Here is an 81,383-nt window from a genome sequence, read left to right as displayed (position 1 = left end):
TCCCACCTGAAGACGACGTGCATTGGCTCCTCCGTGCCCGAGGTCGCGCGCGCCCGCCGCGCGACCTCCTCCGCATCGGGCATCGGGGACCCGCGCTCGAGCCCGCCGCCGCAGGCAGTGAGCGACAGGACGAGGAGCGACAGGACAAGAAGGGGCCGGAGGGCGCGACGCGCCGGCGCGCGGTTCATGTGGCGGCGGGCGGGGCGGCGACGGCCGGAAGGGTCTCCAGTTGCCGCTTCACGGCCTCCGGAAACCGGTGCGGACGGCCCCGCGCATCGGTACACACGAGGGCGGTGCGGGCGCGGGCGAGCGTCGCGTCGTCGGAGGCGCGCGCGATCCGGTATGCGAACACGACTTCGCGACTCCGGACGCGTTCCACGCGGGTGTGAATCCGGATGAGTTCGTCGTACTCGACCGGGATCCGGTATTCGACTTCGACCCGGGAAACGGGGAGCCAGAGGCCTCCGCGCTCGAGTTCCGCGTACGACACGCCGCGCTCGCGCATGAGCGTCGTACGCCCGAGTTCGCACCACACGAGGTAGTGGCGGTGGTGCGCACGCCCCATCTGATCGGTCTCGGCGTAACGTACGCGCACTTCCGTCGTTCCGGCTCCGTTCGCGCCTTCCATGTTCGCAATATGCTCCCGCGACGCACCGGGTGTCGAATTTTCACCGGTCACGGGTGTGCGGCCGTCTGCCGCCGGGCGTTTGACGCGCCGCGCCCGGCGCGCCGAGCTTCGGCCCCATGCCCGAACGCACCGTCGTCGTGTCCGACATCCACCTCGGGGCCGTCGCCGAGGAGAACGCCCGCGCGTTTCTCGCCTTCCTCGAGGAGGCGGACCGCTGGGGCGAGGAGCTCCTCATCAACGGCGACCTGTTCGACTTCTGGTTCGAATACCGCCAGGTGATCCCGCGCGGTCAGCTCGACGTGCTGGCTCGCCTGCGGAGGCTCGTGGAAGGCGGCATGCCGATCCTGTTCATGGGCGGGAACCACGACGCGTGGGGGGGGAGTTTCCTCCGCGACGAAGTCGGAGTCGAAATCCTCGAAGAGCCGGCGCGACGACGCATCGCGGGGCGGCGGGCGTACATCGCGCACGGCGATGGACTCGGCCCCGCGGACCGGGGCTACCGGGTGCTGCGCCGGGCCGCCCGCAGTCCGGTGGGGCGCGGGCTCTTCCGGTGGGTCCACCCCGATCTCGGGCTCCCCCTCGCGCGGCTCGCGAGCGGGACGCGGCGGGCCCAGGCGGGAGGGGCACGGCACGAATCGCCCCGGGCGTCGCTCCTCGCGCAGCACGCGGTCGAGGTGCTGGCCGCCCACGAGGATGTGGACCTCGTCGTGTTCGGACACTCGCACCGACCGGAGGTCACCGAACTGGCGCCGGGGAGGTTCTATCTCAACTCGGGGGACTGGCTCCATCACAACAGCTTCGCCGTCGTGACGCCGCACGAGATCCGCCTGGAGTCGTACCGGAGACCCGGCTAGCTGAGTTCCGACGGCGGGACCACCGTCGGTCCCCCGGCAGCCCGTGGCAAAACCCCTGCTGCGTTCGAGCAGCGAATGCATCTCGCCTGAAACGCTGCGCGCTGCGTTGCTCCTCGGTCACATAGTCTTACTATGCTCCCTCGTCGCGCCTTGTCAGGCGAGCGCCTCGCCGCTCTCGGCGCTGACGCAGGGTTTTGCCACGGACTGCTAGGGGAAATCGACCTTGAAGCCGAGGGCGATCCCGACGGATCCATCGGCGGGCGGGCCGATCGAGGGCTCGAAGTCCCAGAACTGCGTGGACACCCAGGCGTCGAGACCGCTCAGAAAGGCGAAGAATCCGGCGAGGACGATCCAATTTTCCCGCTGCCCCGAGCGGTTGGAGATGCGCTCTTCGTTCGGCGGCAGCTCCTCCTTCGCCGCGGAGAGCCGCGCGTCCGACTTGAAGACCATGAACAGGAAGACGGACTCCGCCGCGAAGTAGAAGGCGCCGCGGGCCGGGCGCCCGACCTCCAGTTGACCCCAGCCCGGAAGGATCAGGGAGCGCCCGAAGGCCCCAAGGGGGGAGACCGGCGGGCGCCGACCCGTCGTATCGGCGACGGGGCTCGTCTCGGCGGTGACCGAGTCGGGGACCGCCGCGGGAGGCGGAGGATCCTGTGCGCACAACGGCGAGGGGTCCAGGGCCTGGCCGGCCAGAAGCGCGGCCGCGAGCACGACGGTGGCGGGAACGTGTGGGAATCGAACCCACCCGGGACGCGCGAACGCCCCGTAACGGTTTTGAAGACCGCAGGCGACACCAGTCACCATCCGCTCCCGGTCATCCGCTTTGTTCGTCGGTTCCGATCCGGCCGACCTCACGCCGGCCGCGCCCGCCCGATCACCTCAATCTCGACCCGGGCCCCCAGGGGCAGCGCGCCCACGGCGACCGTCGAGCGCGCGGGATACGGAGGCTCGAAGTGCCGGGCGTAGACCTCGTTCACGGCGCCGAAATCGCCCATGTCCGCGAGAAAGATCGTCGTCTTTACGACATCGCCGAAGGCGAGCCCCGCCTCGTCCAGCACGGCCGCGAGGTTCGTCATCACGCGCTCTGCCTGGGAGACGACATCGGGGCCGACCAGTTGGCCGGTGGACGGGACCAGCCCCACCTGCCCTGCGGAGTAAAACAGCTCGCCGGCCCAGTATCCCTGAGAGTAGGGGCCGACGGCGGCGGGCGCGTGGTCGGTGTGGACAGGTCCGGTCTGCATGCTCGAGGCTCCTTTCGGGGGCGGGCGATCGGTCGTCGCCACCGGGCATGACGCGGCACAGTCGCCGTTGCCTTGCATCGGATCGGTGGGAGCCGGTAACCTCGCCCGTACGCCTCATCGCTGGAGGCGCGTCGTTGCGTTCGAACGCGTGCTGGCGGTCGGGCGAAGATACTTCGATCCCCCGGAGAGCGCCAAGATCGTGCCCGACGGCTCCGCCCGCCGTTCCGCTGCAAGACTCGCCCGCGATGCCGTACTCCGCATGGCCTTCGCGGTCGAGGCCTATTTCAGGCTTCTCGTGCGGGTGACGAGGGCCTGCTTGAGCCGGCCCTTTTATCGCGTCGACCTCGTGCAGCAGATGGATACGATCGGCGTCGCCTCGATCTTCATCGTCATGCTGACGGGCCTCTTCACGGGGATGGTGCTCGCCCTGCAGGCCGCCGTGGAGATGGAACGCTTCGGGGCGACCGTCTACATCGGCCGCCTGGTGGGGGCCAGCACGATCCGCGAACTCGGCCCCGTCCTCACGGCGCTCATCGTCACCGGGCGGGCGGGGGCGGGCATGGCGGCGGCCCTGGGCGCGATGCGGGTCACGGAGCAGGTCGACGCGCTCCGCACGATGGGCGTGGACCCGATCCGGAAACTCGTCGTGCCGCGTTTCCTGGCCGCGCTCGTGATGCTCCCCGTGGTCACGATCATCGGCAATGCCATCGCCATCCTGGGCGGGCTCCTCATCGCGGTGCTGACGCTGGACTTCACGGCCCAACTGTACATCAACTCCGTGTGGGAAACGCTCGCCCAGACCGGCTTCGTGCTCACGATCGTCCCCATCGACCTGATTCAGGGGCTGGTGAAGCCCTTCGCGTTCGGCGGGATCATCGCGCTTACGAGCTGCTTCCACGGGCTTCGGGCGGAGGGCGGCACGGAAGGCGTCGGACGCGCGACGACGCGGGCCGTGGTGACCTCATCCATCCTCATACTCGCGGTGGATTACTTCCTCACCCAGATCCTGCTCACCATGTTCCAATGGTGAGCGAGGATCCGACATGAGCGACCGCACCCCCCCCGGTACGCCGGAGCCGGGCAGCGAGGCCTTCGAGGCGGAGTTGCGCGACGAGATTCGCCGCGAGCTGGAAACCCACGGAGGCGGGCCCGGGGAGCCCGAAATCGTCGAACTCCGGGACGTGTGGCTCTCGTTCGGTGATCACGAGGTGCTGCGCGGCGTCTCGCTGGGCGTGGCGCGGGGCGGGACGCTCTGCATCCTCGGCGGGTCGGGAGTCGGGAAGTCGACGATCCTGCGCCTCATGCTCCGGCTCCTCCTCCCCGACCGGGGCGAGGTGCTCATCGAGGGACGCGACATCAGCGCGGTTTCGCGGCCGGAAGCGCTGGCCCTGCGGGAACGGATGGGGATGGTGTTCCAGGGATCGGCGCTCTTCGATTCGCTGAACGTGTTCGACAACGTGGCCTTTCCGCTCTACGAGCATACCGGGCTGGGAGATGGTGAAGTCCGGGACCGCGTCGAGGAGGTGCTGTCCTTCGTGGACCTCGACCCGGCGATGGTTCTCCCTCTGCTCCCGTCCGCGCTGTCCGGAGGCATGCGCAAACGCGTCGCCATCGCGCGGGCGATCGTGCACCGTCCCCCCATCCTCCTCTTCGACGAACCGACGAGCGGGCTCGACCCGATCACGACGCGGAGGATCGATGAACTGATCCTGAAGCTGCGGCGGGAACTTCATGTCTGCGTGGTCGTCGTGACCCACGATGTGCGGTCCGCAGCGAGAATCGCGACCGAAACCGCGCTCCTGAAGGACGGGAAGATTATCTTCAGCGGAACTCCGGAGGAGATGCACGCCACGGAAGACCGTTATGTTCGGGCCTTCCGCGGCTAGCCGCGCGGGCGGCTAAGCCAGTCAGACAGGGGTCAGAGGGAGCAGAGGGCGACGATGCGACGATCGGAACCGATCACATGGGACCAGATGCGCGTGGGGTTCGTCCTCATCGTCTCTCTCGTCCTTCTCGCGCTATGCGTGCTGCTCGTGGGCCGGATCGGCGATGTGTTCGGCGAGCGCTACCAGCTTGTCGCGCTGATGGAATCCGCTTCGGGGCTCCGCCCCGGGGCCCCCGTCCAGGTGGCCGGGCGGGGTGTCGGCCAGGTCGAGCGGGTGGAGTTCATCGCACCGGAGGAGCGCGGTGACTCGGAAGCGGCGGTCGCGGTCTGGCTCGGGGTCAACGTGGACGTCCGTGAGCAGATCCGGCGCGGTTCGCGAGCCCGCGTGAGGACACAGGGATTGCTCGGCGACCGGCTCATCGACATCGAACCGGGATCGCCCGATTCGGCAACCCTCGTTCCGGGAGACACCATCGGCACGGCGCCGGCGCTGAGCTACGACGAACTCCTCGGCCAAGCGGCGGACGCCGTCCTCGGTCTCACACAGCTGTCGAACGACCTTTCCGCCACGCTGGCCCGCGTTTCGAGCGGCGAGGGTTCGCTTGGGCGCCTGCTCGTTGACGAAGCGCTCTACGACGGCCTCGTCGACCTCAACGACAACCTCGCGGCCGTACTGGGGCCGATCGCGGACGGGGAGGGCTCTCTGGCCCGCCTGCTCGAGGATCCGGAGTTGTACGATCGTCTCGTCTCCTCCAGCGCCCGCTTCGACACGGTGACGGCGGCGCTTGCAGCCGGCGAAGGGACGCTCGGGCGTCTGTTGGCGTCGGACTCCCTGTATCGCGCGGTCGCCTCATCCGCGGCCCGGGCCAATTCCATCCTGGGTCGGATCGAGGTCGGCGAAGGGGCGGTCGGGCAGCTCATCGGCGATGAGACGCTGTACGAAGAGCTTCTCAAGGTCGTCGTGGACCTGAACGCGTTCCTCGTCGAGGTGCGGGCCAACCCCGGCAAGTTCATCCCGCCGATCCGGGTCTTCTAGCGCCGGCCGGCAAGCCTGCGATCCGCTGGCTAAAGGTCGTGGAGCGTCTCGAAATCGATGACCTCGAACTCGCGCGCGCCGGCGGGGAGCCTCACGCTCACGAGTTCGCCCTTCCTTCGCCCGAGGAGCGCCCGGCCGATGGGCGATTCCATCGAGATGTCGTTGGTTTCGATGTCGACGTCGTCACCGATCGTGAGGTTGAAGGACTCGATCTCGTCGTCCTCCAGGTCGCGCACCGCGACTCTCGAGCCGAACCCGACCCGGTCCGTCGGGATATTCTCGATATCGAGCTCCCCGAGCTGCGACATTCGGCGTGCCAGATAGTCGAGCCGTGCGCGCACGAAGCCCTGCCGCTCCAGGGCGGCGGTGTACTCGGAGTTCTCCCGCAAATCGCCCTGGGCGACAGCCTTCTCGATCTCTTTCGGAAGGATGACGTTCAGCTCGTGGAGGAGCGTCTCCGCTTCGTCCCCGATCTTTCGCTGCAGTTCTTCGATCATCCGGAACCTCCTCGACCCGTCGACGGGCCGGCCGCAAAAAAAGCCGAGGCGCTCCCGGAAAGGGAGGCGCCCCGGGCGGAGCACTGCACTGATCGAATGATGGAGGCGGCGGGAATCGAACCCGCGTCCGCGAGCCCATCCGCCACGGCATCTACGTGCGTAGTTCGTGATCGAGTCTCGTCCCACGAGGGTTCACGAACAACCCCTTGCGAAACCAGCCGTGTACGCGGCTCTCGCCGTGCTCTCGTCACCCGCGGCTCACGGCGCGCCCGGGTGACCAGCCCGATTCATCGACGTCCGTCGGGAGGTCCTCGGGCCCGGATCTCTCGGGGACGGGCTACGCAGGTTTACGCAGCCAGAGCCAAACCGTCGTTGGCACCTAAAGGTTTCCCGGTGTTTAACGAGGCCCCGGGCACCTCGGCACGCTTCCGCGGCTTCCGGTTCACGCGTCGAAGCCGTGTCGCCCCCCTGATACTCGCAAAGGCTACCCCACACGGTCGTTTATCCCGGCGTGCAGCGCAAGTTCCCGGAGCGGCCCCGGAGGTTCTTTGACAGCCGGAAACCGGCACGGGTATACTCGGGGCTTGCCGGGTCCGGCGGCGCCGGTGCCCGTTGATTCGATATGCGCCCCGCACTCGCGGGGAGGAGACATAGATCCAAGTGCAGCTTCGAGAATTGTTCGTGCCGTCCGCCATCAAGCTCGACCTGGCGGCCGAGACGAAAGATGAGGCCCTGAAGGAACTTGTGTCGTGCATGGGCCTCGACGGAAAGTCCGAAGGAATCCTCTACAAGATGTTGAAGCGGCGGGAGAATCTCGGTTCTACCGGGATCGGCCGCGGCATCGCGATCCCCCACTGCCGTTCGCTCGTTGTGACCCGGTTGCGGGTCGCATTCGGCCGAAAGCTCTCGGGTCTCGATTTCAAGGCAATCGACGAAAAACCCGTGCGGTACGTCTTTCTCATCGTCGCCCCGCCGCTGGAGGTCTCGAATCAGTATCTCCCCGTGCTGGGCAAGATTGCGCAGTTCGGCAAGGAGGCCGACGTTCCGGAATTGCTTGCCGGAATCTCGAGCCCGGACCAGTTCGTCGAGCTGCTCGCCGCGAAGGATCTCTAGTGGACCAGCAACTCGAACTTCTCCTTGAGATCCAGGACCTGCGGATGCAGCGTCGAGGTCTCTCGGACGGAACGCTGACGGACCTCGAGGCGGAGGTCTTCGACGTCAAGATCGAAGACGCGATCCGGTTGCTGGACGAAAAGATCGAGGAGCTGTCGCAGCGGCTGACGCGGGGGATCCGGGAGCGCTATCGCCGCATCGCCGACAAGGCGCCGCGAGTCGTCGCGCCCGTCATCAACGGCATCTGCTACGGCTGCTTCGTGGCGGTTTCCACAGCTCGCGCCTCCGAGGCGGACCGGAACCTCCGCGTCGAATCGTGCGAATACTGCGGTTGTTTCCTCTACCACGTCGGCTGAACTCCGATTGAGCCGCGTTCGGCTCAGCCGGGAAAAATAGGGCTCAGCCGGGGGGCCGGGCGAGGACTCGCCCCTCCGCGGTTCGCCGGGTCACGCCTTCCCGGTCCAGGTACTCGAGGAGCGGGATCAGGTACTTCCGTGAGAGCCCGAACGTTTCCTTGAACCGCGCGGGAGGGACCGGCGCGCCATCGGCGAGAAGCTCTCTCGCTCGCGCCTCCATCGTCTCCAGAGCCCCGGAGGCGACGTGCAGTTCGGGCGTGACCGCCTTCGTCGTGCCGGATTCCTGCAGCAACCGGAGCAGGTCGTCGAGCACGGCCCGGTCCAGGCGCAACTTCTTCCCCAATTCCGTGACGAGGGGTGGCTGCAGCCCGGCGGCTTCTATCGTCCCGGCGAGCTGCGAGCGCCCCTCTCGCTCGCGTGGAGTGAGGCGGGGCGCGTGGTCCGGAAGCGCGAGCCGCGGACCGCTCTCGAGAAGGCGGCGATCAGCGAGGAGTCGGCGGACGGCGGTCTCCGCCAGTTCGAGGTCGCAGACCGGCGCCATCGCGGAGCGCACGGCCTCCTTCGAGACGCCGGGGGCGCGGCGGTCCGCGGCGTGGAGGCGGGCCATGTTCTCCTCCACCGCCGCCATGGCCTCAGCCACCGCACCGGTTGCGAACCAGCGGTCGCCGATGCGCACGCAGCCGGCCTCCTCCGCGGCCGCGCCGAGCGTGGCGCCGCGCCGCCCGAGCCTGATGGATGACGTGGCGATGGGGAGCCCGCGCAGACCCTCCAGCGCTACGGCCGCGGCGATTGCCTCCGCCGGGGCGCCATCGAGGATCTGCCGCCAGGCCTCCGTCCGCGCCGCCCAGTCGGCCGGCGGGTTCAGTTCCGCCACGCGTATCCCGCCGACCGTCGTCACAGGCGAGTAGAAGCGGAGGATGGCCCGATCGCGGGTCCTTGCGAGGAGCGGCGCCTCAAGGGCAAGCACGGCCCAGGCGGTCGTCCCGGGTGCGACGGGCTGCCGATCGACCGTTTGCAGTCGGGCCATGACTTCGCGGGTGCCGAGGTAAACCCTCAGACGCTGTCCATGGCGGAGGGGCCGGTCGCGACTCCCGAGCGCTCGTACCCGGACGCCGAGGCGCGCGCTCGACTTCCACTCGGACGGGTCCACGAGTACGCTGCCCCGCTCCACCGCGGCCGGCGCGACGCCGACGAGCGCGACGGCGCACCGGCGGCCGGCGGTGACGCGGCGACGAGGGTCTTCGTGCACCTGGAGCGCACGCACGCGGGCCGAGCCGCCCCCCGGGAAGACGCGCACGGTGTCGCCCACGCTGACGGACCCGCTCCACACGGTGCCGGTCACCACGGTCCCGGTGCCCCGGATCGAGAACGACCGGTCGATCGGGAGACGAAAGCGGTCGTCGACGCTGCGCGCGCGGATCCCCGCCGTCAATCGACGGAGCGCGGTTCGCAGAGTTTCGATCCCGTCGCCTGTCAGGGCGGAAACCGGCACGATCTCCCATGACGCTCGGGCGGGGTCCTCGTCCAGCAGTTCCCGGGTCGTCTCGCTCGCGAGTTCGAGCCAGTCCTCATCCACCCGGTCGCTCTTCGTGAGCGCGACGACCCCGCGCCCGATGCTCAGGAGACGCGCGATCGCCAGGTGCTCGTGCGTCTGCGGCATCGGGCCCTCGTCCGCCGCCACGACGAGGAGGAGGACGTCGATGCCCGTGGCCCCGGCGAGCATGTTCTTGAGAAAGTCCTCGTGCCCCGGGACATCCACGATCCCCGTCTCCAGGCCGGGATCGAGGTCGAGCCGCGCGAAGCCCAGGTCTATCGTGAGCCCCCGCTTCCGCTCCTCCAGCCAACGGTCCGTCTCGACCCCCGTCAACGCCCGCACGAGGGCGGTCTTGCCGTGATCCACGTGGCCGGCGGTCCCGATCACGATCCCGCGGCGATCGCTCACGCCCTCGCTCCGTGTGCTCACCGGTCGTCCACGGGCCCTTCAGTCCAGCCGACTCAGGAAAGGAAGCGATTTCAACTGTGCCCCCTCCGCCACGTGGTGCCGGATGAACTCGGCCAGCCAGCGGCCCTGGCGGCCGTTCGCGCGGCCGCTTTCCGCCCGCCCGCCGGACACGAGGATCCGAAGGGCATCGAGCTCGCCCCGATCGAGTTCGGGCCCGAGCGGAGCGCATGAGCCGCAGCGAAGCCCGCCGGCCTCGAAGTCGAAGCGCGCGCCCGCCGCCCCGATGGGATTGCGGCAGCCGATGCAACGTTCGATCTCCGGGCGGAAGCCCAAGGCGTTGACCACACCCCACACGTACTCAAGCCCGCCGGCCGACCCCTTCTCCCGGACCCGACGGTGCAGCCCATCGAGCCCCTCCGTCAGCGTGCGGTACAACTCCGCATCGCTGTGCTCCGGGGCGAGGCGCATCACGAGTTCGCAGAGGACGGATGCGATCGTGAAGAGTTGGATCGAACGGTCGAGTCCCCTCCGGTCACGGAGGAGTTCGAAGTTGGAGAGGGTATGCAGGTCGCGTCCCTCCCGGCTGTAGAACGTCGCCTCTCCCTCCACGAAGGGTTCCAGCAGGCCGCCGAAGCGGCTTCGAGGGCGCAGCGCCCCGCGGGCCAGCGCGGAGCAGGGCCCGAGTTCCCACGTCATCAGGCGCAGGATCTTGCTGGTTTCGCTGTACCGGTAGGTTTGGAGGACCACCGCCCGGGTCGTTACGAGTCCCACTCGGCCCCCCCTGGTGTCGTGGCCAAACCCTGCGTCCGCGCCGAGAGCGGTGAGGCGCTCGCCCGGGCGCGGTCAGTTGGGACGAAGGAGGATATCGGTCGTTCCCGCCCCGACCGGCGCCTCGTCGATGAACTCGCCCTCGGACGAAAGGAGAACGAGACGTCCCTGGCCCGCGGCCACGTAGGTGGCGCAGAGGATCTGGCCGTCCAGAAAGCCCGCCGCGACCCGGCAGTTGAGGTTCGAGCCGTCTCGGTCGCGCGGCTGGATCGGGTTCTCCGGGCCGTTCACCCATGCCCGAACCGCAAAGCTGAACGTCAGCACGTCCGTTTCCGTCGCTTCCGCGCCCTTCGTTCGCACGACGTAGACGAGCCCGTCCCGCCCGGCTTCCATGGAGATTCCGTTTCCGTCAAGAGTGTTCACGTCCTGCACGCTCCGGGCCGACATGTCGATCTCGACGAGATTTCCGTCCCCCAGCGGCGCGGAGGTCAGCGGATCAACCCCTCCGCCGGCCAGCAGGAGCATGTTGTCTTCGAGCACGATGGCCTCGGTGACCCCGACCGTGCCTTCCGGGAGCCTCAACTCGTCGAAGTAGCTGCCGTTGATGAACTCGTGGAGGACGATTCGGGGCGGGCCGAGAGGCTCTCGTCCGCCATCCTCGTCGTCAAGGTTGCCATCGACCGAGATGAGGAACTGCCCCGCCGGGATCACCCTCTCCACGAAGGTTCCCACCGCCTCGGCGGCGATTTGCGCCATCGGAGTGCCCGGGAAGGCCACGTACACCGCGTCGAGCGCCCGGGCGGGAATGAGCGCGCCCACCGTACCGCCGGCATCGAAGACCACGGTGGGCTTGCCGGGGTCCACGATGGCGTTGTTCGGAAAAACGGACGTCGTCTGTTGGTCGGTGGAGAAGGATCCGAAGACGACCTTGCTCCCCTCCGGAGCGTCCCACGCGGTAACCCACAGATCCTGGATGAAATCCGCCGTCCGGCCCCGGAACCCCGCCCCCAACTGAATGTCGCGCCCGAACGGGACGATCCCGCCATCGATCCGGTTGAACTGCTGCAGAGTCCCGGAGATGGAGTTGAGAACGGCGAATTCCGACCGGTCGGGATCTACAACGTCGGGGCCATCCGGGCCCGTCCCGTTCGAGCCGCCGCACCCGGCGAGGAGGACCGCCAGTGCTCCAGTCTGTATCAAGCTACGTCTCCGCATAATCCGCTCCTGTGCTGCGCAACCTGTTCGCGTCCGCGACCGGTCGTCGCCCGGGCGGCGGCAGCGCCCCATCGGTTGGGTGCTTCCCGGCAAGGTCCGCTCGCGGGTCGTGAACGGCAAGCGGACGCCGCGCCGCCCGTCTGGATCCGGCGCGCTTCCGCCAGAATAACGTTTAGAGGGCCTCCATCGGCGACGACGCGCCGCTCGAACGCGGCGGGGACTTGCCACGGACTGCTAGGGCTCGAAGCGGCCGAAATCCTCCGGGTCCAGCCCCTTGAGGTAGTCGCTCAGCGGCTCCTCCGGGGCCCGGGAGGGCCCGGTCCCGGGAGGCGGCGCCTCTCCCTCGGCCACTCCGGTCTCGTCGATCTCGAACGCGCTCGCCTCAAGGAGGCTCTCCGCCGCATGAATCGGGACCCCGGCGCGAAGTGCCAGCGCGATGCTGTCGCTCGGACGGGCATCGATGGAGATGAACTCGTCTTCTCGCCGGAACACGAGCGACGCGTAGTAGGTGTTGTCGACGACCTTCGTGATGAGTACGCGGACGAAGGTGCTGTCCAGCCCGCGCACCACGGCGTTGAAGAGATCGTGCGTCAGGGGACGCGTGAACTGCACTCCGGCGAGTTCCATCGCGATGGCCGAAGCCTCGCCGGGTCCGATCCAGATCGGGAGGAAACGCTCGCCGTCCTTCTCCCTGAGAATAACGACGGGGGCGCCCGTCGTCTTGTCGAGTCCGAGGCTGGCCACGGCGACCTCCCGCATCCCGGACTCCGTCATTGCCAGGGGCTGCTAGCCGGCGAGAGCATCGGTCCGATCGGTTCGCTCCCACGTGAACGCATCGCCGTCGGGCTCGCGGCCGAAATGCCCGTAGGCGGCGGTTCGGCGGTAGATCGGTTTCCGGAGTCCGAGCCGCTCGATGATCGCTCGCGGCCGAAGGTCGAAGACCTCCGTCACCCGGCGGGCGAGTTCGTCGTCCGGCCGGCGTCCCGTACCGAAGGTGTCGACCATCACGCTGACCGGCGCGTCGACCCCGATGGCATAGGCGAGCTGGACTTCGGCCCGCCGCGCGAGTTGCGCCGCGACGAGGTTCTTTGCGATCCAGCGCGCCGCATATGCCGCCGAGCGGTCGACCTTCGACGGATCTTTCCCCGAAAAGGCGCCGCCGCCGTGCCGGCCGACGCCGCCGTACGTGTCGACGATGATCTTCCGCCCCGTGAGGCCCGCGTCGCCTTGGGGTCCGCCGATCTCGAAGCGACCCGTCGGGTTGATGTGGCACTGCGCCCGGTCCTCGTCGTAGAGCTCGTCCGGCAACACGGGCCCGATGACCTCTCCCTTGATCGCCGCTTCGATTTCCTCCGGCGCGATGTCGCCGTCGTGCTGGGCCGAAACGACCACGGTGGTGATTCGCGCCGGTTCCCCGTCCCGGTACTCGACCGACACCTGCGACTTCCCGTCCGGCCGCAGCCACGTGATGCCTCCGGACCGCCGCACGTCTGCCAGGCGTTTCGTCAGCGCGTGCGCCAGCATGATGGGGAGGGGCATCAACTCCGGCGTCTCGTCGGTCGCGTATCCGAACATCATCCCCTGATCCCCGGCGCCACCGACATCCACGCCCTGGGCGATGTTCGCCGACTGCTCGTCGATCGCGGTGAGCACGCTGCACGTGTCCCACCGGATGCCGTGCTCTGCGCGCGTGTAGCCGATGTCGCGCAGCACTTCCCGGGCGATGGCCGCGATGTCGATCCCGGCGGCCGTGGTGATCTCGCCGGTCACGAGGACGAGGCCCGTCGTCACGAGCGTCTCGCAGGCGACCCGGCCCCGGTCATCCTCCGCGAGGATGTTGTCGAGGACCGCGTCCGAGATCTGGTCCGCGACCTTGTCGGGGTGTCCCTCGGTCACGGACTCGGAGGAAAACGGTTGTATCCCCTTCACGAGGCTGATTCTCCCACTTCGAGGTTCGCGGCAGAGCGCCGCAGGAGGCGTAGCGGCCAAGATAGTGGCCGCCCGGCCGGGCGGAGGCAACGTCGCCGCCGCGGGATCAGGACATGTACAGCGGCGACGGCTCCACCGGAATCGCGTCCTCCAGCCGCGCGAGGAGTTCCCCCGGCATCCCGGAGGGAGAGCCGGCGCGACCGACGCGACTCCAAAGTTCCGACAACTCCGCCACGGAAAGGAGCCCCACGAGCTCCCTCACTTCGGGGATCGACGCGGGCGCGAGACTGAAATCCCGATAGCCGAGCGCGAGCAGGAGGGCGAGGCCGACCGGTTCCGCGGCAAGATCTCCGCAGACGCTGATGTCGAGGTCGAGGGCGCTGGCCGTGTTGAAGATCCGCTCATAGCTGCGGAGGAGTGCGGGGTGCATGGGGTTCGAGAGGTGCTGGAGCCGGGCGTTGCCGCGGTCCACGGCGAGCGAGTACTGCGTCAGGTCGTTCGTGCCGAGACTGATGAAATCGAGGTGACGCCCCACGAGATCGAGGGTGTCCGCAAGCGCGGGCGTCTCCACCATCACGCCGAAGGGGACGGGTTCCGTCTGGCCCACCTCGCGGCCGACTTCCGCCACGATTTCCTTTGTGCGCAGAATCTCGGTCTCGCAGATGACGAAGGGGACGAGGATCCGCATGCGGGCTTCCGGTCCGCCGGCCCGGATGGCGGCGCGCAACTGGTTGCGGAAGAGCTGCGGCCGATCCAGGCAGACGCGGATGGCGCGCCAGCCCAGGTAGGGGTTGTCCTCCGGAGGGAGGTCGAGAAAGAGCGGGAACTTGTCGCCGCCGATATCGAACGTCCGAAGCGTCACGGGCTGGTTCGGGAATCCGTCCACGACCTCGCAGTAGGCTTCGTACTGCTCCTCCTCGCTTGGAATCACCCTCCGTCCGATGACAAGGAATTCGGACCGGAAGAGCCCGACCCCCTCGGCACCCACGCGCCGGGCTGCGGGCACATCGTGCGGCTGGTCGATGTTGGCGCGCAGATGGACACGGACCCCGTCCGCCGTTACCAGGGGCACGGGTTCGCTGGCGAGGTCGGCGGCGGGACGTCCGGAAAGGCGGCGGACCATCCGCACGTGTGCCGCCTTCTCCGCCTCCGTGGGCTCGATCAGGACGCGACCGTTGCCTCCGTCGAGGAGAACGGTGGTTCCGTCTTCGATTTTTGCGAGGTCGGCACCGAGTCCGACGACTGCCGGAATACCCAGAGAGCGGGCTACCAGCGTGCTGTGCGAGGTGCGGGACCCGGATCCGCTCGCCACACCGAGAACGAGTTCCGGGTCGAGTCGCACCGCGAAGCTGGGTGTGAGGTCGTCAACGGCGATGAGCCCGGGATCATTCGGAAGGGCGAGCGGATCTTCATCGCGCCCGGTGAGCCGCGCGAGGACGCGAGACCGAATGTCCCGCAGATCGGCCAGCCGGTCGACGACCATGAAGTGCCCCGCATCGATGATCGCCGTCCGAAGCTCGGTCAGGCGCCAGTCGAAGGCGCGCTCCGCGGAGAGGAAATTCTCCCGGATATAGCGGATGGTGCCCGCAACGAGATCCGGATCCGAGAGGATGAGAATCTGCGGGTCGAAGATCTTGGCTTCGACCTCGCCAAGCGAGCGCGCCGCCTGCTCGCGCGTGTCCCGGACGCGGTCGGCGGCCCAGGACAGCGCCTCCTCGAAACGCTCGACCTCGGGCTCGACGGCGTCGGAGGGGATCGTCCGGTGCTCCGGCCGCCACTCGTGACGCTCAAGTCGCCGCACGACGCCGAGTGCACGCCCCGGCGCGGCCCCGATCCCGTGAACGACCTCGCTCACGTCGGCCCGTCCGTGTCCGCTTCCGGAGCGAGTTCCTCGCTGAACCCGGACAGGACGAGTTCAGTGAGCGAATCGACGGCGTTTGCCGCGTCGGACCCCATGGCCCGGATACGGATGGAGGCGCCGGCCTCGGCCGCGAGCATCATCACGCCCATGATGCTCTTCCCGTTCACCTCCAGCTCATCCTTCTCGACCCGCACCTCGGCACGGAACCGGCTCGCCAGCTTAACGAACTCCGCGGCCGGCCGGGCGTGCAGTCCCAGCCGGTTCCGAATACGTACCGCTGATTCGTGTTGCTTCGTCACAGGAACTTTCCGCTCCGGTCGAGCGAACGATCGGCGTCGGGCCGCGCGTCGCGGCAGGCTGCACCGCCTGTCGGAACGCTCACAGGAGCCACACCGCGCACGCGGCAAGGAGGCTCGCCATGGCGACCGCCGAGATGTGTCGAGGGACAAGGTAACCCATCAGCGCCACGATGACTGCACCGCCATCCCGCCAGGGAACATGGCCGGTTCCCGGCAGCTGGCCGATGAGCAGGGTAGCCAGGGCTCCGATGAGCACCTGGTTCGTGAGCACGAGCGCCCTCTCCATCCGGCGCAGCGGGGCCCGCTTCAACGCCGATGCCACTGCCCGGCCCGATCGCCAGCCGCAGCGCAGTCCCCAGATGCGGAGGGCGAGGTGGCCGGCATTGTACACGACGAGGAACGCCCCGGCGGTGAACAGGGCGTCGAGTCCAAGCACGAACCCGATGGCGGCGGCGGATGTGCAGAAGGGCCGCCAGCCGGCCCACGCGACCCCGTCGCCCAGCGCCCCGAGGGGCGCGCGGAGGGCGGAACGGAAGCGCGACAGGGTGTCGGCGTCATCGCCGTCGAATTCGAGGCGCGCGAGGGCGCCGATGGCGACGGGGGCGAGGTACGGATGCGCGTTGAAAGCCAGTGAATGGCGCTGCACGGCCTGCCGGAACGCGGCGGGATCGTCCGCGTGGATCCGCGCAAGCAGCGGCGCGAGCGCATGCGCCAACCCCGGCCCCGTCATCGTACGGTCGTTCCATGAGCCCTGGATGGAAAAACTGCGCAGGATGGCGCGTGCAAAATCCCTCCGACGCGGCCTCACGAGAGCACCCGGACGAGAAGGGTTCCCAGGACGCAGCCCGCGGCCAGCGCGGGCCAGTGGCGGGCTCCCGCGCCGAGCCCGCGAGCCGCGACGCCCGCGGCTCCGGCGAGTCCAAGCCCCGCGACCACGGTCCACCAGGCGGCGGCCGGCGCGCCGGGAGGCTGCGTCGACAGCAGACGCACGAACAGAGCGGACGGCACGAGCAGCGCGGCGACGAGGAGTCCGGCGCGCAACCCGTCCAGGGCCAACGCCAGCCGGTGGCGTCGCGCGAGGGCGGCGGCTCCCGCGGGAAAGCCGTCGGGCCTGGAGACGAGCCTCGGCGTCACGCGCCGGAGGAGCGTCACCGAGTACGCGCCCGTCCACCCGACCGCCCATCCGACCGCGACCGCGGCGACGATGCCGGCCGGGGCGCCGCCGCCGGCGACCGCGTATGCCGCACCGGCCGTGAAGGAGGCCGGCCCCGTTTCCGGGTGCCGCGCGCCGCCGAAGGGCGGATGCCGCGAAAGGACGAGTTCCAGCCACACTCCGATCAGGCAACCTGCGGCGGGCGCCCCGAAGAGCACACCTCCCAGCGTACCCGCCACGACGGGCCGGGACCACATGGCCTGCGGCCAGGACACCTCGTCGAGACCGATGACCGCACCGAGCAGACAGGCCAGCGCCCAGTCGCCGACCGTGAGTTCAACCCCCGTCATCGGAGCTTCCGCGCGTCGAGACGGACCTCGGGTGCGGTGGGGAGGTTCCGGGCGCTCACGGAAGCGTGCTCACCGATCGCCCGCAGGTCCTCGACCTCTTCCGGGGAGAGATATACGTAGTCGAGAATCTTCTTTCGCCCTCCCGCGGCGTACACCCCTCCCACGTTCACCGTCCGTCCGTCGAGGCAGCCACGCTCCGCCAGCGCCCGCATCGTGGCCGTGTCCCGCGTCAGGAGCGCGCCCCTCTCCACCCGGGAGCTCAGCTCCCCGAAGCGCCGCGCCGCCTCGTCCACCCCGAGAAACTCGGCGCGCTCCTCGTCGGCGAGCGCGCTGGCCCAGAGTTCCTGCTCCCATTCGCTCGAGGCGAGGGCTTCATCGACGATGATGTAGAAATCGAGGTCCAGGGGACGCCCCCAGCCCACGAGCACCTGGCCGTGGATCAGACGCTCATCGATCCGCAGGAGTTCGAGCGGCACGCGTCCGGCTCAGTCGGTCCCGGCCGGCGGGGACGGGTGCGTGCGCTGTCCGGCCTGTCCCTTCCGGAGAAGGCGGGGGACGAGCGCCTCGAGCGGCATTTCGCGATGAAAGACGAAGTCGAGCAGCATCGGAAGGTTGACGCCCGTGATCCACGCGCCGCCCCCGCTCTCCCGCACATGCCGAAGGCTGGCCAGGCCGCAACTGCCGCCCGCAAGATCCGCGAAGAGGATGGCCTCCCCGCCGCCCGCCGCCTCTCCGATGATCTCGGCGAGTTCGTCGGGCGCCAGACCTTCGTTGCTCACGGCGTGCAGCGCGCCCCTGATGCCGCTGATGGCTTCGACGGCGGACACGAGGGCATGTGCAAGTTCCGCGTGCGCCACGACGACGCCGCGAACCCGGCTATTCGTCATCGGATTCGAGATAGTCGCGCACCGGCCGCATGCGCTCGATGAGGTCGCGCTCGAAGGCCGCCGCCGGGTCCTCCCCAGAATAGCGGAGGAGGTGGTTCATGGCCACGACTTCGGCGATGACCGTGATGTTCTTGCCCGGGTTCAGCGGGATGCGGACCTTCGGCAGCTTCACGCCCAGGATCTCGCACTCCTCCGCCTCGAGGCCCGTTCGATCGTAGTCGTCCCGCTCTCCCCAGACTTCGAGTTCGACGACGACCTCGATCCGCTTCTGCTGACGCACGGCCCGGATCCCGAACATGGCGCGCACATCGATGATGCCCACGCCCCGGATCTCCATGTGATGACGCTGGTGTTCGTGGGCGCGTCCCAGAAGGATGTCGCTCTGGCGGCGGTGCACGAGGATGAGATCGTCGGCGACGAGGCGGTGCCCCCTCTCCACGAGATCGAGCACGCACTCGCTCTTGCCGATGCCCGAGGGCCCGATGAAGAGGAGGCCGATCCCGTACACGTCCGCGAGAGAGCCGTGGAGGGAAGTCCGCGGCGCGAATTCCTCCTCGAGATAGGGCTGCAGCCTCCGGTAGAAGTCGCCCGTCTTCAGCGGCGTTTCGAGCACGGTCACGCCGGCCGCCTCCGCCGCGGAGACGAGTTCCTTCGGCGGCGCCTGGCTCTTGGTGATGATCGCGCAGGGAACCCCGGACTCGAACACGAACGTGAGGGCGGCGGCGCGTTCCGAGGCGCGCAGGCTCTCGAGATAGGCGATCTCCGTTTCGCCGAAGATGAGCACGCGCTGGGAGACGAAGCGCTCCCGGTAGCCCGCCAGCGCGAGTCCCGGCGACGAGACTTCCGGCACCTCGATCCCGCGCTCGAGGCCGGACTCGCCAGCCACGACCGTGAGCGAAAACGCCTCCCGCTTGCGCCGGAGCAGCGACGCGACCGTGAGGGTCACTCGCCTTCTCCGCCCGCTTCAAAGGGACTTCCGAACAGCTCATCCATCGGCGGCGCCGAGCGCTGGTTGTAGCGGTCGTGGTTGCGGCGGAGCTGGTTTCCCAGCTTGTCCGCGAGCCGATCGAGCGCCGTGCGGGGGTCGGGGCCCGCCGCCTCCCCGTGCACGGGGCGGGCGCGGTCGACGCTGATCACGGCCGCCGCGCGCACCTGCGTCTTCTCTCCGGTGAATACGATCTCGGCCTTCGACGCGCGCGGCTCGAAACGAGTCAGGTTCGTAAAGCGCGTCTCGATGATCTCGCGAATGTCGGAGACATCGGTGTTACGCGCGGTGACGATGGTTCGCATCGGTCCTCATCGGGGTTCGAGTGACTGGTAAAGGTGCGCTTCCGTCTCATCCGCTGCACGCGACCACGAGAAACGGGCCGCGTGGACGACCCCGCCCCTTCCGAGCCGTTCGCGCAGCGACGGCTCCTCAAGAACTTCGCGGATCGCAGCCGCCCACGCCGCGGCCTCCCCGTGCGGGGCGAGCACTCCCGACTCCCCCGCCACCACCGACTCCCGCAGCCCGGGTGAATCGCTAGCGATCACCGGTGTCCCGCACGCGGCCGCCTCCACATTCGTCATTCCCCACCCTTCCTTCGGAGAGGGATAGACCACGGCCCAGGCCCGACGCAGCCAGGCGACCTTCTCCTCCTCGGAGATGTACCCCAGAAAGCGTACGCGGTGCGAGAGTTCCGCCCGCCGTACGAGCCCTCGGAGGCGACGCTCGTCGCTGCCGTGGCCCGCGATGACGAGCCTTGCGTCCGGCAGCCGGCCGCTCAGCCGCGACAGCGCCTCGAACAGAACATCGAGTCCCTTGTAGCGCTTGAGGCGGCCCACATAGAGCAGCGTCGGTGCTTCCGCACGCTCCGTCGCCGCATCCGGACGAAAGGTGTCGTGGTCGATGCCGGGCGGGATGACTGTGATATCGCGTGCCAGCAGGCCTCGCTTCGTGAGGTCGAGCGCGGTGCTTTCCGAGATCGCCTGGAAGGGGCAGTGGCGATAGACGCCGGGAATCGCTCGTTCCGCGGCCCAGACCGCCGTCGCGACCGGGATGGACACTTCCGCGTAGGCCGTCGCCCCAAACAGGTGCGGAACGAGTGCGACCACGGGGACGCCGGCCCACCGAGGCGAGTAAAGCGGGATCTTGTTGATGTCTTCGACGAGTACATCCGGGGCGAAGTCGTGCACGACGGTCCGCGCGGCCCGCCGGGCTCGCCACGCGTAGCTGTGCCGGTTTCCGACCCGCTGGAAGTCGATGCCATCGAGCGTCGCGGACGGGGCCGCGCCCGGCCACCCGCTCACGACGCCCCGCACGAGGTGTCCGCGGGCCGCGAGCCGGCCGAAGATCTCGTGGAGGTGCACCTCGGCGCCGCCGGCCTCGGGGTTCTCCCGGTCCTGCCAGTTGAGCAGGAGGATCCGGAGCGGCCGCGCCATGGATTCGCTCAGGACCCGGCCTCCCGCGCCTTCAGCACCGCGTCGAGCACGCCGTTGAGAAAACGTGGACTGTCGGGACTGCCGTACCGGCGCGCCAGCTTCAGAGCTTCATGAATCGCGACCCTCGGCGGCACATCTTCGAACCATAACAGCTCCACGATCCCGATTCGGAGGATGTTGCGGTCGATGGCGTGCAGGCGCTCGATCCGCCAGTTCGAGGCATGATGAGCGATCGTCGCGTCGACCTCGGCAAGGTGGCGGCCCGCGGTCTCGAGCAGGCGCCGGACGTGGGGGCGGTAGCGTTCGGACATGCGACGGTGGACGAGGCTCTGCGCCGCGTGCTCGAGCGGCGTGCCCTCTCCGCCCACTTCCCACGCATAGAGGAGGTTCAACGCCCAGCTCCGCGCTCGCGAATGGACGTGCGTGCGGGCGGTCGGCCTCACGCACCCAGCCCTTCGTGGAGGTCGGCCATGCGAAGCGCCGCGCGGGCCGCCTCCGAACCGGCGTTTCCGAGTTCGCCTCCGGCCCGCGCGAGCGCCTGCTCCACCGTGTCGGGCGTGAGCACGCCGAGACCGACCGGCACGCCCGAGTCAAGCTGTACCTTGGCGAGGCCGTCGGTGGCCGCGCGGCTCACGTGGTCGAAGTGCGCGGTTTCCCCGCGAATCACGCAGCCCAGCGCGACGATGCCGGCGTATCCGCGCGCGGCGGCCCGTTGCGCGGCCAGCGGCAGTTCCCAGGCGCCGGGGACGTACACGATATCGACATCCTCCTCGGCCACGCCGCATTCGAGGGCCGTCCGTACGGCGCCTTCCAGCAGAAGTTCGGTGACCCGGGAGTTGAACCGGCTGACGAGGATGCAGACCGTCCGGCCGCCTCCCGAAGCCGCGCCCTCGAACTCCTTCAGGCGCCCACGCGGGAACCCGTCGGGGCGGCCGCCTCGAGGAGTGTCCGACCCGTCTCTCACGCGGATCCGGTCAGGTGTCCCAGCTTCTCGCGCTTCGTGCGAAGATAGCGGACCAGCCGGTCATCGACCCCGCCGAACTCGAGCGGCAGACGGTCGCGGATCACGAGGCCGAACCCCTCCAGCCCCGCGAGTTTCTTCGGGTTGTTCGTCAGGACCCTGATCGAGTGCAACCCCAGATCCACGAGGATCTGGGCCCCGATGCCGTAGTTCCGGAGGTCGGGCGGAAAGCCGAGCGCCTCGTTCGCTTCGACCGTGTCGTGGCCTTCGTCCTGCAGTTCGTACGCTCGGAGCTTGTTCAGGAGTCCGATCCCCCGCCCTTCCTGGTCGAGATAGACGATGACCCCGGCGTCGGCCTCCACGACCATCCGCATCGCAGCCTCGAGCTGGCTCCCGCAATCGCAGCGGTGCGAGTGGAACACATCGCCCGTCAGGCAACGCGAGTGAACGCGGACCAGGACATCTTCCGCCCCCGCCACGTCGCCGCGCACCAGGGCGACGTGTTCGCGCCCATCCACCTCGTTCGCGTACCCGACGATGCGGAAATCGCCCCACGGCGTGGGGAGATCCGCTTCGGCGACGCGCCGTACGAGACTCTCCGTGCGCAGTCGGTGGGAGACGAGGGCGGCCACCGTGATGAAGGGAAGGTCGTGCTCCTCCGCGAACTTCTCGAGTTCGGGACGGCGCGCCATCGTCCCATCCTCGTTCAGGATCTCGCAGATCACGCCCGCCGGCGTGAGCCCGGCGAGCCGGGCGAGATCGACGGACGCCTCCGTCTGACCCACGCGCTGGAGCACGCCGCCGGGCCGGGAGCGGAGCGGGAAGACGTGGCCCGGCCGCATGAGGTCCGTGGGCCGGGTCTGGGGATCCACGGCGACGCGGATGGTCCGGGCGCGATCCTGCGCGGAGATCCCGGTCGACACGCCGAAGTCCTGGCGGGCATCGATCGACACGGTGAACGCCGTCTTGTTGGGGTCCGCCAGCCGGTCGTCCGTCATGAGCGGGAGATCGAGGCGATCGGCCATCTCATCGGGCATCGCGAGACAAATGAGTCCCCGCGCGTGCCTGGCCATGAAGTTGATCGTCTCGGGCGTCGCGAGCGCGGCCGCGCACACGAGGTCCCCCTCGTTCTCGCGATCCTCATCGTCCGCGATGATCACGAGTCCGCCTTGACGGATACGCGCGATCGCCGCTTCCACCGTGTGTGCGGGCATGTCCGCCAGCCGAAGCCCTTTCTCGGTGACCATTTGAACGGGAACCGACTAATCCTCCGGGGCCGCGTGCGGTCGGAGGGCACGCGCCACGTGCTTGCCGATCAGATCCGCCTCGACGTTGACGTTCGCGCCAGCCACGAGGCGCCCCAGGGTCGTGTGGGTCCATGTATATGGGATGATGGCGAAACGCGCGATGGTCCCGGTCAGGCGGTTGACCGTGAGACTCACGCCATCGACCGCGAAGGAGCCCTGCGGCACGGTCACCCTCTCGAGGGCGTCCGGGAGTTCGATCTCGAGCAGGCCCGACTCGCCTTTCCACCTCGCCGCCGCCACGGTCCCCACCCCATCGACGTGTCCCTGTACCATGTGCCCGCCGAACGGATCCCCCGCGCAGAGCGCAGGTTCGAGGTTCACGGGATCGCCGACCCGCCACCTCCCGACCGTGGTCCGCTCCAGCGTCGCCTCGACGACGTCGACATCGAACGTCTCCTCCCCGAGAGCGACGACCGTCGTGCACACGCCCGCCAGCGACACCGAATCTCCGTCCTGGAGCCGTTCGAGAAACGGGACGCGGGCGATCGTCAGGCGAAGCCCGGTGTTCCGGCGCTCACGGCCCGCGACCTCGCCGACCGCCCGTATGATTCCGGTGAACACGAGTCCCGCCGCTCAGAGGTTGTCCAGGGTTTCCTGGAGCTCACGGTGCTCGAACACGATCTGCGTGTCCTGCCCCAGCGACTCTCGCTGCACCGGCAGCCAGTCGCCGGCCGCCGACGGCTCGAGACCCGGAAACGCCGGTACGCCATCCCGCCCGTAGAACATGGGGGCGATGAAGGCATGGATCCTCTGAATGTGCCCGTCGCGCAGCAGCGATGCGGCGACCTGCCCCCCACCCTCGACGAGTACCGAGAGCACGCCGCGGATGGCCATTTCGTTCCACACTGCGCCCAGGTCCAGCCTGTGGTCCTCACTCCGCGGGACTCCGATGACCTCCACGCCCGCATCGCGGAGCGGACCCGCGCGCGCTTCGAATCCGTCCGACTCGGGGTCGGCGAAGGCCCATACCGGCGCCTGGGAGGCCGTGCGCACGAGCTGACTCGACGTTCGGAGTCGGAGGGTGGTGTCCAGGATCGCCCGGACGGGCGGTACTCGCGGCACGACCTCTCCACGGGCCGTGAGCAGGGGATCGTCGATCTCGATCGTGTTGGAACCGATCAGGATCGCATCGTGACAGGAGCGGAGACGGTGGACCTCGTCCAGCGCCCGTATGCCGGTCACCGGCGTGCGAACGCTCTCCTCTCCGAGCTTCGCGTCGAGAGAGAGCGCGAGTTTGAGCGAACCGAAGGGCACCCACTTCCGGTGAAACCAGAGAAAGGCGGCGTTCAGCCGTTTCGCGGCGTTCTCCTCGATCCCGATTTCGACGTCCAGGCCGGCCTGGCGCAGATCCTCCGCCCCGTGGCGCGCCTCCGGATTGGGATCCCGGCAGGCGATCACGACGCGCCGCACGCCGGAGCGAATGATGGCGGTGGTGCACGGGGGTGTCAGCCCTTCATGGCGGCACGGCTCGAGCGTGACGTACAGCGTTGCACCCGCCGCACGGGGCCCGGCCTCCCGCAGCGCCATGATTTCCGCATGATCGCCGCCGTACTCCGCGTGCCACCCCGTGCCGAAGACCTGGTTCCCCCGGGCTACGACCGCGCCCACGAGTGGATTGGGCGACACGCGACCCTGTCCGCGCGGTGCCACAGCCAACGCCTCGCGCATGTGCCGCAGGTCCTCCGTGCGGCTCGGCGGAGCGCCGGCGATGGGGTCGAATCCCCGCGCCGTCATGAACTCTCCAGGTGTACCCTGCCGCTCCCCGCGACGAGTTCACCGCACAGGAAAGCCTCGCAGCCGGCGTCACGAATCTCGTCGAGCACGTCCTCGGCGTCCCTCTCGCGCACGACCGCGACCATCCCCACGCCCATGTTGAAGGTGGAGAAGAGTTCCGCCTCGTCTGCTCCGCTCTCGCGCGCGATGACGTCGAACTCGTGTGGCCGCGGCCAACGGTCGGTGCGCACCACCGCATCGATATCCCGTCCGATGACCCGGTCCACGTTCCCCGGGATTCCGCCGCCCGTGATGTGGGCGAGCGCCCGCACGCGGCCCCCATCGAGGCTGCGCTCGAGGGTCGACAGGTAACTCCGGTGAGGACGCAGGAGGACGTCCGACACGGAGCCCTCGCCCCCGGGGAAGGGGTCGTGGGCCCCGAGTCCGAGGCGGTCGAAGAAGAGGGCGCGCACGAAGCTGTAGCCGTTGGTGTGGATGCCGCTCGATGCGAGTCCGATGAGACGGTCCCCCGGCTCCAGGCTTCTGCGGGACAGCTCCGGGTAGACGATCTCGCCCACCACGAACCCGGCGAGGTCGTATTCCCCCGGCGCGTAGAAATCCGGCATCTCTGCGGTCTCTCCCCCGAGCAGCGCGCAGCCGTTCGCCTTACAGGCAGCAGCGAGTCCCGACACGACGCTCGTCACCGTGTCCGGGTCCAGCACGCCGCAGGCGACGTAATCCATGAAGATGAGAGGCCGGGCGCCTTCGACGAGGATGTCGTTGACGCAGTGGTTCACGAGATCGGCGCCCACCGTGTCGTGCCGCTCCGCCATGAAGGCGATCTTCAGCTTCGTCCCGACACCATCGGCGCTCGCCACGAGTTCCCGGCCAGGAGTCGCCCGGAACCGCCCTCCGAACGAGCCGAAGTCCGAGCTCACGGCATCCGTCCGGGTTCCCTGTACGAGCCGGGAGATCCGGGCCTTCGTCGCGCGGGCCGCCTCAAGGTTCACGCCGGCGTCCCGGTACGTCAATCCGTCGTTCATGTTTCCGTTAAGCCTCTGCTGGAACATCGAATCTCGTGAGCGTCCCGAAGCTTCGCACGCGGTCCTCCACTTCGGCCATGGTGAGAGTCACCATGCGGCGCGCGCCGAAAGCTTCGCATGCGAAGGAACCGAGCGCACAGCCGTAGACGACGGCGCGCCTCAACTCCGGTCCCGCGATCGAACCGCAGCGCGCAAGATACCCGAGCAGGCCACCCGCGAACGCATCGCCGGCCCCGGTCGGGTCGACCACATGATCGAGCGGATACCCGGGGGTGAGGAAGAACCCGTCGCGCGTGAGCAGCGCGGCTCCGTGTTCCCCCTTCTTGATCACGACGTGCCGCGGCCCCCGGCTCTGAATCCAGCGCGCGGCCCGGGCCAGATTGTGCTCGCCGGAAAGCTGTTTCGCCTCTTCGTCGTTCAGCGTGATGAGGTCGATCTTCGCGATGACCTCCGCGAGACGCTCCGGTGTCCCCTCGATCCAGTAGTTCATCGTGTCACACGCCGCGAGCAGGGGCGACTCGATCTGATCCAGCACCTCGAGCTGGAGGGCAGGGTCGATGGCGCCGAGAAAGGCCCAGGGCGCGCTTCGGAACGCGTCGGGGATCGTCGGATGGAAGTCCGCGAAGACGCCCAGCTCGGTGAACGTCGTGTCCCGCGTATTCATGTCCCGGTGATAGAAGCCGCCCCACCGGAAGCTGCGGCCGGGCCGCTGCTCGAGCCCCGAAAGATCCGCACCCCTGCCGAGGAGGAAGTCGAGCTCCTCGGTCGGATAGTCGTCGCCGATGACCCCCACGAGCTGGACCGGCGCGAACAGCGAGGCGGCGGCGCTGAAGTTGACCGCCGTCCCGCCGACGACTCCCTCCCGGTGTCCGGCCGGGGTCGAAATCTCATCGAGAGCGACGCTGCCCACGACGAGGATCGGCGCCGCCGGGGCCCGGTCATCCCCGGTGACGGGGGCACGGTACGTCACTTCGCGTCCCGGCTCATGGTCTCGGGAGCCGAGAGGCCGAGCGCGCGCAGCCCGTTGCGCAGCGTGAGCTGCACCGCACGGGCAAGCCGGATTCTCGCGGCCCGTTCCGGCACGTCCGCCAGGATTCTCTGCGCCGGGTCCAGGTTTCCCTGGTGATACCAGGCGTTCACGAGCCCCGCCGTCTCCTCCAGATAGGCGCAGACCAGGTGCGGAGCCCGCCCCGCCGCGGCGGATGCGACGACCTCTGGAAGCCTCAGGACGGACAGGGCGACCTCGCGCTCGGCCGGGGTGCCGAACGTGTCCGGGACGTCGAGAGAGGCCGGAACTTCATCGACGGCGATTCCGGCCCTGCGGAATACGCTGCACATGCGCGCATGCGCATACTGGACCTTGTAGACCGGATTCGCGTCCGACGTATCCAGCGCCAGGTCGAGATCGAAGTTGAGATGGACCTCCGCCCGGCGCATGAGGAAGAAATAGCGCGCCACGTCCGGGCCCGTTTCATCGACGAGTTCGCCCAGCGTCACGAAGCGTCCGGCGCGCTTGCTCATCCGGACTTCCGTGCCGTCGCGCAGAACCGTGACGAGCTGGATGATCAAGACCTCGAGCAAGTCCGGGTACGACAGCCCGCGCAGGGCCGCCAGCATGCGCTTCTCGTGGCCCTGGTGATCCGCGCCCCAGACGTCGATCGCGAGCTCGAAGCCGCGCCTCGCCTTGTCGAGGTGATAGGCGAGATCCGGCAGGAAGTAGGTGAAGGAGCCGTCGCTCTTGATGAGGACCCGGTCCTTCTCGTCGCCGAGGCTCGAAGTCCGAAGCCAGGTCGCCCCCTGCGAGCGGTAGATCAGGCCGCCGGTCTCCAGCGCGGCCAGGAGGCGGTCGATGGCTCCCGATTCGTAGAGCGAGCGTTCGGAGTAGTACAGGTCCATGTGGACGCCGAACCGCGACAGGTCCTCCGCCTGCTCCTCGCGGAGCAATCGTACCGCTTCGCGCCGGAAGTGCGCGCGCCGCTCGTCCGCCGCGAGCGAGGCGAGAACCTCCGCGCCAGCGGCGTCTCGAATCGCCACCGCCACGTCGCGGACGTACGCGCCGTGATATCCGCCTTCGGGAATGGCCGCGGGCCGGCCGGCCGTTTCCTCGTAGCGCGCCTCGACGGATTCACCGAGGAGTTCGATCTGCCGTCCGGCGTCGTTCACGTAGAACTCGCGCGTCACTTCGTGCCCGGCCCAGTCCAGCAGCGACGCGACCGCGTCGCCGAGCGCCGCGCCCCGACCATGGGCCACATGCAGCGGCCCCGTCGGATTGGCCGAGACGAACTCCACGTTGACGCGGAGCGCCGGCGAGGCCTGCGTCCGTCCCCAGTCGCGGCCGGCCTCGATGACCTCCGCCAGTCGCCGCCAGATGGCTGGGTCGGAGAGTCGGAAGTTCAGGAATCCCGGCCCTGCGACTTCGACCGCCGCGATCCCGGCGGCCGCGGAATCGATGAGTTCGCAGACGCGCGCCGCGAGCGCCCGGGGAGGCTGGCCCAGTCTCTTCGCGAGCACGAGCGCCGCGTTGGACGCCCAGTCTCCGTGCGTCGGATCCCGCGGCCGCTCCAGTCCCGGAGAGAAGCCCTCCGGAGCCCCGGCGGCGGCAAGGGCGGATTCGAGCGCCTCGGCGAGCCGGGTCGGCCCGGCATCACCCGTCAAGAGCCGGGGCCGCCTTCCGATGACCCGGATGGAGTGGGTTCGGACGCGGACGAAGCGGCGTCCCGGGAAGGGGACGAAGCATCGTCGGACGTCTCCGCGGCGGCGGACTTCCCGCCGTCGTCGGGAGCCTGCCGATAGTCGGTGGCGTAGAAGCCGGACCCCTTGAAGACGATGCCGCCCCCGGCCGAGATGAGCCGCTCCACCTGCTCCTCCCCGCACGACGGGCAGACGCGGATCGGGGGGTCCGACATGCGCTGGAACCGCTCGAAATCGTACCGGCAACCCCGGCATCTGTATTCGTACGTTGGCACTCGTGCCCCCGGATCCATCCGTGGAATGCCGACATGCCCGCGGAAAATGCCCCGCGGTCAGCCGGGACGGTATTCCCCCCACACGTCGCGCAACGCGTGGCTGATCTCGCCCAGAGTCACGCGGCGCCGGACGGCGTCGATCAGTACGGGCAGGAGGTTAGCATCTCCGGCCGCCGCTCGCCGGATCTCCGCCAGCGACGCCTCCACGTTCGCGCCGTCCCTCCCTGTCCTCAGCCGCGCGAGCCGCCCGCGTTGTTCGTCCGCCAGGCGGGCGAAGTCCGGCGCCTGCGGCATCTCGACCGGTTCGGCATCCGCGTGCACGTTCACGCCGACGACCTCGAGTTCACCGCTCTCGACCGCCTCCTGGTGCCGCCGGGCGGCGAGGTGGATCTCCTCGCGCATGTAGTCGATCGCCTGCACGGGGCCGCCTATTTCCTCAATGCGCGCGAGGTACTCCGCGGCGCGTGCCTCGAGGTCGTCCGTGAGCGACTCCACGAAGTGGGAGCCCCCCAGGGGATCGACGGTGTCCCCAACGCCCGTCTCGGCGGCCAGCACCTGCTGTGTGCGGAGCGCAAGGCGGGCGGCGTCCGCTCCCGGAAGCGACAACGCTTCGTCGTAGCTGTTCGTGTGCAGCGATTGCGTGCCCCCGAGGACGGCGGAGAGCGCCTGAACCGCGACGCGCACCACGTTGTTCAACGGCTGCTGGGCCGTCAGCGCGGCCCCGGAGGTCTGAGTGTGGAACTTCAGCCGGCAGCTCTCGTCCGCGGCCCCGAAACGGTCCCGCATGAGCCGGGCCCACATGCGGCGAGCCGCGCGGAACTTGGCCACCTCCTCGAAGAACAGCCGGTCGGCCGAAAAGAAGAAGCTGAGCCCGGGCGCGAAGTCGTCGATCTCCAGCCCCCGCTCGATGGCGCGGCGCACGTATTCGAGCCCGTTGGCGATCGTAAAGGCCAGCTCCTGGGCCGCCGTCGCGCCGGCCTCGCGGATGTGATACCCGCTGATGGAAATCGAGCGCCAGCGCGGCATCTCCCGGGCGCAGAAATCGAACACGTCCGTCACGAACCGAACGCTGGGCTCCACCGGGTAGATGTACGTCCCCCGCGCGATGAACTCCTTCAGTACGTCGTTCTGGACCGTGCCCCGGAGGACTGCCGGGTCGATCCCCCGCTCCTGGGCCACGCCCGCGTACATCGCGAGGAGCACGGGCGCGGTGGCGTTGATCGTCATGGCCGTCGAGACGCGCTCGAGCGGGATCTCCTCGAACAGGCTGTGCATGTCCTCGATCGAATCGATCGCCACTCCCACCCGTCCGACTTCCCCCCGCACCCTGGCGTCGTCGGAGTCGTACCCCATCTGGGTCGGAAGGTCGAAGGCGACGGAAAGGCCCGTCTGCCCGGACTCCAGCAGGTAGCGGAAACGCGCGTTCGTCGCCGCGGCCGTGCCGAAACCGGCGTACTGGCGCATCGTCCACAGCCGTCCCCGGTACATCGTGGGGTACACGCCGCGGGTGTAGGGGAACTCGCCGGGCAGCGCCGGATCCGGGTTCGCGGCGCCCGCGCGGTAGACCGGGTCGATTTCGATGCCGCTCATCGTGGAAAAGACCGGACGCCGCTCGCTCACGACGTCTCCGCTTCGAGCGTCACAAGCACCTGGTCGCGGTCCACGACGTCGCCGGCGCGAACCGCGACCCCGGCCACCGTTCCCGGTTCCCGGGCGCGCAATTCGTTCTCCATCTTCATGGCCTCGATCACGACCAGTCCATCGCCCGCGTCCACGCGCTGCCCGGCTTCCGCGAGGACGCGGGTGATCAGCCCCGGCATCGGGGCGCGCAGCTCCTCCGGTCCGCGCCCCGCCGCGGTCCGGTCGGCCAGCGCACGGAGGGTCCGGGTGCGCTCATCCTCCACCGTGACGTCGAACGTCCGGCCGCGCACGGTCACCCGCCACCCCCCCGGCGTCCGGCGCGCGAGCACGCGATGGTTCGCGCCGTCGAGGGTGAGCCGGACCTCGCCCTCCGCCAGCCACTCGAACCCGGCTTCCCGCTCCGCACCGTTCAGCCGCAGTCCGGAGGCCAGCCGCTCGACCTCGAAGCTCCCGCCGCCCACCTCGACGTGGTACTTCATGACGGTTTCACCACTCCCGACCCGCCCGCACCCAGGCCGACAGCCCGTTTCCTCTGTCACGGGGCCGCCGTGCACCGCCGGCAACGACCCGTGGCCGCTCCCGGTCGGCGAGGAGTACGGCGGCCGCCATCGCCACATCGCGCAGTCCGGGATCCGCCGTCTCTCCGAGGCCGGGGTGTTCCTCCACGTACCGGATGGAGAGATCGTTCATCCGGTAGTCGGGTTCGTCCATCACGGCGAGGTGCCACGGGACGGTCGTCTCGACGCCGCCGATGACGAGCCCTTCGAGCGCGGACCGCATGCGCCGGATCGCCGCCTCCCGATCCGAGGCGTGGACGACCAGCTTGCCGAGCAGCGAGTCGTAGTGCGGGCCGACTTCCGACCCGTTGCGGATCCCGCCGTCCCAGCGCACCCCGGGCCCCGTCGGGACTTCGAGGCGGTCGATTCGACCGACTGACGGCACGAATCCGGCGGCGGGGTCCTCCGCGTTGATCCGGCATTCGATCGCGTGCCCGCGCGCCGAAGGCGGCGCTCCGCCGCCGAGCAGGGAAAGCCCGCGGGCCACGCGCAGTTGCTGCCGGACGAGGTCCACGCCGGTGACGAGTTCCGTCACGGGGTGCTCGACCTGAATCCGCGTGTTCATCTCGAGGAAGAAGCACTCCCCTCCCTCGACCAGGAACTCGACCGTCCCCGCGCTCCGGTAGCCGACCGCCTCGGCCGCGCGCACGGCGACCTCCGCCATCCGCCGCCGGAGGGCGTCGTCGATCGCCGTGGACGGCGCCTCTTCGATCAGTTTCTGGTGTCGTCGCTGGATCGAACACTCCCGCTCACCGAAGTCCACCGTCCGCTCGTCGTCGGCGAGCACCTGGATCTCGATGTGCCGGGGGGCACGCAGGAAGCGCTCCGCGAACACGCGTCCGTCACCGAAGGCGGCCTGCGCTTCCCGGGTCGCCCGCCCGAACGCTCCCTCCATCTCCTCCGCGTCGGAGACCACGTGCATGCCCTTGCCGCCCCCTCCCGCCGCCGCCTTCAGGAGGACGGGGAATCCGATCCTGTCGGCCTCGCGGACGGCCTCCCGCGCCGAAGCGAGCGGATCGCTGCCCGGGATGACGGGGACTCCGGCCCGCACCATCCGCGCCCGGGCCCGCGTCTTGTCGCCCATGACTTCGATCGCCTCGGCGGGAGGTCCGACGTGGACGAGCCCGGCGGCCTCGACCGCGCGCGCGAAGCCGGCGTTCTCGGCCAGAAAGCCGTACCCCGGGTGGACCGCGCCCGCCCGCGTCTCCTGCGCGGCGGCGAGGAGCCGGTCGATCGACAGATAGCTCTCCGCGGCGGCGGCCCCGCCGATCCGGACCGCCTCGCCCGCAAGGAGCACGTGGGGGGCCCGGCGGTCCGCGTCGGAGTAGACCGCGACCGTCCCGAGGCCCTCCTCGTGGCAGGCGCGGATGACCCGAACCGCGATCTCGCCGCGGTTCGCGATCAGAACCTTGTCGAACATCCGGCCTCGGCGGGGATCACAGGGGGATGTTGCCGTGCTTCCTGGGCGGGTTGCGGTCGCGCTTCTCGGCCATGGCCTCGAGCCCCGACACGAGGCGCGCGCGCGTCTCGCGAGGGTCGATCACATCGTCGATGAACCCGCGCTCGGCGGCGAGGTAGGGGTTGGCGAACTTCGCCCGATACTCCGCCTCGAGTTCGGCCGTGCGCGTCACGGGATCCTCGGCCGCGGCGATCTCGCGCCGGAACAGGACCTCCACCGCGCCCTTCGCGCCCATCACCGCGATCTCCGCGCTGGGCCAGGCGAGGTTGAGGTCGCCCCGGATGTGCTTGGACGACATGACGTCGTACGCACCGCCGTATGCCTTGCGCGTGATGACGGTGAGCTTCGGCACGGTCGCCTCGCAGTAGGCGAAGAGGAGTTTCGCGCCGTTTCGGATGATGCCCTCGTGCTCTTCCCTCAGCCCCGGAAGAAAGCCGGGCACATCCTCGAAGGTCACCAGCGGCACGTTAAACGCATCGCAGAAGCGGACGAAACGCGCGGCCTTGATGCTCGCATCGCTGTCCAGGACGCCCGCGAGGACCGCGGGCTGGTTGCCGATGATGCCCACGGCGTTCCCGCCGAGCCGGGCGAAGCCTGTGATGATGTTGCGGGCGTAGTCCTCGTGGACTTCCATCAGGCTCTCGGTGTCGACGACCCGGCGGATGATGTCCAGCATGTCGTACGGGAGCTTCGGGTCGTCGGGCACGATCTCGAGAAGCGCCTCGTCGGCCCGGTCCGGCGGGTCCGTCGTCTCCCGCCACGGCGGCGATTCCTGGTTGTTCGAGGGCAGGTAGGACAGAAGGCGGCGCACGGCGCCGAGCGCCTCGACTTCGGTCGCCGAACGGAAGTGGGCCACGCCGGATCGGCTCGCGTGCACGGCTGCGCCGCCGAGCTCGTCGAACGTCACGTCCTCGTGCGTCACCGTCTTCACGACGCCGGGGCCCGTGATGAACATGTGGCTCACCCCGTCCACCATAAACACGAAATCCGTGATGGCGGGGCTGTAGACCGCCCCTCCGGAACACGGCCCGAGGATCGCGCTCAGTTGCGGGATCACCCCCGAGGCCAGCGTGTTTCGGAGGAAGATGTCCGCATAGCCGCCGAGAGAGGCGACCCCTTCCTGAATCCGCGCGCCGCCCGAGTCGTTGATGCCGATGAACGGGGCGCCGTTCCGCGTCGCAAGGTCCAGCACTTTCACGATCTTGCCGGCGTGCGCTTCCGACAGCGACCCCCCGAAGACCGTGAAGTCCTGGCTGAACACATAGACGATTCGTCCGTCGACGCGGCCGTAGCCCGTGATGACCCCGTCGCCGGGGATGCGCCGGTCGCCCAGCCCGAAGTCGGTGCAGCGGTGCTCGACGAAGCGGTCGAACTCCACGAAACTCCCCTCGTCGAGGAGGATCTCGAGGCGCTCCCGGGCCCCCAGCTTGCCGCGCTCGTGCTGCCGGGCGAGCCGGTCCGGATCCCCGCGTGCCGTGCGCTCGGACCGGGCCTCGAGTTCGGCCAGCTTCTCCCGCATGCTCACCGGGCGCTCACCCCTCCCACCCGGCGGCGCGCTTCCGTGCGCAGGGTGTCCACGCGCAGCGAGTCGCGCGGGGCAAAGGGTGACGGCGCCGCACGCACCTCGGCCAGCCAGGCGAGGAGTTCCTCCCTGTCCGCCGCCACGGGCGAACCGTCGACGAGCATGCGGACATCCGTGGCACGCCACACGACGGATCGCCCGGCTTCGGGGCGCAGGCGGCCCGTCACGCCCTCGACTTCCGGCCCCGACTCGAGGTAGGCCGCGAGCGCAGCCGGGATCGGCAGCCTCGCGCCGTCTAGGGCGGAGAGCACGAGGAGCGCCGCATCGTGCGCCAGAGCCGGCATAATATTGTCCCGCAACGTCTTTCGGTATCGTCTCTCATAGTCTGCGACAAATCGCCGCCACGGCGTGCCGGGGCTGACGCGATCCGTGGCAAGACCGATCACGCGATGGTCCGTCGCGAAGGGTTCGAGGCGCCGCAGCGCGGCCGGTTCGGCCCAGGCTTCGCTCCCCATCACGATCACGTTGTACAGCCCGTAGTAGAAGAGCTGAGGCGCGACGGCGAGAACACCGGAAGCGGACGCCGCCGGCGCGAAGACGACATCCGGCTCCGAGGCCGCGACAGCCTCGATGGGTACCTGAAACGTCGTGAGCCCGGGATCGTATCGTTCGTGCCCGACGAGCAGGCCGCCGTACTCCCGGATCGTTCGCGTGAACGCGTCTACGGCGCCGCCGAGTCCAACCCCGTCCGGCTCGAGAACGGCGACGCGCCGGAGCCGGAGTTCCTCCAGCGTCCAGCGCGCCAGCTCCTCCGCCACATCCGAGGCGCGCGTGCCCACATCGTAGAGCGTGTAGGTCGCCGGGGCGGGTCTCAGCACGTCGGTCGCCGTGGGGCTGATGATCGGCAGCCTCGGATTCCGGCGCGCCCGGGAAGCTGCGGCGAACGACTCGGAGCGGAGGGGACCTACGATCGCGATCACGCCACGTCCCTCGAGCGAGCGTACGAGGCCCGCCGTGTTCTCCGGGTCCGATTCGTCATCGAGGACGATGAGTTCGACATCGAAGCCGGCCGGGCGCTCGGCGAGGTACCGCTCGACCGCGAGTTCGATCCCCTCGCGCAGCACCTGGCCAACCTCCGAGAGGTCGCCGGTGAGCGGCAGGATCGCACCGATGCGCGCGGCGCCGTCGCCGAGATCCGTCTCCGTCCCCGCGATCAGCTCCGCCGTGACACGTTCGGGTTCGGCGGGTTGCCCTTCCAGGATGCGAGCGGCCAGACGCCTCGCCTCGTCACCCTCCCCCTCTATGGCGAGGAGGCGGCCGAGTTGTGCATGAACGATCGCAGCCGCGGTGGTCTCCGGCGGGAAAGCCTCCGTCAGCGGACGCAATTCCCGGATCGTGAGGGCGGAGGTTAACCGGCGGAGATCCTCCGCACCGACCGTCTCGAGGCCTCGCGGTGTGGAGAGGATCGCGGCGACCGCCTCGGACTCGCGACTCGTGTCCGAGAGGATCCGAACGAGTCGCTCCAGGGTGGCCGTTTCCAGGGAGGCGGCAGGCGCCCGCGCGAGAAGCATGCCATAGCGATCCGCCGCGGCGCCCGGCAGCCTCTGCGCCTCCAGCGCCCGGCCCGCCACGGAGAGGGCGCGGTCCGCGAGCGCGCGGAAGGGTTCGATCCCACGCCAGGCGGCGTCGAGGGAATCCCCGCGCGCCGCGGCTGCCGCGTATCGCCCCTGCTCGTAGTCGGCCTCGGCGAGGCGGAGCTGGGCGGCCGCTCCTTCCGGGTCGACCGCGCTCGCCGCGGCGGTCTCGATGGGTGGGTTGCCGGCGATGAGTGCACAGCCCGCGGCCACGACCAGCGCGGCGCTGCAGCCGAGGGCTACGCGCCTCCGCGCTGCTCTTTGCCGCTCGTGGAAGGGGCTACTCCCCTGCCTCACCACCGGAATCGGACTGCTCCCCCTCGTCCGTGTCATCCGCCGCGGAACCGGACTTCGACGCCGCCATGTTCTCGTACTCTACCTCGTCGGCGTCGTACGGGACATCCGGCGCGTCCACGACGGCGAGAACGATGCGACGGTTGATCGGATCCGTTTCGAGTACGCGCAGCTCCAACCGATGCCCCTCGTCGAAGTGCTCAGCGGGCTCGGCGGTCGGCGCCTCCACGCCGAGCTGCGAGATCGGGACGAACCCTTCGAGATCGCTCCCGAGGTCCACGACGACGCCCTTCTCGAGCAACCGCGTGATCGAGCCCGCCACTTCCCGTCCCGGCTGGTACGCCTGCGCGAGCTGATACCACGGGTCTTCCTGCACTTGCTTCAAGCCGAGGGAGATCCGCTTCTGGTCGGGATCGATCGAGAGCACGACGACATCGACCTCCTCCCCCTTGCGGAGCACCTCCGCCGGATGCTGCACCCGCCGAGTCCAGCTCATGTCGGAGATATGGACGAGGCCGTCGATTCCGGCCTCGACCTCCACGAAGGCGCCGAAGGAGGTGAGGTTGCGGACGAGTCCGCGGATCTTCGTCCCCGGCGGGTACTGCGCCGGAAGCGCCAGCCACGGGTCCTCCTCCACCTGCTTCATTCCGAGCGAGATCTTCTGCGCGTCCTCATCGACGCGCAGCACGACGCATTCGACCTTGTCGTTGATGCCGACCAGTTGAGAGGGATGTCGGACGTTGCGGGTCCACGACATTTCGGAGATGTGGACGAGGCCCTCGATGCCGCGCTCGAGTTCGATGAAGGCACCGTAGTTCGTGATCGAGACGACCCGGCCCAGCACACGTATCCCGACAGGGTATTTCTCGGCCACGTTCTTCCAGGGGTACTCCTGAAGTTGCTTGAGGCCGAGCGAGATTCTCTCCCGGTCCCAGTCGATGTCGAGGATCTTGATCTCGAGCGACTGGCCGATCTCGCACACTTCCGAGGGATGGCCGATACGACCCCAGGACATGTCGGTGATGTGGAGGAGGCCGTCCATGCCGCCGAGGTCGATGAAGGCGCCGAAGTCCGTGATGTTCTTGACGATCCCGGGGCGCACGTCGCCCACCGACAGCTCCTTCTTGAGCTCCTCGCGCTTCCCCGCCCGCTCTTCCTCGAGAAGGACGCGACGGCTCACCACGATGTTCCGCCGGCGCTTGTTGAGCTTGAGGATCTTGAAGTCGTACTCGTCGCCCAGAAGGTCGTCGACGTTGGGCACGCGGCGAAGCGCGATCTGGGACCCGGGAAGGAAAGCGTCGACCCCCATCAGGTCGACCGTCACGCCACCCTTGATCTTCCGCTTGATACGCCCCTGCACGGGACGGTCGTTGTCGAAGGCGTCCTTGATCTTCTCCCAGACTCGGAGGAAATCCGCCTTCTTCTTCGACAGGACGACGACGCCTTCCTCATCCTCGAGGCTCTCGAGGAGGACATCGACGGAGTCGCCCAGCTGAACTTCGTCCGGGTCCGAGAACTCTTCGAGCGGGACTGCGCCTTCAGACTTGAAGCCGACGTCGAGGATGATGTCCGTCTCGGTCTTCCCGATGACCTGCGCGGAGACGATCTCGCCCTCCGTGATGCGACTGAGCGTGTCCTCGTAGAGCGCGTAGAGTTCGGCGTACTCCGCCTGGTCGTGCTGCGAGTCGTCCCGGGGGTCGGCATCGAGATCCAGATCGATGGCACTCGGCTCGAAGGCGGCCGGTATCGCGGCGGCGACTTCCGTATCTGCCGGAGCGGGGTCGGCGACTTCCGTCAACGCATCCGTCGTCTCGGGGATGTCGGTCTCGGGGACTTCGGTCTGAGGGTTCGTGTCGTCGGGCATAGGGAATCAAGCTCCCGCGCGGGGCCAACCGTGCCTCCCGCCGGGCCTCGTGGCAAAAAAGAATCGACCTCAACCGAGCTTCACCATCTCCGCCCAGCCGCCGGCCGATCCCCTGGTGTCGGGTTTCCACAGGATCCGGCGCGAAGCGCCACTCTTTCCGCCACCGGTCCTCGAACAGTAGGCCAACTTAGATTCAGGCCGCGAAAGCGTCAACGGAAAGCGGAAGCCGCAAGCTCCAGGATCGCATCCACGACCTGGTCCGGAGGCATGGAGGTCGTATCGATCTCGATGGCGTCGGGAGCTCGCCGCAGCGGGGACAGCGGACGCGAACGATCCAGTCGGTCGCGCGCCTCGAGACGCCGCGTCTCGCGCTCGACGTCGTCCTCCGTGAAAGGCGCGCCGCGCTGGCGCAGTCGACGCCGCGCCCTCTCGCCGGCTTCCGCCACGAGGAAGATCTTCAGATGCGCGCCGGGGAAGACCGCCGTACCGATGTCACGTCCATCGCAGACGATCTCGTGCCGGCGGCCCGCCCGGCGCAGCCGCTCCAGGACGACCTCCCGAACCGCCGGAAGCGTGGAAACGGCAGACACCCGCGCGGTCACCTCGGGCGATTCGAGCTCCGAGCCCGGCCGCCTGCCCTCCACGGATACGTCGAATCCCTCGCGCGCGGGGGCGAGATCGATGTCCAGCCCGGGTACGGCGGCCTCGATTGCCGGGCCGTCCTCCGCGATGCCCCGGTCGAGGGCCCAGCGGGTGATCGCCCGGTAGAGCAGCCCGGAGTTCACATGCACGAAGCCGAGTCGCCGGGCCACGCTCCGTGCGGTGCTGCTCTTGCCGGAGGCGGCGGGCCCGTCCACCGCGATCACCCGCCCCGCCGGAGCGGAACGCGCCCCGCGGGCCCTGCGCCGGAACGGCTCGATCGCCTCCCAGAAGTCCGGATACGAGACGTCCGCGCACGCGCGGTCATCGATCCGCAGATCGGCATCTCCCGCCGCGTCGAGGACCCCGAACGCCATCGCGATCCGGTGGTCGCCCCGCGTCTCGACGTCGCCGCGCAGCCGCCCGGCACGGCCCTCGATCGTGAGCCCGTCGGGCCTTTCCTCCACGGCGACCCCGAGCTTCCCGAGCGTCCGGGCCAGAACGGCAAGGCGATCGCTCTCCTTCACACGCAGCTCCGCGGCGTCGCGGATCTCGGAACGCCCCCGCGCCCGGGCGGCGAGGACGGCGAGGAGCGGAATCTCGTCGATCACGCGCGGAATCAGGTCGCCGCCGATCGAGAACGCCCGCAGACCGTCCGGGGGATGGACGGTCCACGTCTCCACTCGTTCCCCGGCCTGGGCAGGCGCGGGGTCCCGGTCGACCGCGGCCCCCATCTCCTCGAGTACGGAAAGAAAACCGATGCGACCGGGGTTGGCCGCCACGGCCTCCACCCTCACCGGGCGACCGGCGAGGAGCGACGCCCCGATCAGGAAGGCGGCCGAGGAAGGGTCGCCGGGCACGGTCATGCGGAGACCCGCGAGCTCACCGTCCCAGCCGGAGGGGTCGAAGCTCACGTCTCCCGCTCCCATCCGCCCGGGATGGAATGCGAGCGGCACGCCCATCCCGGCCAGCATGCGTTCGGTGTGGTCGCGCGAGAGGGCGGGCTCGCTGACCTCGACGCGTACACGGGCCAGCACGCCGGCCAGCAGCACGGCCGACTTGACCTGGGCGCTGGCGACCCGGCCGCGGTGGCGCAGCGCCCGCAGCGTCCCGGTGGCGCGCCCGCGGAGCCGCACGGGAAGCCGCTCCGGCTCTCCCTCGTACTCGATCCGCGCCCCCATGGCCTGCAGCGGATAGATGACGCGGCGCATGGGGCGGCCGCGAAGCGATGGATCGCCATCCAGGATCGCCGCGATGCCGGAACCCGCCAGGATCCCGGCGAGCAGGCGTGCCGTCGTCCCGCTGTTCCCGCAGTCGAGCCGCGGAGCCGAGCCGGGGTCGAGGCCGCCGCCTGCGCAACGGATCGTGAGGCCGCGTCCTTCCTCCGTGCACTCCACCGCGGCGCCAAGCCGCTGCATCGCCCGCACGCTCGCCCGCACGTCGGCGCCGTCCGAGAGGCCGCGCACTACGGAAGCCGACGAGGCGAGGGGCGCGATGAGCGCGGCGCGGTGGGAGATCGACTTGTCCCCGGGTACGCGCACGCGGATCAAGGGTCCGGATCCCCCGCGTCCGCGTCATCGAAGGAGACCTCGGTGGACCAGCCATCGCGCGCGAGTTCCGCCCCGGGGAAGACGGCGCGCGCCTCTTCGAGCAGTTGCGCCGGCCGCTCGGCGTAGCGGGCGCTGACGTGCGTCAGCACGAGTCGCCGCGCGCCCGCCTCGCGCGCGACCCGGGCTGCGTCCGCGGCGGTGGAGTGGCCGGTGTCCCGTGCCCGACCCTGCTCCTCCTCGGTGAAGGTTGCCTCATGCACGAGGAGGTCGGCGTCGCGCGAGATCCGGACCGTTTCGGGAGAGGGGCGCGTATCCCCCGTGTACACGACCTTCCTGCCCGGACGCGGAGGACCCACGAGTTCCGCGGGACGCACGCGCCGGCCGTCCGCGAGCTCCACGCTCTCGCCGCGGTGGAGCTGGCCGAAGAGCGGCCCTTCCGGGACGCCCATCTCGCGGGCGGCCGCCACATCGAATCTCCCCGGGCGATCATCCTCGATGAGGGCGTATCCGAGCGAGCGCCGCGTGTGCTCGGTTGCGAAGGCTTCCACTCGAAAGCCATCGCCCTCGACCGCCTCCCCCGCGCGGAGTTCGTGGACCGTCGCCTCGAACGCCAGGCGGTCCCCTCCCAGATCCCGGAGCGCGCGGAGCGTCTCGCCCGCCCTGTACGGGGCCCAGATGCGGAGCGGTTCGACGCGCCCTTGGAGGCTCATCGTGCGGAGCAGGCCCGGCAGCCCGAGGTAATGATCGGAGTGGAGGTGCGTGATGAGGATGTCTCCGAGGGAAAAGCCCACGCCGTAGCGCATCATCTGCCGCTGCGTCCCCTCGCCGCAGTCGAGGAGAAACAACCGCCCCTCGCGCTTCAGTGCGAGCGACGAAACGTTCCGCGACACCGTCGGCCGCGAGGAAGCCGTTCCGAGAAACGTCAGTCGGAGGATGGCGCGACTCCTTCGGGCGCGCCGAGGCGCGCGATCAGTTCCGCGTCCGAAATCCCGGCGAGTGTGGCGCCGTTCAACTCCACCGCCGGACGATGAGCGCTGATGCAGCGCAGACGGAGGCCCACGGTACCCGCCGCGCTCCCTCCCTCCGCCCAGACCGGCCCCCTCCCCTGGGCAAGCCAGATCGCTCCGCTGCCGTCGACGACCCGGCGTTCCGTCGACGTGAGCGGTCGTCCGGCCTCCCACAACGCGCGGAAGGCCTCGTCATCGAGGTCCGGCAGGGCCAGCCCGGCGGGAAGCGCCGCGCGCCGGTCCGCCACCTCCGGGTCGTCGCAGACGAAGTAGCCGAGACCGAGGCCGGACGGCGCCCGGCCCGCGTCGTACAGCATCCACGCCGCGCCCTCGATCCGGCCCGACCGCCGCGGCCGGGCGCCGCCGGTCATGCCGCCCCCCCGCCGTACACGCCGTGCGTCACCGTTTCTCCGCGGGGAGCGGCGGTCTCACGACTCGCCAGCGCCTCCCCGGCGGCCCGCTCGATCTCCGCCTCCACCTCCCGCTCCACCGATGCGAGCTTGCGGAGGTTCCGCTCACGCAGGTTGCCGGCGCCGGCGACTCCGAGGTCGATCCCCGCCAGGTACTCCTCATAGAGTCCGACCGGATCACGCCGCCCCCAGTATTGGAACAACTCGCGCGAAAAGGTGGCCCGGGCCTCGCGCACGTCGTGCGTCGCGTGCCCTCCCATGCGGAAGGTGCGCGCCTCGATGAGTTGCGGCCCCTCCCCCCGCCGGCAGCGCTCGGCCGCCACCCGCGTGGCCGCGTAGACCTCGAGCACGTGGTTCCCGTCCACCGATGCGGAGGGAATCCCGTACGCCGCGCCCCAGTCCGAGAAGTCGGGCGGCACGTGGTGCTGGTCCAGCCGTGTCCCCAGCGCCACCTGGTTGTTCTGGATGATGAAGATGATCGGCAATCTGAGCGATGCCGCGAAGGCGAACGCCTCGTGCGCCTCGCCGTGCTTCGTCGCACCGTCCCCGACCCAGGTCAGCGCCACCCGTGGTTCTCCGCGGATGCGGAAAGCGAGGGCGAACCCGTTCATGACGGTCGACAGCGTCGCGACCATGCTGATGGGCGGACACACACCGTAGCGCAGGTCTCCCAGGTGCAGGTCCCGCCCCTCCGCGGGGGCGTCCGCCGTCCCGAGGTACGTGCGGAACACTTCCGCCATCGGCATGCCCATCTCGTGGGTCGCTCCCTGGTTGCGGATCATGGGCCCCACGATGTCGCCGTCGGAACCGCGACGGTCGAGGGCGTTCACGGCCCCCACGGTCACGGCTTCCTCGCCGGTCCCGAGCCACGCCTTCGAGATCACGCCCTGTTTCACCCACCTCGTGAGGGCGATGTCGCTGAGGCGGAAGCGAAGGAGTCCCCGGTACAGCGCGATGTGCGCGTCGGGAGGCAGCGCGGCGATCTCCCGCGCGCGGGCGTCGTCCGCCCGGATGCGCGACCGGTACTCCTCCAGGAGATCGGGATCGGGCTGCCAGGAGACGTACTCAGGGGGGTCGTAGGCCGAGTATCGACGCATCGTCCAGGTCCTCGTGGTCCGGCAGGCCGGAAAGCGGCCCGTCGCGCGCACATCCTAACAGTCCGTGGCAAAACCCCGCTACGTTCGAGCGGCGCTGCACCTCGCCTGAACCGCTGCACTCTTCGTCGCTCCTCGATCACGTAGCGCTGCTATGCTCCCTCGTCGCTCCTCTCCCCAGAGGGGCCCCCGCCGAGTGCTTCACCGCTCTCGGCGCTGACGCGGGGTTTTGCCACGGACTGCTGAGCCTTCGCCCCGGGGTGCGCGAACCGATAAGCTACCTGCCCATCGTCGACCCGCGGCGTGGCCGGATCGGCGGGAAGACGGGTGAGACACGGTGCGGCCGGCGGGCCGCGCCACGCGACCGAGGCGCCACGATGAACGCAGGCAAATGAAGCCCTGCCGCCGCTGCAAGTGCAACGTGCCGGACGCGACGCGAATCTGTCCGCACTGCCGGACCATGCAGCGGCGCGGCGACCGCACACCGCAGATGGTGATCGGCTTCGTTACGGTCGCAGCCGCCGCGTTGGCCGCGCTCGGCTCCTGTCCGAGCCTCGCCGGTCAGCCGCCGGGCGTGTCGCAGCAGACGGAGCCGCCGACGATCGCACGCCTGCGCTACGACGGCGGGGGCGACTGGTACGCGAATCCCTCGAGCCTCGACAACCTTCTCGAGCAGATCCGCCTCCGGACCGGGATTCCGGTCGCCGACCGGCCCGCGGAGGTGGGCGCCGCGGATCCCGACCTCGCCGACCACCCGTACCTGTACGCGACGGGACACGGCAACATGTCCTTCACCGCGCTCGAGATCGAACGCCTGCGCGCCTACCTGTACGGGGGCGGCTTCCTGCACGTGGACGACAACTACGGCCTGGACGAGTCCTTTCGACGGGAGATCGCCCGCCTCTTCCCGGACATACCCCTCGCGGAAGTGCCGCTCGAGCACAGCATCTACCGGATCTTCTACGAGATGCAGGACGGCCTCCCCAAGATTCACGAACACGACGGGAATCCCGCACAGGGGTTCGGCATCTTCCTCGATGGCCGCCTCGCGGTCTACTACAGCTTCGAATCCGACCTGGGGGACGGCTGGGAGGACGAGGGCGTGCACGGGGACACGCCCGAGGTGCGGGAGTCCGCACTCCAGATGGGCGTGAACCTCTTCCTCTACGCCCTCTCCGCCACCCCGGCCCGCTGACGGACCGACACGGGCCGACGGTCCGCCGTCAGGCGCCGAGGTCCGCTGTCAGGCGCCGAACTTGCCGAAGATCGCCATCAGTCCGACCACGACGGCGGTGGCGATGAATACTCCCCAGGCGAAGATGGCGGTGAGGACCGGGCCATCGGACTTCAGGTGCATGAAGAACATCGCGACGAGCGCGAACTTCGCCGCCATCATCACGAGCAGGATCGGGATGAGCACCGGCGCGAGCGCCTCGATGTAGAACACCATCACCTCGAGCGCCGTCAGCGCGGCGAGGATCACCGCGATCGCGACGTAGATGCGCGTGCTCGGGTGCGATTCGGCGGAATGATGGCTCACGTGTGCCTCACACCAGCAGGTAGATGAGGGTGAAGAGGATAATCCACACGACGTCGACGAAGTGCCAGTAGAGTCCGGCGATCTCCACCGTCTCCGCATGGCGGGCGTCGAGCTTCCCCTGCGCCGTCCTCACGAGGAGCGTGCTCAGCCAGATCACGCCGCCGGCGACGTGGGCGCCGTGCGTTCCCGTGAGGACGAAGAAGGTCGACGAGAACAGGTTCCTCGACAGCGGCAGCCCCTCGTGAACGAAGTGGCTGAACTCGTAGTACTGGCCGCCGAGGAAGATGAGGCCGAACAGCGCCGTCAGGCCGAGCCACAGCTTCGTCGCCCGCAGATCGTTCCTCTGCACCGCCGCGAGCGCGAGCACCATCATGAGGCTGCTCATCAGGAGCACGAAGGTCGTGACGGTGATGAAGGGGATGTTCAGGAGGTCGTGCGGATAGGGCGGCACGAGGTTCCGGCCGCGATAGATCATGTACGTGGCGATCAGGGTGCCGAACAGCATGCACTCCGACCCGATGAAGCTCCACATCGCGAGCTTGCGGTTCGGGATGCCCGTCGAGGTCGGCCCCTCCATCAGTGCGCCCCCTCCCCGAACGGCGGCTCGAAAGCCCACGCGAAGAGCCCCACCGCCGTCACGAGCAGACCGAAGAGCGTCAGCCCCAGCGACCCGAGCCCGCCGATCGTCATGAGGAGCATCCCGACGGCGAGCACGAGCGGCCAGTACGACGGATTCGGCATGACCACGGGCGCCGGCGGCTCGTCCGGCTGCCGCCGCGGCACGGCGCCCCCGGGTTCATCCCCTTCCCGGCGCGATTCCGGCTCGATGTAGGGATGCCAGAGCGGGTCCCGCCGATCAACGGCCGGGATCTCCGCGAAGTTGTAGTGCGGCGGCGGCGAAACCATCGTCCACTCGAGCGTCGACGCGTCCCACGGGTTGTGTCCCGCGGCCTCTCCGCGCCGCCACGTACGCCACAGGTTCCAGACCAGCGGCACGAAGGAGAGCGTGAAGATGAAGGCCCCGATGGTCGAGATCAGGTTGAACACATCCAGGCCCAGCCCCTCCGCGTACGTGTAGGTGCGCCGCGGCATCCCCAGGAGCCCCGAGAAGTGCATCGGGAAGAAGGTCACGTTCAGCGCGAGGAAGCTGAGCCAGAAGTGGGCCTGCCCCAGTCCCTCGTGCAGCAACCGCCCCGTCGCCTTCGGGAACCAGTAGTAGAAGCCGCAGAAGAGGCCGAAGACCGTCCCACCGATGAGCACGTAGTGGAAGTGCGCCACCACGAAGTACGTGTCCGTCTGCTGCAGGTCCGCCGGCGGCGAACTGTGCATGACGCCGCTCAGGCCGCCGATCGTGAACGTCGCCACGAGCCCGGCCGCAAACAGCATCGCCGTTCGGAAGCGTAAGCGACCCCCCCACATCGTCGCGATCCAGTTGAAGATCTTGATCCCGGTGGGGATCGCGATGAGCATCGTCGCCCCGCCGAAGACCGCGTTCACCACCGGCCCGAGTCCGACCGAGAACATGTGGTGGACCCAGACGCCGAACCCGAGGAAGGCGATGAGGACGCCCGAGAAGACGACGACGGGATACCCGAACAGGATCTTCCGCGAGAACGTCGGGATCACGTCGGACACGATGCCGAACGCCGGCAGGATGAGGATGTAGACCTCGGGGTGGCCGAAGACCCAGAACAGGTGCTGCCAGAGGACGGGGTCCGCGCCCGCCGCCGCGTCGAAGAAGTGGGTTCCGAAACGGCGGTCGAAGAGCATGAAGATCAGGCCGACCGTGAAGGGGGGGAAGGCGAGCAGGATGAGCGCGGAGACGATGAGCGCCATCCAGGTGAAGAGCGGCATCCGCATGAACGTCATCCCCGGCGCCCTCATGTTGAGGATCGTGACGAGGAAGTTCAGCCCGCCCGCGATCGACCCCACCCCGGAAATCAGGAGCGCGAGCACGTAGAAGTCGATGCCCGGTCCCGGCGAATACTCCGGGTTCGTCAGCGGCATGTACGCGAACCACCCCCCGTCGGGCATCACCCGGAGGGGGACGCTCGCGTACAGGAAGAGGCCGCCGAAGAGGAAGACCCAGAAGGAGAACGCGTTCAGGCGCGGGAAGGCCACGTCGCGGGCCCCGATCTGCAGGGGTACGACGAAGTTGAAGAAGGCGACGACGAGCGGCATGCCGGCGAAGAACACCATCGTCGTGCCGTGCATCGTGAACAGCTGGTTGTACAGGTCCGGGTCGAGGAAGCTGCGCTCGGGGGCGGCGAGCTGGAGCCGGATGAGCTGTCCCTCGACGCCCGCGATGAGGAGGAAGACGAACCCGACCACGAAGTACATGATCGCGATCCGCTTGTGGTCGACGGTCGTCAGCCAGCTCCAGATTCCCGTAGAAAGCGCGTCGGTCATGGCCATGGCGCTAACGGAGCGACCCGAGGTAGGCGACGAGCTGCCGAAGCTGCGCGTCGCTCAGCTCCACTTCGGGCATCAGGTTCCCGGGCTTCACGTGCTGGGTGGAGTCCAGCCAGCGCGCCAGGTTCGCGGGCGTGTTCTCGAGCACCCCCGAGGCGATCGTGAGCCGGCTCCCGAAGTGCGTGAGGTCCGGGCCGAACTGCCCCGTCGCCGGCGTCCCTCTCACCGCGTGGCAGCTCACGCACGCGTTCGCCATGAACACGCCCTGCCCCGCCCGCGCCTCCGCGGCCGCGGGTGTCGAAGCCGGCGCCGCGTTCGCCCGGGCCCAGCGCTCGAAGTCCCCGGGCTCGTCCACGATCACGCGCATTCCCATGAGCGCGTGCGCCGTGCCGCAGAACTCCGCGCACTGTCCGTGGTACACGCCGACCGAGTCCGGCCGGAACCAGAGCTGGTTCTCGATCCCCGGCACGAGGTCGCGTTTGCCGGCCAGGCGCGGAATCCAGAACGAATGCATGACATCCGCGGAACGGAGCCTCAGGTCGACGGTGCGGCCCAGCGGGACGTGCGCCTCGTTCGCCGTCACGATCCCGAGTTCCGGATAGCGGAATTCCCACCACCACTGCTTGCCGATGACCTCGATGACGAGCGCCTCCGGATCCGGCGTCGACCGGTCAATGATGAAGATGGCGCGCATGGTCGGAATCGCGATCGCCACGAGGATGAGCGCCGGCGCCAGCGTCCAACCCACTTCGAGGAGGAGGTGACCGTGGACCTGCTTCGGTCGCGTGTCGCCCGGCCGCTCCCTGAAGCGGACGAACACGTAGATGAGGATGCCCTCCACCACGACGAACACGCCGACCGCCCACCAGAAGATCTGGTCGAAGAGCCGGTCGAGGAGCGTGGCGGAGTCTGAACTGGGGTGCAGTGCGGATTGCGGATATTCACCGCCGCAACCCTGGCTGATCAGGACCCCCAGGAAAAGCACGAGCGCTGCGATCGCGCGTCGTCTCAAGGGCTTATCTATATGTGTTTCGGGGAAAATCTCGATTCGGTTCGGGCCCCGCTACCGCGGGGCCTGCGAGACTTTAGCCGGGGACGGCGGGCGGGTCAAGGAAGCCGCGCCCGCCGGAGCCTCAGCGGGCGTGCGGCACGTCTCCGACCGGCGTCACGCGACCGTCGTAGAGCTCTCCTACCCACTCGCCGTAGCCGTTGAACGGGAGCGTCGGAACCCGTTGCCCCGTGCCGACGATCTCCTCCTGCGCCTGGGACCAGCGGGGATGAGGCACGTCCGGGTCCACGTTCGAATAGAAGCCGTACTCGGACGGCTGGAGGTCGTTCCAGAAGGTCGTCGGCATCTCGTCGGTGATGTCGATGCGGACGATGCTCTTGGGGCTCTTGTATCCGTACTTCCAGGGCACATGGATGCGGACCGGAGCGCCGTTCTGCTTCTGCAGTGGATGGCCGTACATGCCCGTCACGACGAAAGCGAGTTCGTTCATCGCCTCGTCCATGCGAAGCCCTTCGTAGTAGGGCCACTTGTACCAGCTCTGCGTCTTCTGGCCGAAGGCCTGCTCCGGCCGGTTGAATGTCACGAAGCCGACGTAGCGGGCATCGTTCTGCGGCTGCACCCGCTCCAGCAGCCGGGCGAGCGGGAAGCCGATCCAGGGCACGACGACGGACCAGCGCTCCACGCAGCGGTGCCGGTAGATCCGTTCCTCGAGCGGGAAGGCGCGTTCCAGCTCCACGAGGTCGTAGACGCCCGGGTTCTCGACGAGGCCCGTGACTTCCAGCGCCCACGGACGGGCTTCGAACGGGCCCACGTTGCGCCACACGCCGTCCTTGTCCGTGCCGAACTCGTAGAAGTTGTTGTACGTGGCCACGATCTCCTCGGGCGAAACCTCCTTGTGGCGGTCGCCGGGCGTGAAGCGCGGATCGTTCACGGCCGCGGGATAGAGATCCGCGGTCGGGGTGTCCGGGATGTTGTCGAGGGGGCCGCGCTGCTGAGCTTCCGCCGCCCCTCCCGGCCGGCATGCCAGCGAGGCCGCGGCAAGGACCGCCCCCCCGCCCATGCGGGCCACGAACTGCCGCCGGTCGAGGTACACCGACTCCGGTGTCGCTTCGCTCTCCTTGAGCCGCCAGCCGGGCGGAATATGAATGTTCGCCATGGGGAGTCTCCCTTGCCGTTCGGCCTCCAGCCCTCGCCGGTCGCCGGCCGCTTCGCCTGCGGCGTTGCGTACTCTCAATATAACCGTTCCGGCGCCTGGTGTTTCGCAACCCTTCTCCCGACGCGGGTGCTGGCCCGCACGGCGGACCCTAGTGCCGGAAGAGCCGCCGTCCGGTGAAAACCATCGCCATGCCGTGCTCGTTCGCGGCCTCGATGACCTCCGCATCGCGCTTCGACCCGCCCGGCTGCGCGATCGCCGTCACTCCCGCGCCCGCCGCCGCATCGATGCCGTCGCGGAAGGGGAAGAACGCGTCCGACCCGAGGACGGCGCCCGCCACGTCGAACCCCTGCGCCCGGGCCTTGCGGATCGAGATCTCCACCGAGTCGACGCGGCTCATCTGGCCCGCGCCGATCCCGATCGACGCTCCATCGCGCACCAGCAGGATCGCGTTCGACTTCACGCTCTGCACCGCGGACCAGGCGAACGCGAGATCGTCCCATTCCGCGTCGCTCGGGGCCCGCGCCGTGGGGACGTGCGCCTCCCGATCCACCTCGCGTGCCGGGCGCGGGGCCGCCTGCATCAGAACCCCGCCGCGGACGCCGCGCACCTCGACCCCTTCCCGCAGATGGCCGCCCGCGTCCAGCGCCGAGCCCGCCCCGGGCTTCAGAATCCGGATGTTCTTCTTCGCCCGCAGGAGGCGGAGCGCCTCCTCCGAGTATTCCGGCGCCACGACGCACTCCACGAAGTTCCGCGAGAGGGCTTCCGCGACAACCTCCGTGAGTGGATCCGTGAAGGCGATGACCGAGCCGAACGCCGAAACGGGATCGCAGGCGAGCGCCTTCTCGTAGGCCTCCAGCGGGGACGCGCCGACGGCGAGGCCGCACGGCGTCGAGTGCTTGAGGATCGCGCAGGCGGCGCGCTCTCCGGACACGAAGGGCGCGATCGCCGTGAGGGCCCCGTCCACATCGAGAATGTTGTTGAACGAGAGTTCCCGCCCGTGGAGTTGCGCGAGCGCGGGAATCCCGCGCAGCGGACCGGATCCGTCGCGGAAGAAGGCGGCCTTCTGGTCCGGGTTCTCCCCGTACCGTAGCGGTTGCACGCGGTCGAGCGGGAGGACGGTCTCCCCCGCCGGGAGGTCCGGCGAACCCTCCGCGCCGTCAAGCTGGGTCAGGTAGCGCGTGATCGCCGCGTCGTAGGCCGCGGTGTGCCCGAACACCTTCACCGCCAGCTCACGCCGCAGCTCCGCCGTCTGCGGCGCGTCCCCGGCATCGATGGCCTCGAGCACGCGCCCGTAGTCGGCCGGGTCGCAGACCGACCAGACGGATGGATGGTTCTTTGCCGACGCCCGGAGCATCGTCGGGCCGCCGATGTCGATCTGCTCCAGCGCTTCCCCGAGCTTCACGTCCCCGTCGGCCACGGTCTCGCGGAAGGGGTACAGGTTCACGGCCACGAGGTCGATCGGAACCATGCCGTGCGCGGCGAGTTGATCCAGATCGTCCGGTACCTCGCGCCGGGCGAGGATCCCGCCGTGCACCCTCGGGTGGAGCGTCTTCACGCGACCGCCGAGCATCTCCGGATGGCCGGTGAGGTCGCTCACGCCGCGGACCTCGAGCCCCGCCGCGCGCAGCGCCCGCATCGTCCCGCCCGTGGATGCGATCTCCCAGCCCCGAGCGATCAATCCCGCACAGAATTCCTCGATTCCCGACTTGTCCGAAACGCTCACGAGCGCAGTCGGCATTCCCACTCATCCTTCCCGGTTGGTGAACGTCTCCGTCTCGAACCATTCGCGAACCCAGTGGACCCGGCGGTCCGCCTCCAGCCGGACCGCCCCCGAAGCCAGCGCTTCGACCGCCGCGGGCAGGATCCGGTGCTCGACCTTAAGCACGCGGGCGGCGACGGATTCCGGAGTATCGCCCGCGAGCACGGGTACGGGCCACTGGCACAGGACCGGCCCCCGGTCGTACGCCTCGTCAACGAAGTGGACGGTCGCTCCGGTGATCCGGACGCCGGCCTCGATGACCGCCCGGTGCACGCGGGCGCCGTACATCCCCTGGCCTCCGAACGAAGGCAGAAGCGCGGGATGGATGTTCAGGATCCGTCCCCACCAGGCCCGCACGAGGGACTCGGGCACCAGTTTCATGTAACCGGCCAGGACCACGATGTCGCTTCGCCATTCGTCCAGCGTGCGGCGTAGGAACGTCGCCAGTTCGTCACTCGTCGATACCGGCGGCGAGACCGCCGATGCCACCCCGATCCGGCGCGCCCGCTCGAGGACGCCGGCTCCCTCGCGGCTGGCGATCACGCCAGCGATCTCGCGGTCGGGAACGTCTGCGCGGTGGAAGCGGTCAACGAGCGCCTGGAAGTTGGAACCGCCTCCCGACGCGAGGACCGCGATCCGCACGGCGTCAGACATCGGCAAGCCGGTTGAGCGCCGCGGCGAGAGCTTCCGCGGCCCTGGCCGTTTCCTCGCCGGGGAGCGTCCGCATATCGACGATGAACGCCGCACGCTCGATACGGCCGATGAGCGGGACCGGGCCGGCGCGGCACTCCACCGCGAGCCGCTCGACGTCGACCCCCGTCACGGCCCACCCCGCCGAAGGAATCGCGAACCCCGGAAAGGCGCCCCCTCCGACCATCGCTTCGGTCCGGATCACGTCGACGCGCGCGCCGCTTCGCTGTGGAGGATCGGGGCGCGCGGCGGCCGCTCGGACTTCGACCGCCTCCGCCGGTTCGCGAAGCATCCGCAGCACCGGCACGCGCCGGACGGCGAGATCCGGGTCGCGGTACAGCATCAGCGTGGCTTCGAGGGCGGCGAGCGTCGTCTTGTCCACCCGGAACGCCCGCAGCAGCGGATTCCGGCGCAGCCGCCCGATCAACGCCGCGTCGCCCGCGATGATCCCGGCCTGCGGGCCCCCGAGGAGCTTGTCGCCGCTCCAGGTCGCGAGGTCGACGCCCGCGGCCAGCGACCCCCGGGCGGTGGGCCCCTCCGGGAATCCCGGCAGGAGATCCGCATCGAGCAACCCGGAGCCGAGATCGTGCGCGAGCGGGATCGCGCGCTCCCGCGCGAGAGCAACCAGTGCCGGGAGCTCCGGGCGCGCCGAGAACCCCTCGACCCGGTAGTTCGAGGGGTGGACCCGCAGAATGAGCCCGGTCGATTCGTCGATGGCCGCCGCGTAGTCGGACACTCTCGTCCGGTTCGTCGTGCCGACCTCTCTCAACCGGCCGCCGCTCCGTTCCACGACATCGGGGATCCTGAACGTGCCTCCGATTTCGACCAGTTCCCCGCGCGACACGAGCACCTCGCGGCCCCGTGCCAGTTCGTTCACGACGAGCGACACGGCCGCTGCGTTGTTGTTCGCGATGATCGCCGCGCCCGCACCCGTTAGTTCACAGACGATTTCGCCGCAGTGATCGTACCTGGAGCCGCGGCGGCCCGTCGCGAGGGAGAGCTCGACATTCCCGTAAGCCGCGGCCTCCGCCTGGGCGCGACCCGCAGCGTCGGCGAGCGGCGCCCGGCCGAGGTTGGTGTGGAGCACGATGCCGGTTCCGTTGAGCGTCCGCCGAAGCGAGGGCCGGGCTCGCGCCTCCAGATCGCGTTCCGCGACCCGAAGGAGATCGACCGGAACGGACGGCTCCGCACCGCCTTCCGCGCGGGTGCGGTCCAGGACCCGGCGGAGCGAGTCTTTGACCGTTTCGCGGCCGTAGCGATCGATCCAGACGGCGACTTCGGACTCCCTGAGGAGTGCGTCCATGGAGGGGAGCCGGCGGCGCGGGTCCCTCATGCGCGCCTTCGCACCGTATCCGGCGGCGCCCCGACCGTGTCCGGCGGCGCCCCGACCGTGTCCGGCGGCGCTCCGGCCGTGTCCGGAGGCACCCCGACCGTGTCGGGTGGCGCCCCAACGGTGTCCGGCGGCGCCCCGGCCGTGGCCGGCGGGATTGCCGGTATGTCGAGACTGTCGGGCGCCGGCGGCACCGAATCCTGCTCCACGACGACGGAATCGCCCTCGGCAACCGTCGAATCCGCTGCGGCGACCGAGTCGGCGGCCGCGGCCGAGTCGGCGGACGGGGGCTCGGGCTCGGCCACAAAGGATGTATCACCGCCTCCCGTGAGACCGCGCAGGTTCACGACGCCCGTGACAGAAACCCGGTATGTCCCCGAGTCGAGCGCCGCCCCGAGCCGCACCGTGATGAACCTCGACGGAAGCACGGGATCCTCTTCCGCGACGGAGTCAGAGGCCGCGGCGCCGGCGGAATCCGGGCTCGGCGCCTCGACCGCCGCGGGGTCGCCGATCGCCGCCGAGTCGGCGACGGCCGCGGAATCCGCCGTTGCGACGGAGTCCGCCGCCGCGATGGAGTCCGCGAGCGCCGCGGAGTCGAGAGGGAACGTCACCTCATCGGCCGAACCGATGAGGCTGGCCACGATTTCCAGCGTTTCGTTCGTCGCCGAGTCCCGAATCGCGATACCGGGCTCCTCCGGTTGGGGATTGAGTAGATAGTCATCGAATTCGAGCTGCACGGTCTCGCTTCCCACGACGAGCGCGCGAGCCAGCAGCGGCGGCGTCGTATCCGGCGCCACGACGACGAACCTCAACTCCGTTGGCGTCTCCGGCGATGCCGCCACCGACGCGCTGTCGTAGGACTCCAGCACGCGATCCGGAATCATGTTGCGATTGCGGTCGACGAAACCGAAGGCCTGGTACTCGCCCGGCGGCAACCCGCGCGTGACGAACCTGCCGGCGCTGTCCGAGATCGCGCCGTACGGGATGGAATCCGGACCGGCCCAGAAGATGACGCGGGCCTCCTCCAGCGGTTGCGCGGTGAGCGCGTCGATCACCTCTCCCTCGACCCGGGTGTCCGGGATCTCACCTCCCGTGGAAAAGCAGAACTCGACCGGTTCTTCCATTCCGTTGCGCAGAAGGTCGTTGATCCCATCGGTCGGAATCGTGAAGCAGTACGCGACGCTGTCCCGCCACCCGTCCTCCGGCCGGAGACGCAGATCGGAGAATCCCGTCTGGGCCTCATACGTCTCCATCGGGCTGACGAACATCTCCCTGGCGAGACCGTTCGGTATCCGCACGGGCTCGCTGAAACGGATCTCGAGCGCCCCGTCGAAGTCGACGACCGTCGCATCCGGCGCGGGACGGATACGGACGATGTGAGGCGGGACCTCATCGGGCCGCGCACCGGGCGGAGGCATCTCCCTCGCACATGCCAGCATGATGAGGAAAGCCATCACCGCCGAGAGGAGCCTTCCGTCGGCGACGAGGTCGAAAACCCGTTCGCGGGCTCCCGGCCCCCGCCCGGTGGTCCCGGGCCCGGCGCGCGTCAGACTCCCACCCGCAGCGATCGGAGCTTCTCCTCGAGGCGAGCTCGCTGTTCTCCCAGTGACGTCACTTTCTCCCGCTCCCGTGCGATGACCTCCTCGGGTGCGTTACCGAGGAAACCGGCGTTCTCAAGCTTCCCGCGGCTCCGCGCGAGCAGATTGGCCGTACGCTCCAACTCCGCTCGGATGCGCCCGCGCTCGTTGTCAAGATCGATGACCCCTTCCAGCGGGAGGAAAAGTTCTCCGCCCGAGCGGAGCACCGCGTGCGCGCCGGCACCGTCGGTGGACGCCGCGCCCGCGCCCTCCGCAGTCCGCTCGACCCCGGACAACCCCGCCAGACGAGCGACGCTCTCCTCCTCCTCGGCCAGGGCCGACAGCAGGGCCCGCGAAGCACCCGTAACCCTCACCCGCACGCGGGTTCCCGGCTCCACGCCGTATTCCCCGCGCAGCGTCCGGACGGCCCCCACGAACTCCCGGAGCGCCTCAATCCCCGCTTCCGCGTCGGGATCGATCCAGTTCTCGGGGCAGTCCGGCCACGGTCCCGTGACGAGCGAGCCCGCAGCTTCCGCGTCGGGCAACCTCGCCGCGATCGCCTCCGTGACGAAGGGTACGATCGGATGAAGGAGCGAGAGCCAGCCGCGCATCACGAGCGTCAGCGTATGTCCCACCTCCCGGGCCGACTCGCGATCCCCGGTCAGCCGGGGCTTCGCCAGCTCCAGGTACCAGTCGCAGAAATCTCCCCACACGAACGAGTGGCCGGCCTCCGCCGCCTCGTGGAGACGGTAGCCTTCGTAGGCGGCGTCCATCTCGTGCGCCACCCGTGCGAGGCGGCTCCTGATCCATCGGTCCGCGAGCGCCGTCGGTTCCGGCGCGCCCCTCGTGTCGTCCCAGCGCGCGTGCGGCAAGGCAAACCGCGCCGCATTCCACATCTTGTTCGCGAAGTTCCGCCCCGGACGGAACGCGGCTTCAAGATTCTCGTAGTCCAGCTGGATGTCCGTTCCGAGCGGAGATCCTCGAACGAGTGTGAAGCGCATGGCGTCAGCGCCATACAATTCAACAACTTCCAGAGGATCTATTCCGTTCCCGAGAGACTTCGACATGCGCCGCCCGAGGTGGTCCCGAACCGTCCCGTTCAGCAGGACATCGGTGAACGGCAGCTCTCCCATGAACTCGAAGCCCGCCATGATCATGCGGGCCACCCAGAAGAAGAGGATCTCGGGCGCCGTGACGAGCGTCGCCGTGGGATAGAACGAACGGAGGTCCCCGGTGCGTTCCGGCCAGCCCAGCGTCGAGAAGGGCCAGAGCCACGAACTGAACCAGGTATCCAGCACATCCTCATCCTGGCGCAGCTCCCCTCCGCAGACGGGACAGTCGTCCGGATCCTCGGTGGAGACGACCAACTCGTCGCAGCCGGCGACATCGCAGTACCAGACGGGGATCCGGTGTCCCCACCACAGTTGCCGGCTGATGCACCAGTCGCGGATGTTCTTCATCCAGTTGCGGTACACGCGACCGAATCGCGCGGGGTGGAAGCGAAGTTCCCCGCTCTCGTAGGCCGCCAGCCCCGGCTCCGCGAGGGGCTTCATGCGCACGAACCACTGGAGGCTCAGGCGGGGCTCGACGACGGTGTCGCAGCGATAGCACCGCCCGACGGCGTGGACATGGTCCTCGACGCCCACGAGCCAGCCACCCGCCTCGAGGTCCGCCACGACGCGGCGGCGCGCCTCGAAGCGGTCGAGGCCGCGGTAGGCCTCCGGGACGGCGTCGTTCATCGCCCCCCGATCCGTCATCACGTCGAGCGCCTCGAGTCCGTGCCGCCCCCCGATCTCAAAATCGTTCGGATCGTGCGCGGGCGTGACCTTCACCACGCCCGACCCGAATTCCGGGTCCACGTGTTCGTCCGCCACAATCGGGAGACGCCGTCCGACCAGCGGCAGTTCGGCCTCCCGGCCGACGAGATCCGCGTATCGCGCGTCGTCCGGAGACACCGCGAGTCCCGTGTCGCCGAGCATCGTCTCCGGCCGCGTCGTCGCGACCTCCACATGGCCGCCGCCCACCAGAGGGTACTTCAGGCGGTAGAGCTTGCCATCCAGGTCGCGGTGCTCCGCTTCCTCGTTCGAGAGCGCCGTCCGGCAGCGGGGACACCAGTTGATGATGTAGCGACCGCGGTAAATGAGGTCCTTCTCATAGAGACGGACGAAGACCTCGCGCACCGCGTTCGAGAGTCCCTCGTCGAGCGTGAACCGCGTCCGCTCCCAATCGCAGGAACACCCGATGGTGCGGAGCTGGCCGATGATCCGGCCCCCGTACTCGTCGACCCACTCCCAGACGCGCTCGACGAACGCCTCGCGGCCGAGGTCGAAACGGGTGAGCCCATCTCCGCGCAACTGTCGCTCGACGACGTTCTGCGTGGCGATCCCGGCGTGATCCGTGCCCGGCACCCACAGAGCGTCGTACCCCTGCATCCGCCGCCGGCGGATGAGGACATCCTGCAGGGTGTTGTTGAGCCCGTGACCCATGTGCAGCGCGGCGGTGACGTTCGGCGGGGGGATCACGATCACGTAAGGCCGCTCGACGTCCGCGGCCGGAACGTGGAACAGGCCCGTGTCGACCCAGCGCTCGTACATCGGCCCTTCGAGCCCGGCGGGATCGTAACGGGAGGAAAGTTCGGTGGACGGTTGAGCGTCACCCAAGGGGCGGCTCCTGACTGACGGTTTCGGTGTCGGGAGAAACGTCGGTGCGACGGGGAGGGCCCCCCGGCGTCCGGGCTGCGGCTCAGTCTAACGGAGGCGCCCCGCGTTCGGAACCGCGCGGCGCGCCCGCGTCACGGTGGCCCGCGGACGCGCAGGGTGTCGCCGCGCCGGCGGCGGGCCTCCTCCTCCGAGCGCTCGCGCATGCGGGCCCGCGCCTCCGCCGCGGCGGCTTCCACGTCGTCCCGAAGGTTCTGGATCTGGATGGCCGTCAGGTCGCGGATCGCCTGTTCGTACGCCCGCCGCTGGGGCCCCGTGGGAGCGAACCCGATGGGAATGGGGATCGTCACGTCGCCGAGATGGATCCCCTGCTCGGAGAACCCCCAGCGTTTCCCGTCACGCTCGAACGTCCAGTCGCGCGCGCGGCGGCGCACATCCTCTTCGAGTTGGAGGCTGTCGAGCCAGTCGCGCAGGATCGCCCTCACCGCGCTGTCCGCCCGGGCGAACTGGACCAGTCTCTCCCCGATGAGACGGGGGGACTGCGGGTCGAACCACAGGCGCGCATCGCTGAAGCGGAGCCGGAGCCGAGAGGCGTTGGTCCGGCCCCGCGGCCCTTCGGGCGGCGTCGGCTGGCCCGCGACGATCAGACCCGGCGCGCCCGGGAGCGGATCCCCCTCGTCCACCGCTTCTTCTTCCGCCTCTTCCTCTTCTTCCTCCTCCTCCGGCTCGGGTTCGACCTCGGGCGGCTCCTCCTCCGGCGGCGGCAGCGGCTCGGGGCGGGGATCCTCCGGAAGGTCCTCCGGGAGCACGGGCGCGATCTCGACCACGACGAGGGCGTCCGGCGCGGGCACGGTTTCGACGGGGGGGAGCCTGAAGGGGAGGGACTCGACTCGGACCCCACCCGCCATGACCAGGAGGAGAACATGGAGGAGCACCGAGGCGAGGAGCCCCATCGCCAGCGTCCGGCGCCGGGAGCGCTCGCGTTCGCGTCTCCGCTCGGCGAAGCCCGCGTATCCGTTACGGGACACCGACGCTACCTGCCGGCCGAAGTCCCGCGCCTGACGGGTCTCGCGTCGTGGCCATCGGACGGGCCGGCCGCCCGGGGCGGAGCCCTCATGTGATCAGCTTCTTCTTCTTCGCGGCCGGAAAGAGGACGTTGTTGAGGATCAACCGATAGCCGGCGGAATGCCGATGGAGGTCCAGGTCCGTCGGGGCGTCGCCGATCAGATGGCGGGGATCTTCCGGGTCGTGCCCTCCGAGGTACGTGAACGTGCCTTCGCCGAAGCTTCCGTGGAGGTACTTCACACGTCCGCGCGCATCCTCCTCCGCAAGCACGGTGACCCCGGGCTGAAGGCGTTCCCTCCGGAACGTCGTCGTGAGGCCGTAGAAGTCGGGCAGCACGCGCCGATGGTTCTGGGTGAGCATGGCGGGAACCGGATCGAACTTGGCGCTGAACTCGAACAGCGAGAAGCTGCCGAGATCGACCCTCCACGGGGTGTTCACCTGGTGCCCGTCGATATCGCTGAAGGCACTGAGCGTGGGGTCCGTCACGAGCACGGCATCGCGGAAGGCGAGCGCAGCCGACCAGCGGAGCTTGTCGCTCGCCGCGGCATCGGGGGGCGAACCATCCGCGAACGAGGCGGCGATGTCGGTCTCCGCCGCGGCGAGGGCCAGTTCCAGCGTTTCCGTCGCCGTACACATCGCGAACAGGAAACCGCCGCCCTCGATGTAGCTCCGGAGCCGGGCCGCGACGGCCTTCTTCAGAGCCGGGACATTCGGATACCCGAGTTCGCGGGCGACCGCCTCGTTGCGGGCGACTTCCTCCTGCAGCCAGGCCGCGGAAGCGTACGTCAGGTAGAACTTCGAATACTGTCCCGTGAAATCCTCGTGGTGGAGGTGCAGCCATTCGAAGTTCTCGAGTTCCTCGGAAAGCACCTCCCGGTCCCAGATCCGCTCATAGGGGATCTCGGCGTACTCGAGCGCCATCGTCACGGCATCGTCCCATGGCGAACTGTTGGGCGGCGTGTAGACCGCGATCGTGGGCGCCTTCTCCAGGGGCACGGTCTCCATGTTCCGCGTCTCGATCTCGCGGCGGATCCTCGCCACGTCGGAACCGTCGAGCGTTTCCACGGTCACGCCCATGAGCGCAGCGCGCCGGCGGTTGGACGGCACGTCCGACACAAGGAAGGACCCGGCGCGGTAATTCAGGAGCCATTCGGCCGACTGACCCTCGGAGAGGATGCCGAACGCATACCCGTAGGCCTTGAGGTGGTTTTCCTGTTCGCGGTCCATGGGGACGAGAAGCTGGGCGCCCAGTCCCGATGCGCCCGCCAGCAAGGCGAGCCCCGCCAGCAGGAGGCGGAGCCGAACGCCGGGTCGTTTCGTCGCGGCCTTCATCGGCCTCCTCCATCGAGTTCGGCAAGCATGCGGCGCGCGACCGGCGCCAGCGCGCTCCGGGGGTACCCCACGATCAGTTGTTCCAGCCAGGAAGCGGCGTCGGCGGGAGGGGACGCACGCGCGAGATCCAGGAGAGCGGCCGGGGCCTCGGGGCTTCCCGGGTGCTGAAGGACGATCCGGCGCCGCAGGGCGCCGGCGATGCGGGCCCGTCCGGCGTCGGCGGCAGCGTCCGCGAGGAAGCCCAGCACGACGGAACGGCCGCGCGACGCCGGGCGGCCGGCCAGGTCGCGAAGTGCCGGCCCGGGATCGAACGCCTCCGGAGAAGCGAGGAGCGCGAGCGCGGCGGCGCCCGCGATACGGATCTCGGCCGAGTCCGCCGCCTGCACCAGAGTCACCAGCCGGAGGCGGCGTGTCCGTTCCGCCGCGCCGATTTCCGCCTCGCGCACGCTCCGGTTCGCTCGCTCAAGCGCGGAATCGCGCCGGCCGGCGTACAGCGCCAGTCGAGCGGCCGCGGCATCGAGGCGCCCCGACGCGGCGACGCGAATCCGCTTCCGCGCCCCGGCCACCAGCGCCTCCGCGGTGCCGAGATCGCCCGCCCGAGCGTGGCCGAGCGCGAGGTCTCCCCACAGACCCGCCTCGACCGCCGCAGAGTCCGGATACTGCCTCACGTAGCGGTCGAGCACCAAGGCCGCCTCATCGAGCGAAGCGGGGTTGACCGCGAGGAGCCAGAACAGGCGGCGCGACGCCAGCTGGTGAGGACCGTCGCCAGGGGGGCTCTCCCGCAGCAGTTCCTCGAGCACGCGCCGCGCCGACGCCGTATCTCCCGCCGCCAGCGCCTGTTCGCCCGAGAGCGCGAGCCAGCGCAGGCGGTCCACCTGTCGCCCGCTCAGTCCGGCGAGCCGCCGCGCCGACCAGGCAATCTCGCCGGGAAGCTCCGCCGCCTCCGCCTCGCGCACGTACTCCCGCAGGAACGCGGCGGCTTCGGCATCGTCCGGCGCCGGTGCGACCTCGGCCAGTGACCGGGCGGTCTCCGCGCGCCCCAGCCGCAGCGCGACGATGGCCCCGGCCTGGGCTGCCCGGTCCCGACGACCCGCCAGACGCGCGCGCAGCCGCTCGAAGGCGGCCGCACGGGCGCCCGACCCATCGGCCTCGACCGTCCGGAGGCCCGCTTCGACTTCCTCCGTCGCCGGCGGGGCGAGGGCGAGAAGCCCGACCCAGGCCGCGGCCAGGCGATCGCCGTCACCGACAGCGAGGAGGAGGTCGGCGAAGCGCGAGAGGAGTTCCCTGTCGGGGTCCGCCGCGGCGTCGAGGGTTCGGATTGCCCCCGCGGAGTCCCCCACGGCGAGCTGAACGTCGGCGCGGGCGAGCCGCGCCGCGGAGACTCCGGGGGCTTCCTCCAGCCAGCGCTCGCTCACGGCGAGGGCCGAATCGAGCATCCCCGCACCGGTCAGCCCCCGCACCCACCACAGCCGGACGCTCTCCGCTTCCGGGTCCGCGACGACGGCGGCTTCGGCGTAGGGTACGAAAGTGGCTGCTTCACCGGCTTCCAGCGCCAGTTCTCCGAGCAGCGCGAGTGCGCCCGGCGACGCGGGCGCCCGCACGAGGTGCTCGCGCAGGGCGGATGCGGCTTCCGAGGCCCGTCCGCCTGCGCGGAGGCGCTCCGCGCGTGCCACCGTGCGCTGCTCCGAGGCCGCGGATGCCTGAGCGGCCACCACGGCCCCGATCGGCACCGGGACACCGCAAAGCCCCGCAAGGAGTGCGACGATCCGAACGGCTCCGCGGGTCCCGCACGCGGGCAACCGAAACCGGGAACGATCCACGTCAGGGCTCCCGCCGGGGCTCGGCGTCCGCCGGAGGCACCCGGTTGAGCCGGTCGAAGTACTCGAAGATCAACGGTCGATAAAAGAGCGGCAGTTCGCGGAGCAACGCCTCCGAGGGCGCCGGGTAGCGGCGTCCCCGAAGCAGCGCGGGATCGATCGGCGGCGGAATCCCCGGCGGGGCCGTGGCCTCGCGCGACTCCCGTTCGTTGGGATCGAGGTCCTCGTCCTCCAGCGAGCGTCCCGCATCGAGCATGCGCCGGAAGAGTTGCCGCTGTCGTTCGAGCGTCTCCTGCGTGGGCCCCTCCAACTCGAGCTCCCGTGCGAGTTCGGCCGCCTCTTCCGCCATTTCCTCGGGACGTCCCAGGAGGTCGCCTTCCGGGTCTTCCAGCTCTCCGAGTTCCTCGGCGACCTCCTCCTGCCGCCGTGCGACTTCCTCGCGTCGCCGCTCCTCTCCCGACGGCCGCGGGCCGGGCATGAGGAGCGAACTCGTCTCCTGCGTCACCGCCTGCTGCTGCTGTGCGAGCTGGTTCATCTGATCCGCCGCGTCCTGGCCGGCGGACTGCTCCCCGGCGGCCCGAGCCGCCTCCTCGCTCGCCAGCAGGTGTCGGGCCAGGGAGTTCAGCGACTCCTGGATGCCCTCGACCTCCGCGCGGGACGGGAGACGCCGCGCCCCGTCCCCCGCGAGCCGGTCCAGCAACTGGTCCATGCGCTCCGCCGCCTCGCCCGCCGCCGCCCCCGTACGCTGGTCTAGCATGGCCGCTTCGTTCCCCGCTTCCGAGAGCCTCTCGACCAGGTTCTCGAGCCCCTGGCGCACGGCCCCCTGCCGGGCCCGCCAGACTGCCGGATCCGCCGCATTCTCGCCTCGCGTCGCTTCCGACAGGCGGCCCTCCTCCTCCGCCAGCGCGAGCGCCTCGCCGCGCGCGCGAGCCAGCGACTCGACGGCGGCCTCTCCCTGCTCTCCGCTCATCTCCCGCTGCGCCGAGCCCAGGGCGCCCGCCGCCTGTTCGAGCGCCTCCGCAGCTTCCTCGGCCGCCTGCCGCTCCGTTTCGCCGACCTCGCCCGATTCCGCGGTCGGCGACGACTCGGCTCCACTCTGCGCATCGGCCATCTTCCCCAGAGCCTCCTGCGTGCGGTCTCCGGCGGCCCGGGCCGAATCCGCAGCCGCCTCCCGGTCCGCCGCCGCGAGTTCCGCCTCGAGCTCCGCCAGGCGCTCCGCCAGCGCCTCGGCCTGTTCGACGAGCGAGTCCTGACCTTCACGGAATGCTTCGGCGTCCTCCTCCCCGGCGACCTCCCTCTGTTCCCGTGCCAGCTCATCCGCGTTGGCCTGCGCCGACTTCATCGCCTGTTCGAGCGCGGCCTGCTCGAGCATGCCGAGGGTCTGGTCCACCTGCTCCCGCAGACTCTCATAGTCCTCGGAGAGCTGTTCGAGCGCTTCCCGGACCGCTTCGGGATCCAGCTCCCGCAGTGCTTCCGCGAGCGCCTCGATCTGCTCCTCGAGTCCGCTCTCGGTCAGTTCCCTGTAGCGTTCGGCCAGCCGCTCCAACTGTTCCTGCAGCGCGGGATCGGAGAGCGGCGAGGCTTCGAGTTCGTCCTGCAGGGCCTCGATCTGTTCCTCGATTCCCGCGAGTTCCTCCTCGGCTCGCTGCCCCTCGTCGAGCACGCTCCGCGCCTCTTCCGTAGCCTCGAACCGAACCTCCTCGCTGTCGTCTCCTTCCGCGTCCGTCTGGCGCGCCGCGTCGGCCGCCGCCTCGGCCAGCGCCTCCAACCTCTCTTCCAGGGCCTGTGCGTCTTCGGACAAGGCCTCGGTCTGCTCCGCGCGCCGGTCCCGGATGTCCGTAAACGTCGGGACGCGAAGCAGAAAAACGTCGGAGAGTGCGGGACCCCTGGCCGGATGTCCGTCAAAGGCCTCAAAGCGGTAGAAGAGCGTGTCGCCGGGGAGGAAGGATTCCGCGCTGCGGTCGAGCAGGTGCCGGAAGACCGCCCGCTCCGCCCCGGCCGGCTCGGGGGAGAGCATCTCCCGCCGCTCCGCGTTCTCGCTGCCCAGACCCGAGCGCCAGCTCCGAACGAAGGCTCGACGAAGACCGATGTCGTCCTCGATGTCCACGATGACCGGCATCACGCGCTCGTAGCCCAGCGTCGTATCCGGAGCCGGGTAGAGCAGGTGGATGCGCGGCTGAAGGTCGGGGACGACGAGCACCCGAATCGGGTCGGGGAGGATCGGCGCGCCGAGCGACGATTCCGCCCGCAGTTCCCACGCCCAGGCACCCGTCCGCTCGGGGATCCATGAGACGGCGAACTGCGCGCCCGCGATCTCGAGCGGAATTCGGGCGGCCGCCTCGCCCGGCTCGTCGTCGCCGGGCTGCCATGCGAGAGTCGCGCCATCGAGCGGAAGGTTCGTCTCTCCGCTCAACCGCAACCTCGTCCCCTCCGGCGCCACGAGCGGCGGAATCCGGCCGCGGTAGCGTTCGGATCCGCGGCCCAGATAGGCCGGGAACTCGACGGTAAGCTGGAGATCCTGGACCAGGAGCGGCTCGAGGGGACGGACGCGGAGGGTGTCGCTCGTAAAGCCCTCCCCATCTTCGACCCACACCGCCGTGGGAGAGATGATCGGCCCAGTGCGGCCCTGCGCCGAACCGGCCGCCGATACCTCCAGAAGGGTCCGTTCCGGCGCCCGGCCCGCGGCGCGCCACACCAGGTCGACCCGGTCGCGCCCCGTGGCCGAGATGGACACGACCGCCGCATCTCCCCGGGGCACGCCCATCGCGCCGGTCAGGCCGAGGGGCGGGAGCGGCGCCGGAAAGGCGGTGCGCCACGGCGCCCCCAGCGCCGCGGCGGCGGAGAACGTGGGCTGGGGCCGCAGAAGCGCGGCCACCGAGATCGCGAGCAGCACGAGAGCCACGGCGACGCCCGAACGGCGGATCCGCCGCTTCCATCCCGGGCCGGTGACCGGTAGGAGCCCGCGCGACGCGGCCTTCCCCAGCGCCTCAGACACGCGCGCGCGGTGGAGCGCGGCCAATCCCGCGCCCCCCGCGGCCTCCGTCCGTTCCAGCTCGATCGCGGAGCGAACATCGCCGGCCCCCAGTCCCGCCGCAGCGTCCGCCTCCCCGGCCACGGCGTGCGGATGCAGCGCCTGCCAGACGCGGCGGGCGATCCACGTCAGTCCGACGAGGCCGGCCCACAGGACGAGGGCGAGCGCGAGCGGAACGAGCGAGCCGCGGCCCTCGCGGGCGGAAACCGGGAGCAGGGAAAGAACGAGGATCAGCGCTCCACCCAGCGTAATGGCTGAAGCCGCCGCCGTCCCCGCGGCGCGCGCCCGGGTCGCCGCGCAGGCGGCGGCCAGCCGTTCGAAGCCGAATCCGTCACTCATTCCGAGGGCGCCTCTTGAACCTGCAAGCTCACGCGATAGGCCTCGTTCCGGCTCAGACCGAACTCCGCAGCCAGGCGGTCGGCAATCTCGCGCCGCCGCAGGCCATCGCGCGACCAATGTCGCGCCTCCTCCATCAGGACCGCCAGATCGGGCACTTCGTTGCCTGCCGCACGGTCCCCGAAGACGATCGTCACCTCGCCCCTGACCTCGCGCGACGCAAACGCGGACGCCAACTCGCGCACGGATCCGGCCACCGTCTCCTCGTGCAGCTTCGTCAGTTCCCGACAGACCACGGCCCGCCGCTCACCCAAACCCGCTTCCGCCAACTCATCGAGGAGCGCGACCAGCCGCCCCGGCGCCTCGAACGCGACCGCGGTGTCGGCGCATGCGCGGAGATCGTCGATCCAGGCGGAGCGTTCGCCGCCCCGCCGGGGAACGAAGCCGAGAAAGAGAAACCGGTCGGCGGGGAAGCCGGACACCGAGAGCGCCGCCAGCACGGCGGAGGGGCCGGGAACGGCAAACACCTCGTGCCCCGCCTCGCGGGCGGCGGCCACCGCCCGGCAACCCGGGTCGGACACCGTCGGCGTGCCCGCATCGGACACGAGGGCCGCGGAGCGCCCCGCAGCCAAGGCGGCGAGCAGTTCGTCCACCCGTGCGCGCTCATTGTGCATGTGCAGCGACCGCAGCGGGACGCTCGCCTCCAGCCGCGCGAGCAGCGAGCCCGTGCGCCGCGTGTCTTCCGCGTAGCACACGTCGACCGAACGCAGAATCCGGACCGCCCGCCGCGGCATGTCGTCCAGATTGCCGATCGGCGTCCCGACCACATACAGGGCTCCCGTCACGACACGCGGCACGGCACTCGCCTCCCGTTCACCCGCCCGATGCGCCCGCGCCCCCCGGAGCCATCGGGGCCGGGGGGCGCGGAGTCGGGGTGGCCCGCGGCGGCGCTGACGCGGGGTTCGCCACGGACTTCTAGACGTGCTCGAGGATCTTCCTCTCGAGGGAATCCTTGGGGTGCGCCCCCACGAGGGTGTCCACGACCTCGCCACCCCTGAAGAAGAGGATGCTCGGGATCGAGCGCACGTTGAAGCGGAATGCGGTTTGCGGGTTCGCGTCCACATCGAGTTTCCCGACCGTGACTCGCCCCGAATACTCCCGCGCGAGCTCGTCGACGATCGGCCCGACGAGCCTGCACGGGCCGCACCACGCCGCCCAGAAATCCACCATCGCCAGACCGTCGGCGCCCTCGATCTCATCCGCAAAATTCGCATCCGTGATCTCGATGGGTCCTCCATTCGCAGCATCAACCATTCGAATCTCCTGTTTCAGTGCCGCCCGGCTCACCCGGCCGGGAAGAAGGCTTCTCCTCACTGGCTCCGGCGCCGGGTCCGGAATACGTTCCCGCGCGCCGCCGCAGGCGAGTCTAACCACAAAAGGGGCTCCGGCCGCAGTGAACCAAGGCAACCGTATTCCGGGCGCGCCCATAATCGACCACGTGGGAATCGCGGTCAACTCGCTGCCGGACGCCGTCCGGCAGTGGTCCGCCATCCTCGACCGACCGCCGTCCGGCGAGGAAACCGTTCCCTCGGAGGGCATTCGCGCCACCTTCTTCGGCGAAGGCTCCGGGCGGATCGAACTGCTCGCCCCCCTGACCCCGGAGTCGCCCATCGCCCGCTTCCTCGACCGACGCGGTCCCGGCATTCACCACGTCTGCGTCCGCGTCGGCGATCTCGAGGACGCCCTCGCGGCAGCCGAAGCGGCCGGTGCGGAAGCCATACCGCCCCGGATCCGCCGCGGCGCCGGCGGCGCCCGCATCGCTTTTCTGCATCCGCGCGCGCTGAAGGGAGTTCTCCTGGAGATGCGGGAGGATCCCGAGCGCAGGTGACACGGGAGCCGGAATCCCTCGCCGGATCGCCACGGCGACCGGCACGCCCCGGACCGGAGTTCTCCGTCATCGTGCCGACGCTCGATGAGGAACCGCACCTCGATGAGACGCTCCGGCGCGCAAAGTCCGCTCTCGGCCCGGAGGCGGAAGTCATCGTGGTCGACGGAGGCAGCCGGGATCGTACGGCGGGGATCGCGGCGGACCATGGCCGCGTCCTGGCGACCCGCCCGAATCGCGGTGCGCAGCTCGCCGCCGGGGCCCGGGCCGCGTCCGGAGAGATTCTCGTCTTCCTGCACGCGGACACCTGGCTTCCCGACGGCGCCGCGACGGCTATCCGCGCCGCCGTTCGAGCCGGCGCGGAGGCGGGCTGTTTCCGCTTCGCCCTCGACCCGCACGCGCACGGCTGGCGCTATCGCCTGCTCGAATGGGGCGTGAACTGGCGTACCCGCCGGCTCCACACCGCGACGGGCGACCAGGCCCTCTTCGCGACGCGCGACGCCTACGAGGCCTGCGGGGGCTTCGGGGATCTTCCTCTCTTCGAGGACGTGACCTTCGTCCGGGCCGTTCGGCGAGTCGCCCGCTTTCGCCTCCTCCCCCTCGCGGCGCGTACCTCGAGCCGGCGCTGGGAAGCCGGCTTCCTTCGCACGGTCGTCAGGCACTGGGCGCTGCGGGCAGCCTTCTTCGCAGGCGTCGACCCGCGGCGACTCCGCCGCTATCACGAACGCCCCGCCGGGATCACGGAGTCCGGAGTCCCTCCGTCCCGACGCGCTCCACGAACCAGCGGCTCCCATTCGAAACGATGAAGAACGGGACGCTCACAGCCCCGTTTCGCGTCCCCGTCAGGTCGACCATCCAGCGGGAGGCGCCGCCGGCCCCGGAGACGGGATTCGGGCGGACTTCGTAGCCGCTCGGCGCGAGCAGGCCCGCAAGCACGAACATCCTCTGCTCCGTCTCGACCCGACCCCAGCGATGTTCCGCCGGGCCGTCGTCCGTCCCGAACAGCCGGGCCATGGCCGCGTAGTCGCGCAGTCTCGCCGCATCGAGAAACCGCCCTATCGCCGCCTCCGCGGACTCCGCGCCATACAGATCCGTGCCGTATTCCGCCCCGGCGCCGCCGCGCGACGCACAGCCGGCAAGCGCGAAACCCGCCGCGGCCATGACCATGACCGCGATGCGGACCGCCTGGCCTGCCCGATGACTCGTCCTCATTCCTCCCCCTCCCTTGAATCGGGTGCCCCCAACGGGACGACGCGCAGCCCGTCGCCGTCCTCATCGAGTTCCACGCGCAGCGCGTCGCCCTCGCGGAAGCGCCCTTCCAGGAAAGCCATCGCAAGCGGGTTCGCGATGAGCCTCTGGATCGCGCGCTTGAGCGGACGCGCCCCGAACGCCGGGTCGTACCCCACTTCCGCAATTCGTCGCCTGGCGGCTCCGCCGACTTCGATCCGGATATCCCGTTCCGCCAGCATTCGGGCCACCCGGTCCACCTGGATCCCGACAATCGACTCGAGGTGTTCCCGGCTCAGCGGCTGGAACACGAGGATCTCATCGACCCGGTTGAGGAACTCCGGCTTGAAGCGGCCGCGCAGGGCGCTTTCGACCTCCGCCTCCGTCCCGGCCCAGGACTCGCCGGCCTCGGAACGGGCGAGGATCCTGGCGCTCCCGATGTTGCTCGTCATGATGAGTACGGCGTTTCGGAAGTCCACCGTGCGCCCGCGGCCATCCGTCAGCCGCCCGTCATCCAGGATCTGGAGGAGGACGTTGAAGACCTCCGGGTGCGCCTTCTCGATCTCGTCGAAGAGCACCACGGTGTAGGGGCGCCGCCGCACGGCCTCGGTGAGCTGTCCCCCTTCCTCGTAGCCGACGTACCCCGGTGGCGCTCCGATGAGACGCGCCACCGCGTGCCGTTCCATGTACTCGGACATGTCGATCCGGACCATGGCGGACTCCTCGTCGAAGAGGAATTCCGCCAGCGCCCTCGCCGTCTCCGTCTTCCCGACCCCGGTGGGGCCGAGGAACATGAAACTCCCGATGGGACGGTTCGGGTCCTGGAGTCCGGCGCGACTCCGGCGCACGGCATCCGACACGGCCGTGATGGCGTGCGACTGGTTGATCACGCGCCGGTGCAGGTGTTCCTCGAGCGTGGCGAGACGGTCCTTCTCGTCCTCGAGCATCCGTGCCACCGGAATCCCGGTCCAACTCGCCACGACCTCGGCGATCTCGCCCGGCCCGACTTCCTCGTTCAGAAACGAGCCCTCGTCCTGGATCTCCTTAAGCTTCGCTTCCGCGGCGAGGAGTTCGGCCCGCAGCTTCGGCAGCTCCCCGTGCAGGATTTCGGCGGCGCGCTGGTGGTCCACGCGCCGCTGCGACTGCTGCGCCTCCACGCCGAGCTCCTCGATCTCGCGCTTGTAGCGCTGGACCGTCTCGATGGTGTCCTTCTCGCGGATCCAGCGTGCGTTCAGGCCCGCGAGCGACTCGCGAGCCGCGGCGAGTTCGCCCTCCAGCTCCGCGAGCCGCCCCCGGCTCCGCGCGTCGTCCTCTTCGCGCAGCGCCTCGCGCTCGATCTCGAGTTGCGTGACGCGACGGTCCAGTTCGTCGATCTCCTCCGGCATGGAGTCGATCTCGATGCGGAGCCGGGACGCGGCCTCGTCCACGAGGTCGATCGCCTTGTCGGGCAGGAACCGGTCGCCGATGTAGCGGTCGGACAGGCGCACGGCGCTCACGAGCGCCGGATCCGTGATCCGTACGCCGTGGTGCACCTCGTAGCGCTCCTTGAGTCCGCGCAGGATGGCCAGGGTCTCGTCCACGCCGGGTTCGCCGACGAGAACCGGCTGGAACCGCCGCTCCAGAGCCGGGTCCTTCTCGATATGCACGCGGTATTCGTCGAGCGTCGTCGCGCCCACCATGCGGAGCTGCCCCCGGGCCAGGGCGGGCTTGAGCATGTTCCCGGCGTCCACCGCGCCCTCGGCGGCCCCCGCTCCGACCACGGTGTGGAGTTCGTCGAGGAAGACGACGTAACGGCCGCCGGATTCCGTGATCTCCTTCAGTGTCGCCTTCAGGCGTTCCTCGAACTCGCCCCGGTACTTGGCGCCGGCCAGCATCGAGCCGATGTCGAGCTGCACGAGTTGCTTGTTCCGCAGTGATCCGGGGATGTCGCCCGCGACGATGCGCTGCGCGAGGCCTTCCGCGATCGCGGTCTTGCCCACGCCGGGCTCGCCGATGAGGACGGGATTGTTCTTCCTCCGCCGCGACAGGACCTGCATGACGCGGCGGATCTCCGCATCCCGACCGATGACGGGGTCGAGCTTTCCGGCGCGCGCCTCGGCCGTCAGGTCGACGCCGTACCGCTCGAGGGCGCGATACTTCCCTTCCGGGTCCTGATCCGTCACGCGATGCGGACCCCGGACTTCCTCCACCGCCCGGCGTGTGGTTTCCGGACCCGCCCCGGCGTTCCGGAGCAGCGGACCCGTCGTGGAGGCCTTCTCCCCGGCGAGGGCCAGGAGGAGGTGCTCGGTCGTCACAAACGAGTCGCCCATCTCCCCGGCGAGCGCATCCGCCGCGTCGAGAACGCGGTCGAGTTCGCGGCTGGAGGCGGGAGCCGCTCCACTCTGCTTCGGCAGGCGGCGCAGGGCCCGCTCGAGCCGCACCTCCAGGTCGGGGAGATCGACGCCCACCGTCTGCAGGATCGGCACGATGACGCCGCCGTCCTGCGCGAGCAGCGCCGCGAGGAGGTGCACGTCCTCGACCGCGGGGTTGTCCGACCGGCGCGCCGCGAGCGTCGCGTCGTTCAGAGCTTCGCGGGCCTTGAGCGTGAGTCTGTCGTTCGGGATCATCTTCTGTTCGCTGCCTCGGAGTCCTTGGCGTCCTTCCGTGGGTCTTCGCGTGGAACCGCGGCCATTGGATTGCGGCTTCCCCGTTTCATGAGCAATCCCCGTGCCCTCCCGGCCGCCGGGTTCGAGGCCCCAGTCCGCCGGAACGGCGGGATGACCGCCGATCAGGCGGCGAACCGCCCCGTCCGGGGCGCCGCCTGGTGCCACTTCGGCAGGAGCTCCCCGTGTTGACCCCTGCCGGACCCGTAACTAGCGTTCCGTCGGTCGATTCCGTCCCATGAGGATTCGATCGTCTCCCGTTTCCGTCCCGGGACAATCTGGAGGGATGCCCATGTCGGACCCATCTGTCGGCGCACCGGAATCGCGCACGCACAGGCCGTACATTCCCGCGTCGCAATCGCTGCCCGAGATCACCGGCAAGGCGATCGTCCTCGGCATCCTCCTCTCCGCCGTCCTCTCGGGGGCAAACGCCTATCTGGGCCTGAAGGTGGGCCTCACCGTGTCCGCGTCGATCCCGGCCGCCGTGATCTCCATGGCGATCCTCAGGATGTTCCGCGAGCACAATATCCTCGAGAACAACATCGTCCAGACGGCCGCATCCGCGGGCGAGTCGCTGGCAGCCGGCGTGATCTTCACCCTGCCCGCCCTCATCCTCCTCCGCCACTGGGCCGGGTTCCCCTTCCTGCCCACGATGGGGATCGCGCTCTGCGGCGGGATTCTCGGCGTCCTCTTCACCATACCGCTCCGGCGCGCCCTCATCGTCGAGGCGGACCTGCGTTTCCCGGAGGGCGTCGCGACGGCGGAGGTCCTGAAGGCCGGGGCAAGCGGCGGCTCCGGCGCGAAGCTGATCGCGCTCGGGGGCGTAGCGGCCGCCCTGCTCAAGCTGTCCCAGACGGGGCTCAAGATCGCCGGCTCCTCGATAGAACACGGCGTCACAGTGGGCCGTTCCGTGTTCGGGATCGGAAGCGACCTCTCCCCCGCCCTGCTCGGCGTCGGATACATCGTCGGACCCCGCGTCGGCAGCCTCGTGCTCGCGGGCGGCGCGATCTCCTGGCTCGTGGGGATCCCCATCTACATGGCGGTCACCGACCCGCAGGTCGTGGCCGGCATCACGGGGGATGCGAGCGGGTACGATGCGGCCCTCGCGATCTGGAGCGCGCAGATTCGCTTCATGGGCGTCGGCGCAATGGTCGTGGGCGGGGTGTGGGCCCTCGTCTCGCTCCTGGGCCACGTGCGGGATGGCGTGCGCTCCTCCATCGCGGCACTGCGCGCGGCGCGCGCGGCCGACGGCGGTCCGGAGATCCTCCGCACCGAGCGGGACATGCCGATCAACTTCGTCGCGGTCGGGGCGGTGGCGCTCGCGGTGCCGATCCTCGCGGTGTTCGTGCTCGTCATCGACCGCGGCTCGCTCTCCATCACGCCCGGACTCTACTGGCTCGTGCTCGCGCTGGGGACGGCCTTCGCCCTCCTGGCGGGGTTCCTTTTCGCTTCCGTCGCGGGCTACATGGCGGGTCTCGTGGGCTCCTCGAACAACCCGATCTCGGGTGTGACGATTGCGACGATCCTCACGATCTCCCTCATCCTCTACCTCCTGCTGGGAATGCAGGTCGACTTCACCGTCTCGGCGCCCCAGGCGCTCTCGGCGGCGGCGACCGCCATCCTCGTGGGGGCCGTCGTCGCCTGCGCCGCGGCGATCGCGGGGGACAACATGCAGGACCTGAAGGCGGGGCGGATCGTCGGCGCCACGCCGCGGCAACAGCAGATCATGCAGCTCATCGGCGTCACGGCCGCCGCGCTCGTCATCGCGCCGATCCTCGGCCTCCTGTTCGAGGCGTACGGGCTCGGCGGCGTCCTGCCGCGCGAGGGGATGGACCCGGACGAGATGCTGCAGGCGCCGCAGGCGACCCTCATGGCTTCCGTCGCCGATGGCGTCTTTTCGCGCAATCTCCCGTGGGGGATGATCGGGATCGGGGCGCTCATCGCGGCGGGCGTGATCGCCCTGGACCAGACTCTCAAGGCGCGCGGCTCCAGCCTGCGGGTGCCGGTCCTCGCCGTCGCGGTCGGGATCTACCTGCCCATCGAACTCGAAGTCCCGATCTTCGTGGGCGGGATCGTGGCGTGGCTGGTGGGCCGGGCCGTGCGGCGAGGCGGAGGCGGCGAGGGCGCCGTCCGGCAGGCGAACCATCGCGGGCTTCTCTTCTCCTCCGGGCTCATCACGGGAGAGGCGCTCGTCGGAATCTTCCTCGCGATCCCGTTCGCGATCTCGGAGCGCGGCACGGATGTGCTGAGCCTCGTGCCCGAAGGCTTCGATCCGATCGCACGCTGGATCGGCGCCGCGGTCGTCGCCGGATTCGTCTTCTGGCTCTACCGCGCCTCGCTTCGGGCTTCCGAATGAAGCGCCCGTACCGCGGCGGCGGCGTCGTGAAGCCGATCCTGCTCGTCGCGGGCCTCGCGGCCCTCGGCTGCGGCGGCTCCGGCGGCGGCCTGGACGACGACACGTACGTTCAGGTCATGGCCAGGCTCACCTGGGCGCGGGCAAAGTACGCGGATACGGCGGAGGGCGACTCGGTACGGGCAGCGGCGCTCGATGAGCATGGCGTGACCGGACAGCAACTCGAGGATTTCGTCACCCGGCTCGGAGACGACCCCGGACGCATGCACCGGCTGTGGGAGGCGATTCGACTGGAGGTGGAGGTGCTCGACGGGGTCCCGCGACCGGAATCGCAACTGGAGATGCCGGACGCGGAGAGGCGCGAGAGCCGTTGAAGGCGCCGAACCTCCTCGCCGCCCCGGGCCGGTCCGCCCGCGCCGCGGCACTCCACGCGGGAAGGGCGGGCCTGCTCGGCATCGCAACGCTCCGCGCGCTCGCCCACCCGCGCCGGTATGCGCTGGAGACGGTCCAACACGCGAAGTTCATCGGTCTCGACAGCCTCCCGCTCGTACTGCTGATGGGTGCCCTCTCGGGCGCAGTCATGGCCCAGCAGACGATGTACCAGCTCTCCCAGGGACTGCCGAGGGAGATCGTCGCGGGCGGCGTGGTGGGCGGCATGCTGACGGAACTCGGACCCGTACTGACCGCGGTCGTCCTCGCGGGGCGGGTCGGGGCGGCCATCGGGGCCGAACTCGGCACGATGAAGGTGACGAATCAGATCGACGCGCTTCTGACGATGGGCCGGGACCCCGTGGTGGAACTCGTGGTCCCGCGCGTCGTGGCGGGGACCATCATTCTGATCCCGCTCGTCATGCTCGCCAACGCGATGGGGATCTTCAGCGGCTACGTGACATCGGTCGGCATCCTCGGGTTGAGCACGGCCGAATACGTGGATGGAGCCAAGGGGTACTATCACCATGGCGCGCTGATCTTCTCCCTCGTGAAGGCGGTCGCGTACGGCTTCGCCATCACCTTCATCTCGAGCCACGTGGGGCTTCGGGCGAGCGGCGGAGCGGCGGGCGTCGGCCGGACGGCGACGAGGGCGGTCGTCGCGATCATCGTCTCGATCATGGTCCTCGACACGGTACTCGGGCCCGTGTACAAGACGCTCACGTGATCAGGATCATCGGCGTGCACAAGTGGCTGGGGGGACGTCCGGTCCTGAGCGGCGTCGACCTCGACGTGCGGGAAGGCGAAACCCTCGCCATCATGGGGCCGTCAGGGACAGGTAAGAGCGTCCTCCTCAAACACATCGTCGGCCTCTTCGATCCGGACGCCGGAGACATCCTCGTCGATGGGATCTCGGTACCTTCGGCCGACCGGGCCGAGATGGCCGCCGTTCGCACCAGGACCGCCTACGTGTTCCAGAATTCCGCCCTCTTCGATTCCATGACCGTACGCGGGAACCTGCTGATGGGACTCCCACCCGGTTTCTGCCGTGGCCGCGCGGCCAAGTGCGAGGAACTGGTCCGGGCGGCGCTCGATCACGTGAACCTCGAGCCGGAGGTGCTGACGCTCCTGCCGGCCGAACTCTCCGGAGGCATGCAGCGGCGGGTCGCCATCGCGCGCGCCATTATCGGCAAGCGCCGCTACGTCCTGTACGACGAGCCCACGACGGGGCTGGATCCCGTCAACGCGACCCGGATCAACCGCCTGATCGCGCGCGTGAGCGAGGAAGTCGATGCGACGAGCATCGTCGTGACCCACGACGTGGAGTCCGCCTTTTTCCTGGCCGACCGGATCGCCCTGCTCTCGGACGGGGTCGTCGCGGCGGAGGGGACGCCGCAGCAACTGCGCGAGACGGACAACCGGGCGGTGCGCGAGTTTCTAGACGCGGCGCCCGCACGAGGCCCCGCGTGAGGGATCCGGGGCTGCGCGACCACGGCGCCGAGGTCCGGGTCGGCGCATTCGTCCTCCTGGCAGCGGCCGTCATCGTCGCGGGTCTGTTCTGGATATCGGGTTCGCCGTTCCGAGGCCCCACCATCCGCGTGTGGGGGATCGCCGGGAACGCGAACCGGATCGCCACCGCGTCGCCCGTCCTGCTGCGCGGGGTGGAGGTCGGCACCGTAGACGAAGTCGCGCTCGAAGCGGAGCGCGTCGTCCTCACGATGACGCTCTCCACGCGCGTCCGACTGCCGGTGGACACGCGGGGCACGATCCAGCCGGATGGATTCCTGGGCCAGCAACTCGTCGAACTCACGCCGGGGACGAGTGCCCGGACGCTGGCGGAGGGCGATACGCTCTCGCTCGACCGCCGATCCGACCTCACATCGCTGGCTTCGACCCTCGGGGACGAGGTGGGCTCGCTGATCGGCGAGCTGGAATCGCTGCTCGGCGGCGGCCTGGCCGAGAATGTCGCCACCGGGTCCGAGGCGTTCACGCTCGCGATGCGGGAACTCGCCGGGATCCTCGAGACGGAGCGCGCGTCGATCGGAGGCCTGCTTGCCAACATGGACACCCTGTCGAACCGGCTCGCGGGGATGACCGGGTCCGAGGAGGTCGATCGCACGCTGGCCAACCTCGACACGCTCTCGACGCGACTCGCCGCCGCCAGCACGGATTTCTCGGCCGCCGGCCGGTCCCTCGCCGAGATCACGCGGGCGTTGGAAGGCGGAGAGGGAACGCTCGGCAAACTCCTGCGCGAAGATGCGGTCCACGACGAACTGCTGGAGACATTGGGGACGCTGCGCGCCTCGGGCGAGGAACTCGCCCTCCTCCTGCGGGACATCCGCGAACGGCCGGATCGCTACCTGACGGACCTCAAGGTCTCGGTCTTCTAGCGTCCTTCGGAGGGCCGGGACGTGCCGGCCGGACTAGAGACCGGTGGGGACGTCGAAGAACGTGTGCACCGCTCCGAAATGTTCCGCCGCGAGCTTCGCCAGAGCCCGGACGCCCAGCGTCTCCGTTCCGTAGTGGCCGGCATAGATCACGTTGATCCCCAGTTCCATCGCCTCGTGGTACGTATGGTGGTTCCCCTCTCCCGTGAGGAAGGTGTCGGCTCCCGCCATGGCGGCGGCTTCGATCATCGAACCCGCGCCTCCCGTGACGATGGCGAGCCGCGACACGCGTTCCGGGCCCCCGGCGATCACGATGGGGGCCCGTCCGCACACGGCTTCGGCCCGGTCCGCAAGTTCGCCGCGAGACGCGTCGAGCGCGCCGATGACGCCGATCCCATCATTCCCCCTGAAGGACCCGAAAGGCTCGCTTTCCCGCAGACCGAGTTCGGCGGCGAGGAGGACGTTGTTTCCGATCCCGGGGTGCGCGTCGAGCGGAAGGTGCGCCGAGTACACGCCCATGCCGCTCGCGAACAGCCGGCGAAACCGCTCGTACGATGGTCCGACGAGAGGGCGCACCCCACCCCAGAACAGTCCGTGGTGGACGAGCAGGAGATCGCACCCGGCCTCGGTCGCGAGATCGATGGTGGCCAGACAGGCGTCGGTGGCGGCGCCGATGCGGGCCACGGGACGGCATCCGTCGACCTGCAGCCCGTTGAGCGCGAACGGGTAATCCTCCACTTCGGCGACGCGCAGGAAATCGTCCGCCCACGCCGCGATCTCGCGGCACCCGGCGCGTTTCCCCGGCCTGTCGCCGCTTCCGCCGCGAGATCCCGCCACGGAAGCTACTCCCACTCGATCGTCGCGGGGGGCTTCGAAGACACATCGTAGGTCACCCGGTTCACCCCCTTCACCTCGTTGATGATGCGATTCGAGATCCGGCCCAGCACGTCGTGGGGGAACTGGAACCAGTCGGCCGTCATCCCATCCAGCGAGGTCACGGCGCGCAGCGCGACAACGTTCTCGTACGTGCGCGCATCCCCCATGACGCCGACCGACTGCACGGGCAGCAGGATCGCGAACGCTTGCCATATCTCGTCGTACAGCCCCCCGTCGCGAATGCCCTCGAGGTAGATCGCGTCCACTTCACGCAGCGTGGCGAGTTTCTCCCGCGTCACGTCGCCCAGGATCCGAATCCCCAGGCCCGGCCCCGGAAAGGGGTGGCGGCCCACGATCTCCTCCGACAGGCCGAGTTCGCGACCCACGGCGCGCACCTCGTCCTTGAAGAGCTCGCGAAGAGGCTCGATGAGTTCGAACGGGTGGTCCGGGCGGAGTCCGCCCACGTTGTGATGGGATTTGATCTTGACCGACGGTCCCCACACGGAGACGGACTCGATCACATCGGGATAAAGCGTTCCTTGCACCAGGAAACGCGCGTCGCCGTGCCGGCCTGCCGCCTCCTCGAACACGTCGATGAAGGCGTGGCCGATGATGACCCGCTTCTCCTCGGGTTCCTCGACGCCCGCGAGGCGGTCGAGGAAGAGATCGGCCGCGTCGACGACCTCGAGCCGCATCCCCATGTGTTCGCCGAACACGGTCTCCACGGCGTCGCGTTCGCCTTTCCGCAGGAGGCCCGTGTCGACGAAGATGCAGGTGAGCCGGTCTCCCACCGCCCGCTGTACGAGCGTCGCGGCCACGGAGCTGTCCACGCCGCCGGAGAGGCCGCAGATCACGTGTCCATCTCCCACGGTCTCGCGAACCGCCGCGAGCTGGTGATCGATGATGTTCGCGGCGTTCCAGCTCATCTCGCAGCCGGCGATCTCGAACAGGAAGTTCCGCAGCATCTCCCCGCCGCGCGTCGTGTGGGCAACCTCCGGGTGGAACTGAACGCCCCAGATCCGCCGTTCCTCGGACCGGATCGCGGCGATGGAGTTCTCGGTGGTCGCCGAGACCTCGAAGCCCGGGGGCAGCGCGTGGAGGGAGTCGCCGTGGCTCATCCAGACCTGGGTGGGCTCGCCATCGGCGAACCCGTGAAAGAGAGGGTCCGCCGACCGAACCGTGAGCTCGGCCCGCCCATACTCGCGGCGCTCGGCCTGTTGCACCTCGCCGCCGATGAGATCCGCGACGAGCTGCATGCCGTAGCAGATCCCGAGAATCGGGACGCCCATCGCGAGGGTCTCGGGTTGGGCCTTGGGGACCCCCTCGTCGTAGACGCTCGCCGGTCCCCCGGAGAGGACGATGGCCGCGGGATCGTAGCGGCGGACCCACGCGGGGCTCCGCGTCGGCGGGTGCACCTCGCAGTACACGCCCTCCTCGCGAATGCGGCGCGCGATGAGCTGGGTGAACTGCGACCCGAAATCGAGGATGAGCACGCGACTCACGGCACCTCCCCTCCTCTCGCTTCGCTGGCGGATGGCTGGGCCAGGGTCTCGATCGCGACTTCCCGCTCCTCGCCGGATGCCATGTCGCGGAGCACCGCGACACCCCGCTCCACCTCGCGCGGCCCGAGCACGATGGCGCGGCCGGCGCCCGCCTGGTGGGCGGCCTTGAACTGGCGTCCGACCCCGCGCGGCCGGAGGTCGTAGAGCACCCGCCGTCCCCGGTCGCGCAGGGAGCGGGCCAGACCCAGCGCCAGCGGGCGCTCCGCATCGGAAACGCACACGATGTAATCGTCCACGCGGCGGGCCGCGCCGGGCACGAGTCCCCGGTCCCTGAGCAACTCCGTGAGGACGACATCCCCCATGCCGAAGCCGAGAGCCGGAAGATCCACGCCTCCCAGCGCCTTCAGGAGGTCGTCATAGCGTCCGCCCCCGCAGATCGCGCGCAGTTCGTCGCGACGGTCCCATATCTCGAACACCGTCCCCGTGTAGTAGGCGAGTCCGCGCACGAGACCCGCGTCGAATCTCACGAAGTCGGCGAAGCCCGCGGCGCCGAGATGTGCGAACACGGTGGACAGTCGGCCGGCCGCCTCCAGGATCGCTTCGTCTCCCCCGTGCGCCGCCGCCAGTTCCTCGAGCGGCAGCCGGATCCCCGCCAGCAGCCGCGTCGCCGCTTCCCTCTCCACGCCCTCTGCCGCCAGCCGGCGGCGGACCCCGCTCTCCCCCTCCTTCTCGAGCCGGTCGAGGGCGCCGAACACCGGGACATGGTCCTCGGCGGAGATTCCGTGCGCGTCGAGGAGCGCGCCGACGAGGCGCCGATCCGAGATGCGGACCACGATGTCCGCGGCCCCCAGGCCGAGTTCCCGCAGCGCGTCGATCCCCGCGCTGATGATCTCCGCATCGGAGAGCGGGTTGGTCTCGCCGACGATGTCCATGTTGAGCTGGAAGTGCTCGCGGAGTCGGCCGCGCTGCGGCCTCTCGTATCGGAAGAGCTGCGGGATCGAGAACCAGCGTATCGGCTTCGCGATTCCGGCGGCGCGGGTGGCGATCATGCGCGCGAAGGTGGGCGTCATCTCCGGCCGCAGCGCCACCGCCCGCCCGCCCTTGTCCTCGAACTCGTACAGCTGGCCTACGATCTCTTCGCCGGACTTCCGCGTGTAGAGCTCGAGCGCCTCGAGCGGCGGTCCGTCATACTCCGTGAATCCGTAGCGGGCGCCGACCCTCCGCCAGGCCGAGAAGATGTGACGGCGAAGGGCGAGTTCCTCGGGGAAGAAATCTCGAAATCCGGGCAGGCCCCGGATCTCCCCGGAACTCACGGCCCGAAGAGCGCCGGCAGCCCGTGGCCTTGCGGGCGCCGGCGCCCCGGCAACTCCCGGTGACTCGCGGACTTCGGCGACACTAGCTCGCGGCGCAGTATTCGTCGTACGCCTTCGTGAGGTCGGCCGCGATATCGTGCGCCTCGCGGCCCTCGATCTGGTGCCGCTCGAGCATGAACTGCAGCTCCCCCTCCGAGAGCAGCGCGAGAGACGGCGAAGATGGCCGCACGCCGGTGAAGTACTGCCGCGCGCGCGCCGTCGCCTCCACATCCTGCCCGGCGAACACCGTGACGACGCGGTCGGGCTGCTTCCCGTGGCCCATGGCCATCGCCACGGCGGGTCGCGCGTTGCGCGCCGCGCAGCCGCAGACGGAGTTCACGACAACGAGCGTCTCCCCGCCAGCCCCGAGGGCCTCGTCCACTTCATCGGAAGTCCGAAGCTCACGCACGCCAAGGCGGGTGAGTTCGTCTCGCATCGGTTGTACCAGCCTGGGATCGTACAGCATCTCTCATCCGTCTCCTGTTCGTACGCGGCCGAATGCGGGCAACGCCCGGGCCTCGCCCACGGTGGTTGCGGATCCCGTGACCAATAACGTTCCGGCACCGGCGAGCGTCAGTCCCCGTGAGACCGCCTCGGCCACGTTTCGGCACACGATCGATTCAACGCCCCGTTCACGCGACAGCCATTTCCGCGCCCGCGACGGGTCCCACCGTCTCTCCGCGGGGACGGCGGATCGAGTCAGAATCATAGTGTCGCTGTCAAGCGCGAGTCGGGCCAGCGTTCGCTTCCAGTCCTTGTCGGCCAGCATCCCGACCACGGCCACCAGCGGCCGCGCCAGCGACAGCTCCGCCAGCGTCTCGCAGAGTACCGCGGTGGCGGCCGGATTGTGCGCGATATCGAACACGCAGCCCGGGCGCCCGGCCCCCGGAGGGCGGACCTCGAAGCGGCCGGGCAGGCGCGCGCGCGCGATCCCGCGGCGCGCGGAACCCTCTTCCGGCGCACGGCCGGAACAGTCCAGCAGCAGGAGGGCCAACGCCGCGTTGTCCGCCTGGTGCCGGCCCGGAAGGCCCGTCGCAAGCCGCACGCCGTCGGGACGTGCCCTCGAGACGTAGCGAAAGCGCGTCCCCACGGGATCGCCTCGCACCGCAACGTCCGACACTTCGGCATCCCTACCGAGGCGCACAACCGGCGATCCGACACCGCGCGCGACCTGCTCGAGCGTTGCGAGCGGAAGTGGGTCGATGCGGCCCAGGCAGGCCGGCGCACCGGGCTTCAGGATCCCCCCCTTTTCCCTCGCGATCTCCTCGGGAGACCGACCGAGCCATTCCGTGTGGTCGAGACTGATCGGCGTGATCGCCGTCCCGGCGGGCCGAAGGACGTTCGTCGCGTCGAGGCGGCCGCCAAGACCGGTCTCGACGACCGCCACTTCCACGCCGCACTCCGCGAAGCAGGTGAAGGCGAGCGCCGTGGCCAACTCGAAGTACGTACAGGCTGCAGCCGTCTCGCAGCCGATGACGCGGGCGGCGGCGGACTGAAGGACCGACTCCTCCACCCAGGCCCCGTCGATCAGAAACCGTTCCCGAACGTCCTCGAGATGCGGCGAGGTGTAGAGGCCCGTGCGCGTGCCGCCCTCCTCGAGCATCGACGCCGCGAAGCACGCGGTCGAGCCCTTTCCGTTCGTGCCCGCAATGTGAAGGGCGTCGAAGGTGCGTTCCGGTCGACCCAACTCCGCCAGGAGCGCTTCGATTCTGTCGAGACCCCAGCGGATCCTTGTGACCGGGCGGAGATCGAACAGGGCCGCAAGGGCGTCCCCGCCCTCGGTCAGCACATGTGATCCAGGAGGTTCGCGAGGGCATCGCGCATCTCCGGGCGCGGGACGATGCGGTCGATCATCCCGTGCTCCTCCAGAAACTCCGCGGTCTGGAAACCCTCCGGAAGGTCCTGCCGGATCGTTTCCTTGATGACCCGCGGGCCGGCAAAGCCGATGAGGGCGCCGGGTTCCGCCAGAATCACATCCCCCAGCATCGCGTACGACGCGGTCACGCCGCCCGTGGTCGGGTTCGTGAGGACGCTCACGTAGGGGATGCCTGCGCTCGCGAGTTGCTCAAGCGCGGCCGCCGTCTTCCCCATCTGCATGAGGGAGAGGATCCCTTCCTGCATGCGCGCGCCGCCGGAGGCGGAGATGATGATGAGCGGCACCTGCCGCTCGAGGGAGCGGTCGGCGAGACGGCGGATCTTCTCGCCCACCACCGATCCCATCGACCCCCCGATGAAGCGGAAGTCCATGGTCCCGAGGTGAACCTCCCTGCCGCCGATCTCACCGCGCCCGGTGCGGATCGCATCCTGGTCGCCGCCACGCTGCTCCGCCTGCGCGATGCGTTCGGCATAGCTGCGGGAATCGACGAATCCGAGCGGATCGGCGGAACGCAGATGCTCGTCGTGCAGCTCGGCGAGAGCGCCGCCGTCGAGCAGCATGGCCTCGTAGGACTCCGCCGTGATGCGAAAATGATGCCCGCAGGTCGGACAGACGTGGAGGTTCTCCTCCAGCCGTCCGCTGTAGAGGATCTCGCCACACCCGGCACACCGATCCCACACGTCGCCCGGGAGCTCACGCTTCTGTGAAACCAGCTTGCGCTTCGGTTTGCTGAACCAGGACACTCAGGCCTCCCACGCCACGCGCTGTACGATCCCGAAACCCGCGTAGAGCACGAGCAGGAAGCTCCCCCCGTAGCTGAGGAGCGGCAAGGGCAATCCGGTCACGGGCATCATGCCGACGGCCATCCCCAGGTTCACCACGATGTGCGTCAGGAGGACCGCAAAGAGGCAGAATGCGATCAGGCTTCCGAACCCGTCGTCCATCACGGAGGCCACCTGAAGCACGCGCCACAGGAGGAAGGCGAAGAGCACGAGGAAGAGCATCACGCCGATGAATCCGAACTCCTCCCCGACGACGGAGAAGATG

At 69.5% G+C, this 81,383-nt stretch carries 76 protein-coding genes, 1 tRNA gene, 1 other RNA gene and 1 pseudogene; 14 read left to right on the top strand and 65 right to left on the bottom strand.

Annotation, left to right across the window (positions count from 1 at the left end; genetic code table 11):
- Together OXN85_02935 and OXN85_02930 are read right to left on the bottom strand one after the other, a co-directional pair.
- Positions 1–188, bottom strand: a 188-nt coding sequence (locus tag OXN85_02935; protein ID MCY3598915.1) for a hypothetical protein, incomplete at its 3' end; no start/stop codon positions are given.
- Complete coding sequence (locus OXN85_02930; GenBank protein ID MCY3598914.1) at positions 185–628, bottom strand: thioesterase family protein; 444 nt, start codon at positions 626–628, stop codon at positions 185–187. The genes OXN85_02930 and OXN85_02935, both read right to left, overlap by 4 nt.
- Before the next feature lie 116 nt (positions 629–744).
- On the opposite strand from OXN85_02930, the gene OXN85_02925 reads away from it, so the two are divergent.
- Positions 745–1,482 carry a UDP-2,3-diacylglucosamine diphosphatase gene (locus OXN85_02925; GenBank protein ID MCY3598913.1) on the top strand — a complete coding sequence of 246 codons (738 nt, stop codon included), beginning with the start codon at positions 745–747 and terminating at the stop codon, positions 1,480–1,482.
- A 207-nt stretch (positions 1,483–1,689) separates the two neighbouring features.
- On the opposite strand, the gene OXN85_02920 is transcribed toward OXN85_02925, so the two are convergent.
- The 3 genes from OXN85_02920 to OXN85_02910 form a co-directional block, all read right to left on the bottom strand.
- Positions 1,690–2,193, bottom strand: coding sequence for a hypothetical protein (locus OXN85_02920; GenBank protein MCY3598912.1), 504 nt, complete (start codon positions 2,191–2,193; stop codon positions 1,690–1,692).
- A 5-nt stretch (positions 2,194–2,198) separates the two neighbouring features.
- Positions 2,199–2,294, bottom strand: a tRNA-Sec gene (locus OXN85_02915).
- A 39-nt stretch (positions 2,295–2,333) separates the two neighbouring features.
- Positions 2,334–2,723, bottom strand: a complete 390-nt coding sequence (locus tag OXN85_02910) for a RidA family protein (GenBank protein MCY3598911.1) — start codon at positions 2,721–2,723, stop codon at positions 2,334–2,336.
- A gap of 199 nt (positions 2,724–2,922) precedes the next feature.
- Here OXN85_02910 and OXN85_02905 point away from each other — a divergent pair, with 199 nt between their 5' ends.
- From OXN85_02905 to OXN85_02895, 3 genes are read left to right on the top strand one after another with little or no spacing between them, the layout of a single operon-like run.
- Positions 2,923–3,753 carry an ABC transporter permease gene (locus OXN85_02905; GenBank protein ID MCY3598910.1) on the top strand — a complete coding sequence of 277 codons (831 nt, stop codon included), beginning with the start codon at positions 2,923–2,925 and terminating at the stop codon, positions 3,751–3,753.
- 13 nt (positions 3,754–3,766) lie between these two features.
- Entirely contained in the window at positions 3,767–4,609 is an 843-nt protein-coding gene (locus OXN85_02900; protein MCY3598909.1) for an ATP-binding cassette domain-containing protein, read from the top strand.
- A gap of 54 nt (positions 4,610–4,663) precedes the next feature.
- On the top strand, positions 4,664–5,644 hold the full coding sequence (locus tag OXN85_02895; protein ID MCY3598908.1) for an MlaD family protein: 981 nt from the start codon (positions 4,664–4,666) through the stop codon (positions 5,642–5,644).
- Between the two features lie 29 nt (positions 5,645–5,673).
- Here the strand turns inward: OXN85_02895 and OXN85_02890 are convergent, their stop codons facing one another.
- Together OXN85_02890 and ssrA are read right to left on the bottom strand one after the other, a co-directional pair.
- Entirely contained in the window at positions 5,674–6,141 is a 468-nt protein-coding gene (locus OXN85_02890; GenBank protein ID MCY3598907.1) for a GreA/GreB family elongation factor, read from the bottom strand.
- A 97-nt stretch (positions 6,142–6,238) separates the two neighbouring features.
- Positions 6,239–6,609: a transfer-messenger RNA gene (gene ssrA, locus OXN85_02885) on the bottom strand.
- 192 nt (positions 6,610–6,801) lie between these two features.
- Between ssrA and OXN85_02880 the strand changes: the two genes are divergently transcribed.
- Both OXN85_02880 and OXN85_02875 read left to right on the top strand, forming a co-directional pair.
- Positions 6,802–7,254 (top strand): PTS sugar transporter subunit IIA, encoded by a 453-nt coding sequence (locus OXN85_02880; GenBank protein MCY3598906.1) that lies wholly within the window; start codon positions 6,802–6,804, stop codon positions 7,252–7,254.
- The gene (locus OXN85_02875; protein MCY3598905.1) at positions 7,254–7,610 is read left to right on the top strand and encodes a hypothetical protein; all 357 of its coding nucleotides are present in this window, start codon (positions 7,254–7,256) and stop codon (positions 7,608–7,610) included. The genes OXN85_02880 and OXN85_02875 overlap by 1 nt, the downstream gene beginning before the upstream one ends.
- 43 nt (positions 7,611–7,653) lie before the next feature.
- Here OXN85_02875 and selB read toward each other — a convergent pair whose 3' ends face one another.
- The 33 genes and pseudogenes from selB to OXN85_02710 form a co-directional block, all read right to left on the bottom strand.
- Positions 7,654–9,552, bottom strand: coding sequence for a selenocysteine-specific translation elongation factor (gene selB, locus OXN85_02870; GenBank protein ID MCY3598904.1), 1,899 nt, complete (start codon positions 9,550–9,552; stop codon positions 7,654–7,656).
- Between the two features lie 39 nt (positions 9,553–9,591).
- Positions 9,592–10,323, bottom strand: coding sequence for a DNA repair protein RecO (gene recO / locus OXN85_02865; GenBank protein MCY3598903.1), 732 nt, complete (start codon positions 10,321–10,323; stop codon positions 9,592–9,594).
- A gap of 72 nt (positions 10,324–10,395) precedes the next feature.
- The gene (locus OXN85_02860; protein ID MCY3598902.1) at positions 10,396–11,520 is read right to left on the bottom strand and encodes a hypothetical protein; all 1,125 of its coding nucleotides are present in this window, start codon (positions 11,518–11,520) and stop codon (positions 10,396–10,398) included.
- A 249-nt stretch (positions 11,521–11,769) separates the two neighbouring features.
- Entirely contained in the window at positions 11,770–12,294 is a 525-nt protein-coding gene (locus tag OXN85_02855) for a bifunctional nuclease family protein (protein MCY3598901.1), read from the bottom strand.
- Positions 12,295–12,321: 27 nt separating this feature from the next.
- Positions 12,322–13,455 (bottom strand): methionine adenosyltransferase, encoded by a 1,134-nt coding sequence (gene metK / locus OXN85_02850; protein MCY3598900.1) that lies wholly within the window; start codon positions 13,453–13,455, stop codon positions 12,322–12,324.
- A gap of 115 nt (positions 13,456–13,570) precedes the next feature.
- Positions 13,571–15,319: a phosphoenolpyruvate--protein phosphotransferase gene (gene ptsP / locus OXN85_02845; GenBank protein MCY3598899.1), complete on the bottom strand. Its 1,749-nt coding sequence runs from the start codon at positions 15,317–15,319 to the stop codon at positions 13,571–13,573.
- The gene (locus OXN85_02840; protein MCY3598898.1) at positions 15,316–15,624 is read right to left on the bottom strand and encodes an HPr family phosphocarrier protein; all 309 of its coding nucleotides are present in this window, start codon (positions 15,622–15,624) and stop codon (positions 15,316–15,318) included. Before OXN85_02840 ends, ptsP begins: the two co-directional genes overlap by 4 nt.
- 79 nt (positions 15,625–15,703) lie before the next feature.
- Entirely contained in the window at positions 15,704–16,432 is a 729-nt protein-coding gene (locus tag OXN85_02835) for a PTS system mannose/fructose/sorbose family transporter subunit IID (protein ID MCY3598897.1), read from the bottom strand.
- Positions 16,429–17,127 carry a PTS sugar transporter subunit IIC gene (locus tag OXN85_02830; protein MCY3598896.1) on the bottom strand — a complete coding sequence of 233 codons (699 nt, stop codon included), beginning with the start codon at positions 17,125–17,127 and terminating at the stop codon, positions 16,429–16,431. Before OXN85_02830 ends, OXN85_02835 begins: the two co-directional genes overlap by 4 nt.
- Complete coding sequence (locus OXN85_02825) at positions 17,124–17,603, bottom strand: PTS sugar transporter subunit IIB (protein ID MCY3598895.1); 480 nt, start codon at positions 17,601–17,603, stop codon at positions 17,124–17,126. The genes OXN85_02830 and OXN85_02825 overlap by 4 nt, the downstream gene beginning before the upstream one ends.
- Before the next feature lie 9 nt (positions 17,604–17,612).
- The gene (locus OXN85_02820; GenBank protein MCY3598894.1) at positions 17,613–18,014 is read right to left on the bottom strand and encodes a PTS sugar transporter; all 402 of its coding nucleotides are present in this window, start codon (positions 18,012–18,014) and stop codon (positions 17,613–17,615) included.
- Entirely contained in the window at positions 18,004–18,960 is a 957-nt protein-coding gene (hprK, locus tag OXN85_02815; protein ID MCY3598893.1) for an HPr(Ser) kinase/phosphatase, read from the bottom strand. The genes OXN85_02820 and hprK overlap by 11 nt, the downstream gene beginning before the upstream one ends.
- Positions 18,957–19,304 carry an HPF/RaiA family ribosome-associated protein gene (locus OXN85_02810; protein ID MCY3598892.1) on the bottom strand — a complete coding sequence of 116 codons (348 nt, stop codon included), beginning with the start codon at positions 19,302–19,304 and terminating at the stop codon, positions 18,957–18,959. The genes hprK and OXN85_02810 overlap by 4 nt, the downstream gene beginning before the upstream one ends.
- A gap of 6 nt (positions 19,305–19,310) precedes the next feature.
- On the bottom strand, positions 19,311–20,435 hold the full coding sequence (locus OXN85_02805) for a glycosyltransferase family 4 protein (GenBank protein MCY3598891.1): 1,125 nt from the start codon (positions 20,433–20,435) through the stop codon (positions 19,311–19,313).
- Positions 20,436–20,443: 8 nt separating this feature from the next.
- Entirely contained in the window at positions 20,444–20,878 is a 435-nt protein-coding gene (gene nusB / locus OXN85_02800; GenBank protein MCY3598890.1) for a transcription antitermination factor NusB, read from the bottom strand.
- A complete protein-coding gene (gene ribH, locus OXN85_02795; protein ID MCY3598889.1) occupies positions 20,875–21,339 on the bottom strand; it encodes a 6,7-dimethyl-8-ribityllumazine synthase in 465 nt (154 codons plus the stop codon). The genes nusB and ribH overlap by 4 nt, the downstream gene beginning before the upstream one ends.
- 56 nt (positions 21,340–21,395) lie before the next feature.
- A complete protein-coding gene (locus tag OXN85_02790; GenBank protein MCY3598888.1) occupies positions 21,396–22,610 on the bottom strand; it encodes a bifunctional 3,4-dihydroxy-2-butanone-4-phosphate synthase/GTP cyclohydrolase II in 1,215 nt (404 codons plus the stop codon).
- 48 nt (positions 22,611–22,658) lie between these two features.
- Positions 22,659–23,264, bottom strand: coding sequence for a riboflavin synthase (locus OXN85_02785; protein ID MCY3598887.1), 606 nt, complete (start codon positions 23,262–23,264; stop codon positions 22,659–22,661).
- 12 nt (positions 23,265–23,276) lie between these two features.
- Positions 23,277–24,437, bottom strand: coding sequence for a bifunctional diaminohydroxyphosphoribosylaminopyrimidine deaminase/5-amino-6-(5-phosphoribosylamino)uracil reductase RibD (gene ribD, locus OXN85_02780; protein ID MCY3598886.1), 1,161 nt, complete (start codon positions 24,435–24,437; stop codon positions 23,277–23,279).
- A complete protein-coding gene (gene purM, locus OXN85_02775; protein MCY3598885.1) occupies positions 24,434–25,459 on the bottom strand; it encodes a phosphoribosylformylglycinamidine cyclo-ligase in 1,026 nt (341 codons plus the stop codon). Before purM ends, ribD begins: the two co-directional genes overlap by 4 nt.
- Before the next feature lie 7 nt (positions 25,460–25,466).
- A complete protein-coding gene (locus OXN85_02770; GenBank protein MCY3598884.1) occupies positions 25,467–26,429 on the bottom strand; it encodes a PfkB family carbohydrate kinase in 963 nt (320 codons plus the stop codon).
- Entirely contained in the window at positions 26,426–28,114 is a 1,689-nt protein-coding gene (gene argS / locus OXN85_02765) for an arginine--tRNA ligase (protein ID MCY3598883.1), read from the bottom strand. The genes OXN85_02770 and argS overlap by 4 nt, the downstream gene beginning before the upstream one ends.
- Entirely contained in the window at positions 28,111–28,443 is a 333-nt protein-coding gene (locus OXN85_02760; protein MCY3598882.1) for a zinc ribbon domain-containing protein, read from the bottom strand. Before OXN85_02760 ends, argS begins: the two co-directional genes overlap by 4 nt.
- Before the next feature lie 39 nt (positions 28,444–28,482).
- The gene (locus tag OXN85_02755; GenBank protein MCY3598881.1) at positions 28,483–30,015 is read right to left on the bottom strand and encodes a methylmalonyl-CoA mutase family protein; all 1,533 of its coding nucleotides are present in this window, start codon (positions 30,013–30,015) and stop codon (positions 28,483–28,485) included.
- Positions 30,016–30,041: 26 nt separating this feature from the next.
- A pseudogene (locus OXN85_02750) lies at positions 30,042–30,257 on the bottom strand (acetyl-CoA carboxylase biotin carboxyl carrier protein subunit).
- 295 nt (positions 30,258–30,552) lie between these two features.
- Positions 30,553–32,043: an acetyl-CoA carboxylase biotin carboxylase subunit gene (locus OXN85_02745; protein ID MCY3598880.1), complete on the bottom strand. Its 1,491-nt coding sequence runs from the start codon at positions 32,041–32,043 to the stop codon at positions 30,553–30,555.
- A gap of 16 nt (positions 32,044–32,059) precedes the next feature.
- Positions 32,060–33,601, bottom strand: a complete 1,542-nt coding sequence (locus OXN85_02740; GenBank protein MCY3598879.1) for an acyl-CoA carboxylase subunit beta — start codon at positions 33,599–33,601, stop codon at positions 32,060–32,062.
- Positions 33,602–33,603: 2 nt separating this feature from the next.
- The gene (locus tag OXN85_02735) at positions 33,604–35,451 is read right to left on the bottom strand and encodes an ABC transporter substrate-binding protein (GenBank protein ID MCY3598878.1); all 1,848 of its coding nucleotides are present in this window, start codon (positions 35,449–35,451) and stop codon (positions 33,604–33,606) included.
- A 67-nt stretch (positions 35,452–35,518) separates the two neighbouring features.
- Positions 35,519–37,396, bottom strand: coding sequence for a 30S ribosomal protein S1 (locus OXN85_02730; GenBank protein MCY3598877.1), 1,878 nt, complete (start codon positions 37,394–37,396; stop codon positions 35,519–35,521).
- A gap of 209 nt (positions 37,397–37,605) precedes the next feature.
- Entirely contained in the window at positions 37,606–39,576 is a 1,971-nt protein-coding gene (gene aroA, locus OXN85_02725; GenBank protein MCY3598876.1) for a 3-phosphoshikimate 1-carboxyvinyltransferase, read from the bottom strand.
- Between the two features lie 5 nt (positions 39,577–39,581).
- Positions 39,582–40,520, bottom strand: a complete 939-nt coding sequence (gene rnz / locus OXN85_02720) for a ribonuclease Z (GenBank protein MCY3598875.1) — start codon at positions 40,518–40,520, stop codon at positions 39,582–39,584.
- Entirely contained in the window at positions 40,508–40,963 is a 456-nt protein-coding gene (locus OXN85_02715) for a hypothetical protein (GenBank protein ID MCY3598874.1), read from the bottom strand. Before OXN85_02715 ends, rnz begins: the two co-directional genes overlap by 13 nt.
- Positions 40,960–42,099: a thiamine pyrophosphate-dependent dehydrogenase E1 component subunit alpha gene (locus OXN85_02710; protein ID MCY3598873.1), complete on the bottom strand. Its 1,140-nt coding sequence runs from the start codon at positions 42,097–42,099 to the stop codon at positions 40,960–40,962. The genes OXN85_02715 and OXN85_02710 overlap by 4 nt, the downstream gene beginning before the upstream one ends.
- 388 nt (positions 42,100–42,487) lie before the next feature.
- On the opposite strand from OXN85_02710, the gene OXN85_02705 reads away from it, so the two are divergent.
- Entirely contained in the window at positions 42,488–43,291 is an 804-nt protein-coding gene (locus OXN85_02705; protein ID MCY3598872.1) for a DUF4159 domain-containing protein, read from the top strand.
- Positions 43,292–43,339: 48 nt separating this feature from the next.
- Here OXN85_02705 and OXN85_02700 read toward each other — a convergent pair whose 3' ends face one another.
- The 16 genes from OXN85_02700 to trxA form a co-directional block, all read right to left on the bottom strand.
- Entirely contained in the window at positions 43,340–43,636 is a 297-nt protein-coding gene (locus tag OXN85_02700; GenBank protein MCY3598871.1) for a cytochrome C oxidase subunit IV family protein, read from the bottom strand.
- A gap of 7 nt (positions 43,637–43,643) precedes the next feature.
- Positions 43,644–44,213, bottom strand: a complete 570-nt coding sequence (locus tag OXN85_02695) for a cytochrome c oxidase subunit 3 (GenBank protein MCY3598870.1) — start codon at positions 44,211–44,213, stop codon at positions 43,644–43,646.
- Positions 44,213–46,045, bottom strand: coding sequence for a cytochrome c oxidase subunit I (gene ctaD, locus OXN85_02690; protein ID MCY3598869.1), 1,833 nt, complete (start codon positions 46,043–46,045; stop codon positions 44,213–44,215). The genes OXN85_02695 and ctaD overlap by 1 nt, the downstream gene beginning before the upstream one ends.
- Positions 46,046–46,055: 10 nt before the next feature.
- Positions 46,056–47,060, bottom strand: a complete 1,005-nt coding sequence (coxB, locus tag OXN85_02685) for a cytochrome c oxidase subunit II (GenBank protein MCY3598868.1) — start codon at positions 47,058–47,060, stop codon at positions 46,056–46,058.
- Between the two features lie 121 nt (positions 47,061–47,181).
- A complete protein-coding gene (gene msrP / locus OXN85_02680; protein ID MCY3598867.1) occupies positions 47,182–48,213 on the bottom strand; it encodes a protein-methionine-sulfoxide reductase catalytic subunit MsrP in 1,032 nt (343 codons plus the stop codon).
- A gap of 148 nt (positions 48,214–48,361) precedes the next feature.
- Positions 48,362–49,951: a bifunctional phosphoribosylaminoimidazolecarboxamide formyltransferase/IMP cyclohydrolase gene (gene purH / locus OXN85_02675; GenBank protein ID MCY3598866.1), complete on the bottom strand. Its 1,590-nt coding sequence runs from the start codon at positions 49,949–49,951 to the stop codon at positions 48,362–48,364.
- 6 nt (positions 49,952–49,957) lie between these two features.
- A complete protein-coding gene (gene purN, locus OXN85_02670) occupies positions 49,958–50,626 on the bottom strand; it encodes a phosphoribosylglycinamide formyltransferase (GenBank protein MCY3598865.1) in 669 nt (222 codons plus the stop codon).
- Positions 50,619–51,995, bottom strand: coding sequence for an L-seryl-tRNA(Sec) selenium transferase (selA, locus tag OXN85_02665; protein ID MCY3598864.1), 1,377 nt, complete (start codon positions 51,993–51,995; stop codon positions 50,619–50,621). Before selA ends, purN begins: the two co-directional genes overlap by 8 nt.
- Positions 51,992–53,446 (bottom strand): Ig-like domain-containing protein, encoded by a 1,455-nt coding sequence (locus OXN85_02660; GenBank protein ID MCY3598863.1) that lies wholly within the window; start codon positions 53,444–53,446, stop codon positions 51,992–51,994. Before OXN85_02660 ends, selA begins: the two co-directional genes overlap by 4 nt.
- A gap of 92 nt (positions 53,447–53,538) precedes the next feature.
- Positions 53,539–56,229, bottom strand: coding sequence for a valine--tRNA ligase (locus OXN85_02655; protein MCY3598862.1), 2,691 nt, complete (start codon positions 56,227–56,229; stop codon positions 53,539–53,541).
- A gap of 131 nt (positions 56,230–56,360) precedes the next feature.
- Positions 56,361–57,254 carry a hypothetical protein gene (locus OXN85_02650; protein MCY3598861.1) on the bottom strand — a complete coding sequence of 298 codons (894 nt, stop codon included), beginning with the start codon at positions 57,252–57,254 and terminating at the stop codon, positions 56,361–56,363.
- An 85-nt stretch (positions 57,255–57,339) separates the two neighbouring features.
- Positions 57,340–58,623, bottom strand: coding sequence for an asparagine synthetase B (locus OXN85_02645; protein MCY3598860.1), 1,284 nt, complete (start codon positions 58,621–58,623; stop codon positions 57,340–57,342).
- A complete protein-coding gene (locus OXN85_02640; protein MCY3598859.1) occupies positions 58,620–60,296 on the bottom strand; it encodes a hypothetical protein in 1,677 nt (558 codons plus the stop codon). The genes OXN85_02645 and OXN85_02640 overlap by 4 nt, the downstream gene beginning before the upstream one ends.
- 148 nt (positions 60,297–60,444) lie before the next feature.
- Positions 60,445–63,810, bottom strand: coding sequence for a hypothetical protein (locus OXN85_02635; GenBank protein MCY3598858.1), 3,366 nt, complete (start codon positions 63,808–63,810; stop codon positions 60,445–60,447).
- Entirely contained in the window at positions 63,807–64,664 is an 858-nt protein-coding gene (gene rsmI, locus OXN85_02630) for a 16S rRNA (cytidine(1402)-2'-O)-methyltransferase (GenBank protein ID MCY3598857.1), read from the bottom strand. Before rsmI ends, OXN85_02635 begins: the two co-directional genes overlap by 4 nt.
- 118 nt (positions 64,665–64,782) lie before the next feature.
- A complete protein-coding gene (gene trxA, locus OXN85_02625) occupies positions 64,783–65,121 on the bottom strand; it encodes a thioredoxin (GenBank protein MCY3598856.1) in 339 nt (112 codons plus the stop codon).
- Between the two features lie 139 nt (positions 65,122–65,260).
- Here trxA and mce point away from each other — a divergent pair, with 139 nt between their 5' ends.
- Both mce and OXN85_02615 read left to right on the top strand, forming a co-directional pair.
- Entirely contained in the window at positions 65,261–65,695 is a 435-nt protein-coding gene (gene mce / locus OXN85_02620; GenBank protein ID MCY3598855.1) for a methylmalonyl-CoA epimerase, read from the top strand.
- Entirely contained in the window at positions 65,692–66,498 is an 807-nt protein-coding gene (locus OXN85_02615) for a TIGR04283 family arsenosugar biosynthesis glycosyltransferase (GenBank protein MCY3598854.1), read from the top strand. The genes mce and OXN85_02615 overlap by 4 nt, the downstream gene beginning before the upstream one ends.
- Here the strand turns inward: OXN85_02615 and OXN85_02610 are convergent.
- Positions 66,431–66,904 carry a hypothetical protein gene (locus OXN85_02610; protein ID MCY3598853.1) on the bottom strand — a complete coding sequence of 158 codons (474 nt, stop codon included), beginning with the start codon at positions 66,902–66,904 and terminating at the stop codon, positions 66,431–66,433. The genes OXN85_02615 and OXN85_02610 overlap by 68 nt on opposite strands.
- On the bottom strand, positions 66,901–69,525 hold the full coding sequence (gene clpB / locus OXN85_02605) for an ATP-dependent chaperone ClpB (protein MCY3598852.1): 2,625 nt from the start codon (positions 69,523–69,525) through the stop codon (positions 66,901–66,903). The genes OXN85_02610 and clpB overlap by 4 nt, the downstream gene beginning before the upstream one ends.
- A 328-nt stretch (positions 69,526–69,853) precedes the next feature.
- On the opposite strand from clpB, the gene OXN85_02600 reads away from it, so the two are divergent.
- The 5 genes from OXN85_02600 to OXN85_02580 are packed head-to-tail and all read left to right on the top strand — an operon-like array spanning position 69,854 to position 74,733.
- Positions 69,854–71,917: an oligopeptide transporter, OPT family gene (locus tag OXN85_02600; GenBank protein MCY3598851.1), complete on the top strand. Its 2,064-nt coding sequence runs from the start codon at positions 69,854–69,856 to the stop codon at positions 71,915–71,917.
- Positions 71,914–72,288, top strand: coding sequence for a hypothetical protein (locus OXN85_02595; GenBank protein MCY3598850.1), 375 nt, complete (start codon positions 71,914–71,916; stop codon positions 72,286–72,288). Before OXN85_02600 ends, OXN85_02595 begins: the two co-directional genes overlap by 4 nt.
- Positions 72,285–73,070, top strand: coding sequence for an ABC transporter permease (locus OXN85_02590; GenBank protein ID MCY3598849.1), 786 nt, complete (start codon positions 72,285–72,287; stop codon positions 73,068–73,070). Before OXN85_02595 ends, OXN85_02590 begins: the two co-directional genes overlap by 4 nt.
- Entirely contained in the window at positions 73,067–73,813 is a 747-nt protein-coding gene (locus tag OXN85_02585) for an ATP-binding cassette domain-containing protein (GenBank protein MCY3598848.1), read from the top strand. The genes OXN85_02590 and OXN85_02585 overlap by 4 nt, the downstream gene beginning before the upstream one ends.
- Positions 73,810–74,733: an MlaD family protein gene (locus OXN85_02580; protein ID MCY3598847.1), complete on the top strand. Its 924-nt coding sequence runs from the start codon at positions 73,810–73,812 to the stop codon at positions 74,731–74,733. The genes OXN85_02585 and OXN85_02580 overlap by 4 nt, the downstream gene beginning before the upstream one ends.
- A 33-nt stretch (positions 74,734–74,766) precedes the next feature.
- Here OXN85_02580 and OXN85_02575 read toward each other — a convergent pair whose 3' ends face one another.
- The 7 genes from OXN85_02575 to OXN85_02545 form a co-directional block, all read right to left on the bottom strand.
- Positions 74,767–75,567: a Nif3-like dinuclear metal center hexameric protein gene (locus OXN85_02575; GenBank protein ID MCY3598846.1), complete on the bottom strand. Its 801-nt coding sequence runs from the start codon at positions 75,565–75,567 to the stop codon at positions 74,767–74,769.
- 5 nt (positions 75,568–75,572) lie between these two features.
- The gene (gene guaA, locus OXN85_02570) at positions 75,573–77,108 is read right to left on the bottom strand and encodes a glutamine-hydrolyzing GMP synthase (protein ID MCY3598845.1); all 1,536 of its coding nucleotides are present in this window, start codon (positions 77,106–77,108) and stop codon (positions 75,573–75,575) included.
- Positions 77,105–78,421 carry a histidine--tRNA ligase gene (gene hisS, locus OXN85_02565; protein ID MCY3598844.1) on the bottom strand — a complete coding sequence of 439 codons (1,317 nt, stop codon included), beginning with the start codon at positions 78,419–78,421 and terminating at the stop codon, positions 77,105–77,107. Before hisS ends, guaA begins: the two co-directional genes overlap by 4 nt.
- Positions 78,422–78,503: 82 nt before the next feature.
- Positions 78,504–78,926 (bottom strand): BrxA/BrxB family bacilliredoxin, encoded by a 423-nt coding sequence (locus OXN85_02560; protein MCY3598843.1) that lies wholly within the window; start codon positions 78,924–78,926, stop codon positions 78,504–78,506.
- Between the two features lie 3 nt (positions 78,927–78,929).
- Entirely contained in the window at positions 78,930–80,249 is a 1,320-nt protein-coding gene (locus OXN85_02555; GenBank protein MCY3598842.1) for a Mur ligase family protein, read from the bottom strand.
- Complete coding sequence (gene accD, locus OXN85_02550) at positions 80,243–81,079, bottom strand: acetyl-CoA carboxylase, carboxyltransferase subunit beta (protein ID MCY3598841.1); 837 nt, start codon at positions 81,077–81,079, stop codon at positions 80,243–80,245. Before accD ends, OXN85_02555 begins: the two co-directional genes overlap by 7 nt.
- A partial coding sequence (locus tag OXN85_02545; GenBank protein ID MCY3598840.1) for an FtsW/RodA/SpoVE family cell cycle protein occupies positions 81,080–81,383 on the bottom strand: 304 nt, incomplete at its 5' end.

The organism is Candidatus Palauibacter australiensis, from assembly GCA_026705295.1.
In the GTDB taxonomy this organism is placed as follows: domain Bacteria; phylum Gemmatimonadota; class Gemmatimonadetes; order Palauibacterales; family Palauibacteraceae; genus Palauibacter; species Palauibacter australiensis.
The sequence above is the reverse complement of the archived record's forward strand: the minus strand, read 5'-3'. Positions and strand labels throughout refer to the sequence as shown.

Bases quoted from the DNA above. Each gene is read 5' to 3' on its own strand.
- OXN85_02930 (MCY3598914.1), bottom strand. From the start codon at position 628: ATGGAAGGCGCGAACGGAGCCGGAACGACGGAAGTGCGCGTACGTTAC.
- OXN85_02925 (MCY3598913.1), top strand. From the start codon at position 745: ATGCCCGAACGCACCGTCGTCGTGTCCGACATCCACCTCGGGGCCGTC.
- OXN85_02910 (MCY3598911.1), bottom strand. From the start codon at position 2,723: ATGCAGACCGGACCTGTCCACACCGACCACGCGCCCGCCGCCGTCGGC.
- OXN85_02900 (MCY3598909.1), top strand. From the start codon at position 3,767: ATGAGCGACCGCACCCCCCCCGGTACGCCGGAGCCGGGCAGCGAGGCC.
- OXN85_02895 (MCY3598908.1), top strand. From the start codon at position 4,664: ATGCGACGATCGGAACCGATCACATGGGACCAGATGCGCGTGGGGTTC.
- OXN85_02890 (MCY3598907.1), bottom strand. From the start codon at position 6,141: ATGATCGAAGAACTGCAGCGAAAGATCGGGGACGAAGCGGAGACGCTC.
- OXN85_02855 (MCY3598901.1), bottom strand. From the start codon at position 12,294: ATGCGGGAGGTCGCCGTGGCCAGCCTCGGACTCGACAAGACGACGGGC.
- OXN85_02830 (MCY3598896.1), bottom strand. From the start codon at position 17,127: ATGACGGGGGTTGAACTCACGGTCGGCGACTGGGCGCTGGCCTGTCTG.
- OXN85_02820 (MCY3598894.1), bottom strand. From the start codon at position 18,014: ATGACGAATAGCCGGGTTCGCGGCGTCGTCGTGGCGCACGCGGAACTT.
- OXN85_02810 (MCY3598892.1), bottom strand. From the start codon at position 19,304: ATGCGAACCATCGTCACCGCGCGTAACACCGATGTCTCCGACATTCGC.
- OXN85_02805 (MCY3598891.1), bottom strand. From the start codon at position 20,435: ATGGCGCGGCCGCTCCGGATCCTCCTGCTCAACTGGCAGGACCGGGAG.
- OXN85_02790 (MCY3598888.1), bottom strand. From the start codon at position 22,610: ATGCCCGCACACACGGTGGAAGCGGCGATCGCGCGTATCCGTCAAGGC.
- ribD (MCY3598886.1), bottom strand. From the start codon at position 24,437: ATGACGGCGCGGGGATTCGACCCCATCGCCGGCGCTCCGCCGAGCCGC.
- purM (MCY3598885.1), bottom strand. From the start codon at position 25,459: ATGAACGACGGATTGACGTACCGGGACGCCGGCGTGAACCTTGAGGCG.
- OXN85_02760 (MCY3598882.1), bottom strand. From the start codon at position 28,443: ATGGATCCGGGGGCACGAGTGCCAACGTACGAATACAGATGCCGGGGT.
- OXN85_02755 (MCY3598881.1), bottom strand. From the start codon at position 30,015: ATGAGCGGCATCGAAATCGACCCGGTCTACCGCGCGGGCGCCGCGAAC.
- OXN85_02745 (MCY3598880.1), bottom strand. From the start codon at position 32,043: ATGTTCGACAAGGTTCTGATCGCGAACCGCGGCGAGATCGCGGTTCGG.
- OXN85_02740 (MCY3598879.1), bottom strand. From the start codon at position 33,601: ATGCGGGAGAAGCTGGCCGAACTCGAGGCCCGGTCCGAGCGCACGGCA.
- OXN85_02730 (MCY3598877.1), bottom strand. From the start codon at position 37,396: ATGCCCGACGACACGAACCCTCAGACCGAAGTCCCCGAGACCGACATC.
- OXN85_02715 (MCY3598874.1), bottom strand. From the start codon at position 40,963: ATGACCGGCGGCGCCCGGCCGCGGCGGTCGGGCCGGATCGAGGGCGCG.
- OXN85_02710 (MCY3598873.1), bottom strand. From the start codon at position 42,099: ATGCGTCGATACTCGGCCTACGACCCCCCTGAGTACGTCTCCTGGCAG.
- OXN85_02705 (MCY3598872.1), top strand. From the start codon at position 42,488: ATGAAGCCCTGCCGCCGCTGCAAGTGCAACGTGCCGGACGCGACGCGA.
- OXN85_02695 (MCY3598870.1), bottom strand. From the start codon at position 44,213: ATGGAGGGGCCGACCTCGACGGGCATCCCGAACCGCAAGCTCGCGATG.
- ctaD (MCY3598869.1), bottom strand. From the start codon at position 46,045: ATGACCGACGCGCTTTCTACGGGAATCTGGAGCTGGCTGACGACCGTC.
- msrP (MCY3598867.1), bottom strand. From the start codon at position 48,213: ATGGCGAACATTCATATTCCGCCCGGCTGGCGGCTCAAGGAGAGCGAA.
- purH (MCY3598866.1), bottom strand. From the start codon at position 49,951: ATGCCGACTGCGCTCGTGAGCGTTTCGGACAAGTCGGGAATCGAGGAA.
- purN (MCY3598865.1), bottom strand. From the start codon at position 50,626: ATGTCTGACGCCGTGCGGATCGCGGTCCTCGCGTCGGGAGGCGGTTCC.
- selA (MCY3598864.1), bottom strand. From the start codon at position 51,995: ATGAGGGACCCGCGCCGCCGGCTCCCCTCCATGGACGCACTCCTCAGG.
- OXN85_02660 (MCY3598863.1), bottom strand. From the start codon at position 53,446: ATGGCTTTCCTCATCATGCTGGCATGTGCGAGGGAGATGCCTCCGCCC.
- OXN85_02645 (MCY3598860.1), bottom strand. From the start codon at position 58,623: ATGAAGGCCGCGACGAAACGACCCGGCGTTCGGCTCCGCCTCCTGCTG.
- OXN85_02635 (MCY3598858.1), bottom strand. From the start codon at position 63,810: ATGAGTGACGGATTCGGCTTCGAACGGCTGGCCGCCGCCTGCGCGGCG.
- trxA (MCY3598856.1), bottom strand. From the start codon at position 65,121: ATGGTTGATGCTGCGAATGGAGGACCCATCGAGATCACGGATGCGAAT.
- OXN85_02610 (MCY3598853.1), bottom strand. From the start codon at position 66,904: ATGAGGACGAGTCATCGGGCAGGCCAGGCGGTCCGCATCGCGGTCATG.
- clpB (MCY3598852.1), bottom strand. From the start codon at position 69,525: ATGATCCCGAACGACAGACTCACGCTCAAGGCCCGCGAAGCTCTGAAC.
- OXN85_02600 (MCY3598851.1), top strand. From the start codon at position 69,854: ATGTCGGACCCATCTGTCGGCGCACCGGAATCGCGCACGCACAGGCCG.
- OXN85_02595 (MCY3598850.1), top strand. From the start codon at position 71,914: ATGAAGCGCCCGTACCGCGGCGGCGGCGTCGTGAAGCCGATCCTGCTC.
- OXN85_02560 (MCY3598843.1), bottom strand. From the start codon at position 78,926: ATGCTGTACGATCCCAGGCTGGTACAACCGATGCGAGACGAACTCACC.